This window comes from Arenimonas sp. (genome assembly GCF_036275555.1).
Lineage (GTDB): Bacteria > Pseudomonadota > Gammaproteobacteria > Xanthomonadales > Xanthomonadaceae > Arenimonas.
This window is the reverse complement of the sequence record NZ_DASUDO010000037.1, coordinates 1-111,339: the sequence shown is the minus strand read 5'-3', so window position 1 is coordinate 111,339 and position 111,339 is coordinate 1. Positions and strand designations below refer to the sequence as shown.

General features: G+C 69.6%; 106 protein-coding genes and 1 riboswitch. Of the genes, 45 read left to right on the top strand and 61 right to left on the bottom strand.

From position 1 onward, the window contains the following. Positions 1-19: 19 nt before the first annotated feature. From VFV21_RS09770 to nudE, 5 genes are read right to left on the bottom strand one after another with little or no spacing between them, the layout of a single operon-like run. Positions 20-322, bottom strand: a complete 303-nt coding sequence (locus tag VFV21_RS09770; RefSeq protein ID WP_329669234.1) for a DUF962 domain-containing protein — start codon at positions 320-322, stop codon at positions 20-22. Further along, on the bottom strand, positions 319-765 hold the full coding sequence (locus VFV21_RS09765) for a hypothetical protein (RefSeq protein ID WP_329669233.1): 447 nt from the start codon (positions 763-765) through the stop codon (positions 319-321). The genes VFV21_RS09770 and VFV21_RS09765 overlap by 4 nt, the downstream gene beginning before the upstream one ends. A 5-nt stretch (positions 766-770) precedes the next feature. After that, positions 771-1,586 (bottom strand): nucleoside triphosphate pyrophosphohydrolase, encoded by an 816-nt coding sequence (gene mazG / locus VFV21_RS09760; protein ID WP_329669232.1) that lies wholly within the window; start codon positions 1,584-1,586, stop codon positions 771-773. Continuing rightward, positions 1,579-2,379, bottom strand: coding sequence for a 3'(2'),5'-bisphosphate nucleotidase CysQ (gene cysQ / locus VFV21_RS09755; protein ID WP_329669231.1), 801 nt, complete (start codon positions 2,377-2,379; stop codon positions 1,579-1,581). The genes mazG and cysQ overlap by 8 nt, the downstream gene beginning before the upstream one ends. Continuing rightward, on the bottom strand, positions 2,376-2,960 hold the full coding sequence (gene nudE, locus VFV21_RS09750) for an ADP compounds hydrolase NudE (RefSeq protein WP_329669230.1): 585 nt from the start codon (positions 2,958-2,960) through the stop codon (positions 2,376-2,378). The genes cysQ and nudE overlap by 4 nt, the downstream gene beginning before the upstream one ends. A 76-nt stretch (positions 2,961-3,036) precedes the next feature. Between nudE and bioA the strand changes: the two genes are divergently transcribed. Together bioA and VFV21_RS09740 are read left to right on the top strand one after the other, a co-directional pair. Next, the gene (gene bioA / locus VFV21_RS09745) at positions 3,037-4,416 is read left to right on the top strand and encodes an adenosylmethionine--8-amino-7-oxononanoate transaminase (protein WP_329669229.1); all 1,380 of its coding nucleotides are present in this window, start codon (positions 3,037-3,039) and stop codon (positions 4,414-4,416) included. After that, positions 4,413-5,138, top strand: a complete 726-nt coding sequence (locus VFV21_RS09740) for a 16S rRNA (uracil(1498)-N(3))-methyltransferase (RefSeq protein ID WP_329669228.1) — start codon at positions 4,413-4,415, stop codon at positions 5,136-5,138. Before bioA ends, VFV21_RS09740 begins: the two co-directional genes overlap by 4 nt. Position 5,139: 1 nt before the next feature. Here the strand turns inward: VFV21_RS09740 and VFV21_RS09735 are convergent, their stop codons facing one another. The 6 genes from VFV21_RS09735 to pilG all read right to left on the bottom strand — a co-directional run bounded on the left by VFV21_RS09735 (position 5,140) and on the right by pilG (position 17,050). Beyond that, positions 5,140-5,616, bottom strand: a complete 477-nt coding sequence (locus VFV21_RS09735) for a chemotaxis protein CheW (protein ID WP_034213977.1) — start codon at positions 5,614-5,616, stop codon at positions 5,140-5,142. A gap of 23 nt (positions 5,617-5,639) precedes the next feature. Beyond that, positions 5,640-7,376: a chemotaxis protein CheB gene (locus tag VFV21_RS09730; RefSeq protein ID WP_329669227.1), complete on the bottom strand. Its 1,737-nt coding sequence runs from the start codon at positions 7,374-7,376 to the stop codon at positions 5,640-5,642. Next, positions 7,369-13,914, bottom strand: a complete 6,546-nt coding sequence (locus tag VFV21_RS09725) for an Hpt domain-containing protein (RefSeq protein ID WP_329669226.1) — start codon at positions 13,912-13,914, stop codon at positions 7,369-7,371. Before VFV21_RS09725 ends, VFV21_RS09730 begins: the two co-directional genes overlap by 8 nt. A 79-nt stretch (positions 13,915-13,993) precedes the next feature. Beyond that, a complete protein-coding gene (locus VFV21_RS09720) occupies positions 13,994-16,039 on the bottom strand; it encodes a methyl-accepting chemotaxis protein (protein ID WP_329669225.1) in 2,046 nt (681 codons plus the stop codon). 56 nt (positions 16,040-16,095) lie between these two features. Further along, positions 16,096-16,650 (bottom strand): chemotaxis protein CheW, encoded by a 555-nt coding sequence (locus tag VFV21_RS09715; RefSeq protein ID WP_034213092.1) that lies wholly within the window; start codon positions 16,648-16,650, stop codon positions 16,096-16,098. 10 nt (positions 16,651-16,660) lie between these two features. Beyond that, positions 16,661-17,050, bottom strand: coding sequence for a twitching motility response regulator PilG (pilG, locus tag VFV21_RS09710; protein ID WP_034213085.1), 390 nt, complete (start codon positions 17,048-17,050; stop codon positions 16,661-16,663). A gap of 185 nt (positions 17,051-17,235) precedes the next feature. On the opposite strand from pilG, the gene gshB reads away from it, so the two are divergent. Continuing rightward, positions 17,236-18,192 carry a glutathione synthase gene (gshB, locus tag VFV21_RS09705; RefSeq protein WP_329669224.1) on the top strand — a complete coding sequence of 319 codons (957 nt, stop codon included), beginning with the start codon at positions 17,236-17,238 and terminating at the stop codon, positions 18,190-18,192. Position 18,193: 1 nt separating this feature from the next. Continuing rightward, on the top strand, positions 18,194-19,054 hold the full coding sequence (locus tag VFV21_RS09700; RefSeq protein WP_329669223.1) for an energy transducer TonB: 861 nt from the start codon (positions 18,194-18,196) through the stop codon (positions 19,052-19,054). On the opposite strand, the gene VFV21_RS09695 is transcribed toward VFV21_RS09700, so the two are convergent. The 5 genes from VFV21_RS09695 to VFV21_RS09675 form a co-directional block, all read right to left on the bottom strand. Further along, positions 19,055-20,005, bottom strand: coding sequence for an aspartate carbamoyltransferase catalytic subunit (locus VFV21_RS09695; protein ID WP_329669222.1), 951 nt, complete (start codon positions 20,003-20,005; stop codon positions 19,055-19,057). It abuts the gene before it with no gap. Then, entirely contained in the window at positions 20,002-20,469 is a 468-nt protein-coding gene (gene ruvX / locus VFV21_RS09690; RefSeq protein ID WP_329669221.1) for a Holliday junction resolvase RuvX, read from the bottom strand. Before ruvX ends, VFV21_RS09695 begins: the two co-directional genes overlap by 4 nt. Then, the gene (locus VFV21_RS09685) at positions 20,466-21,029 is read right to left on the bottom strand and encodes a YqgE/AlgH family protein (RefSeq protein WP_329669220.1); all 564 of its coding nucleotides are present in this window, start codon (positions 21,027-21,029) and stop codon (positions 20,466-20,468) included. Before VFV21_RS09685 ends, ruvX begins: the two co-directional genes overlap by 4 nt. Before the next feature lie 90 nt (positions 21,030-21,119). Next, a complete protein-coding gene (locus tag VFV21_RS09680; RefSeq protein WP_034213074.1) occupies positions 21,120-22,250 on the bottom strand; it encodes a PilT/PilU family type 4a pilus ATPase in 1,131 nt (376 codons plus the stop codon). A gap of 84 nt (positions 22,251-22,334) precedes the next feature. After that, the gene (locus VFV21_RS09675; RefSeq protein WP_329669219.1) at positions 22,335-23,372 is read right to left on the bottom strand and encodes a type IV pilus twitching motility protein PilT; all 1,038 of its coding nucleotides are present in this window, start codon (positions 23,370-23,372) and stop codon (positions 22,335-22,337) included. Positions 23,373-23,469: 97 nt separating this feature from the next. Here VFV21_RS09675 and VFV21_RS09670 point away from each other — a divergent pair, with 97 nt between their 5' ends. From VFV21_RS09670 to VFV21_RS09645, 6 genes are all read left to right on the top strand, one after another. Further along, entirely contained in the window at positions 23,470-24,144 is a 675-nt protein-coding gene (locus VFV21_RS09670) for a YggS family pyridoxal phosphate-dependent enzyme (protein ID WP_414638556.1), read from the top strand. Positions 24,145-24,166: 22 nt separating this feature from the next. Continuing rightward, positions 24,167-24,982: a pyrroline-5-carboxylate reductase gene (gene proC, locus VFV21_RS09665; RefSeq protein WP_329669217.1), complete on the top strand. Its 816-nt coding sequence runs from the start codon at positions 24,167-24,169 to the stop codon at positions 24,980-24,982. 125 nt (positions 24,983-25,107) lie between these two features. After that, positions 25,108-25,545, top strand: coding sequence for a DUF4426 domain-containing protein (locus VFV21_RS09660; RefSeq protein ID WP_329669216.1), 438 nt, complete (start codon positions 25,108-25,110; stop codon positions 25,543-25,545). Then, positions 25,542-26,225 carry a histidine phosphatase family protein gene (locus VFV21_RS09655; RefSeq protein ID WP_329669215.1) on the top strand — a complete coding sequence of 228 codons (684 nt, stop codon included), beginning with the start codon at positions 25,542-25,544 and terminating at the stop codon, positions 26,223-26,225. The genes VFV21_RS09660 and VFV21_RS09655 overlap by 4 nt, the downstream gene beginning before the upstream one ends. Before the next feature lie 2 nt (positions 26,226-26,227). Then, a complete protein-coding gene (locus VFV21_RS09650; protein ID WP_329669214.1) occupies positions 26,228-26,725 on the top strand; it encodes a metal-dependent hydrolase in 498 nt (165 codons plus the stop codon). Next, positions 26,725-27,768 carry a phosphotransferase family protein gene (locus tag VFV21_RS09645; protein WP_329669213.1) on the top strand — a complete coding sequence of 348 codons (1,044 nt, stop codon included), beginning with the start codon at positions 26,725-26,727 and terminating at the stop codon, positions 27,766-27,768. Before VFV21_RS09650 ends, VFV21_RS09645 begins: the two co-directional genes overlap by 1 nt. A gap of 107 nt (positions 27,769-27,875) precedes the next feature. Here the strand turns inward: VFV21_RS09645 and VFV21_RS09640 are convergent, their stop codons facing one another. From VFV21_RS09640 to VFV21_RS09625, 4 genes are read right to left on the bottom strand one after another with little or no spacing between them, the layout of a single operon-like run. After that, a complete protein-coding gene (locus tag VFV21_RS09640; RefSeq protein ID WP_329669212.1) occupies positions 27,876-28,676 on the bottom strand; it encodes a cobalamin-binding protein in 801 nt (266 codons plus the stop codon). Next, a complete protein-coding gene (gene pdxH / locus VFV21_RS09635; RefSeq protein WP_329669211.1) occupies positions 28,673-29,266 on the bottom strand; it encodes a pyridoxamine 5'-phosphate oxidase in 594 nt (197 codons plus the stop codon). The genes VFV21_RS09640 and pdxH overlap by 4 nt, the downstream gene beginning before the upstream one ends. A gap of 59 nt (positions 29,267-29,325) precedes the next feature. Further along, positions 29,326-29,532: a dodecin family protein gene (locus tag VFV21_RS09630; protein WP_329669210.1), complete on the bottom strand. Its 207-nt coding sequence runs from the start codon at positions 29,530-29,532 to the stop codon at positions 29,326-29,328. Positions 29,533-29,569: 37 nt separating this feature from the next. Next, positions 29,570-30,397, bottom strand: a complete 828-nt coding sequence (locus tag VFV21_RS09625) for an NAD-dependent epimerase/dehydratase family protein (protein ID WP_329669209.1) — start codon at positions 30,395-30,397, stop codon at positions 29,570-29,572. A gap of 80 nt (positions 30,398-30,477) precedes the next feature. On the opposite strand from VFV21_RS09625, the gene VFV21_RS09620 reads away from it, so the two are divergent. The 4 genes from VFV21_RS09620 (at position 30,478) to hemE (ending at position 33,532) form a co-directional block, all read left to right on the top strand. After that, positions 30,478-31,017, top strand: a complete 540-nt coding sequence (locus VFV21_RS09620; RefSeq protein WP_329669208.1) for a shikimate kinase — start codon at positions 30,478-30,480, stop codon at positions 31,015-31,017. Then, positions 31,017-32,093 (top strand): 3-dehydroquinate synthase, encoded by a 1,077-nt coding sequence (gene aroB / locus VFV21_RS09615; RefSeq protein WP_329669207.1) that lies wholly within the window; start codon positions 31,017-31,019, stop codon positions 32,091-32,093. Before VFV21_RS09620 ends, aroB begins: the two co-directional genes overlap by 1 nt. A gap of 102 nt (positions 32,094-32,195) precedes the next feature. Beyond that, positions 32,196-32,450 (top strand): WGR domain-containing protein, encoded by a 255-nt coding sequence (locus tag VFV21_RS09610; protein ID WP_329669206.1) that lies wholly within the window; start codon positions 32,196-32,198, stop codon positions 32,448-32,450. Positions 32,451-32,461: 11 nt separating this feature from the next. Then, the gene (gene hemE, locus VFV21_RS09605; protein ID WP_414638540.1) at positions 32,462-33,532 is read left to right on the top strand and encodes a uroporphyrinogen decarboxylase; all 1,071 of its coding nucleotides are present in this window, start codon (positions 32,462-32,464) and stop codon (positions 33,530-33,532) included. Here the strand turns inward: hemE and VFV21_RS09600 are convergent. Beyond that, positions 33,516-35,204, bottom strand: a complete 1,689-nt coding sequence (locus tag VFV21_RS09600) for an ATP-binding protein (RefSeq protein WP_329669204.1) — start codon at positions 35,202-35,204, stop codon at positions 33,516-33,518. The genes hemE and VFV21_RS09600 overlap by 17 nt on opposite strands. 68 nt (positions 35,205-35,272) lie before the next feature. Between VFV21_RS09600 and VFV21_RS09595 the strand changes: the two genes are divergently transcribed. From VFV21_RS09595 to VFV21_RS09585, 3 genes are read left to right on the top strand one after another with little or no spacing between them, the layout of a single operon-like run. Continuing rightward, complete coding sequence (locus VFV21_RS09595; protein WP_329669203.1) at positions 35,273-35,926, top strand: YceI family protein; 654 nt, start codon at positions 35,273-35,275, stop codon at positions 35,924-35,926. After that, entirely contained in the window at positions 35,910-36,500 is a 591-nt protein-coding gene (locus tag VFV21_RS09590; protein ID WP_329669202.1) for a cytochrome b, read from the top strand. The genes VFV21_RS09595 and VFV21_RS09590 overlap by 17 nt, the downstream gene beginning before the upstream one ends. A 2-nt stretch (positions 36,501-36,502) precedes the next feature. Then, entirely contained in the window at positions 36,503-37,048 is a 546-nt protein-coding gene (locus VFV21_RS09585; protein WP_329669201.1) for a YceI family protein, read from the top strand. A 76-nt stretch (positions 37,049-37,124) separates the two neighbouring features. Here the strand turns inward: VFV21_RS09585 and VFV21_RS09580 are convergent, their stop codons facing one another. After that, positions 37,125-37,352 carry a glutaredoxin family protein gene (locus tag VFV21_RS09580; protein ID WP_329669200.1) on the bottom strand — a complete coding sequence of 76 codons (228 nt, stop codon included), beginning with the start codon at positions 37,350-37,352 and terminating at the stop codon, positions 37,125-37,127. 86 nt (positions 37,353-37,438) lie between these two features. Here VFV21_RS09580 and VFV21_RS09575 point away from each other — a divergent pair, with 86 nt between their 5' ends. The 4 genes from VFV21_RS09575 (at position 37,439) to VFV21_RS09560 (ending at position 45,472) form a co-directional block, all read left to right on the top strand. Then, the gene (locus VFV21_RS09575; RefSeq protein ID WP_034213035.1) at positions 37,439-38,821 is read left to right on the top strand and encodes an L-serine ammonia-lyase; all 1,383 of its coding nucleotides are present in this window, start codon (positions 37,439-37,441) and stop codon (positions 38,819-38,821) included. Between the two features lie 595 nt (positions 38,822-39,416). After that, positions 39,417-42,452 carry a diguanylate cyclase gene (locus VFV21_RS09570; protein WP_329669199.1) on the top strand — a complete coding sequence of 1,012 codons (3,036 nt, stop codon included), beginning with the start codon at positions 39,417-39,419 and terminating at the stop codon, positions 42,450-42,452. Positions 42,453-42,485: 33 nt separating this feature from the next. Further along, a complete protein-coding gene (locus VFV21_RS09565) occupies positions 42,486-44,693 on the top strand; it encodes a putative bifunctional diguanylate cyclase/phosphodiesterase (RefSeq protein WP_329669198.1) in 2,208 nt (735 codons plus the stop codon). Between the two features lie 5 nt (positions 44,694-44,698). Beyond that, positions 44,699-45,472: a M23 family metallopeptidase gene (locus VFV21_RS09560; protein WP_329669197.1), complete on the top strand. Its 774-nt coding sequence runs from the start codon at positions 44,699-44,701 to the stop codon at positions 45,470-45,472. Between the two features lie 85 nt (positions 45,473-45,557). Here VFV21_RS09560 and VFV21_RS09555 read toward each other — a convergent pair whose 3' ends face one another. Further along, positions 45,558-47,837, bottom strand: a complete 2,280-nt coding sequence (locus tag VFV21_RS09555) for a TonB-dependent receptor (RefSeq protein WP_329669196.1) — start codon at positions 47,835-47,837, stop codon at positions 45,558-45,560. 139 nt (positions 47,838-47,976) lie between these two features. Here VFV21_RS09555 and VFV21_RS09550 point away from each other — a divergent pair, with 139 nt between their 5' ends. Continuing rightward, complete coding sequence (locus tag VFV21_RS09550; protein ID WP_329669195.1) at positions 47,977-49,152, top strand: phytase; 1,176 nt, start codon at positions 47,977-47,979, stop codon at positions 49,150-49,152. Positions 49,153-49,355: 203 nt separating this feature from the next. On the opposite strand, the gene VFV21_RS09545 is transcribed toward VFV21_RS09550, so the two are convergent. Genes VFV21_RS09545 through metX form a run of 3 tightly spaced genes read right to left on the bottom strand, consistent with a single transcriptional unit; the run spans position 49,356 to position 52,695 of the window. Then, entirely contained in the window at positions 49,356-50,408 is a 1,053-nt protein-coding gene (locus tag VFV21_RS09545) for a homoserine dehydrogenase (protein WP_329669400.1), read from the bottom strand. A 2-nt stretch (positions 50,409-50,410) separates the two neighbouring features. Continuing rightward, entirely contained in the window at positions 50,411-51,595 is a 1,185-nt protein-coding gene (gene metB / locus VFV21_RS09540; protein WP_329669194.1) for a cystathionine gamma-synthase, read from the bottom strand. Continuing rightward, positions 51,592-52,695, bottom strand: a complete 1,104-nt coding sequence (gene metX / locus VFV21_RS09535) for a homoserine O-succinyltransferase MetX (protein ID WP_329669193.1) — start codon at positions 52,693-52,695, stop codon at positions 51,592-51,594. Before metX ends, metB begins: the two co-directional genes overlap by 4 nt. 88 nt (positions 52,696-52,783) lie before the next feature. Then, positions 52,784-52,901: riboswitch (SAM riboswitch) on the bottom strand. A gap of 117 nt (positions 52,902-53,018) precedes the next feature. Between metX and VFV21_RS09530 the strand changes: the two genes are divergently transcribed. The 3 genes from VFV21_RS09530 to trhA all read left to right on the top strand — a co-directional run bounded on the left by VFV21_RS09530 (position 53,019) and on the right by trhA (position 56,530). Further along, positions 53,019-54,134 (top strand): phytase, encoded by a 1,116-nt coding sequence (locus VFV21_RS09530; RefSeq protein WP_329669192.1) that lies wholly within the window; start codon positions 53,019-53,021, stop codon positions 54,132-54,134. A gap of 144 nt (positions 54,135-54,278) precedes the next feature. Then, positions 54,279-55,883 (top strand): peptide chain release factor 3, encoded by a 1,605-nt coding sequence (locus VFV21_RS09525; RefSeq protein ID WP_329669191.1) that lies wholly within the window; start codon positions 54,279-54,281, stop codon positions 55,881-55,883. Further along, positions 55,880-56,530, top strand: a complete 651-nt coding sequence (trhA, locus tag VFV21_RS09520) for a PAQR family membrane homeostasis protein TrhA (RefSeq protein ID WP_329669190.1) — start codon at positions 55,880-55,882, stop codon at positions 56,528-56,530. Before VFV21_RS09525 ends, trhA begins: the two co-directional genes overlap by 4 nt. 20 nt (positions 56,531-56,550) lie before the next feature. Here the strand turns inward: trhA and VFV21_RS09515 are convergent, their stop codons facing one another. The 4 genes from VFV21_RS09515 to VFV21_RS09500 all read right to left on the bottom strand — a co-directional run bounded on the left by VFV21_RS09515 (position 56,551) and on the right by VFV21_RS09500 (position 59,407). Continuing rightward, a complete protein-coding gene (locus VFV21_RS09515) occupies positions 56,551-56,982 on the bottom strand; it encodes a CBS domain-containing protein (protein ID WP_329669189.1) in 432 nt (143 codons plus the stop codon). Between the two features lie 98 nt (positions 56,983-57,080). Next, on the bottom strand, positions 57,081-58,055 hold the full coding sequence (locus VFV21_RS09510) for a glycosyltransferase family 2 protein (RefSeq protein ID WP_414638539.1): 975 nt from the start codon (positions 58,053-58,055) through the stop codon (positions 57,081-57,083). A 5-nt stretch (positions 58,056-58,060) separates the two neighbouring features. Beyond that, positions 58,061-58,780, bottom strand: coding sequence for a monofunctional biosynthetic peptidoglycan transglycosylase (mtgA, locus tag VFV21_RS09505; RefSeq protein WP_329669187.1), 720 nt, complete (start codon positions 58,778-58,780; stop codon positions 58,061-58,063). A 9-nt stretch (positions 58,781-58,789) separates the two neighbouring features. Beyond that, positions 58,790-59,407, bottom strand: coding sequence for a hypothetical protein (locus tag VFV21_RS09500; protein WP_329669186.1), 618 nt, complete (start codon positions 59,405-59,407; stop codon positions 58,790-58,792). Positions 59,408-59,485: 78 nt separating this feature from the next. On the opposite strand from VFV21_RS09500, the gene VFV21_RS09495 reads away from it, so the two are divergent. Then, the gene (locus tag VFV21_RS09495; protein WP_329669185.1) at positions 59,486-60,379 is read left to right on the top strand and encodes an Hsp33 family molecular chaperone HslO; all 894 of its coding nucleotides are present in this window, start codon (positions 59,486-59,488) and stop codon (positions 60,377-60,379) included. Between the two features lie 137 nt (positions 60,380-60,516). After that, positions 60,517-61,503 (top strand): hypothetical protein, encoded by a 987-nt coding sequence (locus VFV21_RS09490; protein WP_329669184.1) that lies wholly within the window; start codon positions 60,517-60,519, stop codon positions 61,501-61,503. Positions 61,504-61,538: 35 nt separating this feature from the next. Here VFV21_RS09490 and VFV21_RS09485 read toward each other — a convergent pair whose 3' ends face one another. The 22 genes from VFV21_RS09485 to VFV21_RS09380 form a co-directional block, all read right to left on the bottom strand. Then, a complete protein-coding gene (locus tag VFV21_RS09485; protein ID WP_329669183.1) occupies positions 61,539-61,856 on the bottom strand; it encodes a hypothetical protein in 318 nt (105 codons plus the stop codon). A 35-nt stretch (positions 61,857-61,891) separates the two neighbouring features. Further along, entirely contained in the window at positions 61,892-62,137 is a 246-nt protein-coding gene (locus tag VFV21_RS09480; protein ID WP_329669182.1) for a hypothetical protein, read from the bottom strand. A 101-nt stretch (positions 62,138-62,238) separates the two neighbouring features. Continuing rightward, a complete protein-coding gene (locus VFV21_RS09475) occupies positions 62,239-63,249 on the bottom strand; it encodes an NAD-dependent epimerase (protein ID WP_329669181.1) in 1,011 nt (336 codons plus the stop codon). A 56-nt stretch (positions 63,250-63,305) separates the two neighbouring features. After that, on the bottom strand, positions 63,306-64,502 hold the full coding sequence (locus tag VFV21_RS09470; RefSeq protein ID WP_329669180.1) for a glycosyltransferase family 4 protein: 1,197 nt from the start codon (positions 64,500-64,502) through the stop codon (positions 63,306-63,308). Continuing rightward, the gene (locus VFV21_RS09465) at positions 64,502-65,632 is read right to left on the bottom strand and encodes a UDP-N-acetyl glucosamine 2-epimerase (protein WP_329669179.1); all 1,131 of its coding nucleotides are present in this window, start codon (positions 65,630-65,632) and stop codon (positions 64,502-64,504) included. The genes VFV21_RS09470 and VFV21_RS09465 overlap by 1 nt, the downstream gene beginning before the upstream one ends. Then, complete coding sequence (locus tag VFV21_RS09460; RefSeq protein ID WP_329669178.1) at positions 65,629-66,504, bottom strand: SDR family oxidoreductase; 876 nt, start codon at positions 66,502-66,504, stop codon at positions 65,629-65,631. Before VFV21_RS09460 ends, VFV21_RS09465 begins: the two co-directional genes overlap by 4 nt. Before the next feature lie 2 nt (positions 66,505-66,506). Beyond that, a complete protein-coding gene (locus VFV21_RS09455; protein ID WP_329669399.1) occupies positions 66,507-67,541 on the bottom strand; it encodes a polysaccharide biosynthesis protein in 1,035 nt (344 codons plus the stop codon). A gap of 733 nt (positions 67,542-68,274) precedes the next feature. Then, positions 68,275-69,429, bottom strand: coding sequence for a glycosyltransferase (locus VFV21_RS09450; RefSeq protein WP_329669177.1), 1,155 nt, complete (start codon positions 69,427-69,429; stop codon positions 68,275-68,277). A gap of 37 nt (positions 69,430-69,466) precedes the next feature. After that, entirely contained in the window at positions 69,467-70,675 is a 1,209-nt protein-coding gene (locus VFV21_RS09445; RefSeq protein ID WP_329669176.1) for a hypothetical protein, read from the bottom strand. Positions 70,676-70,707: 32 nt separating this feature from the next. Further along, entirely contained in the window at positions 70,708-71,172 is a 465-nt protein-coding gene (locus VFV21_RS09440) for a hypothetical protein (RefSeq protein WP_329669175.1), read from the bottom strand. After that, on the bottom strand, positions 71,169-72,365 hold the full coding sequence (locus VFV21_RS09435) for a hypothetical protein (protein ID WP_329669174.1): 1,197 nt from the start codon (positions 72,363-72,365) through the stop codon (positions 71,169-71,171). The genes VFV21_RS09440 and VFV21_RS09435 overlap by 4 nt, the downstream gene beginning before the upstream one ends. Positions 72,366-72,542: 177 nt before the next feature. Next, on the bottom strand, positions 72,543-73,820 hold the full coding sequence (gene tviB / locus VFV21_RS09430; protein WP_329669173.1) for a Vi polysaccharide biosynthesis UDP-N-acetylglucosamine C-6 dehydrogenase TviB: 1,278 nt from the start codon (positions 73,818-73,820) through the stop codon (positions 72,543-72,545). A 20-nt stretch (positions 73,821-73,840) separates the two neighbouring features. Further along, positions 73,841-75,178 carry an O-antigen ligase family protein gene (locus VFV21_RS09425; RefSeq protein WP_329669172.1) on the bottom strand — a complete coding sequence of 446 codons (1,338 nt, stop codon included), beginning with the start codon at positions 75,176-75,178 and terminating at the stop codon, positions 73,841-73,843. Positions 75,179-75,343: 165 nt separating this feature from the next. Further along, entirely contained in the window at positions 75,344-75,784 is a 441-nt protein-coding gene (locus VFV21_RS09420; RefSeq protein ID WP_329669171.1) for a hypothetical protein, read from the bottom strand. Between the two features lie 186 nt (positions 75,785-75,970). Further along, positions 75,971-76,420 carry a hypothetical protein gene (locus VFV21_RS09415; protein WP_329669170.1) on the bottom strand — a complete coding sequence of 150 codons (450 nt, stop codon included), beginning with the start codon at positions 76,418-76,420 and terminating at the stop codon, positions 75,971-75,973. Between the two features lie 130 nt (positions 76,421-76,550). Further along, positions 76,551-77,804, bottom strand: a complete 1,254-nt coding sequence (locus tag VFV21_RS09410; protein WP_329669169.1) for a hypothetical protein — start codon at positions 77,802-77,804, stop codon at positions 76,551-76,553. Then, positions 77,797-79,272 (bottom strand): DnaJ domain-containing protein, encoded by a 1,476-nt coding sequence (locus VFV21_RS09405; protein WP_329669168.1) that lies wholly within the window; start codon positions 79,270-79,272, stop codon positions 77,797-77,799. Before VFV21_RS09405 ends, VFV21_RS09410 begins: the two co-directional genes overlap by 8 nt. Then, positions 79,272-81,557 (bottom strand): polysaccharide biosynthesis tyrosine autokinase, encoded by a 2,286-nt coding sequence (locus tag VFV21_RS09400; protein ID WP_329669167.1) that lies wholly within the window; start codon positions 81,555-81,557, stop codon positions 79,272-79,274. Before VFV21_RS09400 ends, VFV21_RS09405 begins: the two co-directional genes overlap by 1 nt. A gap of 25 nt (positions 81,558-81,582) precedes the next feature. Further along, positions 81,583-82,308 (bottom strand): polysaccharide biosynthesis/export family protein, encoded by a 726-nt coding sequence (locus VFV21_RS09395; protein WP_329669166.1) that lies wholly within the window; start codon positions 82,306-82,308, stop codon positions 81,583-81,585. Between the two features lie 29 nt (positions 82,309-82,337). After that, entirely contained in the window at positions 82,338-83,135 is a 798-nt protein-coding gene (locus VFV21_RS09390; protein WP_329669165.1) for a tyrosine-protein phosphatase, read from the bottom strand. A gap of 10 nt (positions 83,136-83,145) precedes the next feature. Then, positions 83,146-84,291 (bottom strand): MraY family glycosyltransferase, encoded by a 1,146-nt coding sequence (locus VFV21_RS09385; RefSeq protein ID WP_329669164.1) that lies wholly within the window; start codon positions 84,289-84,291, stop codon positions 83,146-83,148. Positions 84,292-84,394: 103 nt separating this feature from the next. Beyond that, positions 84,395-85,873, bottom strand: coding sequence for a mannose-1-phosphate guanylyltransferase/mannose-6-phosphate isomerase (locus VFV21_RS09380; protein WP_329669163.1), 1,479 nt, complete (start codon positions 85,871-85,873; stop codon positions 84,395-84,397). A gap of 142 nt (positions 85,874-86,015) precedes the next feature. Between VFV21_RS09380 and VFV21_RS09375 the strand changes: the two genes are divergently transcribed. Together VFV21_RS09375 and murU are read left to right on the top strand one after the other, a co-directional pair. Next, positions 86,016-87,017 (top strand): aminoglycoside phosphotransferase family protein, encoded by a 1,002-nt coding sequence (locus VFV21_RS09375; protein WP_329669162.1) that lies wholly within the window; start codon positions 86,016-86,018, stop codon positions 87,015-87,017. Further along, the gene (gene murU, locus VFV21_RS09370; RefSeq protein WP_329669161.1) at positions 87,014-87,700 is read left to right on the top strand and encodes an N-acetylmuramate alpha-1-phosphate uridylyltransferase MurU; all 687 of its coding nucleotides are present in this window, start codon (positions 87,014-87,016) and stop codon (positions 87,698-87,700) included. The genes VFV21_RS09375 and murU overlap by 4 nt, the downstream gene beginning before the upstream one ends. A gap of 3 nt (positions 87,701-87,703) precedes the next feature. On the opposite strand, the gene hda is transcribed toward murU, so the two are convergent. From hda to VFV21_RS09355, 3 genes are read right to left on the bottom strand one after another with little or no spacing between them, the layout of a single operon-like run. Continuing rightward, complete coding sequence (hda, locus tag VFV21_RS09365) at positions 87,704-88,402, bottom strand: DnaA regulatory inactivator Hda (RefSeq protein ID WP_329669160.1); 699 nt, start codon at positions 88,400-88,402, stop codon at positions 87,704-87,706. Next, positions 88,399-89,517 carry an AI-2E family transporter gene (locus VFV21_RS09360; RefSeq protein WP_329669159.1) on the bottom strand — a complete coding sequence of 373 codons (1,119 nt, stop codon included), beginning with the start codon at positions 89,515-89,517 and terminating at the stop codon, positions 88,399-88,401. Before VFV21_RS09360 ends, hda begins: the two co-directional genes overlap by 4 nt. After that, entirely contained in the window at positions 89,514-90,668 is a 1,155-nt protein-coding gene (locus tag VFV21_RS09355; RefSeq protein WP_329669158.1) for a DUF2066 domain-containing protein, read from the bottom strand. Before VFV21_RS09355 ends, VFV21_RS09360 begins: the two co-directional genes overlap by 4 nt. Before the next feature lie 170 nt (positions 90,669-90,838). Between VFV21_RS09355 and purM the strand changes: the two genes are divergently transcribed. From purM to VFV21_RS09340, 3 genes are all read left to right on the top strand, one after another. Then, complete coding sequence (gene purM / locus VFV21_RS09350) at positions 90,839-91,882, top strand: phosphoribosylformylglycinamidine cyclo-ligase (RefSeq protein WP_414638536.1); 1,044 nt, start codon at positions 90,839-90,841, stop codon at positions 91,880-91,882. A gap of 201 nt (positions 91,883-92,083) precedes the next feature. Further along, a complete protein-coding gene (purN, locus tag VFV21_RS09345; protein WP_329669156.1) occupies positions 92,084-92,749 on the top strand; it encodes a phosphoribosylglycinamide formyltransferase in 666 nt (221 codons plus the stop codon). 3 nt (positions 92,750-92,752) lie between these two features. Continuing rightward, entirely contained in the window at positions 92,753-93,460 is a 708-nt protein-coding gene (locus VFV21_RS09340; protein WP_329669155.1) for a DUF3108 domain-containing protein, read from the top strand. A gap of 150 nt (positions 93,461-93,610) precedes the next feature. Here the strand turns inward: VFV21_RS09340 and murA are convergent, their stop codons facing one another. Further along, positions 93,611-94,870 carry a UDP-N-acetylglucosamine 1-carboxyvinyltransferase gene (gene murA / locus VFV21_RS09335; RefSeq protein ID WP_329669154.1) on the bottom strand — a complete coding sequence of 420 codons (1,260 nt, stop codon included), beginning with the start codon at positions 94,868-94,870 and terminating at the stop codon, positions 93,611-93,613. A gap of 3 nt (positions 94,871-94,873) precedes the next feature. Continuing rightward, positions 94,874-95,104 (bottom strand): BolA family protein, encoded by a 231-nt coding sequence (locus tag VFV21_RS09330; RefSeq protein ID WP_329669153.1) that lies wholly within the window; start codon positions 95,102-95,104, stop codon positions 94,874-94,876. Between the two features lie 71 nt (positions 95,105-95,175). Between VFV21_RS09330 and VFV21_RS09325 the strand changes: the two genes are divergently transcribed. The 13 genes from VFV21_RS09325 to ptsP all read left to right on the top strand — a co-directional run bounded on the left by VFV21_RS09325 (position 95,176) and on the right by ptsP (position 105,318). Beyond that, on the top strand, positions 95,176-96,177 hold the full coding sequence (locus VFV21_RS09325; RefSeq protein ID WP_329669152.1) for a KpsF/GutQ family sugar-phosphate isomerase: 1,002 nt from the start codon (positions 95,176-95,178) through the stop codon (positions 96,175-96,177). 7 nt (positions 96,178-96,184) lie between these two features. Beyond that, positions 96,185-96,724 carry a KdsC family phosphatase gene (locus VFV21_RS09320; protein ID WP_329669151.1) on the top strand — a complete coding sequence of 180 codons (540 nt, stop codon included), beginning with the start codon at positions 96,185-96,187 and terminating at the stop codon, positions 96,722-96,724. Next, positions 96,721-97,284 carry an LPS export ABC transporter periplasmic protein LptC gene (lptC, locus tag VFV21_RS09315; RefSeq protein WP_329669150.1) on the top strand — a complete coding sequence of 188 codons (564 nt, stop codon included), beginning with the start codon at positions 96,721-96,723 and terminating at the stop codon, positions 97,282-97,284. Before VFV21_RS09320 ends, lptC begins: the two co-directional genes overlap by 4 nt. Further along, a complete protein-coding gene (gene lptA, locus VFV21_RS09310) occupies positions 97,265-97,759 on the top strand; it encodes a lipopolysaccharide transport periplasmic protein LptA (RefSeq protein ID WP_329669149.1) in 495 nt (164 codons plus the stop codon). The genes lptC and lptA overlap by 20 nt, the downstream gene beginning before the upstream one ends. Then, positions 97,759-98,478 carry an LPS export ABC transporter ATP-binding protein gene (gene lptB, locus VFV21_RS09305; protein WP_329669148.1) on the top strand — a complete coding sequence of 240 codons (720 nt, stop codon included), beginning with the start codon at positions 97,759-97,761 and terminating at the stop codon, positions 98,476-98,478. Before lptA ends, lptB begins: the two co-directional genes overlap by 1 nt. A 34-nt stretch (positions 98,479-98,512) precedes the next feature. Beyond that, entirely contained in the window at positions 98,513-99,946 is a 1,434-nt protein-coding gene (locus tag VFV21_RS09300; RefSeq protein WP_329669147.1) for an RNA polymerase factor sigma-54, read from the top strand. A 132-nt stretch (positions 99,947-100,078) separates the two neighbouring features. Further along, positions 100,079-100,405 carry a ribosome hibernation-promoting factor, HPF/YfiA family gene (gene hpf, locus VFV21_RS09295; protein WP_329669146.1) on the top strand — a complete coding sequence of 109 codons (327 nt, stop codon included), beginning with the start codon at positions 100,079-100,081 and terminating at the stop codon, positions 100,403-100,405. 7 nt (positions 100,406-100,412) lie between these two features. Beyond that, positions 100,413-100,886, top strand: coding sequence for a PTS sugar transporter subunit IIA (locus VFV21_RS09290; protein WP_329669145.1), 474 nt, complete (start codon positions 100,413-100,415; stop codon positions 100,884-100,886). Position 100,887: 1 nt separating this feature from the next. Beyond that, positions 100,888-101,838: an HPr(Ser) kinase/phosphatase gene (gene hprK / locus VFV21_RS09285; RefSeq protein ID WP_329669144.1), complete on the top strand. Its 951-nt coding sequence runs from the start codon at positions 100,888-100,890 to the stop codon at positions 101,836-101,838. Between the two features lie 23 nt (positions 101,839-101,861). Then, positions 101,862-102,710 (top strand): RNase adapter RapZ, encoded by an 849-nt coding sequence (gene rapZ, locus VFV21_RS09280; protein ID WP_329669398.1) that lies wholly within the window; start codon positions 101,862-101,864, stop codon positions 102,708-102,710. A 244-nt stretch (positions 102,711-102,954) separates the two neighbouring features. Then, positions 102,955-103,344, top strand: a complete 390-nt coding sequence (locus VFV21_RS09275) for a PTS sugar transporter subunit IIA (protein ID WP_329669143.1) — start codon at positions 102,955-102,957, stop codon at positions 103,342-103,344. Further along, entirely contained in the window at positions 103,337-103,606 is a 270-nt protein-coding gene (locus VFV21_RS09270) for an HPr family phosphocarrier protein (RefSeq protein WP_329669142.1), read from the top strand. The genes VFV21_RS09275 and VFV21_RS09270 overlap by 8 nt, the downstream gene beginning before the upstream one ends. Beyond that, positions 103,606-105,318, top strand: coding sequence for a phosphoenolpyruvate--protein phosphotransferase (gene ptsP, locus VFV21_RS09265; RefSeq protein WP_329669141.1), 1,713 nt, complete (start codon positions 103,606-103,608; stop codon positions 105,316-105,318). The genes VFV21_RS09270 and ptsP overlap by 1 nt, the downstream gene beginning before the upstream one ends. Positions 105,319-105,352: 34 nt before the next feature. Here ptsP and VFV21_RS09260 read toward each other — a convergent pair whose 3' ends face one another. From VFV21_RS09260 to VFV21_RS09245, 4 genes are all read right to left on the bottom strand, one after another. Further along, positions 105,353-106,129 carry a dienelactone hydrolase family protein gene (locus VFV21_RS09260; RefSeq protein ID WP_329669140.1) on the bottom strand — a complete coding sequence of 259 codons (777 nt, stop codon included), beginning with the start codon at positions 106,127-106,129 and terminating at the stop codon, positions 105,353-105,355. 72 nt (positions 106,130-106,201) lie between these two features. Next, positions 106,202-107,581, bottom strand: coding sequence for a UDP-N-acetylmuramoyl-L-alanine--D-glutamate ligase (gene murD / locus VFV21_RS09255; RefSeq protein WP_329669397.1), 1,380 nt, complete (start codon positions 107,579-107,581; stop codon positions 106,202-106,204). Further along, on the bottom strand, positions 107,562-108,974 hold the full coding sequence (gene murL / locus VFV21_RS09250) for a UDP-N-acetyl-alpha-D-muramoyl-L-alanyl-L-glutamate epimerase (RefSeq protein ID WP_329669139.1): 1,413 nt from the start codon (positions 108,972-108,974) through the stop codon (positions 107,562-107,564). The genes murD and murL overlap by 20 nt, the downstream gene beginning before the upstream one ends. Further along, a partial coding sequence (locus tag VFV21_RS09245) for a bifunctional aspartate kinase/diaminopimelate decarboxylase (RefSeq protein WP_329669138.1) occupies positions 108,967-111,339 on the bottom strand: 2,373 nt, incomplete at its 5' end. The genes murL and VFV21_RS09245, both read right to left, overlap by 8 nt.

Sequence of the window (111,339 nt, the reverse complement as noted above, 5' to 3'; positions counted from 1 at the left end):
CCCTCCCACAAGGAGCGGATCAGAACCTGATGCGGCCGGTAAGCATGTCCTTGAACATCACCCAGTCGCCGGCGAAGGAATACAGCGGGTGCTTGAACGTCGCCGGGCGGTTGTGTTCGAAGAAGAAGTGGCCGACCCAGGCGAAGGCGTAGCCGCTGACCAGGGCGGCGAGCAGCCACCAGGCGTTCAGCGTGACGATCGCGGCGGCCAGGAAACCCAGCGCGACGCAGCTGCCGGCGAAGTGCAGCCGGCGGCAGATGGGGTTGGCGTGTTCGCCGAGATAGTACGGATAGAACTCGCTGAAGGTCGCAAACCGGTTCATTGAAGGGCTCCCGCTTGGTAGGCCTGCTCGAGGTTCTGGCGCAGCAGCGAGCGCCGGACCATGAAGCATGTTACCGCCGTCGCCATGAAGAGCGGGAACACGAAGAAGCCGAACAGGTTGCCCTCGACGCCGACACAGAACGCCAGCGTGAACGGCAAGGTACCAAACCAGATCAGCTCGGCCCGCCAGTAGGCCTGGTCCAGCAGCTGGCGGCCCCGGGCCGAGCGCACCCGGTGCACGAACCGGAAAAAGGCCAACCGCACGGCGGCCACGGCGGCCAGCAGTGCGAAATAAAGCCAGAGCGGCGCGGGCCGGTAGGTATTGGCCTCGATGCTATCCGCCCACCCGAAGAGCAGGAACAGCATCATGAACCCGAACACGGCGACGGGCTGGCCCAGTACCGAGGCCGTGGCGCCGGCCAACCCGGTTGCGGTCGATCGCATGCGGCTCATGGGACGGGCTTTTCTTCGCGCTTGGCGCGGTTCCAGTAGGCGTCCTGGGCGTCGAGGTCGAGCTGCGCCAGGTCCAGGCCCTCTTGGGCGGCCAGCTGCTCCATGCGCCGGAAGCGGCGCTCGAACTTGGCGTTGGCGCGGCGCAGGGCGGCGCCGAAATCGACCTTGGCGTGGCGGGTGAGGTTGGCGACGACGAACAGCACGTCGCCCAGCTCGTCCTCGAGCCGGTCACGGGCGGCTTCGTCGCCGGCGGCCACGGCGTCGAACTCGACCCGCACCTCTTCGATTTCCTCGTGCAGCTTGGCGATCACCGGCGCCGGGCCCGGCCAGTCGAAGCCGACCGTGGCCGCGCGCTTCTGCAGCTTCACCGCGCGCTGCCACTCGGGCAGGCCGCGGGTGATGCCGGCGAGCACGCTCATGTCCTGCTCGCCGCGTTCGGCGCGCTCGGCGCGCTTGAGCTGTTCCCAGTTCGCCAGCTGCGCCTCGGCGTCGGCCTGCGCGGCCGCGTCGCCGAACACGTGCGGGTGGCGGCGCACCAGCTTGTCGTTGATCGCGGCCACCACGTCGTCGAAGGCGAAGTGCCCCGCTTCCTCGGCCATGCGCGAATGGAACACCACCTGCAGCAGCAGGTCGCCCAGCTCGTCGCGCAGCTCGGGCATGTCGCCGCGCTGGATCGCGTCGGCGACTTCGTACGCCTCTTCGATCGTGTAGGGCGCGACGCTGGCGAAGTCCTGCTTCACGTCCCAGGGGCAGCCGCGCTCCGGGTCGCGCAGGCGGGCCATGATTTCGATCAGCTCGCGGATGTCAGCCATGGGCGGCGGCCTCCAGCCAGTCGCGCCAGGGCAGCGCAGGGTCGCCCAGCGCGATGAAGTCGGGGTTGAGCAACGACTCCTTGCGGTTGTAGTCCAGCGGCTGGCCGTCGAGGCGCAGCACGGCGCCGCCGGCTTCCTCGAGCACGCACTGCGCGGCCGCGGTGTCCCATTCGCTGGTGGGCCCGAAGCGCGGGTACACGTCGATCAGCCCCTCCGCGATACGGCAGAACTTCAGCGAGGAGCCCAGGCCGATGCGCTCGGTCTCGCCCATGCGCTCGAGCGCGGCGGCGGTGCGCGGGTCCAGGTGCGAGCGGCTGGCGGCCACCCGCAGCGGCAGCGCGGCCGGGCGGCGGGTGGTGACCGCGACGTCGCCGGCGTCGGTGCGCAGCCAGGCGCCCTCGCCAGCCTCGGCGTGCAGCAGCTGGCCCGGCACCGGCGCATACACCACGCCCAGCACCGGCCGGCCGTGCTCGACCAGGGCGATGTTGACGGTGAACTCGCCGTTCTTCTTCACGAACTCGCGGGTGCCATCCAGCGGATCCACCAGCCAGTGGCGCGTCCACGTGCGCCGTTCGGACCAGGGGACGCCGGCGTCTTCCTCGCTCAGCACCGGGATGTCCGGCGCCAGCGCGCGCAGGCCGGCGGCGAGGATGCGGTGCGCGGCCAGGTCGGCCTGGGTCAGCGGCGAGGCGTCGTCCTTGTGCTCGACCGCGAAGTCCTGCGCGTACACCGCGAGGATCGCCGCGCCCGCCTCCACCGCCAGCGCGAGGCAGCCCGCCCGCAGTGGGCTCACGCGCGCCCCCGCAGCACTTCGCGGACGATGAACAGGGCGGCCAGGGAGCGGCCCTCCGAGCAGTCGTCGCGCAGCATCAGCTCATGCAGTCGGTCCAGGCGCCAGGGAATGACCTCGAGTTCCTCCGGCTCGTCGCCGGGCAGCCGCTCCGGATAGAGGTCTTCGGCCAGCACCAGGTGGATCTCGTGGTTCATGTAGGTGGGCGCCAGCGTGATCGCGCGCAGCGCGGTGAGCTTGCGGGCGCCAAAGCCCACCTCTTCCTTCAGCTCGCGGTTGGCCGCCTCGAGCACGGTTTCGCCGGCGTCCATGCGGCCCTTGGGCAGGCCCAGCTCGTAGCGGTGCACGCCGGCGGCGTACTCGCGGATCAGCAGCACGTGCTCGGGGTCGGGCACCGCGGCGATGATCACCGAGCCGTGGCCGCTGCTGAGCGCGCGGTGGTAGCGACGGCGCTCGCCGTTGCTGAACTCCAGGTCCAGGTGCTCGCGGCGGGCGCCCTCGGCGCCGTGCTCCTCGCGGGCGTGGATGACGGGCAGCGGGCGCGCGCTGGCGGGCGGCGGGGATCGGTCGGCGGGTTCGGACATGCCCCGATTCTAGCCGCTGGCCGTGATGGTTGCCGTGTCCATGGACAGGCCGGGCCGCGGGCCGGATCATCCGCGCATGGATACCAACACCGACACCGCCCGCCAGGCCGAGGCCGCCGCCTGGCGCGCGCGCGACCTCGCCGCGGTCTGGCACCCCTGCACCCAGATGAAGGAACACCCAGGCACCCTGCCGCTGGTGCCGATCCGCCGCGGCCGCGGCGCCTGGCTCGAGGGCGTGGACGGCATGCGCTACCTCGACGCCGTCAGCAGCTGGTGGACCAACCTGTTCGGCCACGCCGAGCCGCGCATCGCCGGGGCCATCGCGGCCCAGGCGCGCGAGCTCGAGCACGTGATCTACGCCGGCTTCTCGCACGCCCCCGGCCTCGCCCTGGCCGAAGCCCTGCTGGCGAAGGCGCCGGCCGGGCTCTCGCGGGTGTTCTACGGCGACAACGGCTCGGCCGCGGTCGAGATCGCGCTGAAGATGAGCTTCCACAGCCATGCCAACCGCGGCGACCCCGGCCGCACGCGCTTCATCGCGCTGGGCAACGGCTACCACGGCGAAACCCTGGGCGCGCTGTCGATGGGCGACATCCCGCTGTACCGGCGGGTGTACGCGCCGCTGCTGCTCGAGCCGCTGTTCGCGCCCTCGCCGGACGCCTACGAGGCCGAGCCGGGCGAAAGCGCCGAAGCCTGCGCGCTGCGGCGCGCCGACCAGCTGGCGGCGATCTTCGAGGCCCACCCCGGCCAGGTCAGCGCCCTGATCCTGGAGCCGCTGGTGCAGTGCGCCGGCGGCATGCGCATGCACCACCCGGCCTACCTGCGGCGCGCCCGCGAGCTCTGCGACGCCCACGGCGCGCACCTGATCGCCGATGAGATCGCGGTCGGGTTCGGCCGCACCGGCACGCTGTTCGCCTGCGAGCAGGCCGGCATCTCGCCGGATTTCCTGTGCCTGTCGAAAGGCCTCACCGGCGGCTTCCTGCCCATGTCGGCGGTGCTGACCACCGCGGCGGTGTACGAGGCCTTCCTCGACGATTCGCGCGAACGCGCCTTCCTGCATTCGCACAGCTACACCGGCAACCCGCTCGGCTGCGCCGCCGCGCTGGCCTCGCTGGCGATCTTCGACAGCGACGACGTGCTGGCGCGCAACCGCGGCACCGCTGCGCGCATGGCCGCGCTGGCCGCGCCGCTGGCCGCACACCCGAACGTGGCCGACGTGCGCCAGACCGGCATGATCCTGGCGATCGAACTGGCCGCCGACGGTCGCGGCAAGACGCCCTTCCCCGCCGCCGACCGCCGCGGCCTGCGCGCCTACCGCCACGCGATCGAACGCGGCGTGGTGCTGCGTCCGCTGGGCGACATCCTGTACTGGATGCCGCCCTACTGCGTCGGCGAAGAGGAACTCCTGCACCTGGCCGCCGTCACCACCTCGGCCATCGAAGAGGCGACCCGCGCATGAGGACCATCCGCTGCCATGTCGACGCGCCGCTGTCGGTTGGCGCCACCGCGACGCTGTCCGAAACCGCCACCGGCCACCTCGTCCGCGTGCTGCGGCTGGGCGTGGGCAATGCCGTGGTGCTGTTCAACGGCGACGGCCACGACTACGACGCGCGCCTGGTGGCCGTGGGCAAGCGCGGCGCCGAGGCCGAAGTCCTGGGCGCGCGGGCGCTGGCGAACGAATCGCCGCTCGCCATCACCCTCGCCCAGGGCGTGGCGCGCGGCGAGAAGATGGACCTGGTGCTGCAGAAAGGCACCGAACTCGGCGTCGCCGCCTTCGCGCCCATCAACACCGAGCGCACCGAAGTGAAGCTGGACGCCGAACGCGCTGAAAAACGCCTGGCGCACTGGCGCGGCGTGCTGGTGGCGGCCTGCGAGCAGAGCGGGCGCGCGCGGGTGCCGTCGCTGGCGTCGCCGCTGGGATTGGCGCAGTGGGCCGGCGGCACGCATGCGGGCTTGAAGCTGATGCTGGATCCCGACGGCGAACTGACGCTCGCGGCGCTGCCGCCGACCGACGCGGTGACGCTGGTGGTGGGGCCGGAAGGCGGGCTGTCCGAGCGCGACCTGGCGACGCTGCGCGCGGCGGGCTTCAAGGGATTGCGCCTGGGGCCGCGCATCCTGCGCACCGAGACGGCGGGGTTGGCGGCGATCGCGGCGCTTCAATCGCGCCTGGGCGACCTGTAGCTCAGGCGGCGACCTGGGCCTGGTCGAGGGCCTTCTGGATCAGCAGCTCGATGCTCAGCAGGTCGGGCACCACGGCCGGGTCGTCGTTGAGCGTCACGCGCGAGTGCACGCCCAGCGGCAGCTCCTTGAGCTCCTGCGATTCGGCCAGCGCGGCGCGCGACACCGTGACCAGGCGCGGGAAGCCCTGCGACAGCACGGCGAAGAACGGCAGCTTGGGGTTGTTGCCCAGCGCCTTGAGCACGGCCACCTTGGCGCCCATCTGGCCGTCTTCGCCCGACCAGCCGGCCAGGCGCGAGAACGACAGCAGCGGCAGGCGCCAGCCGCGCCAGCGGACGCGGCCCAGCAGCCACTCCGGGGCATCGCCCAGGGGCTCCGGCTCCGAGTAGGTGATGACCTCGGCGACGCTGGCGTTGGGCAGCAGCAGGCGGCCCTGGGTAACGGTGATCAACACGCCTCGGATGTCGCGCTGGGCATTCATGGGTCTACTCCGGATCCTTTGCTTCAGTTCCAGCAATCAATGGTCAGGCGCGCCAGGTCGGCATGGCCGGCCGGGACGGCGCCGGCGGCGATGACCTGCTCGGCGGCCACGGCGTCGAAGCAGGTGCCGGGGTCCTGGGCCAGCACGACCGCGCCAGCGTCCTTGAGCGCCAGCACCGCGGGCACGACCGACGGGTCGGCGCCGCTGAGCACCAGCACCACGCTGTCGGCGGCCGGCAGCGCGGCCACGACGTCGGCCAGGCCGCCGTTGACGGTGAACTCAAAACGGTTGTCTCGATGGGACACGCCCGTGCCGGGCTGCAGCACCGCGACGCGGCCCGGATGGGCGAGCTGGCCCTCGACCGCGAGGTCGAGCGGCAGGCGGCTGGCCTTGGCGAGCTGGCCGACGAGGCGATCGTGCTTGCCGGTATCGAGGTGCTGGTAGAGCAGCACCGGAACCGGCAGCGACGGCGGCAGCGCCGACAGCAGCTGGCGCACCGCATCGGGGCCGCCGAGGCCGGCGAGCACGAGCAGCACGCCGGCGCTCGCGCCACGGTGTTGGCCCACTCCCTCGGCGCTGGCTTCGTCGACCAGGCTCAGGGCGGCACCCGCCGCGCTGGGCTTGAACGACACGACCGGCGCTTCGGCCGGCGGGGGCGGCGGCGACGGGGCCGCCTCGGCGCCATCCATCGGCACCAGCTCGAGCGAAGCGAACATCGAACCCCCGGTGGCCGGCGCGCGCGTGGGCGCCGGCGCCGCGGGCGCCTCCGCGGCCGGCACGTCGTCCAGGTGGCCAAAGTCGGTGGCGAAGTCCGGCTCCTGCGCCTCGGGGCGCTGGTCCTGGGCTTCGAAGGCTTCCAGCTGCGCCGCGAGCGCGGCGACGTCGTCGTCCACGCTGTCCGGATGGGCGGCGTCGTCATCGCTGAACGACGAGAAATTCACCGGGCCGCCGTCGAGTTCGATGTCGGCGAGCAGCGGCGCTTCCTGGCCGGCGTCGTCGGTCAGGGACAGGGAATCGGCTTCGTCCAGCGTCGGCATCGGCGCGTTCTCGTCCGGCAGCGCCGAGAGATCGATGTCGAAGCTGCTGGCGTCGAACTCCAGGTCCTCGAGGGCCGGTTCCGGCGCGCGTGAGGCTTCCACCGGGGCATCGACGCGGCCGAGGGCTTGCTCAAGGTCGCCGAGGTCGAGATCGATGCTGGCCTCGGGCTCGGGCTCGGGCGCCGCCGCGGGTTCGGGCGCGGCCGGCACCGGTTCGGCGGCCAGCGACGGATTGGTCGGCACCCACTCGGACAGGTCGAGCGACTCGGCGGCGTAGTCCTCGAGCTTCTCGTGGTCCATTTCCTGGGCCGGCGTGCGCGGGGCGCCCGGCTCCATGGACAGGTCGACGACCGGCAGGTGGTCGGCATCGCTGGGCGCCGGCGGCAGCAGGTCGGAGCCGACCAGCTTGGCCGCGAGGTGGCGGGCCCAGCGCGCGAGGTCCCAGCCGTCGAGGCCGCGGGTGACCTCGGCGTCGTCGTACATCACCTCGATGCCGGGCGCGGCCAGCAGGTCGTCGAAGCGCTCGAGCGATTCCTCGACCGCGGGCTCCAGGCTGACCAGCACCACGGTCGGCTTCTCGGAGGCGACGGTGCCCGGATCGAGCTCGGCCGGATCGCCCTCGGCGACCAGCTGTGCACCTAGCTCCGCGAGGGCGCGGCGGAGCTGGTCGCGGGCATCACCGGGGCGGGCCAGCAGGGCGACGCGGACCGGCGACTCAAGCATTGGCCGGCTCCATGCCGAGCATCTCGAACACGTTCCGCATCAGCTCGACTTCCTGGTAGGGCTTGCCGAGGTAGCGGTTCACGCCGATGTCGAAGGCGCGCTGGCGGTGTTTGTCGCCGGTACGCGAGGTGATCATGATGATCGGCACGTCCTTCAGGCGCGGGTCCGACTTCATGTTCTGGGCCAGCTCGTAGCCGTCCATGCGCGGCATCTCGATGTCGAGCAGCATCAGGTCGGGCACGCGCTCGGCCATCTTCTCGATGGCGTCCACGCCATCCTTCGCCGTCAGCACTTCCATGTTGTGGCGCTCGAGCACGCGGCCGGTGACCTTGCGCATGGTGATCGAGTCGTCCACCACCATCACGGCCGGGATGCGGCGGGCGGCCGGGGCCGGCGCGGCCGGCACCAGCTCGATGCTGCGGTCGATGCTGGCCTGGCGGCGCACCAGCGGCGCGACGTCGAGGATCACGACGACGCGGCCGTCGCCCATGATGGTGGCGCCGAAGATGCCCGGGATCGAGTTGACCTGCGGGCCCACCGGCTTGACCACGATTTCCTTGCTGCCCAGCACCTGGTCGATGCAGATGGCGGCGCGCAGGTCGCCGGAGCGGGCGAGCAGCAGCGGCATCTGCAGGCTGTCCTGCGCCTTGGCGGGCGCGTGGCCGATCAGTGTGCCCAGGTCGTGGATGGCGTAGGACTCGCCGGCGTAGGTGAAGCTCGGGTGTTCGGTGGCGAGCTGTTTGTCGAGCTCGGCGCGGCTCATGCGGCCCACGCCCTGCACCGAGGCGATCGGCACCGCGAAGCTGGTGTCGCCGATCTTCACGAACACGGCCTGGGTGACCGCGAGGGTGAACGGCAGGCGGATGGTGAAGGTGCTGCCCTTGCCGACTTCGGACTCGATGCTGAGCGAGCCACCGAGCTGGCGGATTTCGCTGTAGACCACGTCCATGCCGACGCCGCGGCCGGCCAGGCGGCTGACCGTCTGTGCGGTGGAGAAGCCGGTCTCGAGGATGAAGCCGTAGAGCGTGGCGTCGGAGACCTCGGCGTCGGGCTTGAGCAGGCCGCGCTCGATCGCCTTCCTGCGGATGGCTTCCTTGTCCAGGCCGCGGCCGTCGTCGCTGATCTTGAGCACGACTTCGGAACCTTCGCGCTGCACCTGCACGCGGACCAGGCCTTCCTCGGGCTTCCTGGCCTTCTTGCGGTCGGCCGGCAGCTCGAGGCCGTGGGCGACGGCGTTGCGGAGCATGTGCTCCAGCGGCGCGGTCATGCGGTCGAGGACGTTGCGGTCCATTTCGCCGCTGGCGCCATCGACCTTGAGGTTGACCTGCTTGCCGGTCTCGCTGCCCGACTGGCGCAGCACGCGGCGCAGGCGCGGCACCAGCGCGTCGAAGGGCACCATGCGCGTGCGCATGAGGCCTTCCTGCAGGTCCGAACTCACGCGCGACTGCTGCAGCAGCAGGGTTTCGTACTGGCGGGTCAGGTCGTCGAGCGAACCCTGCAGGCTGACCAGGTCGGCCGCGGACTCCGCCAGCGAGCGCGACAGCTGCTGCTGGGTGGTGAAGCGGTCGAGCTCGAGCGGATCGAACTGCTCGTCGCTGGCCTCGCCCTCGCGCTGGTAGCGCGCGATGATCTGCGCTTCCGTCTCGATGTCGAGCTTGCGCAGCTGTTCGCGCAGGCGGGTGGTGGTCTGGCCGAGTTCGCCGAGGTTCGAGCGGAACGCGCCGAGCTGCTGCTCGAGGCGGGCGCGGTAGATGGCGACTTCGCCGGCGTAGTTCACCAGGCGGTCGAGCAGGTCGGCGCGGATGCGGACCTGTTCCTGCGGGGCGCGGACGCCACCGATGTCCTCGCCCTCGTCGAGCGCATCGATCGGGGCGGACAGCGGCGCCATCGTGCCCGCCGCGCCCGCGCTGGGCGCGAACACCGGACGGGTGACGGCGGCTTCCTCGGCGGCCGCGGCCTGGCGGTCCAGCGCGGTGGTGGCCGGACGCTCGGCGACGGGGGCGGCCGGGGCAGCGGCGGTGCCTGCCTCCAGCGCGCGGCCCTTGGCGAGCGCGTCGATCTGGCCGATCAGGTTCGCCGGCAGCGCGATCGCCTTGCGCTCGCCGACGCGGGTTACCATGCCGTGCAGGCGGTCGAAGGCGCGCTCGAGCACGACCACGCCGGTCTGGTCGAGTTCGCGCCGGCCCTCGGCGACGACCTCGAGCAGCGACTCCATCGCGTGGCCGAGTTCGCCGATCGGGAAGATGCCCGCCATGCGGGCACCGCCCTTGAGCGTGTGCAGGTCGCGCTGCAGGCCGACCACGAGCTCGCGGTCGGTGGTGCGGTCGCGCAGCTCGGCTAGCAGGCTGTCGGAATGGTCGAGCAGGTCGGCCGATTCCTCCAGGAAGATGTCGAGCAGGTCGACGTCGATGTCGCTGGTGTCGAGCTCGGCGTCCGGATCGTCCGGGTCCTGGGCCATCGGGACCTGGCTGTTGGCCTGGGCTTCGGGCTCATCGGCGGCTTGCGTGGCCGCGGCGAGGGCTGCGGCCGCGGTGGCGGCAGCTGCGGCTTCAGCAGCGGCGGCTTCAGCGGCGGCGGCTTCAGCAGCGGCAGCTTCAGCAGCGGCGGCTTCGGCAGCGGCAGCCTCAGCAGCGGCGGCTTCCGCGGCAGCAGCGGCTTCGGCGGCGGCGGCCGTGTCTTCGGTGACCGACTCGTCGGCGGGCGACGTCAGAGCCTCGAGCTCCTCGATCGTCATGCCGTAGAAATCCTCGGCCGGCAGGGCGGCGGCGGCTTCGGCTGCAGCGGCTTCGGCGGCAGCGGCTTCAGCGGCAGCAGCTTCAGCGGCAGCAGCTTCAGCAGCAGCTTCAGCTTCAGCTTCAGCGGCAGCGGCAGCGGCAGCGGCTTCGGCGGCGGCAGCTTCGGCGGCGGCAGCTTCGGCGGCAGCGGCTTCGGCGGCAGCGGCTTCGGCGGCAGCGGCTTCGGCGGCAGCGACTTCGGCGGCAGCGACTTCGGCGGCAGCGGCTTCGGCGGCAGCGGCTTCGGCGGCAGCGGCTTCGGCGGCAGCGGCTTCGGCGGCAGCGGTTTCAGCGGCAGCGGTTTCAGCGGCAGCGGCTTCGGCAGCAGCGGCTTCAGCGGCAGCGGCTTCAGCGGCAGCGGCTTCAGCAGCGGCAGCGGCTTCAGCAGCGGCAGCGGCTTCCGCGGCCGCAGCGGCCTCGGCGGCTTCCGCCTCGGCAGCGGCGGCGGCCAGCGCGGCTTCGGCGGCGGCGAGTTCTTCGGCGGACGGACCGACGTTGAATTCTTCGTTGATGGTGAAGGCGGGGGCCGCGTCGTCGACGCGGACATCCTGCAGGAAGGCGTCGAGCGAGATGCGCTCCTGCGGTTCCGCGGTGGCTTCCTCGGCGTCGAAGCTGGGCAGGCCGGACAGGTCCGGGACCTCCATCGGCACCGGGGTCGGCATCACGCCGGTCGGCTCGTCCGGATGCAGCGGGATCGGGGCGTTGGCTTCCGGCAGCGCGTCGCGCAGCGCCGCGGCGCGGGCCGCGAGCGCGGCGAAGGACGGCACCACGCCGCCCGGGCGCTCCAGCGCGACGATGGCCTCGCGGATCGCGGCGGCCGCATCGCGGACCACCGACACGCCCTCGGCCGAGGGAATGCGCCGGTCGGCGACCGAGCGCTTCATGAAGCCTTCCAGCGGCGCGGTCACGTCGGTGAGCGCGGTGACCTCGGTCATCGCGAACGCGCCGTTCATCGTGTGCACGGCGCGCAGCAGCGGATCGGTGACGGCCTGCGGGCCCCGGGCCGCGCACGCGGCCAGCCAGGCATCCACGGTCTCGAGATGGCCGGCGACTTCCGGCTTGAGGATCTCGAACAGCACCGGGTCGATCGCGAAACCACCGGCGTCGTCGGCCGGGGCTTCTTCCAGCTGGGCGAAGACCACGGCCGGTTCCGGCAGCGACGGCTCGGGCGCGGCCACGGGCTCCGGCGCCAGCTCGACCACCGGGGCCGCTTCCGCGGCGGCGGCGGCGGCAGACATCGCGGCCTGGGGCGGCTGGTACATCACTTCCTCGCCGGCCGCGACGCGGTCGGCCAGGGCCTGGATGCCCTCCAGGTCGGCATGCACGGTTTCGCCCTGCAGCGCGGCGCGCAGCAGCGGCAGGGTGTTGAAGGCGTTCTCGATCAGCGACACCACCGCCGGGCTGGCGGTGCGGGTGCCGTCGAGCACGCGGTTGAGCGTGCTCTCGACCTTCCAGCTGAACTCGCCCAGGCTCTTGGCACCGACCAGCCGGCCACTGCCCTTGAGCGTGTGGAACACGCGCCGGATCGGCCGCAGCTGCTCCATGTTGTCGGGCTGCTTGCGCCAGGTCGGCAGCAGCTGCTCGAGGTTGCCGATTTCCTCCTGGAATTCCTCCAGGAAGACCTCGCGGATCTCGTCGTCGATCTCGTCGCTGCTGCCGTCGAAACCGGGGATGACCGGCAGCGGCGGCGGCGCGAAGCTGGGCGCCGGCGCGGCAGGCGCGGCAGGCGTGGCCGGCACGGCCGCGACCGGTGCGGGCGGCAGGTCCACCGGCAGGTGGAAGGCCGAGGTCAGTTCGACCGGCGCCTCCGGTTCGAACACAGGCGCGACCGGGGCCTCGGCGACCGGCTCCGACACCGCGGGAGTCTCGAAAATCGCTTCGTCAAAGGCCGGCGGATCGAAGATGGCGCCATCGAAGGCGGACACCGGTTCGACGGGCTCGGGCAGGACCTCCAGCTCGGGCTCCGGCGCGGCCGGCGCCACCGGCGCGACCACGGGTGCAGCGGCGCGCGGCGTCTCGACGTAAACCGGCGCGGGCGCCGTGATGGCGTCCTCGGCCGGCAGCGGCCAGTAGCCGAGCGACTCAAGGTTCTGGCGCGCGACTTCCAGGATCTGGTCGCGCTTCGGGCGACGATCACGCAGCGCTTCGAGGTAGTACTCAAGGCTGGCCAGCGCGTCGGCGAGGCGGTCCATCTGCTGGCCGTTCGGCACGCGGTGGCGGCGCAGCAGTTCGTTCTCGGTGAAGCGGCGGACGGCGGCGAGGTACTGCGGCGCCTCCTCCAGCTCGAGGATGCGCAGCGCACCCGCGACTTCCTCGACCAGGCGCGGCACGTCGGCCAGCTGGGCGTGGTCCCAATGGGTTTCGACGAAGGCGACGAAGCACTGGCGCGCCTGCGCGAAGTTGGCGATGGCTTCCTTGACCAGCACCTCGAGCACCTTGCGGGCCTCGGTGTTGGGCAGCAGCGATTCATCGCTGGGGGCGTCGGCGCCCTCGTCGGCCTCGCCAAGCCGGGCGACCTGGTCGTCCAGCGACGCCTCGACGTAGAGCAGCGCGCCGGCGATGTCGAGCAGGCTCGATTCATCGGCGATGCGCTCGCCGCTGACCAGCCGGTGGATGGCGTTGCGCTGGTCCTGCACGACCCGGCGCGGCACGCCGAGGCCGAGCATGCCGAGCGTGTCGGCGACGCGGTCGAGCGCTTCCACCTGGTCGCTCAGGCCGACGGCCGCGGCCTCCGGCGTGCGCAGGTGCAGGTCGAGGGCGTCCTTGACGCGCAGCAGGTCTTCCTTGATGGCCACGGCGACGGTGGACAGCAGCGCGCGGTTGCGTCCGCTGAGGCTGCCGCGCGCGTGCGCGAGTTCGGATTCGCTGGGCAGGTACTCGCCCAGGCCGAACACCTGGCGGATCTCGCCGATGCGGCCGGCGTCGGTGGGCGCGTGCGCCACGAAATACAGCAGCTGGCGGGTCAGCTCCAGCGGCGGGTCGGAGCGGAAAGCGGCGTCGCCGCCCTCGGCCAGGCGCTTGATCTCGCGCTCGACCTTGGCCAGCGCCTGCTTCAGCGGGTTGCTGGCTTCGAAGGATTTCTTGGCCAGCGCGTCGAGCGTGCCGGCGGCGACCCAGAACAGGCGGCGCGCATGCTCGGAATCGGTGATCGGGACCAGCTGCTCGCAGACGTCGGTGAGGTCGCGGATGGTGGCCTGGCTGTTGTCGTCCTTCAGCCAGCGCAGCAGCGCGCCCTGGAACAGGTGGCGCATGCCTTCGGCGCGGCGCTTGAGCTCTTCCGGCGCCAGCGGCTGGGCCGGGCCGGCCGCGGTGGGCGGCAGCGGGCGCGACAGGTCGGGCGAGAACAGCACGGATTCGGACAGCCCCTTCTCGCCGCGCGGCTCGCGCAGGTCGTTGAGCAGGGGCAGCAGGACGATGGGGATGTCGCGGTGGCCGCTCTGCAGGCGCTCGAGGTAATCGGGCAGCTGCACGATGCCGCGCATCAGCGCGGCGTAGCCGGTTTCACGTTCGGCGACCCGGCCATCGACCAGGGCCTTGGCCAGCTGCTCCATTTCCTCGGCGACCATGGCGGCGCCGTACAGCTCGACCATGCGCAGCGTGCCCTGCACCTGGTGCAGGTAGTTGGCGCAGGCCTTGAGCTGGCCCGGGTCCTCGCCTTCCTCGACGTAGGCCTCCAGCGCCTGGCGAGCCTGGCGCAGGGTCTCGTCGAGCTCGGGCTTGACCCAGGTGAGCGTGGTGAAATCGTTGTTTTCGTGCAGCCTCATGCCGAGGTCCTGTCAAGGTAGGGGCGCCGGGAGGAGCGCCCGTACCGGGGTGAGTCCAGGGGCAAGCCGGGGCCGGGCATCAGCCCGGCAGCTTGAAGTCGGCGACCGAGCGACGGAGGTCGGCAGCGAGCTGCGCGAGGTTTCCGATCGACTCCGCCGTCTGGCTCGCGCCCTGCGACGTCTGGGTGGTGATCTCCTGAATCACGGACATGGTGGCCGTGATGTTGGTCGCCGCGGTGGACTGCTGGCGGGCCGCCTGGGAGATGTTCTGGATGAGGTCCGCGAGGTCGTTCGACACCTTTTCGATTTCGCCCAGCGCGAGGCCGGCGTCCTCGGCCAGTCGGGCACCGGCCACCACTTCCGCGGTGGTCTGTTCCATCGAGCTGACGGCTTCGTTGGTGTCGGACTGAATGGTCTGCACCAGGGCCTCGATTCGCTTCGTCGCGTTCGAGGCGCGTTCCGCGAGTCGCTGCACTTCGTCGGCCACGACCGCGAAGCCGCGGCCCGCTTCACCGGCGGAGGCCGCCTGGATGGCGGCGTTCAGCGCCAGGATGTTCGTCTGTTCCGAGATGTCGTTGATCAGTTCAACGATGGAGCCGATTTCCTGCGAGCTTTCGCCCAGGCGCTTGATTCGCTTCGAGGTCTCCTGGATCTGGTCACGGATGTTGTCCATGCCCTGGATCGTCTGGCGCACCACTTCGGCGCCCTTGGCGGCGATCTGCACGGAGCGCTGCGCCACGTCGGCCGATTCGGCGGAGTTCTTCGACACCTCGTCGATGGACGACGCCATCTCGTTGATCTGCGCCGAGGCGCTGGTGATCTGCTGCGCCTGGTGCTCGGCGGCCTCGGCGAGGTGCATCGCGGTGGCCTGGGTTTCCTGGGCCGCGGCGGCGACCTGCACGGCCGTTTCGTTAATGGTGGATACCAGGGATCGCAGCGCTTCGACCGCGAAGTTGATGGAGTCGGCGATCGCGCCGGTGATGTCCTCGGTGACCGTCGCCTTGACCGTCAGGTCGCCTTCGGCGAGCGAACCCATTTCGTCCAGCAGGCGCAGAATCGCCTCCTGGTTACGCTGGTTGAGCTCCTGGGTGGTGCCGAGGCGGCGGCGCTGGTCGCGGAAGATGGTGAACAGCAGGCCGATGATGCCGAGGCCGGCGCCGATGGCGCCGCCGATGGCGAAGTAGTTGTTCGGGAAGACGCGCTGGTAGTTGATGGCGTCGAAGCTGGCGAACAGCGCCTGGCTGTTCTCGAGCAGGACGTTGGAATCCTCGGAGATCTGGGTCGCGGCGCCCTGCACTTCGGCCAGGTCGGCGGCGGCCTCCAGGATCACGTCGAGGTCGGCCTGCGCTTCGGCGTACAGGTCGGACGCGGCCTGCAGGTTGGCGATGCCGGTGGGGCTGGTGATGCGGTTGTAGCCCGCCTCGGCGTTGCCGTCGCGGAAGCCCTCGAGCACCGAGGCGAACACGCCGGCGTCGCGCGAGAGCGCGTCGGCGGCCGACACGGCGTTCTCGCCGCCGGCGACGATTTCCGTCACGCGGCGCGACATGCGGTCGGCGAGCACGAGCTGGCGGTTGGCGATGGAGATCTGCGAAGCCGGGGCGTTGGCGTCGGACAGCGAGCGCACGACTTCGTCGAGCTGGAAGGCCAGTCGCGGCACGCGGGCGGTGAACTGGGCGGCCGTGTCGGCGAGGTTGAGCACTTCCTCCTCGCTCTGGGTGATGCGGTCGGCGGCCTCGGCCATCGGGGTCCAGGTCTCGGTCACCTTCTCGAGCGCGCTGCTGACGCCGAGCGCGTTCGGGTCGCCCTCGTAGCCGGGCACGTCCTCGGTCTCGCTGCCGGTGCGCAGGGCCGCCACGATCGAGTCGATGCGGGCCTTGGTGGCCTTGAACTCGGTGAAGGCGTCGGCGTTGCCGTCGACGGCTTCCTGCGTGTACTTCGCGAGCTGCTGCGAAAGCACCTGGAGGTCCGCCGTGAGGCCTCGCGCGTTGTTTTCCTGGTCGTTGAGGTAGGACGCGTAGATGAAGTTCGCGCCGAACACCGCCAGCGAAATGATCAGGATGACAGCCCAGAAGCCCAGGCCGAAATTGGTTAGCTTGTCGGTGAACGAGCGCGAGTTAGTGCTCATGACTGGACCTCAACCCCTGTAAAAAAACAAAAATGAGTGGAACCTTGGACGGCTGGTTATGCGGTGGCCTGGCGGAATTCGGGAGTGCGCGTGAGCAGCGACATGTTGAACACGCCCCAGGTCTGGTCGGCCAGCCGGTAGGCCTGGCCGACGAAATGGCCATAACGGCCGTCGTTCTCGCCGGACATCTCGGTGCGGTGGGAATCGTTGAAGGTTCGCTGGCCGAACAGCTCGTCGATGATCACCGCGACGTTGCCGCCGGACTGGCGCACCACGAGGCAGCGCTGGCCTTCGTGCACGACGGTGCGGTCGCCCTCGAGGAACTGCTTGAGGTCGACCACCGGCAGCAGGCTGCCGCGTACGTTGGCGACGCCGAGCATCCAGGCGTGGGCGCCCGGCACCGGCGTCACCGGCGGCAGCGGCAGGATCTCGACCACTTCATCGAACGAGGACACCAGGCGCCGCTGGCCGAGGCGGAAACCGACGCCACGCCAGTGGCCCGGCGCCTCGATCATTTCCGGGCGGCCGGCGACGTGGGCGAGCGAGCGCTCTTCGTAATCGAGGAGGATGTCGAACGGCGTGGCGGCCTGCGGGGACGGGGACTTGGCCATGGCGCGCGCCTCAGCCCGCCGGGACGTACTTGCGGATGGCGGATAGCAGCTCATCGCGCGTGAAGGGCTTCGTGAGGTACTGCTCGGAGCCGACGATGCGGCCGCGGGCCTTGTCGAACAGACCGTCCTTGGACGACAGCATGATGACCGGCGTCTGCTTGAACATCTGGTTGTTCTTGATCAGCGAGCACGTCTGGTAGCCATCCAGCCGCGGCATCATGATGTCGACGAACACGATCTGCGGCTGGTGGTCGGCGATCTTGGCCAGCGCCTCGAATCCGTCCGTGGCCGTCACGACGTCGCAGCCCTCCTTCTTGAGGAGGGTTTCGGCGGTGCGGCGGATCGTCTTCGAGTCGTCGATGACCATGACCCGCAAGCCGGCCAGGTGGTTGTCTTCCATCTCACTCCCCATTGCGATGCTGTCCCTGGCAGTGCGCAGGCCCTTGCCGGGCTTGCACATTATTAGCTTATATCCCAGCCGAACCGGAATGTGTCAAGCACGACACGGTTCCCGTGTGACCGACCTCACCATCCCCGGGAGGCCCTGCTAGTCTAGGGCTCCGCGAGGATGGAGATGCAGCGCCGATGGCACTGGACGTGGCCGTGGTGATGGATCCGATCGGCCGTATCAAGATCGGGAAGGATACTAGCTTTGCGATGATGCTCGAGGCCCGGCGCCGCGGGCACCGCCTGCACTACGTCGCGCCCGGCGGGCTGTCGCTGGACGGCGAACGGGCCATGGCCCGGATGGCCGAGGCCGAGGTCCGGGACGATCCGGCCGACTGGTACTCGCTGGGCCCGGTGCAGCGCCGCCCACTGGCCGAGATGGACGTGGTGCTGGTCCGGACCGACCCCCCGTTCGACGCCAACTACCTCTACGACACCCAGATCCTGGGCCTGGCCCAGGACCAGGGCGTGCTGGTGGTCAACGATCCCCGCGGCCTGCGCGACCTGAACGAGAAGCTGGGCGCCCTGCTCTTCCCCCAGTGCTGCCCGCCGACCCGGGTCTCCCGGGACGCGGCCGAGCTGCGGGATTTCGTGGCCGAGCACGGCGAGGCGGTGCTCAAGCCGCTGGACGGCATGGGCGGCCGCTCGATCTTCCGGGTCCGGACCGGCGACCCGAACCTGAACGTGATCCTGGAAACCCTGACCGACAACGGCCGGAACCTGGCCCTGGCCCAGCGCTATCTCCCGGAAATCAAGGACGGCGACAAGCGCATCCTGCTGGTGGACGGCGAGCCGGTGCCCTACTGCCTGGCCCGGATCCCGCAGGGCAACGAGTTCCGGGGCAACCTGGCCGCCGGCGGCCGGGGCGAGGGCCGCCCGCTGTCCGACCGCGACCGCTGGATCGCGGCCCAGGTCGGCCCCGAGCTCAAGCGCCGGGGCATGCTGTTCGTGGGCCTGGACGTGATCGGCGACTACCTCACCGAGGTCAACGTCACCAGCCCGACCTGCGTGCGCGAGCTGGACGCCCAGTTCGGGCTGAACATCGCCGGCCAGCTGTTCGACGCCATCGAGGCCCGCCGGGCCGGTCGCGGCTGAGATGGCGGCACCCGTCATCGGTCCGTCCGAGCGGCTCAGCGCCACCCTGGCGCTGAGCCTGGTCGCGTTTGGGGTGCTGATCCTGGGCGTGGGCTTTGCCCGCGACTCGGCGGCCCCGATCACGCCGACCCTGGACGTGATCCTGACCGAGACCCGCAGCGACGCCGCCCCCGAGGACGCCGACTTCATCGCCCAGGCCAACAACCAGGGCGGCGGCGACAGCGACGTGGCCGAGCGCCCGCGCGAGGAGCAGCTGGCCCCGGTGCCCAAGCCCGAGCCCGGCCTGGCCCCGGAAACCCTGGTCGCCCAGGCCCCGCCGCCCGAGCCCGAGCCGACCCCGCGCCTGCTCAGCACCACCGCGCCCAGCGAGTTCGCCCTGCCCCCGCCCAAGGACCAGCGCGAAACCGAGCCCAGCCAGCTCGCCCCCGGCCGCGAACTGGTCGAGCAAAGCCTGGAGATGGCCCGCCTGGCCGCCGAGATCGAGCGCCGGCAGGAGCTTCGCGCCAAGCGCCCCAAGCGCAAGTTCGTCTCGGCCAGCACCAAGGAATACGAATACGCCAGCTACCTGCGCGCCTGGGTGGTGAAGGTGGAGCGCGTGGGCAACCTCAACTACCCCGACGAGGCCCGCCGCCGGGGCCTGGGCGGCCGGCTGGTGATGACGGTGGCGGTGCGCCGCGACGGCAGCATCGAGGAGATCCTGCTCAACCGCAGCTCCGGGCTCGGCGTGCTCGACCAGGCCGCGATGCGCATCGTGCGCCTGTCCGAACCCTTCCCGCCGCTGCCGCGCACGGACGAGAACATCGACGTGCTGCACATCACCCGCACCTGGCAGTTCCGCAACGGCAGCGTCGAAAGCGAGTGATCAGCTGAGCAGGGCGTCGATCACGGCCATGCGCACCGGCAGGCCGTTGGCCACCTGGGCCAGCACCCGCGACTGCGGGCCGTCGGCCACGGCGCCGTCGATCTCGATGCCGCGGTTCATCGGGCCGGGATGCATCACGATGGCATCCGGCGCGGCCAGCGCCAGCCGGCGCGGGTCCAGGCCGTAGTCGCGGAAGTAATCCTCGAGCGAGGCCACCAGCCCCTGCTCCATCCGCTCGCGCTGCAGGCGCAGCATGATCGCCACGTCCACGCCGCGGACCGCCTCGTCGAAGTCGGTGATGACGCGGCAGCCGCGCAAGGTGGCGGCGTCGGGCAGCAGGTTGGCCGGGCCGCAGACGCGGATCTCGCCGCAGCCCAGCGCACGCAGCGCATGCAGGTCGGAGCGGGCCACGCGCGAGTGCAGCAGGTCGCCCGCCACCAGCACCTTCAGCGCGGACAGGTCGGCGCCCTTGTGCTGGCGCAGGGTCAGCATGTCCAGCAGGCCTTGCGTGGGATGCGCGGCGCGGCCGTCGCCGGCGTTGATGACGTGGGTGCCGGGGTTGGCGCCGGCCGCCAGCGCCGCGACCGCGCCGTCGTCGGCGTGCCGGATCACGAACACGTCCACGCCCATCGCCTCGATGGTCTTGAGCGTGTCCAGCGCGCTTTCGCCCTTCTTGGTCGACGAGGTGGCGACGTCGAAGTTCAGCACGTCCATGCCCAGCCGCGTGGCCGCCAGCTGGAAGCTGCTGCGGGTGCGGGTGCTGGCCTCGAAGAACAGCGTGCACAGCGTGCGCCCGGCGTGGCGGCCGCGCAGCGCGGTGCCGGCGTGCGCGTGCGGCAGCATCTGCTCGGCGCGCTCGAGCAGGCCGTTGACCTGGCCGGCGTCGAGGCCATCGAGGGTCAGCAGGTGGTCGAGGCGGCCGTCGGCGGCGAACTGCGGGGGATGGCTCATGGGCTCGGGGGTCCGGGATCAAGGGGAAGGCGGAGGTCGGGATTGCCCAGCCAGCGTTCGAGGATCACGACCGCGGCGACGGCGTCGAGCTGGTCGGCCTGCGAGCGCTTGCGGGCGCCGGCGGCGCGGCCGGCGGCGAAGCGCTGGGCGGCTTCGATCGAGCTGCGGCCTTCGTCCACCTGCTGTACCGGCAGCGCGTAGCGCCGCGCCAGCTCGCGGGCGAACCCGCGGGCCCGCTGGCGCGCGGGCTGGTCGCCGCCGTCCGCGGGCACCGGGTCGCCGACCACCAGGGCGTCGGGCCGCCAGTCGCGCATCCAGCGGTCCAGGCGCGGCCAGTCGGGGCCACTGGCGTGCACGTCGAGCACGCCCACCTCGCGGGCGCTGCCGGAGACGGTGTTGCCGACGGCCACGCCGATGCGCTTCGCCCCGACGTCGAAACCCAGCAGGGTGACGAAGTCGCTCATGCGTGGCCCGAGTAATCGGTCAGGGTGGACAGGTCGACGCCGAGCTGCCGCGCGGCGGCGCGCCAGCGTTCGTCCAGCGGGGTGTCGAAGACGATGCCGCGGTCCACGGGCACGGTCAGCCAGCTGTTCTGGGCCAGCTCGTCCTCGAGCTGGCCGGGCTCCCAGCCGGCGTAGCCCAGCGCCACCAGCACGCGCGCGGGGCCATCGCCGCGCGACAGGGCCTCGAGGATGTCGCGCGAGGTGGTGACCGACAGGCCGGGCGCCACGTGCAGGGTGGAAGTCCATTCGCTGTCGTCGCCGTGCAGCACGAACCCACGCTCGGGATGCACGGGACCGCCGGCGACGATGGCGCGGGCGGCCAGGGCGGGGTTCTGGGTGCCGAGCTTGAGGTGGTCGAGCAGTTCGCCGACGGTGTAGTCGGCGAGGCGGTTGATCACGATCCCCATCGCGCCGCCCGCGTCGTGCTGGCACACGAGCGTCACCGACCGCTGGAAATTCGGATCCTCCAGCGCGGGCATCGCCACCAGGAAGTGATCGGCCAGGGACGGGGAAGTCTGCATGCCCCGCATTCTACCGCCAACAGGAAAGGGGTCGGGATCAAAAAAAACGCCGGGCAGGCCCGGCGTTTTCGGCGCAACCCCATGCCAGGGTTACTTGACTTCGGAAAGCTCCACGCCGTCCAGGCCCTGCGACAGCGTGCGCGCGTCGCCGCCCTGCGCCAGCTTGATCTTCAGGCGCACCTCGTTGGCCGAATCGGCGAAGCGCAGCGCGTCCTCGTAGGAGATCTCGCCGGCCTGGTAGAGCTCGAACAGCGCCTGGTCGAAGGTCTTCATGCCCAGGTTGGTGGACTCCTTCATGACGTCCTTGATCTTGTGGATCTCGCCGTCGCGGATGTAGTCCTGCACCAGCGGCGTGCCCAGCAGGATTTCCATCGCCACCCGGCGCGCCTTGCCGTCCGGCGTGGGGATGAGCTGCTGCGCGACCACGCCCTTGAGGTTCATCGAAAGGTCCATCAGCAGCTGGCTGCGGCGGTCTTCCGGGAAGAAGTTGATGATGCGGTCCATCGCCTGGTTGGCGTTGTTGGCGTGCAGCGTGCACAGCACCAGGTGGCCGGTTTCCGCGAACGCGATCGCGTGGTCCATGCCCTCGCGCGTGCGCACCTCGCCGATCATGATCACGTCGGGCGCCTGGCGCAGGGTGTTCTTCAGCGCCGCCTCCCAGCTGTCGGTGTCGATGCCGACCTCGCGCTGGGTGATGATGCAGCCCTCGTGCTTGTGCACGAACTCGATCGGGTCCTCGATGGTGATGATGTGGCCCGAGGAGTTCATGTTGCGGTAGCCGATCATGGCCGCCAGCGAGGTGGACTTGCCCGTGCCGGTGGCGCCGACGAACAGGATGATGCCGCGCTTGGTCATCGCCAGGGTCTTGATGACCGCGGGCAGGTTCAGCTCTTCCACCGTCGGGATGCGGGTCTCGATGCGGCGCAGCACCATGCCGACCTGGTTGCGCTGGTAGAAGCAGGACACGCGGAAGCGGCCGACGCCGGAGACGCCGATCGCGAAGTTGCATTCGTGGGTCTTCTCGAACTCCTCGCGCTGCGAGGGGTTCATGACGTTGAGCACCAGGTCGCGCGACTGCTGCGGGGTCAGCGGGTTCTGGGTGATCGGCGACAGCTTGCCGTTGACCTTCATCGACGGCGGCACGCCGGCCGTGATGAACAGGTCCGAGGCCTTCTTGTGCGCCATCAGCTTCAGGAAGGAGGTGAAGTCGATGCTGCTCATGCGTGCTCCTGTTCTGCCACCGTGGCCTTGGCCCGGTGGCGGTGCTCATGTGGCGTCCTGCCAGCCCCCCGACCGGCAGCGGCGTCAGTCGAAAAGCTTCTTTTCCTTGGCGTATTCCTTGGCCTGCAGCTTGGTCACCAGGCCGCGCTTGACCATGTCCTGCAGGCACTGGTCGAGCGTCTGCATGCCGTACTGCTGGCCGGTCTGGATGGCCGAGTACATCTGCGCCACCTTGTCCTCGCGGATCAGGTTACGGATGGCCGGGGTGGCGATCATGATCTCGTGCGCCGCGACGCGGCCGCCGCCGACCTTCTTGAGCAGCGACTGCGAGATGACCGCGCGCAGCGACTCGGACAGCATCGAGCGCACCATCGGCTTCTCGCCGGCCGGGAACACGTCGATGATGCGGTCGATGGTCTTGGCCGCCGACGAAGTGTGCAGGGTGGCGAACACGAGGTGGCCGGTTTCCGCGGCGGTCAGCGCCAGGCGGATGGTCTCCAGATCGCGCATCTCGCCGACCAGGATGTAGTCGGGGTCTTCGCGCAGGGCCGAGCGCAGGGCTTCGTTGAAGCCGTGGGTGTCGCGGTGCACTTCGCGCTGGTTGACCAGGCACTTCTGCGAGGTGTGCACGAACTCGATCGGATCCTCGACGGTGAGGATGTGGCCGAATTCGTTCTTGTTCACGCTGTCGACCATGGCCGCCAGGGTGGTGGACTTGCCCGAACCGGTGGGGCCGGTGACCAGCACCAGGCCCTGCGGCTGCTGCACCAGCTCGCCGAAGATCTTGGGCGCGGACAGCTCCTCGAGGGTGAGGATCTGGCTGGGAATGGTGCGGAACACGGCGCCGGCGCCGCGGTTCTGGTTGAAGGCATTGACGCGGAAGCGCGCCAGGCCCGGGATTTCGAACGAGAAGTCGACCTCGAGGAATTCCTCGTAGTCGCGGCGCTGCTTGTCCGACATGATGTCGTACACCAGCGCGTGGACCTGCTTGTGGTCGAGCGCGGGGATGTTGATGCGGCGGACGTCGCCGTCGACGCGGATCATGGGCGGCAGGCCGGCCGACAGGTGGAGGTCGGAGGCCTTGTTCTTGACCGAGAATGCCAGCAGTTCAGCGATGTCCATTACTAATGTCCCCTTGGCGCATCAAACGGATAGGCGACCGCGCGTCCCCGGGGCAGTATAGCCCTATCCACGAAGGTGAATACCCCCCATGGAATCGGTGCACCCGACTCTTCACGACGTCCTGCAAACCATTGAAAACGCGGCAGTGCTGGCAGGGCGGCCACGCCAGGTCGGGCTGCTGGCGGTGTCCAAGACCCGGCCGGCGTCGGCGGTGCGCGCGCTGGCCGAGGACGGGCAGCGCGCCTTCGGCGAGAACTACGTCCAGGAGGGCGCCGGCAAGGCCCGCGAGCTGGCCGGCCTGGGGCTGGAGTGGCACCTGATCGGCCACCTGCAGTCGAACAAATGCCGCGAGGCCGCCGAGGCCTTCGACTGGGTGCAGTCGCTGGACCGCGTGAAGCTGGTCGCCGCGCTGGACCAGGCCCGCCCCGCCGACCGCCCGCCGCTGAATGTCCTCATCCAGGTGAACGTGGACGGCGAGGCCGGCAAGTCCGGCTGCCGCCCGGACGAAGTAATGGCCCTCGCCGAAGCGGTGGCCGCCGCGCCGCGACTGCGGCTGCGCGGGCTGATGGCCATCCCCGAACCGCACCCGGACCCCGGCCATCGCCGCGCCAGCTTCCGCCGGCTGCGTGAGCTCCATGACGCCCTCGCCGCCCGCTTCCCCGGCATCGATACCCTTTCGATGGGCATGAGCGATGATTTCCCGCTGGCCATCGCCGAAGGCGCCACCCTCGTGCGCATCGGCACCGCCCTGTTTGGCCCGCGCGGCCAGTAATCCTTTCCGTGGACCCCATGGCATGAACCCTCACGCGATCGCATTCATCGGCGGCGGCAACATGGCCCGCAGCCTCATCGGCGGCCTGCTCAAGACCGGCCGCGCGGCGGATTCGCTGCGCGTGGCCGAACCCGTGTCCGGCCTGCGCGAGTCGCTGGCGGCCGACTTCGGCGTGCGCGTAGACGCGGCCGGGCCGGAAGCCGCGGATGGCGCCGGCACCTGGGTGCTGGCCGTGAAGCCGCAGGTGATGCGCGAGGTCTGCGAAGGCCTGGCCACGCTCGCGCAGGTCCAGCGGCCGCTGGTGGTCTCGATCGCGGCCGGCATCCCCACGGCGCGCATCGACCAGTGGCTCGGCGGCGGCCAGGCCGTGGTGCGGGCGATGCCGAACACGCCGGCGCTGCTCGGCGCCGGCGCCACCGGCCTGTTCGCCAACGCCGCCGTCGGCGCCGCCCAGCGCGCCGAGGCCGAGGCGCTGATGCAGGCCGCGGGCCTCACCGCATGGATCCCCGACGAGGCGCTGATGGACGCCGTCACCGCCGTGTCCGGCAGCGGCCCGGCCTACGTGTTCCTGCTGGCCGAGGCGATGCAGGCCGCCGGCGAAGCCCAGGGCCTGGCCCCGGACACCGCCCGCACCCTCGTGCTGCAGACGCTGCTGGGCGCCGCCCGCATGCTCAGCGAGTCCGGCGAGCCGGCGGCGGTGCTGCGCCAGCGCGTCACCTCGCCCGGCGGCACCACCCAGGCCGCGGTCGAATCCTTCGAGGCCAACGGCTTCCGCGAGGTCGTCGCGCAAGCCATCGCCGCCGCGACCGAGCGCGGCCGCCAACTCGCCGGCGGCTGACCCCCGCCCCCTGTGGGAGGGACTTCAGTGCCGATGCCCTTCGACGGAAAGCATCGGGACTGAAGTCCCTCCCACAGGGCCGGGCGCGGTGCGATGATGGGCGCCCACCCGGAAGGAGACTGGCCATGCGCCCGATGACTGCCGTGATCGCCCTGTTCGCGCTGCTCGCCGCGGCGCCGACGCTGGCCGAGAACTCCCTGCGCTCCGGCGACATCACCGTGCACTTCAACGCCCTGCCCACCACCTCGCTGGCGCCTGAAGTCGCGCGCGCCAACGGCATCACCCGCTCCGCCAACCGCGCGCTGGTGAACATCGCGGTGCGCCAGGGCGAACCCGGCGCCGACCGCGCCGTGACGGCCAAGGTGACGGTGACCGCGAGCAACCTCGCCGGCCAGCGCGTCGAGCTGCGCATGCGTGAAGTGCGCGAGGGCGACGCCATCTATTACCTCGGCGAGGCGCGCACCGCCGGCCACGAGACCCTGAGCTTCGACCTGTCGGTGACCCCGGAGGGCGCCGAACGCCCGATCCGCACCGTGTTCCGCCAGGAGTTCTTCGGCCAGTGAGCCTGCTGCTGGTTCGACACGGGCAGGCCAGCTACGGCGCCGCCGACTACGACAAGCTCTCCGAGCGCGGCCACCTGCAGGCCCGGCGCCTGGGCGAGTGGCTGGCGCGCGGCGGCCATCGCTTCGAGGCGGTGGTGGTGGGCGGCATGCGCCGGCACCGCGAGACCGCCGACGGCGTGATCGAAGCCTTCGCCGCGCAAGGCCTGTCGCTGCCCGAGCCGGTCGCGGACGCGGGCTTCGCCGAGTTCGACCACGAAGCGGTGTTCAGCACCTGGCTGCGCGACAACGCCGACCACCCGGTCGCCATCGCCAGCCGCAGCGGCCTGCCGCGCGACGTCGGCGCGATGCTCCAGGCGGCGCTGCTGGCCTGGGCCAACGACGAGCTGGCCGGGCTACCTGAGAGCTGGGCCGCCTTCGGCGCGCGCGTGCACGCCGCGGGCGAGCGGCTCGAGGCGCTGGGCGGCGGCGGTGAAGTGCTGGTGCTCAGCTCCGGCGGCGTGATCTCGCGGCTGGCGCAGATCGCGCTGGACGTGCCCAACCACCGCGCGGTCGAACTCAACCTGGCGCTGCGCAACAGCGCGCTCAGCGAATTCCACCCGCACGCCGGCCGCCTGCGCCTGGGCAGCTGGAACGCCCTGCCGCACCTGCACGGCGCCCGCGACCTCTGGACGTATTACTGAGCATGCCGTTCACGCCCCTCCACCTCGGGCCGGGCCTGGTGTTCAAGGCGATCGGGGGGCGGCACTTCAGCTTCATGGTGTTCGGCGGCGCGCAGGTGCTGATCGACCTCGAGCCGCTGCTGGGCATGATCTACGGTTGGGACTCGCTGCACGGGGTCACGCACAACCTGCCGGGCGCGCTGCTGATCGGCACCCTGGCCGGCGCCATCGGTTGCCCCGTCAGCGAGCGCGTGCTGCGATGGCTGCGGATCGCGCATGCGCCGTTCACCTGGACGTCCTCGTTCGTGGCGGCCTACGTCGGCACGTTTTCCCACATCGCGCTGGATGCGCTGATGCACGCCGACATGGCGCCGCTGTGGCCGCTGCGCGACGGCAATGCCTGGCTGGGCGCGGTCTCGCTCGAGCACCTGCACCTGGCCTGCCTGGGCGCGGCGCTGCTGGGCGGCGCGGTGCTCGGCGTGCGCGCCCTCCTCGCCCGTTCCAAAAGTGAAGCCTACTGATGACCGACTCCCCACCCCCGGCGACCGCCGACGCGATGGCCCTGCCCGAAGCCGCGCTGGCCGACTACCTGCAGGCGAAGGTGCCCGGCTTCCGCGGGCCGCTCACCGCCACCAAGTTCAAGGGCGGCCAGTCGAACCCGACCTACCGCATCGACGCCGCCAGCGGCACCTACGTGCTGCGCCGCAAGCCGCCCGGCGTGCTTCTGCCCTCGGCCCACGCCGTCGACCGCGAGTTCCGCGTGCTGCAGGCGCTGCACGGCGGCCCGGCGCCGATGGCCCGGCCGCTGCACCTGTGCACCGACGATTCGGTGGTCGGCTCGATGTTCTACCTGATGGACTTCGTCGACGGCCGCATCTTCTGGGATCCGTCGCTGCCGGACACGACGCCGGCCGACCGCGCCGCGATCTACGGCGGCATCATCGATGCGATGGCCGCGCTGCACACGATCGACCCGGCCACCGTGGGCCTGGCCGATTTCGGCAAGCCCGGCAATTACTTCGAACGCCAGCTGCGGCGCTGGACCGAGCAGTACCGCGCCAGCGAAACCCAGCCGATCCCCGCCATGGACGCGCTGATCGCCGCCCTGCCCGCGCGCTGCCCCGCCGACGACGGCAGCGTGGCGCTGGTGCACGGCGATTTCCGCATCGACAACCTGATGTTCGACCGGGCGCAGCCGCGGGTGATCGCGATCGTCGACTGGGAGCTGTCCACGCTCGGCCACCCGCTCGCCGACCTGGGCTATTTCTGCATGGCGCTGCGGCTGCCGCGCAATCCGGCGCTGCCCGGCCTGGCGGGCCTGGATCGCGCGGCGTTGGGCATCCCCGACGAAGCCGCGCTGCTGGCGCGCTATTCCGAACTCACCGGCCGCCCGATCCCCGCCGACTGGCCCTTCGTCCTCGCCTTCAGCTTCTTCCGCCTCGCCGCCATCGCCCAGGGCGTCGCCAAACGCGCCCAGCAAGGCAACGCCTCCAGCGACCAGGCCACCCAGGCCGGCCGCATGACGTCCCTGCTCGCCCGACTCGGGGTCGAGGTGTTGGGCTAGAGCGGTTTTTTGCCACTGATGAACACGGATAAACACAGATAGAGCGATGAGAGGGCTTGATTCAATTCCTTTCTGCTTTATCCGTGTTCATCTGTGTTCATCAGTGGCTAAACGCCCTTTGACGCCCACGCGCGAGTGACAGCCGCAATCGCGCGCACGCCGTCGGTGAGGGCGGCGGGGCCGGGCTGGAGGATGAGGGGGGATTTGATTTCGTGGAGGTCGCCGGTGCGGACCGCAGGCACGTTTTCCCAGCCCGGGCGTGCGGCGACTTTCGCGGGCTGGAACTTCTTGCCGCACCAGGAGCCGAAGACGATGTCGGGCGCGCGGGCGAGGATCTCGTCGTCGTTGGCGAGGATGCGGTGCTTCGCCAGCGACTGCGCGGCGAGTTCCGGGAAGATGTCGTCGCCGCCGGCGATCCGCACCAGCTCGGCCACCCACTGGATGCCGCTGATGCGCGGCTCGTCCCACTCTTCGAAATAGACCTTCGGGCGACGCGGTAGCGTGGCGGCTTCGGCGGCGATGTCGTCGAGACCGCGCTGCAGTTCGTCGGCATAGGCATTGGCCCTGCCCGCGACGCCCACCAGCGCGCCGAGCCGCCGCACGTAGTCGACGATGCCCTCGACGCTGCGGTGGTTGCTGATCCAGACCTCCACGCCGCGCCGCACCAGCTCGGCGGCGATGTCGGCCTGGATGTCGGAGAAGCCGACCACGAAATCGGGCCGCAGCTTCAGTATCTCGTCGATCTTGGCCGACGTGAACGCGCTGACCTTTGGCTTTTCCTTCCGCGCCCGCGCCGGCCGCACCGTGAAGCCGGAAATCCCGACGATGCGGTCCTGCTCGCCCAGGGCGTACAGGACTTCGGTGGGTTCCTCGGTGAGGCAGACGATGCGGCGCGGGCCGTGGCTCACGGGAACAGCATCCGCTTGCGCCACTGGCCGTCCACGCGCTCGTAGTGGTGGCGCTCGTGCAGGCGGTACTTGGCGCCGTACCAGAATTCGATCCGCTCGGGCACCACGCGGAAACCGGACCAGTGCGGAGGCCGCGGCACGTCCACGCCCTCGAACTTCTTTTCGAACGCGTCGATGCGCGCCTCGAACAGCTCGCGCGAGGACAGCGTCTGCGACTGCAGCGAGGCCCAGGCGCCGATCTGGCTCGGCCGCGGCCGCGAGGCGAAGTAGGCGTCGGCCTCGGCCAGGTCCACCGGCTCCACCGTGCCCTCGATCTTCACCTGCACCTGCTCGCGCAGCTGCTTCCAGAGGAACAACAGCGCCGCCTGCGGATTGGCCGCCAGCTGCTGGCCCTTGCGGCTGTCGTAGTTGGTGTAGAACACGAAGCCGCGCGCGTCGAATGCCTTGAGCAGCACCGTGCGCGCCGACGGCCGCCCGTGCGCGTCGCAGGTCGCGACGGTCATCGCGGTCGGTTCGGGGTCGCCCCCGGCGGTGGCCTCCGCCAGCAGGGTGGCGAAGGTGTCCAGGGCTTCGGCGTACAGGTCGGTCATGCGGGGGTCCTCGTTTGCGCCATTGTCGCTCCGAAGGCGCCCCGCATGCACCCCGCGCCTCAGGTGACGATGAAGCTCACCCGCATGTTCACGCGCCACTCGGCGACGCTGCCGTCCTCGTTGCAGACGACCTTGATGTCGTTGACCCAGGCGCCCTGGATGTTCTTGACGCTCTTGCCGACCTTCTTCAGGCCGGCCTGCACGGCATCCTCGATGCCCTTTTTGGACGAGGAGGACACTTCGATCACCTTGGTGACGGTAGCCATGACTTTCTCCCTTCCTACCCGGTAGCGGGTCGGACGACTATACGCCCGGCCCGGAAAGCAGGCTGGCGTAGCCGGCACGGTAGTCCGGGAAGGCCGGCGCCCAGCCGGTGGCGCGCAACCGGGCGTTTGCGACCCGCCGGCCCGTGGCCGGACCGGCGCCCGGGTCCGCGCCGGCCGCGGCCAGCGGCGGCAGGCCCTGGCGATCCCGCAGCCAGGCCAGCACCGCCTGTTCCAGCGCGGGCAGGTCGTCGTTGGCCAGCAGCAAGGCGGGCGGCAGATCCAGGCCCAGCAGGTGCGAGATCGCCGAGGCCACGTCGTCGGCGTGGATGCGGTTGGTCCAGCGCCGCGCGCCGGGCTCATCGCCGCGGGCCTTGCGCAGCAGCGCGCCCCGGCCGGGTCCGTAGATGCCGGAGCAGCGCAAAGCGGTGGCCAGCGTCCGCCCGGACAGGACCTGCTCCGCCGCCAGCAAGGCCCGGCCGTTGAAGGCCGGCGGGCGCGCGGGCGTGGCTTCATCCACCCACTCAGCCGCGTCCTCGGCATAGACCGCGGTGGACGAGACGAACACGACGCGGACCGGGTCGCAGGCGTCGATGGCGCGGCGCAGTCCGTCGACATACAGCGCGCGATACGCGGCCTCGTCGCGGACATCCGGCGCAGCGCAGAACACCAGCGCATCCACCTGGCGCGGCAGCGCCGACAGGCCGTCGCCGCGGGACAGGTCCGCGCGCAGCCAGCGCAGCCCGGCGACCGGCTCGCCTTCGCCGCGCCGCAGGCCGATGACCTCGTCGCCGCGCGCGACACGAAGCCGCGCGAGCCGCAGCCCGACGTCGCCGGCGCCGGCGACCACCACGGTCCCCGCGCTCACCCCGGCCACCGGTCGCGGGTGCGGAAATCCAGTGCGATGCCAGACGATGCTTTCATGCCGGGATGCTAGCATCGCGTCCCATGAATCCCGCCCCCAACCTCGTCCTGATCGGCCCGATGGGCGCCGGCAAGACCTCGATCGGCAAGCGCCTGGCGGCGCGGCTGGGGCTGGCCTTCGTCGACTGCGACCATCGCCTCGAGGAAGTCACCGGCGCCGCGGTGCCGCTGATCTTCGAGTGCGAGGGCGAGGCCGGGTTCCGCGCCCGCGAGACGGCGCTGATCGCCGAGCTGATGCGCGGCCGCGGCCAGCTGATCGCCACCGGCGGCGGCGCGGTGCTGGCCGAGGCCAACCGCAAGCAGCTGTCCGGGCGCGGCTACGTGGTGCACCTGCAGGTCAGCGTGGCGCAGCAGATCGAGCGCCTGGGCCGCGACCGAAGCCGCCCGCTGCTGGCGGTGGGCGACAAGCGCGCCAAGCTCGAATCGCTGGCGGTCGAGCGCGGCCCGATCTACCGCGACCTGGCCGACCTCGCCTTCGACGCCGACGGCCTGACCGTCGCCATCGCCGCCGAGCGCCTCGGCGCCCTGCTCGAACAGCGCTGGCAGCGCACGGAAGCCGCCTGATGCCCCTGCACGAACTCGAGGTCGAACTCGGCGCGCGCCACTACCCCATCCGCATCGGCCGCGGCCTGCTCGACCAGCCAGAGGCGCTGGCCGCGCTGGTGACCGGCCGCCACGCGCTGGTGGTCACCGACGGCAACGTCGCGCCGCGTTACCTCGCGCGGGTGCAGGCTGCCCTGGCCGGCAAGGCCGTGCAGGCCCTGGTGTTGCCGCCCGGCGAACAGGAGAAGACGCTGGCCCGCTTCACCGAAGTGATGACCGCACTGGCGGCGATGGGCGCCAGCCGCGACGCCACCGTGGTGGCCCTGGGCGGCGGCGTGGTCGGCGACCTCGCGGGCTTCGCGGCCGCCTGCTGGATGCGCGGCGTACGCTTCGTGCAGCTGCCCACCACCCTGCTCGCGATGGTGGATTCCTCGGTCGGCGGCAAGACCGCGGTCGACCTGCCGCAAGGCAAGAACCTGGTCGGCGCCTTCCACCAGCCGGCGGCCGTGCTGGCCGACACCGCCACCCTCGACACCCTGCCCGAGCGCGAATTCAGCGCCGGCCTGGCCGAGGTGGTGAAGTACGGTGCCATCGCCGACGCCGCATTCTTCGCCTGGCTCGAGGACAACGCCGAGGCGCTGATGGCGCGCAATCCCGAAGCGCTCGCGCACGCCATCGCCACCAGCTGCCGGCACAAGGCCGGCATCGTCGCCCGCGACGAGACCGAGCAGGGCGAGCGCATGCTGCTCAACTTCGGCCACACCTTCGGCCACGCCATCGAAACCGAACAGGGCTACGGCGGCCTGCTGCACGGCGAGGCGATCGCGGTGGGCATGGTGCTGGCGGCGCGGCTCTCGGCCGACCTCGGCCGCGCGCCCTGGTCCGACACCGCGCGGCTGGCCGCGCTGCTCGAACGCTTCGACCTGCCGGTAGCCCTGCCCGCCGGCCTGTCGGGCGAGGCGCTGCTGGGCCGCATGAAGCTCGACAAGAAGGCCGTCTCCGGCCGCATCCGTCTGATCCTGTGGGCCGGCCTAGGCCAGGCCGAGGTCGTGCCCGACGTCCCCGAGTCCGAGATCCTCCCCCTCCTCGAAGCCTGACCCGCCTCGTGTAGGAGGGCCTTCAGGCCCGAAGCTTTTCGCCGAAAGGCTTCGGGCCTGAAGGCCCTCCTACAGGGGGCCGCGGGTTAGAATGGCGGACCTATGCGCCTACTGATGCAGCAGAAACCCCTTGCCGGCGAAGCGCCGAAGTACGTCCAGCTGATGCTCCAGCAGGACCTGCTCGGCGGCTGGACGCTGCTGCGCGAGACCGGCCAGATCGGCGGCAAGGCCTCGCTCAAGCGCGAACAGTACCTCGAGCGCGGCGCCGCCCTGGCCGCCTTCGAGAAAGCCCGCGATGCCCAGGTCCGCAAGGGCTTCCTGGTGATGTTCGCCCAAGGCGCCGACGCGCCCCGTTGACTGGACCTGCCGTGACCCTGAAGAACGACCGCTTCCTGCGCGCCCTGCGGCGCGAGCCCGTGGACTGCACGCCGGTATGGCTGATGCGCCAGGCCGGCCGCTACCTGCCGGAATACCGCGCCACCCGCGCCCAGGCCGGCAGCTTCATGGGCCTGGCCACGAATCCGGAACTGGCCTGCGAAGTGACGCTGCAGCCGCTGCGCCGCTACGAGCTCGACGCCGCCATCCTCTTCTCCGACATCCTCACCGTGCCCGACGCGATGGGCCTGGGCCTGTATTTCGCCGACGGCGAGGGCCCGAAGTTCGAGCGCCCGGTGCGCACGCCGGCCGACATCGCGAAGCTGGCCGTGCCCGACATGGGCAGCTCGCTGCGCTACGTGATGGACGCGGTGAGCCTGATCCGCCGCGAACTCGACGGGGCCGTGCCGCTGATCGGCTTCTCCGGCAGCCCGTGGACGCTGGCCTGCTACATGGTGGAAGGCGGCGGCAGCAAGGACTTCGCCCGCATCAAGTCGATGGCGCTGAACGAGCCGGCCGCGTTGCACCGCCTGCTCGAGGTGACCACCGATGCCGTCATCGCCTACCTGGCCGCGCAGCGCGCCGCGGGCGCGCAGGCGCTGCAGGTGTTCGACACCTGGGGCGGCGTGCTGGCCCCGCACGTCTATCGCGAATTCTCGCTGCGCTACCTGCAGCGCATCGCCGCCGAACTGCCGCGCGGCGACGGCGCCGGGCGCACGCCGCTGATCCTGTTCGGCAAGGGCAATGCGCCCTACCTCGAGGACCTCGCCGCCAGCGGCAGCGAGGGCGTGGGCGTGGACTGGACGGTGTCGCTGGGCGAGGCCCGCCGCCGCACCGGCGGCCGCGTCGCGCTGCAGGGCAACCTCGACCCGGCGACGCTGTACGCGTCGCCCGAGGGCATCCGCGCCGAAGTGAAGCGCGCGCTCGACGACTACGCGGCGGCCAACGGCGGCTCGCGCAACGGCCACGTCTTCAACCTCGGCCACGGCATGTCGCCCGACATGAACCCCGAGCACGTGCGCGTGCTGGTGGACGCCGTCCACGAGTTCAGCCGCCAAGGCTGAGTTTTTGGCGTCGCGGCGCCGGCGCCTGCTCGAGCCCAACAATCGCAGCGGCGAGGAGTTCGCCCGTGACCGGCTTGCGCAGGAAGCCGTCCATGCCTGCGGCGCGCGCCTCCGGCTCGGCCTGCGGATCGGCGCGGGCAGTGAGCGCCAGCAGCGGCAGGGTTTCGCCGCGGGCGCGCAGCAGCCGCGCCAACTGCAGGCCGTCGATGCCCGGCAGGTCGAGGTCGAGCACGGCCAGGTCGTAATCCGCGGTGGCCAGCTCGGACAACGCCGCGAGCCCGTGCGGCACATGCCGCACCCGGTGCCCCTGCTGCTGCAGCAGCGCCGCCACGACTTCGGCCACCACCGCGTCGTCTTCGACCAGCAGCAGCCGGCGCACCGCGCTGCCTCGCACGCCCGCGCGCGGCCCGGGCTCGGGCGCCGCGACCGCGGGCAGCGGCAGGCTGACCTGGAAGCGCGCGCCCTGCCCCGGCGAACTCTGCACCGAGATGCCGCCGCCCATCGCCACCGCCAGCTCGCGGCAGATCGCCAGGCCCAGCCCGGTGCCGCCGCTGCCGCTGCTGCCGGCCGCGCCCTGCTCGAACCGCCGGAACAGCCGCGCCTGCTGCTCCGGCCCCAGCCCCGGCCCGCTGTCGCGCACCGACAGCAGCAGGCCCTCGGGCTCGCCCGGCGCCACGTGCAGGCTGACTTCGCCGGCATCGCAGAACTTGATGGCGTTGTGGCCAAGGTTGAACAGGATTTGCCGCACGCGCGTCGCGTCACCCGACAGCGCCTGGGGCAACGAAGGCGCGCAGTCCAGATGGAAGCGCAGGCCCTTCGCCTCGGCCAGCGGCCGCAGCAGGTCGGCCACTTCGTCGAGCAGCGGCCGCAGCCGGAACGGCGCCACCACCAGCTCGAGCCGCCCGGCTTCGATCCGCGCGAGGTCGAGCGCATCGTTCACCAGCCGCAGCAAATGCTGGCCCGCGCGCTGGATGGCCTCGACCTGCCCGCGCTGCCGCGCGTCGAGCGCGCTGCCCTGCAGCAGCTCGGCCATGCCCAGCACGCCGGTCATCGGCGTGCGGATCTCGTGGCCCAGCGTGGCCAGGAAGCGGCTCTTGGCTTCGGAATGCTGCTCGGCCAGCTGCTGCCGCGCGCGCGTCATGCGCCAGGCCTCGCGCCGGCGATGGCGGGCGCGCAACTCGCGGCTCAGCAGCGCCGCCAGCACCAGCCCGAGCAGCCCGAACAGCGCCAGCGCGTACTGGCCCCGCCACCACGGCGGCTCGACCCACACGGCCACGCGCGGCAGCTCGCGCCAGCCGCCATCCGCACCGGCCCAGGCGATGCGCAGCTGGTAGCTGCCGGGATCGAGCCGCCGGAACAGGCGCTCGCCCAGTGGCTCGGGCTCCATCCAGCCCGGGTCGTGGCCCTGCAGCTGGAAGCGGATGCGCCGCGGCGCCGACGCGCCCGGTAGCGGACCGACGACGACCCGCAGCGCGTCATCGCCGGGCACGAGCCGCAGCAGGCGCGCATCGGCAGGCAGCGACAGCACTTCGCCGCCGCGGACGCGCTGCAGCGACAGCACCTGCGGCCCGGGCGCGGCGAGCGCGGGCAGCGCCACCAGCGCGAGGCCGAACAGCGCGCGCCGGCACCACCGCCGGCACGCGCCGTACGCAACATTGGGTTCCGGGGCCATGCACCCTCCATTCACCGGGTCGGCCTAGACTACGGCCAGGCCCGCCGTCGGGCTGTAGGAGAACGCCGATGCCGAGGGGGACGATCGCGCTGGCCGGGATGTGCCTGCTGGCCCTGGCCGGCCAGGCCCACGCCGCGGTGCGCGAGTACCAGCTCGACCCGGTGCACACGCGCATCGCCTTCCAGGTCGACCACGCCGGTTTCTCGCGCGCCATCGGCACCTTCTCCGGCGCCACCGGCACGCTGCGGTTCGACCCCGCGGACTGGACCACGGCCACGCTGTCGGTCGCGATCCCGCTCGACAGCCTCGACCTGGGCGACGCCGAATGGCGCGAGCGCGTGCTCGACCGCAGCTTCCTCGACGCCGGCGCGCAGCCGGTGGCGCGCTTCACGTCCACGCGGGTCGAGCCCACGGGCGAAGGTACGGCCCGCGTGTTCGGCGAACTCAGCCTGCGGGGCGCAACGCGCGAAGTCGCGCTGGACGTCACGCTGAACGCCCTCAAGCGGCACCCGCTCACCTTCAGGCGCACCGCGGGCTTCTCCGCCACCGGCACGCTGGTGCGCCAGGACTTCGGCATGACCGCCTGGGAGAAGCTGGTCGGCGCCGAGGTCACGCTGCAGATCGAAGCCGAAGCCATCCGCGGCCGCGCCGATGGCGCGCGCGAGGACGACGAGGCGAACCCCACCCCCGACCGGGAGAACGACGATGCCGCTGAAGAATGACGCCGACCGCTGGGGCTGGATCAGCCTCGGCATCCACTGGCTGACGGTGGCGATGGTGCTCGGCCTGGTGGCCGTCGGCTTCCTCATGCAGGAACTGCCGAGCTCCTCGACCAAGTCCGAGCTGTATTCGCTGCACAAGACCTTCGGCCTCACCGTGCTGGGCCTGACCGTGATGCGGCTGCTGTGGCGGCTGGTCGCCGGTGCGCCCGCGCCGGTGGCGGGGACGCCGCGCTGGCAGTCGGCGATCGCCAGCGCCACCCACGGCGTGCTGTACCTGATCCTGCTGGCGATGCCGCTCAGCGGCTGGCTGTTCCACTCCGCCTCGGGCTTCCCGCCGCGCAACCTGAGCTGGTTCGGCCTGTTCAAGCTGCCCAGCCTGAGCGACCGCGACCCGGCGCTGCGCGACTTCGCGCTGGCCGCGCACGAGTGGCTGTTCATCGCGCTGGCCGCCATCGTCACCGTGCACGCGCTGGCCGCACTCAAGCACCACTACGTCGACCGCGACCGAACGCTGGCGCGCATGCTGCCGCTGGCCAAGCCCGCGCCGAAACCCCAAGACACCCCCGGAGCCTGACCATGCGACTGACCCTGCTGCTCACCCTGCTGCTGGCTGCCGCCGGCGCCCATGCCGCCGACTACCGCGCCCAGTCCGGCTCGAGCCTCGGCTTCGAAGGCCTCTACCAGGGCGAGGCCTTCGAAGGCCGGTTCGCGAAGTTCACGCCGGCGATCCGCTTCGACCCGGCCGACCTGGCGAACGCGCGCTTCGACGTGCGCATCAACCTGGCCAGCGCCAGCACCGGCAACCCGGACTACGACGGCGAGATGCTGGGCGAATCCTTCCTCGACAGCGTCGCGCGGCCGGAGGCGCGTTACGTCGCCACCAAGTTCCGCGCGCTCGGCGGCAACCGCTTCGTCGCCGACGGCGAGCTCACGCTGCGCGGCATCACCCGGCCCGCGCCGCTCACCTTCACCTGGACGGCGGGCGCCGCGCCGGTGCTGGCGGGCGAGGCCGTGCTCAAGCGCCTGCAGTTCGAAGTAGGCACCGGCGACTGGGCCGACACCGAGGTGATCGCGGATGAGGTGAAGGTGGTGACGCGGTTGGTGCTGGCGCCTTCCAAGTAAGCCTTCGCAAAAAGCTTCGGGCCTGAGGGCCCTCCTACGCGCGGTGCCGTAGGAGGGCCTCCAGGCCCGAAGCCCTTCAACCCGCCAGGAACCGCCGCACCGCCTCGCCCGAAAACGGCCAATCCAGCTCCGCCCCATCCGCCTCCCGCCGCAGCACCGGGATGCGCAGGCCATAGCGGGCCTCCAGCACGGCATCCCCATCGATCCACAGCGATTCGAAGTCGACCACGCCGGCCGCGGCCAGCTGTTCCCAGGCCTGGTCGCACAGGTGGCAATCGTCGCGCTGGATCAAGGTCAGGGGCATGGCGGGGCCGGCAGTTCGCCGGCGTACAGTCGCTTCGGCGGGATGGCGCATAGAATACCGGCCTTCCCACGGAACCCGCGCATCCCATGGCCGTCAGCGTCTTCGACCTCTTCAAGATCGGCATCGGTCCCTCGTCCTCGCACACGGTCGGGCCCATGCGCGCCGCCGCGCGCTTCACCAGCCACTGGCTCGAAGACGGCGGCCTGCTGGCGCGCACCGCGCGGGTGCGGGTCGAGGTGTACGGCTCGCTGGCGCTCACCGGCCGCGGCCACGGCACCGACAAGGCCGTGCTGATGGGCCTGGAAGGCCACTGGCCGAACGAGATCGACCCCGACCTGATCCCGGCCGCGCTCGAGCGCATCCGCAAGCAGAAGAAGCTGCTCCTGCTCGGCCGCCACGAGATCGGCTTCGACGAGAAGCACGACTTGGTGATGAACAAGCGTCAGAAGCTGCCCTTCCACACCAACGGCATGCGCTTCACCGCCTTCGACGCCGACGGCGCGCAGCTGGCCACGCGCGACTACTACTCGGTCGGCGGCGGCTTCGTGGTCAACCAGGACGAGGCGGCGGAAGACCGCATCGTCGCCGACACCACCGAACTGCCCTTCCCCTTCCACTCCGGCGACGAGCTGCTGCAGCGCTGCGCCGAGTCCGGCCTGGACATGGCCGGCGTGATGCTGGCCAACGAGAAGGCCTGGCGCAGCGAAGCCGAGATCACCGCCGGCCTGCGCGAGATCTGGCAGGCGATGCAGGACTGCACCGCCCGCGGCATCCGCGAGAAAGGCACCTTGCCCGGCGGCCTGCACGTCGCCCGGCGCGCGCCGTCGCTGCACGCCGAACTCTCGTCCAAGCCCGAGGCCGGCATGCGCGACCCGCTGACGGTGCTCGACTGGGTCAACCTCTACGCCCTGGCCGTCAACGAAGAGAACGCCGCCGGCGGCCGCGTGGTCACCGCGCCCACCAACGGTGCCGCCGGCATCATCCCGGCCGTACTGCACTACTACGATCGCTTCTGCCCGGGCGCCAACGAACAGGGCGTGTTTACCTTCCTGCTCACCGCCGCCGCGGTCGGCATCCTCTACAAGGAAAACGCGTCGATTTCCGGCGCCGAGGTCGGCTGCCAGGGCGAAGTCGGCGTGGCCTGCTCCATGGCCGCCGCCGGACTCACCGCGGCGCTGGGCGGCACGCCCGGCCAGGTCGAGAACGCGGCCGAGATCGGCATGGAGCACAACCTGGGCCTGACCTGCGATCCGATCGGGGGCCTGGTGCAGATCCCGTGCATCGAGCGCAACGCGATGGGGGCGGTCAAGGCCATCAACGCCTCGCGCATGGCGCTGCGCGGCGACGGCAAGCACAAGGTCTCGCTCGACAAGGTCATCAAGACCATGCGCGACACGGGCCGGGACATGCAGGACAAGTACAAGGAAACCTCGCGCGGCGGCCTCGCCGTCAACGTCATCGAATGCTGACCGACGTGCGCCTTGCGCACGAACCGCCTCACACCGGGACGTCTCGGCAGCTCCGCCCAGCAACGATAGCGTTCGCCGCCCGCCCTTCAACACGGCGTCCTGCCCATTGAAGGGCGGCCGTTACGGCTTCCTGCCTCCACTTCGTCGAACCCTATCGTCGCAGGGCGGCGCTCCGACCGCCGGTCGCACACCGGACCGAGGTCAAATGCAACAGCGAAGAGCGAGCCACGCATCGATCACGACCGAGGCAAGTCGGTCACCGCGAGCTGCCGATGCTTTTGCACTTGACTTCCCCGCGTTGTGCGACGGGCTTCCGGGGCGACGTCGCACACAGACATAGGTCTGCGGAAGTGGAGGCAGGAGGCCGGAACGGCCGACATCAGTGGTCAGGATGACGCTCCTGAGTCGGGCCGCAGACCTATGTCTGTGGGCGGCGGCGCTGCCGCAAAGCACCGGTGTGCGGCCCTTCGTGCGCAGGGCGCACGGCGGATGCCGGGGGAAGTGTGATGGGGGGCGCTTGCCGGGCGCCGGCGCAGGCGCGATAGTCGTGGCAAGCCTGCCACGGGACGTCCCAGTGCCGAACATGCGCCGCGCCATGACCGGGATCGTCTTGCTCGCCGCGCTGCTGGCGACCGGCCCCTTGGCGGCGCTGGACCCGGACAAGGCCTTCCATCACTACGTCCGCAATACCTGGAGCATCGAGGAAGGCCTCCCCCAGATCAGCGCCCTGGCCATTGCCCAGGACCGCCAGGGCTACCTCTGGGTCGGGACCCAGGCCGGGCTGGCCCGCTTCGATGGCGTCCGCTTCAGCGTCTATACCCCCGAGAACTCGCCCGGCCTGCCCGGCGTCTGGATCCAGGACCTGCTGGTGGATCCCGAGAACCGGCTGTGGGTGTCCACGTATCGCGGGCTGGCGGTGCACGACCACCAGGGCTTCCGCGAGATCCGGCTGGCCGGCGCCGCGGCCGGCACCGTCACCGATACCCGCGACCTGGTGCGCACCGAGGCCGGCGAGCTGCTGGTCGCCGCGCCGCAGGGCGTGTTCCGGGTGCGGGGCGAGGAGCTGGAGCTGGCCCATCCGATGTCGCGTCCACCCACCGCGCTGCTGGCGACGGGCGACGCCCTGCTGGTCGGGCAGCGCGGCCAGGTGCTGCGGCTGGCCGACGGCGCCACCGAGCTGATGCCGCTGCCCGAGGGCGACGAAGACACCGTGGTCACCGAGCTGATCGAGGCGCAGGGGCGGCTGTGGGCCGGCACCAGCGGCGGCCTGTTCCATCGCGAGGGCGACGGGTGGAAGCGGCACGAGGGCGGCGAGCCGCTGTCGCGGGCGCCGATCGAAACCCTGTTCGAGGACGGCGACGGCAACCTGTGGGTCGGCATGGTCGAGAACCTGGCGCGGCTGCGCAACGGCCGCGTGATCGAAATCGTCACCGACGAACCGGCGGCCACGGCGGTGCGCGCCGTGTTCGAAGACCGCGAGGGCAACGTCTGGTTCGGCGGGCAGTGGGAGGGCCTGACCCGCGTCTGGAACGGCTGGACCCGGCGCTACGGCAAGCGCGAGGGCCTGGTGGACCCGGTGCTGTGGTCGGTGGCGCGCGGCAGCGACGGGCGGCTCTGGGCCGGCAGCAACTCCGGCCTGAGCGTGATGGAGGGCGGCGGCTTCCGGCAGGTGGTCAAGGGCAGCGACCTGCCGCATCCCAATGCCTACACGCTGCTGCCCGAGGACGACACGGTCTGGATCGGCACCCGGCGCGGCCTCGCGGTGCTGCGCGGCGATCGCCTCGAGCGCCCGGCGGAGTTCAACGCGTTCCGGGGCGCGCAGATCAACGGCATCCTGCGCGACCATCGCGGTGCGCTCTGGTTCGCGACCACGCAGGGCCTGTACCGCCACGCCCGCGGCGAACTGCGCGGGTTCGGCCCCGAGGAGGGGCTGCGCGAGACCCGCACGCGCCTGATGCTGGAAACGTTCGACGGGCGCCTGCTGCTGGGCACCCAGGCGGGTCTGTTCGAGGTGATCGGCGACCGCGTCGAGGCGCTGGGCGCGGACAACGGCCTGCCCGACAACGTCGACGTGACCGCCATCCACGAGCTGCCCGGCGGCGAACTGGTGATCGGCACGCTGACCGAAGAAGTCTTCCTGCTGCGCAACGGCCGCTGGACGCGCTTCGGCGCCGCGCAGGGGATGCCGGTGAACTCGGCGTTCTTCATCACCCACGACCGCCAGGGCTACCTGTGGGTGGCCGGCATCCGCGGCATCCAGCGCATCCGCCTGCGCGACATGCAGGCGCTGGCCGACGGCGAGCTCGCGCGCGTGCAGGGCGAGATGCTGCTCAACGAACGCGGCGACCGCCGCGGCGGCCAGAAGGGCGACTGCTGCAACGGCGCCGGCAACGCCAAGGGCTTCCTGTTCGGCAGCGATCTCTACCTGCCCACGCGCAGCGGGCTGGTGGTGATGTCCACCGAGGGCATCGTCAAGAGCGAGATCGCGCCGCGCAGCCTGATCGAACGCGTGCGCGTCGGCGAGCAGTGGCGCGAGGCCGACCCGTCGGCCAACTGGCGGCTGGGGCAGAACGACCGCGACCTGAGCTTCGACTTCACCCTGCTCAGCTTCCAGGACCCCAAGAGCGTCGATCTGCGCTACCGCCTGGTGGGCTACGACAGCGACTGGCGCGAGCTCGAGGACGTCACCCGCCGCAGCGTGAACTACACCAACCTGCCGCCCGGCTCCTACGTGTTCGAGGCCATCGGCGCCAACAGCGCCGGCATCTGGAGCCCGGCACCGGCGCAGCTGGGTTTCCACATCCAGCCGCGCTTCCACGAGACCGGGTTGTTCCAGCTGCTGCTGGCCGGCCTGCTCGGCAGCCTGGTGTTCGCCGGCTACCGCCGCCAGCAGGGCAAGCACCTGCGCCAGCGCGAGGCGCTGGAGGCGCTGGTGAGCCAGCGCACCGAGGCGCTCGAGGTCGCCAACTTCCGGCTCGAGGAGGCCAGCCAGACCGATCCGCTGACCGGCCTGCGCAACCGCCGCTACCTGGCCAACCAGATCCCCGCCGACATCGCCTACTACGACCGCGAGGCCGTGCGCCGCGCCGCGCCGGGCGAGGTGATGGTGTTCGCGCTGGTCGACGTGGACCACTTCAAGGCCGTCAACGACCGCTACGGCCACGCCGCCGGCGACCGCGTGCTGCAGCAGTTCGCGCAGGTGCTGGGCCACCTGGTGCGCACCGGCGACTACATCGCGCGCTGGGGCGGCGAGGAGTTCCTGGTGGTGTTCCGGCCGATGCCGAACCGGCACCTGCCGATCCTGGGCGAGCGCATCCGGGCCGCCATCGCCAACCACCGCTTCGACGTCGGCACCGACGAACCGATCCCGCTGACCTGCTCGATCGGCTTCATCGAATGCCCGCTGTTCCGCGACGCCCGCGGCAGCCTGGGCTGGGAGCAGATGGTCGAACTGGCCGACCGGGCCCTCTACTACGTAAAGGCCCACGGCCGGAACGGCTGGGCCGCCTACCGCCCCTTGCCCCACGCCGACCTGCCCGGCCTGCTGGCCGCCCTGCAGAGCGGCGAGACCGACCTGCTGGCCTCGGGCAAGTTCGAGCTGCTGGGCTCGGACAACGTGGTCGCCCCCTAGTCGGCGGCGGGTCCCCGGGCCTATCCTCGGGGCATGCAGCAGACTCAAAGAAGGATCGGCCTGTTCGTCCTCCTGGTGACGCTGTACGTCGCCGGCGGCGCCTACGCCACCGAGCTGGTGGGCGGGCCCGCGAAGGTCGCGCTGTTCTGGCCGGGCTCGGGCATCGCGCTCGCGGGCGTGATGCGGTTCGGCGCGCGCTGGGCGCTGTTCGTCCCGATCGGCGGGCTGCTGGTGCACCTGCTGTTTGCACCGGTGCCGCTGACCTTCCTGCCGTGGTCACTGGCCAGCAACTTCATCGGCGTGCTGGTGGGCGTGTCCCTGCTCAAGCGCGCGCCGGGCAACGATCCGCTCACGGTCGATTTCGGCCTGCGCGCCCTGGCCGGCGGCATGGCGATGGCCGCCACCAGCGCCGCGATCGGCACGGTGGGCATGGTGCAATCGGGCATCATCGCGCTCGATGCGCTGCCGGCGGCGATCTCGCTGTGGTTCCTGGGCGACCTGCTGGGCGTGGCCAGCATCGCGCCGGCGATGCTGCTGGCCTTGGCCCGCCGCGAGCGCCGCCGGGTCGCCGACGGCACCGGCTATGCCGCCGAGCCCGAGCAGCTGCTCTGGAACGTGGCCATGGCCACGAGCTACCTGCTGATGGCCTGGGGCGCGAGCCTCGGCGGCAACTACGCGCTGGGCCTGGTGGCGCTGCCGCTGGGCATCCTGGTCTGGAGCGCGCTGCGCTTCCCGCCGCTGCACACGGCGCTGGCGATCGCGGTGACGATGCTGCTGATCGCGGGCATGGCCGGCATGGCGCTGGCCGGCTATCCGGCGCCGGCGCACACGCGCGACAGCGCCAGCCTGCTGTGCTTCCTGATCGCGGTGGCGGCGCTGCCGATGATCCTTTCCTTCGCCATGCACCAGCAGCGCGCCAGCGCCGTCAGCCTCACCCAGCGCGCCAACACCGATCCGCTGACCGGCCTGGCCAACCGCAACGCCTTCGAAGAGCAGGTGCGCGCGGCGCTGGCCGAGCCGACCGCGCCGCCGATGGCGCTGGCCTACCTCGACCTGGACCACTTCAAGCTGATCAACGACACCGCCAGCCACGTCGCCGGCGACAGCATGATCCGCGGCATCGCCGGCGTGATCGAGGCGCACCGGCACCGCGACGACCTGCTGGCGCGCACCGGCGGCGACGAGTTCGCGCTGCTGCTGCGCAACTGCACGCCAATGGTGGCCGAGGACCGCGCCCGCGCCCTGCTGCGTGCGATCGAGGGCTACCGCTGCGGCTGGGACGGCCGGATGCTGGCCACCACCGCCAGCGTCGGCCTGGTGGCCTGCCAGCCGGGACTGGGCGACTACGCCCAGCTGCTGTCGCAGGCCGACGCCGCCTGCTTCACGGCCAAGGAACAGGGCGGCAACCGCGTCTGCCTGGCCAGCCTGGACGGCGGCGAGCTGCTTGACCGCACCGCGGCGATGAAGTGGGTGGTGCGCATCCGCGAGTCGCTCGAGCACCACGCGCTCGAGCTGCACTGCCAGAGCATCGTGCCGCTGCGCCCCGAACTGAAGGACGGCCGGCACTTCGAGGTGCTGCTGCGCCTGCGCGACCCGCGCACCGGCGAGCTGATGATGCCCGGCCGCTTCATGCCGGCGGCCGAACGCTTCCACCTCGGCACCCGCATCGACCGCGAGGTGATCGGGCAGACCCTCGACTGGATGGAGGCGAACCCGGCCGCGGCCGCCACGGTGCGCACCTGCTCGATCAACCTGTCGGGGGATGCGCTGATCGACGACGGCTTCATCGGCTTCGTCACCGAGCGCCTGCGCCGCGGCGGCCTGCCGGGCGACAAGCTGTGCTTCGAGGTCACCGAGACCAGCGCCGTGCGCGACCTGGCCCGGGCCCAGCGCTTCATCAACGAGTTGCGCGGGCTGGGTTGCCGGTTCGCCCTCGATGACTTCGGCACCGGCTTTTGTTCCTTCAACTACGTGCAGGCGCTGGACGTGGACTACTTCAAGATCGACGGCAGCTTCGTGCGCGACATGGACAGCTCGCCGCTGTCGATGGCGGTGGTGCGCTCGATCAACGAGATCGCGCACGTGCTGGGCAAGCACAGCATCGCCGAGCACACCGAGACCGAGGCACAGCGCCGCGCCCTGGCCGAGCTGGGCGTGGACTACGCGCAGGGCCACGCCGTGGACCGGCCGCTGCCGATCGCCACCTATTTCGCGGCACCCGCGCGGGGCTTCTGGGAGTGAGGGCGATGCGGTGGCTGGCCCTCGTCTTGCTGTGCGCGGCCGGCGCGGCCGCGGCCAACGACAGCCCGGCCGACCTGGTGATCGAGCGCCGCGGCGCCGACCTGGTGGCCTACGCGGTGAACCGCCTGGCCGGACCGGTGGAGGTCGAGCTCAATGCGCTCGAACTGGTGGACATGGCCAACGACACCGCCCTGCCCCTGCGGCGCGTGCTGCCGGCGCGCGCGCGGGTGGAGCTGGTGCGGCTGCGGGCGCTGTCGCCGGCGGCGAAGCAGTCGCTGCGGCTCGACGCCACGCCGGGGCCACCCGGCAAGATCGCGCGCGACGTCGCCTATTCACTGCCGGTGGACGAGCGCCGGTTCGAGCTGGGCCAGGGCTTCCACGGTGGCTTCAGCCACGATGACCGCGCCAACCGCTACGCGGTGGACCTGATCGTCCCCGAAGGCACGCCGGTGCTGGCGGCGCGCAGCGGCGTGGTGATGCAGGCCGAAGGCGGCTTCCGCGAAGGCGGCCTGGACCCGGCGCTGGCCAACCGCGCCAACCTCATCCGCGTGCTGCACGAGGACGGCAGCATGGCGCTGTACGCGCACCTGCAGGCGGACGGCGTCTACGTGCGCCCCGGCGACGCCGTCTCGCTGGGCCAGGTGATCGGCCGCAGCGGCAACACCGGCTATTCCAGCGGCCCGCACCTGCACTTCGCGGTGCAGGTGAACGCCGGCCTGGCGCTGGCCTCGATCCCCTTCCGCATGGTGGGGCCCGACGGCTATCTCCCCCTGCGCTGACCGCCCCTGTTGTGGGAGGGACTTCAGTCCCGACGCTTTTCGGCGAGAAGCATCGGGACTGAAGTCCCTCCCACGGTGTCTTGCGTCAGAAGGAATATCTGGCGATGAGCTGGTACACGCGCCCAGCGGACTCGGTCTCGACTTCGTACTCGTCGTAGTCGCGGTTGGCCTGGTCGTCGAGCGTGGTGAACTTGTCGAAGACCTCGTCCTTCGAGGCGTCGAGCAGGTTCGATCCCGTCAGGCGCAGCGTCCACTGTTCGCCGAAGCGCTTCTCGACGAATACCTCGAGGTCGGCCCCGTACGAAGTGGCGATCTCCTCGCCCACGATCCGGCCGAAGGCATCGCCCTGCTTGCGGTAGCTGGCGCCGAACGAGGCCGCCACGCTGGGAAGCTGCTGGATGAAGCCGACGTTGAACACGTTGCGCGACTGGTCGTTGAAGCGGCGCACGCCGAAGGCATCCTCGATCTCCGAGTCCAGCCAGGAGTAGTTGAGGAACACGCCGGTGTCGTCCAGGCCGAAGGCCGTGAGCGGCGTGGAGAGGTCGAGCTCGACGCCCCACACCTCGCCGTCGCCGGTGTTGCGCGGCTGCAGCACGAAGGTGCCGGGGCCTTCGTCACCCTCGATGCCGGTGTTGGCGATCTCGATCAGGTCGCTGATGTCGCGGTAGAAGGCATTGATGCCCACCACGCCGCGGCGGCCGAGACGGCGCTCCCAGCCCAGGTCCAGGCCCCAGGCGATCTCGGGCTTCAGCGCGGCATTGCCCAGCAGGTCGTTGTCGCCCAGCTCGGCCAGCCGCAGCGCGGGCGAGATCTGGTCGAAGCCGGGGCGGCGCATGGTGCGCGCCAGCGAGGCCGTCAGGCGGTTGCTGTCGTCGAGGTTCCAGCGCAGGTGCGCCGAGGGCAGGAAGACGCCGTAATCGTTGTCCGCGCGGGCCTCGGCGGGGTCGACGGTGCGGTCGTGGATGCGCACGTCGGTGTGCTGGTAGCGCAGGCCGGCCTCCCACTCCAGCGCGTCGGCGCGGCCGCTGAGCTTCGCGAACGGCTCCAGTCGCGTCTCTTCGATGGTGTTCAGGCCGCCATCCACCGGCAGGAAGGGACCGAACTCCCCCGGAATGGCCGGGCGAGGTGACGGGGCATTGGGGATGGTGATGCGGTTGCGGTCGGCGGTGATCGCGGTGTCGCGGTCCTTGCGCGTGGCCTCCAGGCCGAAGCGAAGCTCGGCGCCGCCCACCTCGCGGGTGTGGCGGATCTCGCCGGACAGCTCGCGGTCGCGGATGTCGAGGTAGGTGCGGTCGCCGGTGAAGCGGTCGTCCTCCGGGAAGGGATTGGCGTCGCGCAGGTACTCGTACTCGTCCTCGAACTCGTACTGGTCGTCGTCGATGCCGGCGTAGCCCAGCCGGACGCGGTTCTCGCCGCCGGCGCCCTGCCAGGCGTACTCGGCACCGAGCTGGTAGTTGTCGGTGCGGATGTCGAGGTCGTTCGCATTGATCGTGAGGATGCTGGCGTCGGCCTGCACGCCGGCGTCGTACTCGATCGAGTCCTCCTCCTGAATCCGGTCGGTCCGCACGTAGAAGGCGTTCAGCGCCAGCCGGCCGGGCCCGACCTCGGCCGAGTAGTCGAGGTTGAACGAGTAGTCGTCGCCGCTGCGGGTGTCGGTTTGCACCTCGGTGTTGTCGAGGGTGCCGCCCGGCGCGTCGAAGCGCTGGCTGAACTTGCGCTTGGGGTTCCGTCGCCCCTGGGTGCTGGCACCGACCAGCAGCTGGCCGCCCAGCGCCTCGCCGCCCCAGACCGCGCCGAGCGTCGGCTCGATCTCGTCGTCCGGGTACTGAGACGCGCCGAAGCGCAGGTAGCCGCCCTCGAGCGAGTAGCCGTCGCGCAGCACGATGTTGAGCGCGCCGGCGATGGCGTCGCCGCTGCGGTCGGCGGACGAGGAGCGCACGATCTCGATGCGGTCGACGAGCTCGGCCGGGATGCGGTCGACGAAGAAGGAGCGGTCGAAGCCGGCGCCCGGCACGCGGCTGCCGTTGATCAGGATCTGGGTATAGCCCGGGTCGAGGCCGCGCAGGCGCACGCCGTCGTATTCCAGCACGTCGGACAGGAAGGCGACGCTGGGCACGCGCTTGAGCATGTCGCCCACGGTGAGCGGCTCGAACGACTGGAAATAGGCCAGGTCGTAGACCAGGGTGGCGGGCTCTTCGGTGCGGTCGCGGTAGACGATCTCGCCCGTCACCTCGATGGTGTCGAGCTCGCGCATCGCACCGTCGGGCGTGGGCACCGCGTCCTGCGCGGCGGCGAGGCCGGCACCGGCCAGCAGGGCACCGGCGATGGCCAGCGAGAGACGGGACGCAATCGGATGCTTCGTCATTGCCACGGGTTCCCCTGAAATGGATGCGGGGATTTCTACGCGGCGCACATGGCCGAAATGTGACCGGTGACGGTGTCACGGGACTGCCTTGCGCCTGCGATACAAGCGTCACCGCCTCCCTTCATTTTTCGGAAAAACCATGCGCCCCACCCTGCTTCCGCTGGCCCTGCTGCCCCTGCTGATCGCCGCCAGCTGCGCGCCTTCCGCGCCCGAGCCCGCCGCCGCGCCCACCGCCGCGCCGACGCCCGTGCGCGACCGCGAGCCCGACGAGAACGTCGAGGTCGATCCGCTGCTGGCCGACGCCGGCATCGCGCACGCGGTGGTGGCCGAGGCCTTCCTCACCGAAATGGTTCCCGAGAACAACACCGACTCCCTGGCCGCGTGGACCGCACCGGACGGCAGCACCTGGCTGCTGGCGACGGCCAAGGAAGGCAGCAAGGGGCTGGTGCTTTACGACGGCGACACCGGCGCGACCCTGCGCGACATCGGCACGGTCGGAAAGGGTCCGGGCGAGTTCAGCCGCCCGAACGGCATCGCGGTCGCCGGCGACCTGGCCTTCGTGGTCGAGCGCGACAACGCGCGCGTGCAGGTGCTGTCCTTGCCGGACCTCGAGTCGCGGCTCACCTTCGGCGAGGACGCGCTGCGCAAGCCCTACGGCCTGTGGATCCGCGAACACGGCGACGGCGACTTCGAGGTGATGGTGAGCGACGCCTACATGGCCGGCGTGGACGCCGCGGGCGAGGACATCCTGCCGGCGATGGACGAGCTCGACCGGCGCATCCACCGCTACCGCGTGCGCGCCGACGGGCCGTCGCTCACGGCCGAGGCCACGGGCACCTTCGGCGATACCGGCGTCGAGGGCGCGATCCGCATTCCCGAATCGCTCTGGGGCGACGTGACCCACGACCGCGTGCTGGTGGCCGAGGAGGACGTGGCCACCGGCACCGGCTACCGCGAGTATTCGGTGGATGGCGCGTTCAAGGGCCGCTCGATCGGCGTCGGGCAGTTCAAGGCGCAGGCCGAGGGTCTCTCGCTCTGGGCCTGCCCGGACGGCAGCGGCTACTGGATCACCACCGACCAGTTCAAGGACCGCAGCCTGTTCCACGTCTTCGACCGCGTGACGCTGGCGCCACGCGGCGCCTTCGCCGGCCAGGCCGTCGCCAACACCGACGGCGTCTGGCTGCACCAGGCGGGCACGAAGCGCTTCCCGGCCGGCGTGTTCTACGCCGTGCACGACGACATGGGCGTGGGCGCCTTCGACTGGCTCGACATCGCCAAGGCCCTGGGCCTTCGGGAAACCTGTAGCGCGCGTTGACGGATTGCATTGCGATGGTGGGGGTCCAGGGTTTTGGACGCGGATCAAAGCGGAAAAGGCGGATAAGAGCGGATACCGCGTAAGTGGGTCCTAGCGTGAGGAGGGGATACGCGAAGACCCACCTTCATTTGCCTATCCGCCGTTATCCGCTTTTTCCGCTTTGATCCGCGTCCAAACCAATCGGCCCCACCTACCACGCGCGTTCACGCAATTACGCGCAGAAGATCGTCAAGCAGCGCGGCGGCGGTGACGTCGGCGCCGGCGCCGGGGCCCTGGATCTGCAGCGGGCGGTCGCGGTAGCGGGTGCTCCAGATCGCGACGCGGTTGTCGCAGCCGCGGCCGACGGCGAGCGGGTCGTCGGGTGCCAGCGTCTCGAGGCCGACGCGCGCGCCGGCGGCGTCGAAGCGGGCGACGAAGCGCAGCACGCGGCCATCGCGCGCGGCGCGGGCGGCGCGTTCGCCGATCGGGCCATCGAGGGACGGCAGCGCGCCCTCCACTGCGTCGGGCCCGGCCGCCTGGAGCCGAGACGTCAGCAGCGACTCCACCCGCACTTCCTCCGACTCCAGCGGATAGCCGGCGGCGCGCGCCAGGATCAGCAGCTTGCGGCGGACGTCTTCGCCCGAGAGGTCCACGCGCGGATCCGGCTCGGCGTAGCCCTGCGCCACCGCGGCGCGCACGCGCTCCGAAAAGGGTTCGCGGCCGTCGTAGCCATCGAACAGCCAGGCCAGCGTGCCCGACAGCACGCCCACGATCGCGCCGATGCGGTCGCCGCCGGCGCGCAGGCCGCGCAGCGTCGCCAGCAGCGGCAGCCCGGCGCCGACGGTGGCGGCATCGCCGTAGCGGCGCTGCGCATTGGCCAGCTGGGCGATCTCGTGCTGGCGCAGCAGCGGGCCGCCGAGGCCGAGCTTGTTCGCACTGACCACGTGCAGGCCCTGGCGCAGCCAGCGCGGATGCCAGGCGGCGAGTTCGGCCGACGCGGTGGCGTCGACCACGATGTCGCCGGGCCCGAAGTCCGCCGGCAGCGCGCCGCCGCCATCGTGTGACTTCCCTTGGGCCAGCGCTGCGGCGCAAGCCAAGGGCGACAGGCCCTGCGGTGCGTGCACGTGCCGCCGCGAGTTCGCGACCCACTGCAGCGACAGGCGCGGGTCGGCGAGGCCGGCCACGCGCTCGAGCAGGGCGCGGCCAACGGTGCCGACGCCCAGCAGCGCCACGCGACGCGGGGCCAGCCGTGCTTCCGGCAGCGCTTCGACGGGCAGGCTCACGGCAGCATCTCCGCGGCGACCACGCGCGCAGCGCGATCAAGCGCGGCGCCGAGGTCCGCCTCCAGGTCCTCCAGCGCCTCGATGCCCACCGACAGCCGCAGCAGGCCTTCGCCGATGCCGGCGACGCGGCGCGCCTCGGCCGACATGGCCGCATGCGTCATCGTCGCCGGGTGCGCGACCAGGCTTTCGACGCCGCCCAGCGATTCCGCCAGCGTGAAGTGCTGCAGCCCGTCGAGGAAGGCGCGCACCGCGGGCACGCCACCCGCGAGTTCGAGCGACAACATCGCGCCGAAACCGTGCTGCTGCCGCGCCGCGAGCGCATGGCCCGGGTGCGAGGCCAGGCCGGGATAGTGCACGGCCGCGCAGGCCGGATGGCGCTGCAGCCGCTCGGCCAGCGCCGCCGCGTTTTCCTGGTGCACGCGCAGGCGGGCGTCGAGGGTGCGCAGCCCGCGCAGCGTGAGGAAACTGTCGAAGGGCGAACCGGTCAGGCCCAGCGCGTTCGCCCACCAGGCCAGGTGCTCGTGGCGCGCGGCATCGCGCGCGACCACCGCGCCGCCGACCACGTCACTGTGGCCGTTGATGTACTTGGTGGTGGAGTGCAGCACGAAGTCGGCGCCGTGTTCGATCGGCCGCTGCAGCGCCGGCGAGAGGAAGGTGTTGTCCACCAGCGCCAGCGCGCCGGCGGCGTGCGCGGCGGCGATCACCGCGGAGAGATCGGTGATGCGCAGCAGCGGGTTCGACGGCGTTTCGATCCAGACCAGGGCCGTGGGCCGGGCCAGCGCGGCCGCCAGCGCGCGCTCGTCGGCCAGGTCCACCAGCGCCAGCTCGAAGCGGCCCTTGCGCGCCAGCGCGTCGAACAGCCGCCAGCTGCCGCCGTAGCAGTCGTGCGTCACCACCAGCCGGTCGCCGGGCTGCAGCAGTGCCTCGAGCACCAGCGTGATCGCGGCCATGCCGGTGGCCGTGACCACCGCGCCGGCGCCGCCCTCGAGCTCGGCCAGCGCGTCGGCCAGCTGGTCGCGGGTGGGGTTGCCGCTGCGGGTGTAGTCATAGCGGCGCTTCTGGTTGAAGCCGGCGAAGCTGAAGTTGCTCGACAGCACCAGCGGCGGCGTCACGGCGCCGAAGGCGGTGTCGGCGTCGATGCCGGCGCGCACGGCGGCGGTGGCGGGACAGCGGGCGCTCACTTCGCACCGCCTTCGGCCGCGGCCAGGGCTTCGCGCAGCAGGCGCGCGATGGCGGCGTCTTCCTTCAGGAAGGCGTCGTGGCCGTAGCGCGAGCGCAGGGGTCGCAGCGTCGCCGGGCCGCCCAGCGTTTCCACCAGCTGCTGCAGGTCGGCCAGCGGCACGAGGCGATCCTCCTCGATGGCGACCACGGTGGTGGGTACGCGCACGGCGGCCGGGTCCACGCGGTGCAGGTCGATGGATTCCGACAGGCGCAGGAAGGCGGTACTGGTCCAGCGCGCGGCGTAGCGCTGGCCGCAGTGGTCGAGGTAGTCCTCGGCGGCACAGCGGGCGACGCCATCGTGCAGCGCGGGCGGCGCGTCGAAGCGCTCGCCGAATTCCTCCGGCGTGCGGTAGCTCAGCATCGCGAACTGCCGCGCCAGCGCGAGGCCGCGCGAGACCGCGCCCTCGCTGCGGCCGAGCGCCACGCACTGCCGCTGCAGCGCGCGCCAGGCGCTGGCATAGGGATGGGCGCGGTGCGCGCCGGAAATGGCGACCAGGCGACCCAGCCGTTCGCCGTGGCGCGCCGCGAACTGCAGGCCGATCATCGCGCCGTAGGACGCGCCGACGAAGCAAAGCGCCCGCGGCACGCCAAGATGATCGAGCACCGCGGCCAGCGCATCGGCCTGGTCCGCGCTGTCGAGCGGCAGGTCCAGCGCCCCGTCCGCGCCCAGCCAGTCGATGGCGAGCACCTGCACGCGGCGCGTGTCGATGGCGCGGCCCGGGCCGACCTGCGCCTCCCACCAGCCCGGCGCGGCGACCTGCGGTCCGCTGGCGACATGGCGCCCGGCCGAGATTCCGCCGGCGACGACGACCAGCGGTGCGCCGGTGGTCCCGAGGCGTTCGCCGCGCACCACGACGCGGCGGATGCCCGCATGGCGGAGCGCCAGCGTGAGCGGAAGCGTGAACGCGCCGCCCCCCTGTGGGAGGGACTTCAGTCCCGATCGCCCTTCGCCAGAAAGCCTCCGGACTGAAGTCCCTCCCACAGTCAGCCCGGCGATCGGGACTGAAGTCCCTCCCACAGCGGCGTGGGTGTCGGCGTCGGTAAGGGTTTGGAAGCTCATCGCAGGACTCCTGGGGTTCAAGGGGCACCCAGGGAGGTTCTTGCGGGAAAGCGGCGTCACGTGCCCCGCCGGTCGCGGGGAAGCACATGACCCATCTCTCGGCGGACGCACGGTCCCCGCAGGAATTGGCACCTTCATGCGCGATTGCTCGTGCATGGGTTGCCCCGGCGTCTTCGGGCCTACCCCTCAGCCGGTCTCGATGGGTGTTGCGGGGTGGACTTTGCGCCCGGCCGCGGCCGATGTCAATCCCTTCATGCGGATGAAGCGATGGAATGACCCCTGGCGTGGCGGGCCAGCCGGGCCCGGCGGCATAATCCCGACCCATGACCCGTCCTTCACGCTGGCGCCTCGCCGCCCTCCCCCTCGCCCTGCTCGTCGCCGGCTGCGCCGGTACCGCAGGCCGCCCCGACAGCTCCTCCGGCCCGCTGCCGGACAAGGCCCCGCCGCCGATGGCGCGCGTGGCCGAGAGCTTCGTCACGGCGCCGATGCCCCGACACGAGATCGACTCGGTGGCCGCCTGGAATACCCCCGACGGCGGTACCTGGCTGATCGCCACCGGCAAGGAAACCCACCAGCTGGTGGTCTACGACGGCAACACCGGCGCGATGCTGCGCGAGATCGGCGGCCAGGGCGACGCGCCCGGCCAGTTCCTGCGCCCGAACGGCATCGCCGTGTTCGGCGACATCCTGTTCGTGGTCGAACGCGACAACCAGCGCGTACAGCTGTTCGAGCTGCCGTCGTTCCGCCCGCTGCTGCAGTTCGGCAAGGGCGAGCTCAAGAGCCCCTACGGCCTGTGGCTGCACGAACTGGCGCCGCGCGAGCTGGAGCTGCTCGTCACCGACAGCTTCATGGCCGACTACCGCACCCAGCTGGCGCCGCCGCTGGACGAGCTCGACCAGCGCGTGAAGCGCTATCGCCTCGACCTGCGCGGCGCCACGCCGAGCGCCACCCTGGTCGAACAGTTCGGCGACACCAGCGAGAAGGGTGCGCTGCGCATGGTCGAGTCCATCGCCGGCGACCCGGTGCACGACCGCCTGCTGATCGCCGAGGAAGACATCCGCATCGGCACCACCCTGCGCGAGTACCGCATGGACGGCACCTACACCGGCCGCAGCCTGCCGCCCGAACGCTTCCAGGCCCAGGCCGAAGGCGTGGCGCTGTGGGCCTGCGACGACGGCAGCGGCTACTGGATCACCGCCGACCAGAACCCGGAGCGCACCGCCTTCCACGTCTTCGACCGCGAGAGCCTGGTGTTCAAGGGCAGCTTCGCCGGCGACCAGGTGGCGGTGACCGACGGCATCTGGCTGCACGCGGTGGGCACGCAGGCCTTCCCGAACGGCGTGCTGTACGTCTCGCACAACGACGAGGGCGCCGGCGCCTTCGACTGGCGCGAGATCGCCAGGGCCCTGGACCTGCGCGTCGATTGCACCACCCCCTGACCCTCGCAGGAGGGCCTTCAGGCCCGAAGCTTCGCGCCGGAAAGCTTCGGGCCTGAAGGCCCTCCTACGGGGGTCGCAGGGGTTGCGGGGTATAATCGCGGCCCTCTTCCGACCTCCCGCCTGCGCCCCGCGCGCGGCCAGCCCATGTCCGAGCACCTGCGCGAAACCCACCGCCGCCGCACCTTCGCCATCGTCAGCCACCCCGACGCCGGCAAGACCACGCTGACCGAAAAGCTGCTGCTGTTCGGCGGCGCGATCCAGATGGCCGGCTCGGTGAAGGGCCGCAAGGCCGCCCGCCACGCCACCTCCGACTGGATGGCGCTGGAGAAGGAGCGCGGCATCTCGGTCACGTCCTCGGTGATGCAGTTCCCGTACGAGGGCCACATCGTCAACCTGCTCGACACCCCGGGCCACGCCGACTTCGGCGAGGACACCTACCGCGTGCTCACCGCCGTGGACAGCGCGCTGATGGTGATCGACGTGGCCAAAGGCGTCGAGGAGCGCACCATCAAGCTGATGGAGGTCTGCCGCCTGCGCGACACGCCGATCATGGGCTTCATCAACAAGCTAGACCGCGAGGGCAAGGAGCCGATCGAGCTGCTGGATGAAATCGAGAGCGTGCTGGGCATCCAGTGCGCGCCGATCACCTGGCCGATCGGCATGGGCCAGCGCCTCAAGGGCGTGGTGCACCTGGTGAGCGGCGAAGTGCACCTGTACGAGCAGGGCCGCAACTTCACCCGCCAGGACTCCACCATCTTCCCGTCCATCGATGCGCCCGGCCTGGCCGAACGCATCGGCGAGCAGATGCTGGCCGAGCTCAAGGACGAACTGGAGCTGGTGCAGGGCGCCTCGCATCCGTTCAACAAGGCCGACTACCTGGCGGGCAAGCAGGCGCCGGTGTTCTTCGGCTCGGCGGTGAACAACTTCGGCGTGCAGCCGCTGCTCGACTTCTTCGTCGAGCACGCGCCGGGCCCGCAGCCGCGCGCCACCACCTCGCGCCAGATCGAGCCCGGGGAGGAAACCTTCTCCGGCTTCGTGTTCAAGATCCAGGCCAACATGGACCCGCAGCACCGCGACCGCGTGGCTTTCCTGCGCGTGTGCTCGGGCAAGTACGAGGCCGGCATGAAGGCCTTCCACGTGCGCCTGGGCAAGGAAGTGAAGCTGGCGAACGCGCTGACCTTCATGGCCAGCGACCGCGAGATCGTCGAGACCGCCTACCCGGGCGACGTGATCGGCCTGCACAACCACGGCACCATCTCGATCGGCGACACCTTCAGCGCCGGCGAATCGCTGGCCTTCACCGGCATCCCGAACTTCGCGCCCGAACTCTTCCGCCGCGCGCGCCTGCGCGACCCGCTCAAGCTCAAGCAGCTGCAGAAGGGCCTGGCGCAGCTGTCCGAGGAAGGCGCGACGCAGTTCTTCCGGCCGCTGATGAGCAACGACCTGATCCTGGGCGCGGTCGGCACGCTGCAGTTCGACGTGGTGGCCTACCGGCTGAAGGACGAGTACTCGGTGGATGCGAGCTTCGAGCCGATCACCATCTCGACCGCGCGTTGGGTGAAGGGCGGCACGCCGAAGAAGCTCGAGGAATTCCGCGAGAAGAACGCGATGAACCTGGGCCTGGACGCCGCCGGCCAGCTGGTCTACCTCGCGCCCTCGCGCGTGAACCTGCAGCTGACCATGGAGCGCTGGCCCGAGCTCGAATTCGCCGCCACCCGCGAGCACGCCCAGACGCTCGCCCTCGAATGACCGAGTACGAACACGACCACGAATCGCCGCGCGAAGAGCGCGCCAACGCCATCACCCACGGCATCGGCGCGCTGATGTCGCTGGTGGGCGGCACGGTGCTGGTTACGTTGGCGTCGACCTTCGGCAACGGCTGGCAGCTGGCCGGCGCGATCGTTTTCAGCGTGGCGCTGGTGCTGCTCTACAGCGCCTCGACGCTCTACCACGCCAGCCACGACCGCATCACCAAGGGCCGGATGAAGGTCTTCGACCACTGCGCGATCTACGTGTTGATCGCGGGCACCTACACGCCGTTCACCCTGGTGGGCCTGCGCGAGGATGGTGGCTGGTGGCTGTTCGCCGCGATCTGGACCTTCGCGGTGGCGGGCGTGGTGTTCAAGCTCTTCTTCACCGGCCGCTTCAAGGGCCTGTCCACGCTGATCTACCTCGGCATGGGCTGGATGGTGGTGCTGGCGATCAAGCCCTTCCTGCGCCAGATCCCGATGGACACCCTGGCCTGGCTGCTCGGCGGCGGCCTCGCCTACACCTTCGGCACGATCTTCTACATGAGCCGCCGAATCCCCTTCGCCCACGCCATCTGGCACGCCTTCGTGCTGATCGGCAGCGCCTGCCACTTCGTCGCCGTCACCCACCAAGTCCTCCGCCCCTGAGCCCCCCTGTGGGAGGGACTTCAGCTGGCGATGTATTGCTGGAGCTGGGCGATTTCGAGCTGCTGGTCTTCGATGACGGCCTTGACCAGGTCGCCGATGGACACCATGCCGACCACGCGGCCGGCGTCGAGCACCGGCAGGTGGCGGATCTTGCGGGCGGTCATGATCTGCATGCAGGTGGCGGCGGTGTCGGTGGGCAGCACCGAGACCACGGGGCTGGACATGATCTGGCCCACCGGCGTGTCGGCCGAGGAGCGGCCCTGCAGGATGACCTTGCGGGCATAGTCGCGTTCGGTGGCGATGCCGACCAGGTCGTGGCCCTGCATCACGAGCACGGAGCCGATGTGGTGTTCGGCCATCAGGCGGATGACCTCGAGCACCGGGGCTTCCCGCGGCACGGCGATGACGCCGCCGGCCCCCTTGTTCTCGAGGATCTGGTTCACGTTGCGCATGGGGCTGCCCTCCGGTGACCGTGGGAAGACTATAGACCCGTGCGCGCTGGCCTGCACCCCTGCAACCGGCTGTAGGAGGGCCTTCAGGCCCGAAGCTTTCAGGCCAAGGGCTTCGGGCCTGAAGGCCCTCCTACGGCGGGTTGCATGTGGCGGATCAGGTAAAGGGGGCGCTGCTTGGCTTCCATGTACAGCCGGCCGAGGTATTCGCCGATGATGCCCAGCGCCACCAGCTGCAGGCCGCCGAGGAAAAGCACGACCGTCATCAGCGAGGGCCAGCCCTGCACCGGGTCGTCCCAGGCCAGGGTGCGCACGATGATCCACACGCCCCAGCCGAAGGCCCCCAGCGCGGTGAACAGGCCGAGGTAGGTGGCCAGCCGCAGCGGCACGGTGGAGAAACTGGTGATGCCCTCGAGCGCCAGGTTCCAGAGTTTCCAGTAGTTGAACGAGGTGCGGCCCGCCATGCGCGACTCGCGCTCGTAGGGGAAGGACACCTGGCGGAACCCGACCCAGGTGAACAGCCCCTTCATGAACCGCTGCCGCTCGCGCAGGCCGCGCAGCGCGTCCAGCACTGGCCGCGACATCAGCCGGAAATCGCCGGTGTCGCGCGGGATGTCGGTGCGCGACAGCCAGGCCATCACCCGGTAGAACGCCGCGGCGCTGAAGCGCTTGAACCAGGACTCGCCGTCGCGCCGCGTGCGCGTGCCGTAGACCACGTCGTAGCCTTCGCGCCACTTCGCCACCAGCGCGGGAATGAGCTCCGGCGGGTCCTGCCCGTCGGCGTCAAGCACCACCACCGCGTCGGCGTCGGCGTGGTCGAGCCCCGCGGTGAGCGCCAGCTCCTTGCCGAAGTTGCGCGCCAGCCCGATCACGCCCACGCGCGGGTCGGCATCGGCGAACGCCTGCAGCAGCGCGAAGGTTCCGTCGCGGCTGCCGTCGTCCACGTACAGCACGCGCGCCGCCAGGTCCAGGCCTTCGAGCACCTTCATCAGGCGCGGATGGAAGACCGGCAGCGCGGCCTCCTCGTTGTAGGCGGCGATGACGACGGTGAGGGTCTGGGGGTTCATGGCCGGCATCATAACTACTCGAGGTAGGCAGGGCCGCCGAGGTTGCGGGCGTTGCGCTGGATCCAGGCCGCGCGGCGCTGCACGTAGGGCCCCGGGTTGCGGGCGCTGTACTTCTTCGGGTTGGGCAGCACCGCGGCCAGGCGGGCGCTCTCGGCGGCGGTGAGCGCGCTGGCCGGCTTGCGCCAGAAGGCCTGCGCCGCGGCCTCGGCGCCGTACACGCCGTCGCCGAACTCGGCGATGTTCACGTACACCTCGAGGATGCGCTGCTTGGGCCAGGTCAGCTCGATCAGCACCGTGTACCAGGCTTCCAGCGCCTTGCGGAAGTACCCGCCGCCGCTCCACAGGTAAAGGTTCTTGGCCACCTGCTGGCTGATGGTGCTGCCGCCGCGCACGCGGCCGCCGCGGGCGTTGGAATCAAAGGCCTTGTCGATGGCCTCGAGGTCGAAGCCGTGGTGCTCGGGGAACTTCTGGTCCTCGGCCGCCACCACCGAAATCGGCAGGTGCGACGAGATCTGGTCGTAGTCCCGCCATTCCTGCCGCAGTTCGAATCCCTTCTCGCCGAAGCCGTCCACCTGCCGCCAAATCATGAAGGCGCTGGTGGGCGGATCGATGAAGCGCAGCGGCGCCACCTGCAGGAAGGTGACGACGACGAACAGCACCGGCAGCCACGGCAGCCGCCGCAGCCAGCGCCGGCGCCTGGGCGCCGCCGTGGAAACACGCACCGCCTGGGCCACGGAGGGAACTCAGCCGCCCGCGGGCAGGCGCTTGTTCGCGAAATCGGCGAAGTGCTCGAAGCCCGGCTCGGCCAGCCACGCCGCCAGCAAGGCCGGCGCCGACTGCTGGCACAGCGCGGCGTCGGTGGCGCCGACCGGCGCCTGCCAGATCGCCACGCCCGCATCCATGTTCACGTCCCAGTCGCCGGTGGTGGTGCGGATGCCCGCGCCGATCACCGACACCGCGTTGCCGGGCAGCACCAGCACGTCCTCGGCGGTCACGGCCTCCTCGAACACGCTCTCGCCGCGCATGTCGCCCTTCACCCGCACGCAGGCCGACACGCTGCCGGTGTTGCGCACCAGGGCCAGCGCCAGGCCGGTCGACTTCTCGTCGAACACCACCAGCGGCACCGCGAACGCCTGGTCCAGGATCAGGCCCCAGCCGAGGTCGAGCTGGCGGCCGGTGAAGTCCATCAGCTGCGCCATGTCGGACCGGGCCATGCCGCGCGCCACCAGCACGTTCTCCAGCGTTTCCTGCGCGGTCAGCGGCACCGGCCGCGCGGGTGCCGCGGGCGCCGCCGCGCTTGCCTGCGCCGCCTGGACGCTTGCCGCCGAAACCAGCGCCAGCAAACCCAGCGCCCAACCCATCATCCGTAGTGCCATCGGTGCCGCCCTGCCTGAAGTAAGGCGCCAACTGTACTGCCCCGGCGGGTTAAAATCGCGCCCATGGACAAACACCCCGACCGCGACACCCTCACCCGCTTCCTGCTCGAGCGCTCCGGCATCCGCGGCGTGGTGGTGCACCTGGACCAGGCCTGGACCGAGATCGCCGGCCGCGCCGAATACCCCGCGGCCATCGCCGCCCGCCTTGGCGAAACCTGCGCCGCCGCCGCCCTGTTCACCGGCCACGCCAAGATCGACGGCCGCCTGAGCGTGCAGCTGCGCGGCACCGGCTGCCTGCGCACCCTGTTCGCCGAGTGCACCGCGGCCGGCACCTTGCGCGGCATCGCCCATTTCGAGGAACCCATCCCCAGCCCGCTGACCCCGCGCGCCTTCGGCCCGGGCTCGCTGCTGGCCATCACCATCGAATCCACCCCGCCCGGCGCCACCGAGATGACCCGCTACCAGGGCCTGGTGGGCCTGGACGCCGACAGCCTGGCCGAGGCCTTCGAAGGCTACTTCCAGCAGAGCGAGCAGCTGCCCACCCGCATGCTGCTGGCCAGCCAGGCCGAGCGCGCCGCCGGCCTGATCCTGCAGAAGCTGCCCGGCGCCGAAGGCGACACCGACGGCTGGGACAGGGTGAACGCCCTGTTCGAAACCCTGGGCCAGGACGAACTGGCCAGCCTGCCGGTGGACACCCTGCTCTGGCGCCTCTTCCACGAGGAGGGCGTGAAGCGGCTCGACCGCCGCCCCCTGCGCTTCGCCTGCAGCTGCTCGCGCGAGCGGGTGGAGGACATGCTGCGCAGCCTGGGTGCCGACGAGGCCCGGGCCAGCCTCGAGGACGGCGTGGCCCAGGTGCACTGCGACTTCTGCGGCCGGGCCTACCGCTTCGAGGCTGAACAGATCGAGGCCCTGTTCAGCCTGGCCGTCCCCGCCCCCGGCTCCGACCGCCTCCAATAACCCGCGCCCCCCCTCTGTGGGAGGGACTTCCAAGCCGGGCGACTCAAGCGTTAAATTCCTGTAAAATCCGCGTGCCACCCCCCCACCCGGGAACTTCCCGGTCCGGCAAGGCTCCAACCGAGCCACGAGGAAAGAACATGAATCCGCTGCTGCGCCACGCCATCGTCCTACTGCTCGCCCTCTCGGGCGCGCCGGCGTTTGCGCAAGCGCCGTCGCCGCTGGTGATGCCCGAGCAGGACGACAACACCACCGCCCTGCCGATCATCCGCAACAACCAGGTCGAAGGTTTCCTGCTGATCGAATCCGGCCTCGGCGCCGCCAACCCGGCGCGCAGCTCGCTCGATCGCCTGCTCGGCCGCAACGCCACGCCCAGCGTCGGCGCGGGCATTACCTTCCCGTTCGATGGCGGCCGCCGCCTCAGCACCAGCCTCGCGCTGGAAACCAACCCGACCATCGGCCTGCTCTGCAACGGCAACGCCGAGTCGCGCAGCTTCGGCGCGCTGGCCCAGCACTGCATGGTGGCCAACCTGGCGCCCAACCCCAGCACGCCGATCGCGCTGGCCCGCCCCGGCGTGCGCGCCGAAGCGCGGCTGGACGGCAACGACGGCGCGCTCAGCGCCAGCCTCGGCCTGTCGCGCTTCGATGCGCAGGCGCCGCTGGCCCTGCCCGGCGCCGTGCCGCTGGCCGGCCGCGTCAGCACCGACCTGATGCTGTCGCTGCGCGGCAATGAATACGAACAGGAAGACATCGGCCTGCTGGGCGAACTCAAGGTCGGCGAAACCGGCTGGGTGAGCATCGGCGGCACCCTGGCCCGCGCGCGCATCGTGTCGGCGGCCCAGCTGCCCGGCGCACTGCCGCCGGAGTGGAACACCGGCACGCTCACCCTCAGTGGGGGGGCGGGCAACTTCGGCGGCGAGATCATCGGCCGCGTGATCGAACTGCCCGGCACCAACACCCGCTACAGCGACGTGGGCCTGGGCGTCACCTGGCGCGCCCCGTGGCGCGGCCGCCTGAGCGTGGGCGCCGCCAACCTCAATGCCCAGGGCCAGAACCCCTTCTCGCTCGCGGACGAGGACCAGGAAGAATCCCGCGTCCCCTACATCCGCTACGAACAAGACCTGTAAGCGCCCCCTGTGGGAGGGACTTCAGTCCCGATCGCTTATTCCGGGTACGCCACCCAGTTGCCCGACTCCCGCACGAAGCGCACCTCCTGCGCCTCGTTGCTCTGCACCGCCTGCCCATCGACGGTGAACCTCACGTCCATCGCCACCGCGCACAGCACGCCCGGCCCTTTGTCAGGCTCACGGCAATCGCTGAGGGTGAAGGCGGCGACCTCGGTCACCTTGATTTGCCGCGCCCCCGGCCGCTCCATCCGCACCACCAGCGCATCGCGCGCCTGGTCGGGCGTGGGCCAGGACGGCGCGCAGGCGGCCAGCAAGGCCAGGGGAACAAGGGCAAGACAAAGCAGCGGGCGCATGGCGGACTCCTGACGGGAGCCCGAGTGTAAAACGCTCAGTCCACCAGCCGCACGCGGAAGCCCTGCGCGGCCAGCTGCCCCACCAGCGCCACCATCTCGGGGCTGTCCACCCGCACCGACCCGCCGGATTGGAGCCGCGCGAAATATTCCTGCGCCCGCGCGGGGAAGAACACCTGCAGCGCCTGCAGCGTGCGCTCGGGCTTGTCGCCCAGCCGGTAATGGTCGAGCAGCTCTACTGCCCTCGCCGGCGAATGCGGCGAGGCAGCGCGGTAATCATCCATGGATCACACCCCTGTGAAGGCCGCCAGTCTAGGCAGCCCCCACCCCCACAGGCATAAGAAACTTTCACACCCCTGTAGGAGGGACTTCAGTCCCGAACGCCCTACACCTTGTAGTAATCCCGATACCAAGCCACGAACCGCCCCACGCCCTCCTCCACATTGACGGACGGCCGGTAGCCCACGTTCGCAATCAGGTCGGACACATCCGCCTCGGTGTCGGGCACGTCGCCCGCTTGCAGCGGCAGCATCGCCAGCGTGGCCTTCCTGCCCAGGCACTGCTCCAGCACCTCGATGTAGCGCAGCAGCTGCACCGGCTGTTCGTTGCCGATGTTGTAGATGCGATACGGCGCCACGCCACTGGTGGCCGGGTCCGGCGCCAGCCCGTTCCAGTCCGGGTCCTTGCCCGGCACGGTGTCGAGCGCGCGCACCACGCCTTCCACGATGTCGTCCACATAGGTGAAGCTGCGCTTGTGGTGGCCGTGGTTGAAGACCTTGATCGGCTGGCCGGCCAGGATGGCCTTGGTGAACAGGAACAGCGCCATGTCCGGCCGGCCCCAGGGCCCGTACACGGTGAAGAAGCGCAGGCCGGTGGTGGGAATGCCGTAGAGGTGCGAATAGCTGTGCGCCATCTGCTCGTTGGCCTTCTTGGTGGCCGCGTACAGCGTGAGCGGATGCTCGGTGGGCGAATGCTCCGAGAACGGCATCTTCAGGTTGGCGCCGTACACCGAGCTGGTGCTGGCATACACCAGGTGCTCCACCCCGTGGTGGCGGCAGCCTTCCAGCACGTGCAGGAAGCCGGTGACGTTGCTGGCCACGTACACGTGCGGGTTCTCGGCCGCGTAGCGCACGCCGGCCTGGGCGGCCAGGTTCACCACGCGCTGCGGCTTGTACTTCGCGAACACCGCCTCGACCGCCGCCCGATCGGCCAGGTCGGCCGTGACGTGGGTGTAGCCCGGCAGCGCCTGCAGGCGGGCCAGGCGAGCCTGCTTGAGCGTCGGGTCGTAGTAGTCGTTGAGGTTGTCGAAGCCGATGACCTCGTCGCCGCGGGCGAGGAGGACCTGGGCGACGTGGGAGCCTATGAAGCCGGCGGTGCCGGTGACGAGGATACGCATGATCGGGGATACCCGTTGGACTGGCCGTAATTCTATCGCCGCAGGTGCCGCCGTAATCAGCGGGGCGAAAGACCTTTGACAACCTGCTCTGCGGCGGCGGCAGGCGAGAAAAGACGCGCTGCGACGATCTTGCCCCGCTCACCCATGGCCGCGCAGGCCTCGGGACGATCGGCAAGCGAAAGCGTGGCCTCGAGCAGGGCGTCGGAGGATCCCCCCATCACCGAGGCCCCCAGCCCCTCGTCCATCACCATCTGGTGCAGGTCGTTGCCTGGATTGACGCGGGCGAGCACGGGCAATCCGGCCTGAAGATAGGTCAACAGCTTGCCGGGAATGTTGTGGGTGCCATGCGCCGGATGCAGGGCGATGATGCCCGCGTAGCAGTGGGCCAGCAGCGTGGACAGCTCACGTTGGGATACCTGGTCCGCGATCCGCAGATTTCCAAGTTCGCGCGTCACGACTTCCTTGCCGAGCCTGGCCTGCTCACTTCCCCTGCCGATCAGCAGGAACGCAATGTCTGGACGGTCCCGAAGCCGGGATGCCAGGTCGAGGAAGGCATCGAGGTCCTGCGCCACGCCCATATTCCCGGCATAAACGAAAACCTTGTGGCGTTCGAAACCATCGAGAACGGGGTGCCTGCCTCCACCAGGGACCGCGGGCGGAGCAGCCAGCCAGTTATGCAGGACCTCAAGCGAGGCACCCGCGGGCGCATCCGCTGCAACGATGGGCACATTGGCAGGCGTCTGGACGCCGATGACATCGGCCTGCCGATACTGGAGCCGTTCCACCGCCTTGAACAACCTGTGCGCTGGCCCGCCACGCCGCAGCACGCCGGCATCCACCGCCCAGTCAGGAAACAGGTCACGCAAGATCAAGTAGCTCCGGCACCGGTGCTTTCGCTTGAACCACGCGACGAGGGGGCCCAGGAAGATGGTGGGGGAATACCACGCGATGCCATCCCACGACTCCTGGTCGAGGGAGGCAGCCCGGAAGCCGCGGCGAAGCACCCACGGCAGGACAATCTCGGCGGCGACGCGACGAAGATAAGAGACATCCTTGGTCCGCGGCGCCCGAACCCGGCAAACCTCGATACCCGCCATTTCCTCGCGAACCCAGGACCGGCGAAGGCTGGAGTCCGGGACGAGCACGAGTGGCCGGTGACCCGCCTGGACCAGGGCCGCGGCAAGGTCGCGCATCTGGAGCGCGCCGGAAATGGTGGCGGGCGGAAAGGTGTCCGCGACCAGCAACAGTCGCATCAGTACTTCTTCCAGACCACCCGGTTCACGTAATCCACATAGCTGTGGATGATACGAACAACCTTATCGGAAACATTGGGCATGCTGTAGTCCGCGACTTGCCGGAGGCTGCGCCGCAGGCCAGTCGGTTGACTCTCCAAAATAGCCAAGCCTTGCATCACCCGCTCGACGCTCATCCCAACCATCATGACGGCAGCCTCTTCCATGGCTTCGGGCCGCTCGTGGGCGTCGCGCAGGTTCAGTGCGCGAAAATTAAGAATAGACGCCTCCTCGCTGATCGTACCGCTATCGGAGAGCGTCGCCTTGGCGTCGGTCTGCAGCCGAACATAGTCCGAGAATCCAAGCGGCTTCAGCAACTGAACCAGCGGGTCCAATGACACACCCATGGCCTCGATACGCTTGCGGGTCCGCGGGTGAGTGGAAACGATCACGGGGAATCCATAACTGGAAGCAACTGTGTTCAATACTTCCACTAGACCACGGAAATTCGAGTCCGAATCAATATTCTCTTCCCGGTGCGCGCTAACCACAAAGAACCTACCCGGCTCCAAGCCCAGTCGCGAAATAACATCGGAGTTAGCGATGCCATCGGCGTAGTGCGCCAGTACCTCGCACATCGGGCTGCCCGTCTTGATCACACGATCCGATGGCAAGCCCTCCGCCAGCAAGTGATTCCGAGCTAGATCGCTGTAGGTTAGATTTATGTCCGCGGTATGGTCGATGATGCGACGATTGATCTCCTCGGGCACGCGCATATCGAAGCAACGATTGCCGGCCTCCATATGGAACGTTGGAATCTTTCGCCGCTTGGCAGGGATAACAGCCAAGCAACTGTTCGTATCACCCAACACCAACATGGCATCCGGACTGATCTCTGCCAACGCAGCATCAGCGGCGATGATCACTCTCCCGATCGTCTCAGCGCCGGTTGAACCGGCGGCCTCGAGAAACACATCGGGCTTCCTGATGCCAAGGTCTTCAAAGAAGATACCATTAAGCTCGAAATCGTAGCTCTGCCCGGTATGCACCAGGGTGTGATCGCAATGCATATCCAAAGCCGAAATGACCCTAGACAGGCGGATGATCTCAGGGCGCGTCCCAACAAACGTGGCAACCTTCAAGCGAGTCATGCCAACCCCTTCTGGCGAGAACGAATCTGATCGACGAGTTCATCAATCATTCGCTCCCAAGACGGCGGCTCGTAGCCGAATTCCGTACGGAACCGAGACGAGTCGAGACTTCTGTCACACTCAAACTTGTCGTCCGGAACGATTGAAACCGGGCGGCCAAGGCGCTCGTTCAACATTGCCAACAGGCTGAACTTGTCAATAGGGTGACTACTAACGTTGTAGATTCCGGAGATGTCTCCCGGCCGGACCAGCAGGCCCTCGATGACCCGGGCGATCTCCAACGTGGTGAAGCCTGAGTAGATGGCCTTAGTGAAGCCCTTGATCTCGCCCTCCTGAGCCAAGAACCACTCGACCAAGCTTGCCTTCCGGGAAAGCTCAAGCCCAATTATCGACGTTCGCAAAGTTATTGAGCCGACCCCTCCAACTTCGCCCAGTGACTTGCTTCGCCCATACATGTCACGAGCGTCATGAACGGCATCGTCCTCGTACATTCCTTGTCGGCCCGAATAAACACAGTCCGTACTGAGATGGACAAACCTCACGGAGCGAGCCTGGCAGAACTCGGACAAACGATGCGGCAGCAATGAATTGACAACGATGCTCTCGACCGCATCCTTGGCCTCCTGGCGCTGCTTGACGATGCCAATTGCATTCACAACCGCGTCAGGAGCAAAGGAACACAACACCTCTTCAATGCTGTCAAAGTTCCTGGAGTCGACAGAGTCGAACACCCTCCGTGGCAACGACCCTGCAAGGTGGGCATAGGCCGTGACACCCTTCCTAACCGTTCCAGCGACCTCATGGCGATCTCTGAAGCTGGCCACCAGCTGATGTCCAAGCATTCCGTCGGCACCTAGCACAAGTATCTTCATACTCAGTCCACAGGCTGAGCGGACCGCCCAGCAACCAATTCACGCACGAAATCAAGCTTCATAAGGAGATCCTTCATGCCTTCCACGTCGAGACGCTCGGTGTTCTCGGAGGTGTAGTCGCGCGCCTCGGTTATTTTCTCCTCCCCGACCTCGAAGAACTTCTCGTAGTTCAGATCCCTTAGGTCCGGCGGGACACAAAAGTAGCCGCCGTGATCCCTTGCGTGCGCCATTTCCTCGCGACTTAAAAGCGTCTCGTGCTTCTTCTCTCCGTGACGCGTGCCGATGATCCGAATTGGGTAATTCGGCTTACCCAGGAGTTCAGTAAGCGCAACCGCGAGGGTATGGAGAGTGGCTGCGGGCGCCTTCTGAACGAAAATGTCTCCGCTCTTGCCATTCTCGAATGCATAGAGAACAAGATCCACGGCGTCATCCAACGTCATCATGAACCGAGTCATTTCCGGATCCGTGATCGTGATTGGCATGCCTGCGTATATCTGATTCACGAACAAAGGGATTACGGAGCCGCGCGAAGCCATGACGTTTCCGTACCGCGTACCGCAAATCGTCGTCTTGCCAGGATCAACGTTCCGAGACTTAGCGACAAATACCTTTTCCATCATGGCCTTGGAAATACCCATGGCATTTATTGGATAGACAGCCTTATCCGTGCTCAAACAGATCATCCGCTTGACACCGCAGTGAATAGCGGCCTCCGTCGCATTCTCGGTGCCCAGCACGTTCGTCTTTACCGCCTCCATCGGATGAAACTCGCAGGACGGAACTTGCTTCAATGCGGCGGCATGGAACACATAGTCGACACCGCGCATTGCACTTACCAAGCTACCCTGCTCACGAACATCGCCAATGTAGAACTTCAACTTATCCGAGCCATACCGCTTCCTCATGTCATCCTGTTTCTTCTCATCGCGGCTCAGAATCCTGATCTGGGCAATATCGGACTTCAAGAAGCTCTTTAGAACAGCATTACCAAAAGATCCGGTGCCGCCAGTGATTAGTAGCGTTGCGCCAGAAAACATACTCACCTCGAAATCGCATAGATTGCGTTGGTTAAAAATCTAACACTCCGCCGGGGAATCACTCAACACGACAAATTAGCGCCGATACAACACTCGCAACGCACGCCAGCGCATCAAGTGCGAACATCTTGCAAGCCTATCCAAACAAATGGGACGTTCCTATAGGATCCGCCCCCACCCGCAGCAGAAAACGTATGGACCTGAAAGAAACCTAGACTGGCCGGCCGCCGCGTAAGAATTCTGCTACCCGCCAATCAGTCCAAGCCTTACTGCCAGTCAGCGCCGAATCAACCAGACGTTGTTCGCCCCGACAGCACTCCGTACCAGTTCGCCGGGCAGACAGCGCGAACAAAGCTGTGTCGGGGCAACCAACCCAACTGGAGAACCCAAATGCTTCTTGGACTTTTAATGTTACTCGTCATCTCAACCGAACCAACTGAATCCGCGCGCCAAGAAACAAAAGTGACTGCCAACCAAACTCAACAAGCAGCACCTGGCCGAATACCTTGGGTGCAGGATTGGTGCGACGCTGAACGGGCGGAGGCAGAACGGAGATGCCTAGAAATATGCGACGCCCAAATCGTCAACACTGCTCAAGCTGGCAACCATTGCGGAACGGCCGAAAGCTGTGAATGTTAGAGCCCCCTCAGCATCATGCGGCCAGACGTTACAGAGACGTTCCTGCAGACACATACATGGCCAGACATTCCGCCGAACGTAGAAACCGACTTCGCTACATGGCTCGAGGGCGGCCATCTATCGAATCAGACAGCACGGAACGAACCTCGCCCGCAATGGACCTCCAATCACTAGGAAACATCTTCATTCGTTCGGATCCTGCGTGAACCAAAGAGCGTCTACGCAGTGCGTCCGACGCAATGGCCAGCATCCCCTCGCTCAGTTGATTGGGGTTCGTCGGATCTACATAAAGCGCCGCATCCCCACAAAGCTCCCGCGCATACGGTAAGTCTGAGGCAAGAATCGGCTTGCCAAATGCCATTGCCTCAATATGCGCTGAGCTAAGAGATTCAAGGAGACTTGGAATAACTACCGCGTCTAACCGGCGGTAAAACTCCCCAAGCTGACTAACCGACTGCCAGCCAACCAGACTTAGAAGGCCTGAATCGATCAAACGGGCTGCGACACCCCGCAATCGAGGCGGAAGATCTGCCAGATCAATAGTAGCGAGCAACTTAACAACCGGTCCGAAATCACGCCGTCGCGAAAGAAGCTCCAGGGCCTCAATCAATCGCTCGTGATTCTTGTGGGGAAAATAGGTCGCTACGTAGCCAAAGACAAACCCGGCGGGAGGCGAGTCGTCCTCGCCTTGCATTGCATCAACCCCGCCGCAGAAGTCCGACACCTCAACAGCCTTTGCAACTACGTGAACTCGCTTCCCGCGCCCAGCCAGCCTGATCGCCTGATCACGCATAATACGTGTCTGCACGACAATAGAATCCGAAGCAAACATAGTCAGCGTAGAGAAAAAGCGCATGACAGCCGCTCTAAGCCAGCCAGCTGGATGCATACGCATGACAGAGAGCGGATAGACCTGGTAAGCGTTGTTGATACTGGTTACCTGGGGCGTCCGGCCCCTGATGTATGACCCAAGGTTCATTGACCAAACAACATCCACGCCAAGCGAGGACGCCAACTTTCGAAGGCCAAAAAAACCATACCAGAGCCTTCCGACCTCTCCGCCAATTGGCAGGGCAATCTCATAGAGATCTACGTTTGGTAAGCCGTCGAGGTCACTGAATTGGGCAGGATTCTTGCTAGCAACAATGAGTTGGTCCGCTGGGAACGCGAGCGCATACGCCCGAAGCAGCCGCCGTATATTGGCTAGCCCGCCACCGCCCCCTGCGTAATAGTTGAATAGAATTTTCAATTGAACCTGCGAATCATTATTCGAATGAAAAATAGCGTTAGCGTCGAATATTCCAGGTAAACCTAGTAGCGAAAATCCACGCCACAAACGCAGCCAATAGACCGCGCGTGACAAAGTTCATAACCGCTGTGGCGAACTCTGCGAATGGAAGATTGCCAACGAACACAACTCCATATGCGTAAACAAGCGCCATCGCTGGCACATATGGACGGCCAGATCGAAGAGAAGAATAGGCGTGCGCCAGAGCGACATAACTCGTGATCAGCAACGTAATCGCAAACACGAACCCGCCAGCCCGGCCGAAGTTCATTACTGACTCTGCAAATATCCCAGGACTGTCACGAGACGCGCCGGCCCAAAGCGTTCCAAAGTAGTAATTTGTGTATTCCTCGCCGCCACCGTCCGGCTTATCCGGCCATACACTCCGAGGCACGAAGTTTGTAGCCGCAGCGACAAACGTTCGCCCGTAAAGAATCGGAGCGTATTCAGTCCGATCAATCATTTCGAGCGGTATGACCCCGTATCGAAGAGACTTGGAGTCTGCGAACGAAAGCTCTGAAATCGAACTGGAGCCGCGAGCCAACTCTCCAGCCCTGTTCCGGACGTCCTCCAAGGAAACCAGAAGCAGCACACCCACAATTACGCCAACTGCCCCCAACTTCAGACTAACTCCACCACGGCTCCTAAGGCTCCAGCAGATTGCCATTACCAGAAACATTACTAGCAACGTGTTTCTCGACCCAGAGACAACGGCAGCAATGGCAGCAAAGGCGGTAAAGACCGCGAAGACGATCCACTGCAGACGGGTGATCTTGTCCCTAGTTAGCAGCAATGCAAAGTACGCCGTTTGGATAGATGGCGCAGACTTCACAAGCACCAACAAGAGCCCCTGACCTTCAAATCTGAGTAGCCGCTGATCCAGTGTCTCGAAGAAGCCGGATAGGCCACCACTGGATGACACTAGGTAGGCCGTTGCAACAAACGCTGGTACAGAACCCACCCAGCACTTTATCGCGACGCTACGCGCGGCGACAGCTGACTGACCACTTAGCTGCTCCTTTCCACGCTCAATATATGCAGACGTGAGGCACAAGGTAGCGAGCGCATTGATTGCGAAGTAGACAACTGGAATGCTCGGCTTCAGGAGTGCGCCGGCATAGGCAACCACTACAAAAAGGAACAAGACTTTGCTCGAACTAAGCGCGTCCTTGTTAAGTCGGACAAGTGCTACGCCGACGAGGAGCAAATAACATATCGTAATTGCCTGAAGAGCACTCATTAGGAATCTCTTTTCACGACCGCGCCAGGCGCGACATCCTTATCTACGTACGTCAGCGCGCCAATCTTCGCGCCATCGCCAACGAAAATCGCACCTACAACGACAGCCGACGGATAAAGAAAAACATCTGACCCTATTTTTGGATAGCCGCCGCGCAAACTCCCTAGAGTTACGCACTGATAGATTGTGGCATTGCTGCCAATCTCGACGCCGTCGCCAATGACGATCCCGACTGGATGGGGCAGCCGAACACCCGCACCAATCCTGGCGTGCGCAGCCACGTCCACCCCGAAAAACAAAACCCCAACCATTCTTGCCAAGGGACGAAGTGCGCGCGGCATTCTCGTCGCGAGCCGAATGACTAGCGCTGCGGTCGCGCTCGGATTTGTGAGCAGAGCAGTCCATTTCGCGTAGCCATACAGCGCCGCCAGGTCCGATTTGACGAGACCTACGAATTCGATCATTTGGTTAATATCCTTATGCGCAGAACGCATAACAGACAATGCGTTAACCCGAAGAAGCACCAAGCTACTGTCGCCGACATTGCCACATCTACTGATCCGTTTGGAAGGAACACGAGCAGAGTCAATGCAAGTACGGAAGAAGTGATTACGGAAACCATGAGAAACCTTGTTTCCGCGAGCAGAATTATCGCTCCGTTTATTAGCCCTTGCGCGACGGCAATTGACGCCCCCACAGATGTTGCAGCGTACAGCGCGTGCTCTGCTACTCGAATTTCGTATAGCACCGCCACAAGATCGGCACCAAAAATGTAGGCTAGCGGCGAAAGCACGAGTGCAGCAACGCACCCGCCTAGAGCACCGTAAGCAATCAGTCTATTGGCGTAGCCATTTCTTTCGCGAAGATCCATGCGCGACGCACCCGCCAAACAAACATTTATCATTGATGTAACGCCAAGAGTCAGCAGCGTGACAATCGGGAAAATCATGGATACCGCAAGAAATTCATCTCTCTCCCCATAAGATCCCGCGGCAACCCTTGGCAAGGAAGTCATTGCCGTTATCAGGAAAACTGACAGCGATACGGTTGCCGCTCTACGAATCACGGCCCATGCCGCCAGCACCGACAATGAAGCGCGAATGGTTCCCCTGGCAAAAATCGCAACCATTGCGACGCTTGCAGCCGAAGCCAAAATAATCGCCCCGCCTGAATCTAGCCCGATGATCGCTAGGAAAAGCATCGATAACAGAAACACTACAGATCGGGATACTTGGACAAGCGCGCCTTTCGATATCTCGCCGCGCTTAAAAAGCACTACCTGCGCATTTTCCGATATCGCTTCCGATAGCTTTATCGAGATGACACATGATGCAGCCAACGCCGACGCCGCATAGAGATCGGGGTGCGCCAGAATCGTCGATGACAGTGCAAGCACTAGAACTAGGCCAATGCCAATGAGCCGCCCGCACAGATAATCTTGATCTGTGAGACCCGAAATTGCGTTTGACAACTGCAGCGACCTTACGCCACCACCAAGAAGGAGGACGAGCGGGGCTAGCAAAGCGAGCCAATAGGCAAATCGCCCAAACTCGTCATCCCCGTAAAACCTTGCCAGTGCGATTCCTGAAACAACGGGGATCGACGCTGACATAGCTGTGGCGGCTAGCGAGAGCGAGTAGTTGCCAATTTTGCTCACGCGAACCATCACTCCGATACTCGCAGCACTTTTAATTGCGCCTCGGACAAGTCGGCGCTCACCAATGCGTGTCACAACTGACTAGTGATCTAGAGAGCCAAGCCAAGATGAAAACAGGTGCGGTCCTATTGCGCGTTAGGAAAAATTCTCGGCTTAAGACTTTTCCCAGAGCCGAATTCAAAGCCTCGCGTCAACATCTGTTCGAGGCAGTACGTGCTTCACGTCGTAAATGACGCAATTCGGTTTACCAAGGGCGCGAATGCCGGTCGCACCCATCCTCAGAAACTCATCATGCGCAACAGCGATTACTATTGCGTCGTAACCGCCAGCCAATGGCTCGTCAACTGGGGTTATCCGATGCTCCTTGAATGCTTCTGTTGCGTCTGCTCGAGGGTCGTAAACATCAACTACTGTGTTGTAGCTCGCAAGAGTCTCGATTATGTCTACCACCCGAGTATTGCGAAGATCGGGGCAGTTCTCCTTAAACGTGAGACCCATCACCAACACCTTGGCGCGAACCGGACTAATCGCCTTGCGCAACATAAGTTTGACGACTTGGTCCGCAACGTATGGCCCCATGCTGTCATTGGTTCGCCTTCCCGCCAGAATAACTTGTGGGTGATGACCAACCTCTTGTGCCTTGTGGGTGAGGTAGTACGGGTCCACCCCGATGCAGTGTCCACCCACCAGCCCAGGCCGGAATGGGAGGAAGTTCCACTTCGTCCCGGCTGCCTCGAGCACTTCCAGTGTGTCGATACCCAGCCGGTTGAACAGGATCGCCAGGTCATTGACCAGCGCGATGTTGAGGTCGCGCTGAGTGTTCTCGATCACCTTGGCGGCCTCCGCCACTTTTAGGCTGCTGGCTTTGTGCGTGCCCGCGGCGATGATGCGCCTGTAGAGCGCGTCTACGAAGTCGGCCACCGCGGGCGTACTGCCGCTCGTCACCTTGAGGATATTGACGAGCCGGTGCGACTTGTCCCCCGGGTTGATTCGCTCTGGGCTGTAACCGCAGTAGAAACCCTGGTTGAAGCGCAGGCCCGACATCCTTTCCAGGATGGGCACGCACACTTCCTCGGTGCAGCCCGGATAGACGGTGCTTTCATACACCACCAAGTCGCCCGGCTTGAGTACGCTGCCCACGGCCTCGCTGGCCTTCACCAAGGGCGTCAGGTCGGGTCGCTTGGCGGCATCAATGGGCGTGGGCACTGTCACGATATACACGTTGCACTCAGCGATGTCGGCCAAATTCTCCGTGTAAAGAAGCTGTTTGCTGCTTCCCAATTCCTCCGCACTGCATTCCAAGGTACTGTCGCGCCCCTCGCGCAGTTCCGCCACGCGGGCGCTGCGTATGTCGTAACCCATCGTTGGGAACTGCTTGCCGAACTCAACTGCCAACGGCAGACCCACATAACCGAGACCAATGATGGCGATTCGACTGTCTTCGACGTTCAGCATGGAAACGATGTGCTCCAATTTCAAATCGGATTGCGCGAGCGGGCCATAAGCGCTACCAGTAGCCCAGTAGTCGCCATCATCGCGGTTGTGCGCAACGGGTAGTCGCCAATTGAGTGCATCGCCAGCATGGCCAGGGCCACGAGGGAGGCACGGGCCAGCAGTTGCTCACGGGCAGATGCTTCGCGTCGGCGCCAAGCTCGCCACGCCGCTACCAGGACCGTAGCCAACAGTACAACGCTCAGCGCCAGCGCCAACCACTGGCCATCCAGCCAAAGCTCGACGTATTCGTTGTGGGCGTGGTTGATGTAGACGCTGAGGGGCGAATCCAAGTCATACGCCTCGAACGCCCGCCGGAACCCACCGAGCCCGGTACCCAGCGGCGCATGGTCCGCAGCCGCCTGTACCGTCAACGCCGCATATTGGAACCGCGCATCCTCCATCGGATCTTTCTGGAACCGCTGCAGGATGCCAAATAGCGCGAACTGCACGCTCAGCAGCAGGCCTACCGCCACCGCCACCGCGATCAGACGCTTGGTGCCGCGCTGTTTGCGGAAGGCCATCACCGCCGGCAGGCTGCAGGCGATGGCCAGCATGCCCAGCAGCAGGCCCGCGCGGGAGCGTGCCAGCGCCAGGCCCAGGATCAGCAGCGCGGCCAGGCCGATGCCGGCCACGATCCACAGCAGGGCGCCGTGGCCTTCGTCGCGGCGCTGGCTCCACCAAGCGGCGGCGCCGATCAGCACGAAGGGCAAGGCCACCGCCAGCTGGCTGGCGAAGTGGTTGCGGTTGGCGAAGAGACCCACGGCTTCCGTGGGGTTGGTCATGGCGTAGAAGCGCAGCGGGCTGTCGGGGCCGCCGGCCAGCTGGGCGATGCCCAGCACGGTGGCCACCGCGGCCACGGCCACCAGGATGGCCGCCAGCTTCAGCCGCTGTGCCGCATCAAACTGCAGCGTGGCCAGGAACAGCGCCACCGCGGGCAGCAGCCACACCAGCGCGGTCTCGGTGCCGTAGGGCGTCAATGTCCAGCGCGTGGCGGGCTCGAGGCCGGCCGCGGCCAGCTGTGCATCGATCTGCTGGCGCGCCGGCGGCAGCATCCAAAGGGATTCGGGAATGGGCAGCAGCTGCAGCAATGGCACCGCCAGCGGCAGCGCGGCCAACCAGGCGAAGCGCGGCAGCCTGGCCATGGGTTCGGTTTCGCTGCGCCAGAGCGTAAGGATGATCAGCAGCGCGGCCAGGGCCTGGCACGCACCATCGCCGATCGTGCCCTGCCCGCCGCCCAGCACCAGGCACATCGCCAACAGCAGCGCAGCCAGCGGCCACTGCAGTCGGGTGCTCAGCGTGGGCTGGCCTGGGTGCGGCATCGTGTGTCTTCCCCTCGTGCGGCGGGCATCCTGCCGGCCGTCGTGTTGGCGTGATGATAGCGGACTATGCTGCAAATCAAGCCGTTTCGCGCGCAGGGAAACTTTCGCCTTGCCGAAAAAAAGGGCCGCCCGGGGGCGGCCTTCGGGAATCGTTTTCGCGGGGCCTTACGGGCTGGCGGGCTTGTCGTCGCCGCCACCACCGCCGAGCAGCAGCGCCGCGCCGACCACGGCCACGGTACCGATCACGTAGGCGTTGGTGCCCTTGCGCACCGGCTTCTCGCCTTCCTCGGCCTCGGCGAAGCTGGGGCCGATGCGCTGCACGCCCGCCACGCCGCCGGCGCAGGGCGACACGGCCGGCACGTCCAGCAGGGAGCCCGCGGCCAGCGGCAGCAGGCAGCCGTCGGCGAAGGTGAGCTCGGCGCGGCTGCCTTCCATCACCAGCACGCGGTCGCCGGCCGCCAGGGCCTGGGCTTCGGTGGCGGTGGTGAAGTCATCGCCCTGGTTCACCAGCACGGTGCCCTCCTGCGCGCTGAGGGTGGCGGCGGCGTCCGCAGCGAAGACGGGGGCGGCCGACAGGGCGCAAAGCACGAGCGTGGTGCGGAGCATGGCGATGATTTCCTCGGGAAACGGGCTGCAGCCGCAGCGGGGGCAAAGGCAGGGCCTTGGCGACGCGAGAGGATAACCGTCGTGGCGCGGACAATCGCGAGAAAGATTCAGCCCACGGTTTCGCGCCGCGCAGTAATGAAAAAGGCCGCCCGGAGGCGGCCTTTCAAGCAGCGATTTCGCAGCGCCTTACGGGCTGGCGGCGGGCTCGCCGTAGGTGAACTTGGTGTCGCCCTCGACGATCATCGCGGCGATGACCACGCCCCAGGCGCCGAACACGTACGGCGCAGCGGCATTGCGGGCCGAAGCGCGGCTGCCCACGGCCTGGGCGTAGCTCGGGCCGAGGTTCTGCACCTTCGCCACCGCGCCGGCGCAGGTGGAAACTTCCGGCACATCGACCAGGGAACCCGAGGCCAGCGGCAGCACGCAGCCGTCGGTGAAGGTGATCTCGGCGCTGCCGCCTTCCATCACCATCACGCGGTCGCCGGCCAGCAGGGCCTGCGCGTCGGTGGCGGTGACGAACTCGTCGCCCTGGTTGACCAGCACGGTGCCCTGCTGGGCGCTGAGGGTGGCGACGGAATCGGCGGCGAACGCCGGGGCGGCAACCAGAGCGGAGAGGATCAGAGCGGTACGGATCATGGCGGTACTCCCTTGGGGGGCGGGCGCGGCTAACGCAAACAAGGCTTGTAGGTTAGACCTCAAGGGAGGGCATGACAACCCTTTTCTGGCCTTGAACCTGAACATCAGGGTATTGGGTAATTGTTACCGATCAATTACTTACGCGATCCCGAGAAATCTTCAGCCCATCGAACCAGGCCCGGCCGCCGATCCGCTGCTCGGCGGGGATGCGGGCCGGCAGGCGCAGCACCAGCCACTGGGCCGGGCAGCCTTCGGCCGGCACCAAGAACCCGCGCTCGAACGCGCGCCACGGGCCATTGCCGCGCAGGGGCTCGGTTTCGCCCAGCGGCGGGCCGCCGGCGGTGCAGCTCACCGTCCAGACCAGGCCGCGCTCGGTGCGCAGGTTGTCCGGGCGCGCCCGGCCCGACAGCGTGTAGCGACCCGGGCCGAGCGCCAGCAGCTGGCGCACATGGGCAAAGGGTACGCGGCGGTCCTCGAACGCGACCCGCAGGGCCAGCCGGTCCACGGCGCCCTCCACCGGCAGCCGGTCGATGCGGGCGCCGGCCACGCGGCCGAAGCGCCAGTCGAACCCGCCCTGCCCCGGCTCCCACTCGAAGCCGCCGTTGAAGACATTGCCCAGCCCGGCCAGGCGCTCGGGCGGCAGCTGGCTCACCCACACCAGGTAGGCCCGGCCCCACTGGCCTTCGCGGCCGAGGCGGTCCAGCCACGGCGTGAGCTCGGCCGGGGTGAGTCCGCCTTCCGCCTTGCGCAGGCGTTCGAACAGCGGCGCCACGGCGGCGGCCTCGGGCGCCTTGTTCGCCACGACCTGCAGCAGGCGCGTCCGCCACGGCGGCGAGGTGGCCAGGCGCTCGGCCAGCGCGTCATGCGCGGCGGGCGCGCCGGCCAGCGAGAGCAGCATCGGCTCCATGCCGGGGAACAGCTTCGGGTTCACGCGCAGCAGCAGGTCCACGTTCTGCATCGCGGCGGGCAGGTCGCCTTCGGCCAGGTGGTAGTCGAGCAGCCAGGCCTGGCTGAGCTGGTCGCGCGGGGTGCGCTGGGCGGCGATGCGGAAGAGTTTCGCGGCTTCATCGCGGTTGCCCGCGGATTCGGCCAGGGTGCCCAGCACGCGGTAGCTGCGGCCGTCGAGCGGGTTGGCGCGCAGGGCGCGGCGGGCGTGGTCGGCGGCGGCTTCGGCCTGGGCCGGGTCGTCGGCCAGGCGCTGGGCCTGGCGGTAGAGCGCCTCGGGATGGTCGCTGCGCCAGCTGAGCGCGCGCTCCGGGTCGGAGATGGCGTAGTGGTCGGCCACGCTGTTGGTCAGCGCGCGGGCGCCGAGCACGATGAGCACGCCGGTGGTGAGCGCCAACAGCAGTCGGCGCACGCGCTGGCGCGGCACGGGGTCAGTCATGGATCACCTGGCTGATCTTGAGGCGGCCGTCTTCGCGGCGCAGGGTGAAACGGATGTCGCCGCGGGTGGTGGTGCCCGGGCGCAGGCGGCCTTCCTTGGTCCAAGCCTCGTACGCGGCCAGCACCACGGCGCCATCGTCGCGCGCGATCCAGCCGTTGGGCATCAGCGCCAGGCGCCGCTCGCGGGTGTCCTCGAACAGCGCCTGGTAGTCGTAGGCAATCGCCTCGCGGCCGCCGCGGTTGTTGATGGCATCGCGGGTGAACAGCCGCATCAGCGCATTGATGTCGCCGGCCGCATACGCGCGGGTGAAATCGTCGAGCACCGCATGCGCCGCGCCCTCCTCGATCTTCGCTTCGACACCTGCCCCCCCTGTAGGAGGAACTTCAGTCCCGAAGCTCTCGACCGTCGTCGCCGCAACGGCCTCGGCAGGCACCAGTGCCGGTGCAGCGGCGATGTCGACGGGGCGCGCGCGGGATGGCGTTTGTGGCGAGGTTGGCTGGGGCGCGGCCATCGGGACTGAAGTCCCCCCCACAGGGGGCGTCGCGGTGACGGGTGGGGGCTGGGGTGCACGCGGCGAAGTGGCCACCACGGGCTGGCCGATGGCCGCGCCTGGCGCGAACTCTGTGGGAGGGACTTCAGTCCCGAGGCTCTGCGGTGTGGGCGTCGACGTCGGCGCGAGTACCTCGGCGTTAGGAAACGCCGCGGTCAATGGCGCGTCCGATGATGCGGGCGGGTCGGCCAGGGGGGCGGATTCGGGGGAAGCGATCGGGACTGAAGTCCCTCCCACAGGGGGCGTGGCGAGCGACGGGGTGCGTGGGGGTTTTTGCTGGGCGTACCACAGCAGCGCAACCAGGCTGACGGCGGCGAGGCCCAGGCCGCCGAGCACGAAGGCCGGGAGCTGGCGGGCGGTGCGGGCGGAAATCATCGGCGCGGCGGGCTGTTCGCGGGACACGTGCGCGAGGCGGGTGGCGGCGAGCACCGAGGGCTTGGCGGCCGGCGCCTCGTCGCGCGGGGTGGCGCGGCGCTCGATCGGCTCGACCTCGCCTTCGCCCTCGCCCGCCAGCGCGCCGCTGCGGCGCAACTGCTGCCAGGCGCGGGTGACGCGGTCGGCGTACACGTTGTCCCAGTCGTCGGCGTTGCGGTCGGGGTGCAGCCAGCGCACCAGCCAGCGGTAGTGCTCGCGGATGCGGGCGGGCGGCGCGTCGGGGTTCACGCCCAGCACGCGGTGCGGGTCGGCGTTCGCGGCGAACATCACCTGCTGCACGAAGAACACCGCGGCTTCGGCCACGCGCTCCGGGGACTCACCGCTCGCCTCGGCCGACTGCGCCGCCTGCGCGCGGTCGCCCGCGGCCAGGCGCAGCAGCACGATCACGTCCTCGGGCAGCGGCCGCTGCGCCGCCATCGCCAGCAGCGCCGGCGCACGGTAGTAGGCCAGCGCCTGCTCCAGTGCGTGGCCGGCGCCGGGCATCAGCGGCGTCCCAGTTTCTTCTGTTCTTCCTGGCCGCCGTACGAGTAGTAGTTGTACCCGCCGTAGCCGTAGCCATCGCCCGCGTGTTTGTGGCTGAACTTGGTGAGCAGGCCGCCCACCACGTGCGCACGCGCCGCCAGCAGGCGCTTGAGCGCATTGCGCGCAACGGCGATCCGGGTCTCGCCCGCCTCCACCACCAGCAGCGTGCCGTTGGCCAGGTTGCCCAGGATAGGCGCGTCGGCCAGGCCCATCACCGGCGGGCCGTCGATGATCAGCTGGTCGAACTTCTCGCGCGCAATGCTGATCAGGCTGAGCATCTTCGGGCCCATCAGCAGCTCGGCCGGGTTGGGCGGCAGTGGGCCGGTACTCATGTACATCAGGCCCGGGGTGTCGGTGGCGTGGATCACCTCGGTGGCTTTCACTGCGCCGGCGAGGTAATTGCTGAGGCCCGCGCTGTTGTCCACGCCCAGCGTGCGGTGCAGCGAGGGGTTGCGCAGGTCGGCGTCGATGATCAGCACACGCTTGCCCAGCTGGGCGAAGTTGCGCGCCAGCGTCAGCGCCGTGGTGGACTTGCCTTCCGAAGGCGTGGAGCTGGTGATCAGCAGGCTTCGGGGCACACCGGTGTCGGTGGCGAACTGCAGCGCGGTGCGCACCGAGCGGTAAGCCTCGGCGAAGGCGGAGCGCGGGTCCTCCAGCGCCTTGGCCGGGGTCATCGGCGCCTTCAGCATCGGGATCACGCCCAGCACCGACAGGCCCAGCTGCTTCTCGACGTCTTCCGGCGCCTTCAGCGTGTCGTCCAGGTACTCGAACACGAAGGCCAGCAGCACGCCGCCGAACAGGCCCAGCATCAGGCCCACGGCCAGGTTCAGGGCCAGGCGCGGCTTGTGCTTGTTGGTCGGGGTCTCGGCCACGTCCACGATGGAGATGTTGTTGGTGCCGACGCCACCGGCGATGCCGATTTCCTTGTAGCGCTGCAGCAGGGCGTCGTACTGCTGGCGGGCGGTGTCGACTTCGCGCTTGAGGATGTTGTACTGGATCGAGCGGCTCTGCAGGTCCAGCACCTCGTCGCGCAGCAGGCCCACCTGCGACTTGAGCAGCTCTTCCTGCGCCAACGCGGCCTGGTAGTCGGCGCGGATAGAAGCCTTGATGTTGCCGACCTCGGCCGCCAGCTGGCGCTCGGTTTCCTCGATCTGCGCCTTGAGCTGCAGCATCTCGGGGAAGGCCGGCTTGAACACGCTCAGCTTGTCCTGGTACTCGGCCGACAGCTTGGCGCGCTGCTCCTGCAGGGTCTGCACGATGGGGCTTTCGAGCACGGTGGCCAGGCCCATGCCGCCGGCGCTTTCGGCCTGGCGCCAGCGGGCCTCGGCGCGGATGCGCTCGTCCTGCGCCTTGGCCACGGCGGTGTTGAGCTCGCCCAGGCTCTGCGTGGACAGGGAGGAACCGTCGTTGGCGTCGACGATCTTCTCGCGCTGGGCGAAGGCCACCAGCTCCTTCTCGGAGTCCTCGAGCTTGAGCTTGAGCTGCTCGAGCCGGTCTTCCAGGAAGTCCTTCGCATAGGTGGAGGCGTCGAAGCGGCGGTCGAGGTTCGAAGCGATGTAGGCCTCGGCCACGGCGTTCACCACGCGGCGGGAGAACTCGGCGTCCTCGCTGTCGAAGTGCACGCGAACCAGGCGCGAATTGCGCACCGGCTCGATGCTCAGGTTGGCCAGGAACCAGTTGGTCATCCGGGTCTGGTCACGCTGCTCCTTCGAGGCCAGCTCGTCGGCGGACAGGGTCTCTTCGTCCTCGTCGCCACCGCCCAGCAGCGCCTTCCAGGGCGAAGGAGCGGTCATGTCCTGGTAGGCCGGATCACTGGCGATGTCGAGCTGCGAGATCACGCGCTGCGCCAGCGAGCGGCTCTTCAGCAGTTCGTACTGGGTCTGGTAGAAGTCGCGGTCGGCCGGCGATTCGGTCGGCGTGAACCCCTCCACCTCGACGACCTTGATGGTGTCGCGCTCGATCTGCACGGTGGTGCTGGCGCGGTACACCGGCGTCATCAGCAGGGTGCCGACCAGGGTGGTGGCCAACACGATGGCCAGCACGCCCAGCACCGTCCAGCGACGCTTGACGATGATGCGCCAGTAGTCGAGCAGGTTGATTTCGTCGCTGTTCTCGGCGTTGTCCTGCGAACGCAGCTCGAGGCTGAGCGCCTGGCTTCGCGCCACCGCCAGCGCCTTGCTGGCGGCGGCGTCGTCGGCGGGGGCCGGCAGGCCGGCGCCCTGCCCTTCGGGCTCGTGTTGGCTCATGGAGTCAGGGTGTCCTTCGTTGCGATCAGAACGTGCGGAATCCGACGATGCCGCGCAGCGCGTCCGTAATGGACTTGATGGCGGTCTTTCCGCCCGACTGGTCGACCACGATGATGTCCTCGCCGTAGATCAGCGGGTCCTCGGCGTCGCCCGCGCGGATCGCGCGCAGGTCGAACAGCGCGGCCATCCGCTGGCCCTCGATGGTGCGGAACACCACCACCGACGACGGGTCCGCCAGCGGGTCGAGGCCTTCGGACATCGCCACCGCCTGCAGCAGCGTGGTGCGGCCGGTGATCGGGAAGATGCCGGGCTTGCGCACCGCGCCCTCCACCGTCACGCGCTGGCTGGTGAATTCCTTCACGAACACGCTGACCTGCGGGTTCTGCAGGTAGGTCTCGGAGAGCTTGCTGGCGATCAGGGCCTCGAGCTCGGAAACGGTCTTGCCGCCCGCCTGCACCGCGCCGATCAGCGGCAGCGACACCATGCCGCTGGTGTTCACCCGCACTTCCCGGTCGAGGTCGTCGAGCTGGAACACGGTGATTTGGAGCATGTCCAGCGCGCCGATGCGGTAATCGGACACGCCCGTGAAGGCACCGCTCTCGGCCGTGGTGTCGGGCGCCGCCAGGCTGTCGGTGGTGGTGACCGCCTTGGTGGTGCCGGCGCGGACGGAGCCGCTGCTGGACGTCCCGCAGGCCACGAGCGCCGCGGACAGGAACAGGACAACGAGCGTCCGGAGGATGGAAGGGATCATGGAATCTCCTGGGGGGCCCGGGCGGAGCATTATGCGGTGCCGAACAGGCGCTGCCAAAAACCGGCGCGGCGTTCAGGAACCGGCGGGCGCGCCGGCAGCGGGGGCAGCTGGCCGGGCGGCAGGTCGTCGAGGATGCCCTGCGGGCGCGTGCGCACCAGGTGCCAGGCCTCCTCGGCGCCGACGCGCGCGGCCGCGGCTTCGCGGCCTTCGGCCAGCAGCGGCGGGCGCTTGTCGATGTGGTGCGAGTCGGTGGCGAGGATGTGCACCAGGCCTTCGTCGAGCATGCGCTCGGCCCAGTACTTCGGGCGGCGGCCGAAACGGCCGGTGAGGCTGCCGGCGGTGAGCTGCATCCACGCGCCCTGCTTCACCAGGTCGGTGAACACGGAATAGTGGGTCTCGATCCAGCTCAGGCGCTCGGGGTGGGTGATCACCGGCACGATGCCGGCGGCCATCAGGGTGAACACGGATTCGTCGAAGCGCGGCGGCGCCACGTGGTGCGGCGGCTCCAACAGCAGGTAGCGGCTGCCGTTGATCGTGGGCACGCGGCCGTCGCGGATGCCGCCGGCCAGGTCGGGCGCGAGGTGGGTGTCGGCGCCGGTGCCCAGCTGCAGCGGGATGCCCGCCTCGGCCAGCGCGGTGCGCAGTGCCTGCACCGCGGCCTCGATGCCGGCGCGGTTGTTCTCGTACAGCCCGGGGTAGATGTGCGGGGTACAGGCGGTAAAGGTGATGCCGTCGTCCACCGCGCAGCGCGCCATCGCCAGCGAGACCTCGAGCGTGGTCGGGCCATCGTCGATGCCGGGCAGCAAATGGCAGTGCAGGTCGATCATGACGGGGCCCTCAGTGCGCTTCCGACTCGGCCGCGTCCCGGCTGGGCACCGCGACCGCGCGGGCGTCGCCGCCGCGCCAGCGTGCCAGCCTGGCGACCGCGCGGTCGTAATCGACGCTGAACGCATACCAGGCGCCAAGCAGCACGAAGAAGGCCAGCACCATCAGCGGGCGGTACACGCCCAGCTTCACCGCCACCGCGGCGGCGAGGCCCAGCAGCAGCGAGCCGCCGGCGATGATGGCCACCACCGCGGTGGCGCGGAAGCCGGCGTCGAGCAGCATGTGGTGCATGTGGTGGCGGTCGGCCGCGAACGGCGAGCGCCCCTGGCGCCATCGGCGCAGCATCAGCGCCACGCAGTCGATCAGCGGCAGCGATAGCGCCCACGGGCCCAGCACCGGCGAGATCGGATGGTCGGGGCTTTGCGACAGGCGCACCGAGGCATAGGCAATGGTGAAACCCAGCAGCATGCTGCCGCCGTTGCCCAGGAACACCCGCGCCCGCGGCTGCCACGGGAAGCGCGCATTCCACACCAGGAAGCCCACGACCGCGGCGGCCACCGCCAGGATGCGTTCGACCACCAGCACGTTGCCCGAATACAGCCCGAAGCAGGCGTACAGCCCCAGCGCCACCACCGACAGGCTGCCGGCCAGGCCGTCCACGCCGTCGGCCATGTTCAGCGCATTGATGACGCCGACCACGATGAACACGGTGAACGGCACCGCCAGCAGGCCGATGTTGGCGCCGGTGAACCCGAACACATCCTGCAGGTTGGTGGCCATCACGCCGCCCACCAGCGCCATCAGCAGCGCGGCCAGCGACTGCGCGCCGATGCGCCAGGTCCAGCGCAGGTCGAAGTAGTCGTCCAGCTGGCCCACCAGCACCAGCAGGCCGGCGCCGCCCAGGAAGACCGCGGTGCGCAGGCTCTGGGTTTCCTCGAACAGCAGGAAGCCGGCCACCACCACGAAGTAAATGACGAGGCCCCCGACCACCGGCATGGCGCAGCCGTGGTCCTTGCGGCCGCCCGGGTGGTCCACCAGGCCGAAGCGGCGCGCCAGCGGCAGCGCCAGCGGCAGCAGCAGGGCGCACAGCGCGAAGCTGAACACGATGCGCTGCCAGGCCTGGCCGTCGAGCTGGTGGATGAGGTTGAGGTAGTCCATGCCGTCTCTAACGTAATCCTTGCGGGTTTCGGCCCAGGGGCCGCCATCGGGGATCCCGTCGTGACGCCAGCGTGCCGGCCGGAGGTTTCAGCCGTGCATCGCCTCAGGCATTGCGGCCATACACGTCCTCGAACCGCACGATGTCATCCTCGCCGAGATAGCTGCCCGACTGCACCTCGATAAGCTCCAGCGGCACCTTGCCCGGGTTCTCCAGCCGGTGCTTGCTGCCCAGCGGGATGTAGGTGCTCTGGTTCTCGGCCAGCAGGAACACCTTGTCATCGCAGGTAACGCGGGCACTGCCGCTCACCACGATCCAGTGCTCGGCCCGGTGGTGGTGCATCTGCAGGCTGAGCGCGGCCCCGGGCTTGACCACGATGCGCTTGACCTGGAACCGGTCGCCGCTGTCGATGCCGTCGTAGCTACCCCAGGGACGATACACCTTGCGGTGCACGCTGGCCTGCGACCGACCCTGCGATTTGAGGGCAGAAACTATCTCCTTGACTTTCTGCACCTGGTCTTTCGCAGCCACCAGGAGCGCATCGTCGGTATCCACCACGATCACGTCCTGCAGGCCCAGCAGGCTGACCAGGCGGCGGCCGCCCCAGGCCAGCGTGTTGCGGCAGTCGATCGCGAGCACGTCGCCGTGGTGGGCATTGCCGTCCGGATCCTGGTCGGCGATCTCCCACAGCGCCGACCACGAGCCTACATCGCTCCAGCCCACGTCGATGGGCAGTACGGCCGCGTGGGAAGTTTTTTCCATCACCGCGTAATCGATGGAGTCGGACGGGCAGGCTTCGAAGGCGGCGCGGTCGAGACGCAGGAAGTCCACGTCGCGCTTGGCGCCGGCCAGCGCGGCCTTCGCGGCGGCGAGGATGGCGGGCGCGAACGCGGCCAGCTCCCCGAGGTAGCGCGAGGCGCGGAACAGGAACATGCCCGAGTTCCAGAAGTAATCGCCGCTGGCGACGTAGGCCTGGGCCGTGGCCAGGTCGGGCTTCTCCACGAACCTCTCCACGGCCCGGGGACCCTGTGGGAGGGACTTCAGTCCCGATGGCGTCTCGCCGGAAAGCGTCGGGACTGAAGTCCCTCCCACAGGGGATGCGGCGGTCTTGATGTAGCCGTAGCCGGTCTCGGGACCCGTGGGCACGATGCCGAAGGTGACCAGCTGGCCGGCCTCGGCCGCGGAAGCGGCGGCCAGCACGGCGGCGCGAAAGCCGGCTTCGTCGCGGATCACGTGGTCGGAGGGCAGCACCAGCAGCAGCGGGTCGGCGCCGCCGGCCTGGGTCTGCAGCGCGGCCGCGGCGATGGCCGGGGCGGTGTTGCGGCCCACGGGCTCGAGCAGCAGCGCCGACGGCGTGACGCCGACCTGCCGCAGCTGTTCGGCCACCATGAACCGGTGCTCCTCGTTCGCCACCACGATCGGCGCGGCCGCGCCTTCGAGCCCGGCCAGGCGCTGCCAGGTCGCCTGCAGCAGCGACTGCTCGCCCACCAGCGGCTGGAACTGCTTGGGGTGGGTCTCGCGAGACAGCGGCCAGAGCCGCGTGCCGGAGCCGCCGGAGAGCAGGACGGGGATGATCTGGGGCATAGGGATTTGCCTTGGAATACAGGTCTCCATGATGCCCTGCCCCGCCGGATTGTAGGAGGGCCTTCAGGGCCGAAGCTGTTCGGCGAAAAGCTTCGGGCCTGAAGGCCCTCCTACAGGGTGCCCGGCGGGTGATAATCGCGGTATGACCTTGCCCACCCGTGATGCCCTTCGCCTGGAATGGACCCGCCAGGCCCTGGCCGACCCGGACGCGACGCTTGAGCGCGCCTCCAACGACGCCTCCTTCCGCAGCTACTGGCGCAGCCACTCCGCCGGCCGCAGCTGGATCGTGATGGACGCGCCACCGGACCGCGAGGACATCCGCCCCTGGCTCGACGTCGCCTCGCGCCTGGCCCGCGCCGGCGTGCACGTGCCCGAGATCCAGGCCGCCGACCCGGACCGCGGCTTCGTGGTGATGGAAGACCTCGGCGACCGCCTGTTCCTGCCCGAACTGAACGAATCCACCGCCGACCGGCTCTACGGCGCCGCGCTCGACGCGCTGCTGGCGATGCAGCTGCGCGCCGACGCCAGCGACCTGCCCGCCTACGACGAGGCGCGGCTGGTCACCGAGATGGAGCTGATGCCCGAGTGGCTGCTCAAGCGCCACCTCGGCTACACGCCCGAGTGCGAGGAGTGGGACGTCATCGAGTCCGCCTTCCGCGCGCTGGTGAACAACGCCCGCCTGCAGCCGCAGGTCTTCGTGCACCGCGACTACCACTCGCGCAACCTGCTGGTCACCCCGCGCGACAACCCGGGCGTGATCGACTTCCAGGACGCCGTGCGCGGCCCGGTCACTTACGACCTCGTCTCGCTGCTGCGCGACTGCTACATCGCCTGGCCCGAGGCGCGGGTGAACGCCTGGGTCGAGGAGTACCGCCAGCGCCTGGTCGCCGAGGGCCTGACCACGGTGGACACCGCCACCTTCCTGCGCGCCTTCGATCTGATGGGCGTGCAGCGTCACCTGAAGGTGCTCGGCATCTTCTGCCGCCTCTGGTACCGCGACGGCAAGGCCGGCTACCTGCTCGACCTGCCGCTGGTGTGGCGCTACACCCGCGACGTCGGTGCCCGCTATCCCGAGACCGCGCCGTTGGTCGCGCTGCTCGAGCGCATCATCGGCAGCACCGACCTGACACAACCGCGCCCATGAAGGCGCTGGTGTTCGCGGCGGGCAAGGGCGAGCGGATGCGTCCGCTGACCGACCACACGCCCAAGCCTTTGCTGCCGGTGCGCGGCAAGCCGCTGATCGCCTGGCACCTCGAGCGGCTCGCCGCGGCGGGCGTCAGCGACGTGGTGGTGAACCTCGCCTGGCTGGCCGACTGCTTCGAGCCCGCGCTGGGCGACGGTTCGCGCTGGGGTTTGCGCCTGCACTATTCGCGCGAAGGCGCCGAGCCGCTGGAAACCGGCGGCGGCATGCTGCACGCGCTGCCGCTGCTGGGTGACGCACCCTTCCTGGCGGTGAACGGCGACATCTTTTGTGATGTCGATTTCGCGGCGCTGCCGCGGGAACCGCGCGGCCTCGCGCACCTGGTGATGGTGGACAACCCGGACCACAACCCGCGCGGCGATTTCGCACTCGACGCCGAGGGCCGGCTGCACGCCGACGGCGCCGCGCGCCTCACCTTCGCCGGCATCGGCGTGTACCGCCCCGCGCTACTGGCGGACTGGCGCGACGTCATCGGCCCCGCCCCGGGCGCCGACGAAACGCCGCCGCGCTTCAAGCTCGCGCCGCTGCTGCGCGCCGCCATGGCCCGCGGCGCGGTGGATGGCCGCCACCACCGCGGCGAATGGACCGACGTGGGCACGCCGGAGCGGCTCGCGGCGCTGGGCTGAAGGCTAGGCCGCGCCGTCCTGCAGCAGCGTGCGCAGGAAGGGAATGGTGATGCGGCGCTGCGCGGCCAGGCTGGCGCGGTCGATGCGCTCGAGCAGCTTGGTCAGGCTGGCCAGGTCGCGGTCGACGCGGCGCAGCAGGTAATCGAGCACCGCGTCGTCGAGTTCCAGGCCGCGGCGGGCGCCGCGCTGGCGCAGCACTTCGCGGCGGCCGGCGTCATCGAGCGGTTCGAGCGCGAAGCGCACGCACTGCCCCAGGCGCGTCACCAGGTCCGGCAGCCGAAGGCCCAGCGCGGCCGGGTTGCCGCGCGCGGCGTAGATCACCACGGCGCCGCTGGCGCGCGCCCGGTTGTGGAAATGGAACAGCGCTTCCTCGTCGTCGCGGCGGCCCGCGATCGCGTCGAGGCCGTCGAGGCACAGCAGCGCACTGCCTTCCTGCGCGGCCAACGCATCGCCCAATCGCCCGGCGAACGCGGCCAGCGGCAGGTACGCAGCGCGCCGGCCGGCGGCGGAGGCTTCGGCGCAGGCGGCGAGCAAAAGGTGCGTCTTGCCGCTGCCCGCCGGGCCCGCGAGGAACAGCCAGTCGCCCGCCTCGCCGCGCGCGCCCGCGCGCACCGCGTCGCGCACGGCCGGCTGGCCGTGGAAGGCGTCGAACTGCTGGTCGGGCGGCGTGCGCAGCGACAGCGGAAGCTGCGGGGTGCTCACGGCTCTTTCTGTGGGAGGGCGGCGTCGTCGGCACCATAAAGCTGGCTCGCCGTGTAGCGCGCATGCGCATAGCGCATCACCACCACCAACACCGCCGCGAACGGCAGCGCCAGCAGCACGCCGAGGAACCCGAACAGCTGGCCGCCCGCCATGATCGCGAAGATCACCGCCACCGGGTGCAGGCCGATCTTGTCGCCCACCAGCCACGGCGTCAGCCAGAAGCTTTCGAGCAGCTGGCCCAGGCCGAACACGCCCAGCACCAGCGCCAGGTGCATCAGGTCGCCGTGCTGCACCAGCGTGGCGATCAGCGCCGCGCCCAGGCCCACGATCGCGCCGAGGTAGGGCACGAAGCTGACGAGGCCGGCGACGATGCCGATCAGGATGCCGAGGTCGACGCCGACCGCCGTCAGGCCGATCGCGTAGATCGCGCCGAGCGCGATCATCACGCTCAGCTGGCCGCGGATGAAGCCGCCCAGCACCTGGTCCGACTCGTGCGTCAGCCGGGTCACCACCGGCTCGACCGGCCTCGGCAGCAGGTCGCGCACCTTGGCCAGCATGCCGGCGCCGTCGCGCATGAAGTAGAACGTGACCACCGGGATCAGCGCCAGGTTGGCGATCCAGCCCAGGATGGCGATGCCCGACTTAGACACGCCGCCGAACACCGTCGCCGCGACGCCGCCGGCTTCCTGCCAGTGCTGCTTGAGCAGTTCGATGATCGCGCTCGGGTCGATGTAGCCCGCCAGCTCGATCTTGAAACGCTGCTCGGCCCACGGCACGGCGGTGCCGGTGACCCAGGCGCCGAAGCGCGGCAGCCAGTCGATGAACGCCGACACCTGGTTCTCGATCAGCGGGATCAGCAGCAGCACCGCCAGCACGATCACCAGCGTCATCAGCGAGAACACCATCAGCACCGCGATCGAGCGCGAGCGGCCGCCGCGCTCGAGGCGGCGCACCAGCGGCTCGCCGAGCCAGGCCAGCAAGGCCGAGACCACGAACGGGGTGAGGATGGGCGCCAGCAGCCACACCATCACGCCGACTGCGGCGGCCAGGGCCAGCCACTGCCAGCGGCGGCGGTCGCTGAACGGGTCGGGCAGCGGCGCGGCGGGCGCGGTCACGGCAGCAGCCGGTACGTGGGCACGCCGTCGCCGCGGGCGGGCTCCGCGGCCAGCACGCTGCCGGCTTCCACGAAGCGGTCGAAGCCCTCCGCGCCCACGGCCAGGTCGAGCTCGAGCGACAGCACGTCGGCCTCGGCGCGCACCACGCGCAGGCCCTTCACCACCGCCAGCGTCTGCAGGTAGCCCATCGCGCGGGTGAAATCGGTGCCGTCGCGCAGGCCGGTGACGGCGATGGCGAGCAGGGTCGGTTCACCGGCCTGCAGCGGCACCGCGTCGCGGCGGGCGATGGCGTCGGCGGCGCCGTCGGCCCCCGAGGCGATCGCGCGCTGCGGGCTGGCGTCGCTGAACGACCAGCGCGAGAGCTCGGCCTCGCCATCGCTCAGCACCCAGTCGGCGGTCCAGCCGGCGCCCGCGCGGTAGACGCGGCCCAGCAGCTGCCACTGGCCGCCGTAGCGCGCGGTGAGCGGCAGCATCGGCGCTGGCGTCTGGCTCCACACGGTCTGCACCGCGGCCTGCTCGACCGCGCTGCCGGCCGGCATGCCGAAGCGCAGGCCGCGCTCGAGGCCGCGCTCGGCCAGCGGCTTCACCACCGCCAGCTGCTGGGCGTTGACCAGGCGCGCACCGCGGCCGTCGTCGATCGCCAGCCACAGGATCGGCCGCGGGCGGCTGCCGCCCCAGTACTTCAGGCCGGCGGCGGCCACCAGTGCATCGACGCCGTTGGGCTCGAAGGCGAAGCTCATCGTGGTCCGGTAGACCGGCACGCCGCCGATGGCGGTGTTGCCCTGCTGGTCGCTTGATTCGCGGGTATCGCTGGTGGTGACCAGGGTCTGCGCGCTGGCCAGGGCGCGGCGCACCACGGGGTGGTTGGCGGCCTGCGGGTCGCCGGTCAGCTTCACCATCACCTGGGCCAGGGCGCGGGCGGTGGCGGCGCGGCGCTCGCCGGCGCCCTGCGAGATCAGCGTCACCTGGCCCTGGTAAAGGTTCAGGTCCCGCTCGGCCGGCAGCCCGCCCGCCGGCGCATCGGCCAGCGGCCCGGCCACCGGCTCCGGCGCGGAAGCCTCTGTGGGAGGGACTTCAGTCCCGATCGCCGCAGCCGGCACGAGCGCCGCGAACAGGACGAGCAGGCAGGGATTCAGGAAGCTGGGGCGCATGGGGGGATTCGCTGAAAACACAGCCTGCATGGTGCCGCAATGCGGGCCGGGGCGTCCAACCTCGGGCGGAGAGCATCGGGACTGAAGTCCCTCCCACAGGGTCCGGGACCCTGTGGGAGGGACTTCAGTCCCGATCGCCTTGATAGAATGCCGCCCTTCCCCGCGCCCGGATGCCGCCCGTGACCACCCCCACCCCCCTCACCTACCGCGATGCGGGCGTCGACATCGATGCCGGCAACGAAGTCGTCGAGCGCATCAAGCCCCTGGTCAAGCGCACGTTCCGGCCCGAGGTGATGGGCGGGCTGGGCGGCTTCGGCGCCCTGTTCAACCTCTCCGGCAAATACCGCGAGCCGGTGCTGGTGAGCGGCACCGACGGCGTCGGCACCAAGCTCAAGCTGGCCCAGCAGCTGAATCGCCACGACACCATCGGCATCGACCTGGTGGGCATGTGCGTGAACGACGTGCTGGTGCAGGGCGCCGAGCCGCTGTTCTTCCTGGATTATTTCGCCACCGGCAAGCTGCACGTGGACACCACGGTGTCGGTGGTCGGCGGCATCGCCAAGGGCTGCGAGCTGGCCGGCTGTGCCCTGATCGGCGGCGAAACCGCCGAGATGCCCGACATGTACCCGCCGGGCGAGTACGACCTGGCCGGCTTCACCGTCGGCGCGGTCGAGAAGTCGAAGCTGCTCGACGGCGCCGCCGTGCGCGAGGGCGACGTGCTGCTGGGCATCGCCTCCTCCGGCCCGCACTCGAACGGCTACTCGCTGGTGCGACGCATCTACGACCGCGCCGGCCGCCCGGCCGAGCTCGACGTCGGCGGCGTGAAGCTGGTGGACGCGCTGATGGCGCCGACCACGATCTACGTCAAGCCGATCCTCGAGCTGCTGGGCAAGCACGACCTGCACGCCATGGCGCACATCACCGGCGGCGGCCTGACCGAGAACATCATCCGCGTCATCCCCGAGGGCCTGGGCCTGGACATCGAGGCCTCGGCGATCGTGCTGCCGCCGGTGTTCGAGTGGCTGCAGCGCGAAGGCGCGGTGCCGAACCCGGAGATGTGGCGCACCTTCAACTGCGGCGTCGGCTTCGTGCTGGTGCTGGCCCCGGGCGACGTGGCGGCGGTCTCGGCCGACCTGCAGCGCCTGGGCCTCGCCCACCGCGCCATCGGCCAGGTGGTGAAGGCCCGCGGCGAAGAGCGCGTCCGCATTGGCTGAGGCGTTGGGTGGGGCTGCGTATTCGAACGCGGATCAGAGCGGAAACATCGGATAAGGGCGGATGAAGCCCTGATTGGTTTCCGCCGGTGACTTTCCTCGCGCCGGGAACCAAACCAAAACGCTCTATCCGCTTTTATCCGATGTTTCCGCTCTGATCCGCGTTCAACCCCTTTACCCCCCCACCGGACGCGAGCCACCCCAATGACTCCGTACACCATCGCGGTACTGGCCTCGGGCCGCGGGACCAACCTGCAGGCGCTGCTGGACGCGATCGCGGCGGGCGCGCTGCCGGCGCGGATCGTGGGGGTTTTCTCGGACAAGCCGGCCAGCGGGGCCATCGCGCTGGCGCGGGAAGCGGGCATTGCCACGGTCGCGCTGCGGCCGCGCGACTTCGCCGATCGGGACGCCCACGATGAAGCGCTGTTCAGCGCCGTGGCAGCCGTTCAGCCCGACCTCATCGTGTGTGCGGGATACCTGCGCATCATCAGCGCCGCTTCGGTGCGACGATTCGAGGGCCGCATGATCAACATCCATCCATCGCTGCTGCCCAAGTACCCCGGCCTCGACACCCACGCCCGCGCGCTGGCCGCCGGCGATGCCGAGCACGGCGCCAGCGTGCACGTGGTGGTGCCCGAGCTCGACGCCGGCCCGCTCCTGTCGCAGGTGCGCATCCCGGTGCTACCCGGCGACGACGCCGCCGGACTCGCTGCCCGCCTGCTGCCGCGCGAACACGCGCTGCTCGCCGCTACCTGCCGCCTGCTGGCGACGCGGCGGCTGGACATCACCGGCGGGCGCGTGCGCTTCGACGGCCACGACCTGGCAGCGCCGCTGCTGCTCGACGCCCACGACCAGCTCCAGGAGGCCTGACCCATGCGCCCGTTCGCAATCGCCCTCGCCCTGCTGCTGCCGGCCGCCGCGGCCACCGCCGCGCCGCCGCCGGCTCCGTTCAGCGCCGACTACGCCGTGTACCAGGACGGCCAGCCCATCGGCACCGGCCGCATCACGCTGCGCCGCCTGCCCGACGGCCGCTGGGAAATGGTGACGCGCAGCGAGGCCACGCAGGGCGTGGCCGCGCTGGCCGGCGTGAAGCGCGAGGAAACCTCGGTGCTGGCCTGGGGCGCGGATGGCCCGCAGTCGCTGTCCTACGACATGCGCCAGAAGGCCGCCTGGAACGAGCGCCGCGAATCCCTGCGGGTGGATCCCGCGCGCCGCACCGCCACTGCGGGCCACAAGAATGAAACCACCGCCCTGCCCTGGCGCGCCGACCTGCTGGATCGCCACGCCGTCACCGCCGCGCTGATGTCGGAGCTGGCGGCCGGCCGGCGCGGCGAATTCAGCTATGCGGTGGCGGGCCGCCGCGCCATCGAGACCCAGCGCTATCGCACCGCCGCCAACGTGCGCCTGCGCACCGCCCTGGGCACCGAGCGCGCCATCCGCGTCGAGCGCCTGCGCGACGACGACAGCGGCCGCATCACCAAGATCTGGTTCGCCCGCAACCGCGGCTGGCTGCCCCTGCGCATCAAGCAATACGAGTCCGACGGCAGCACGTTGGACCTCCGCATCACCGCCGTCCGCTGACGGGGGCCTTGAAGGGCTTTTGACGCGGATTTACGCAGATAAACGCGGATAGAGCAAAGCAATAACGGATTGCCTTTCTGCCAAATGCCGCAGAAGGCGAAGACCCAACCTTAAGCTTTGCTCTATCCGCGTTAATCCGCGTCTAAAAAATCAGCCCGGCAGCCGCCGGATCTTCGCGCCGAGGGTGCCGAGTTTTTCTTCGATGTTCTCGTAGCCGCGATCGATGTGGTAGATGCGGTCCACCACCGTTTCGCCATGCGCCACCAGGCCCGCCAGCACCAGCGAGGCCGAGGCGCGCAGGTCGGTGGCCATGATGGGCGCGCCCGTCATGCGCTCGACGCCGCGGATGATCGCGGTGTTGCCCTCGACCCGGATGTCGGCGCCCAGGCGCTGCAGCTCGTTGAGGTGCATGAAGCGGTTCTCGAAGATCGTCTCCGTGATCACGCCCACGCCCTCGGCCACCGTATTGAGCGCCGCGAACTGCGCCTGCATGTCGGTCGGGAACGCCGGGTACGGCGCCGTGGTCAGGTTCACCGCTTTCGGGCGGCGGCCGCGCATATCCACTTCGATCATGTCGTCGCGGGTGTTGATGTGCGCGCCGGACTCCTCCAGCTTCACCAGGATCGCGTCCATGGTGTCGGCGCGCGCCCTGCGCACCGTGACCTTGCCGCCGGTCATCGCGCCGGCGACCAGGAACGTGCCAGCCTCGATGCGGTCGGGCAGCACGTCGTAGTGGATGCCGGCCAGGCGGTCGACGCCGTGCACGACGATGCGGTTGGTGCCGGCGCCCTCGATGTGCGCGCCCATCGCGATCAGGCAGTTGGCCAGGTCCACGACCTCGGGCTCCATCGCGCAGTTCTCGAGCACCGAGGTGCCCTTGGCCAGCGCGGCCGCCATCAGTACGTTCTCGGTGCCGGTGACGGTGATCATGTCGAACACGTAGCGGCCGCCCTTCAGGCGCTCGGCGCGGGCCTTGATGAAGCCATTCTCGACCGTGACCTCGGCGCCCAACGCCTGCAGGCCGCGGATGTGCTGCTCGACCGGACGCGAACCGATCGCGCAGCCGCCGGGCAGCGAGACCTCGGCGTGGCCGAAGCGCGCGAGCAGCGGGCCCAGCACCAGGATCGAGGCGCGCATGGTCTTCACCAGCTCGTACGGCGCCACCGTGGAGGTGATGAAGCGCGGGTCGGCGGTGATGGTGAGCTTCTCGTCCACCATCAGCTGCACGCCCATCGCGCCCAGCAGTTCCATGGTGGTGGTGACGTCGTGCAGGTGCGGGACGTTGCCGATCGAAATCGGGCCGTCGGCCAGCAGCGTGGCGGCGAGGATGGGCAGCACGGCGTTCTTGGCGCCGGAAATCTGCACCTCGCCGTTGAGCGGCTCGCCGCCCGTGATCACGATCTTGGCCATGTTTTATTTTTCTTCTTCGGGAGTCAGGGTGCGCAGCGCGAGGGCGTGGATCTCGCCGCCCATGCGCTCGCCGAGGGTGGCGTAGACCATCCGGTGGCGGGCCAGCGGCAGCTTGCCGCGGAAGGCCTCGCTGACCACGGTGGCCTCGAAATGCACGCCGTCGTCGCCCATCACGCGGGCGCGGGCGCCGGGCAGGCCGGTTTCGATCAGGTTCTGGATGATGTCGGGGGTCATGGCGGACGGGGGCGCGGCTGGCGCGCAGGCCTTACAATGAGGCCCCGCATCATACCCCCAACGCCCCCGGCATGAACGATCCCACGCAGGCCCCGACCGTCTCCGATGCCGCCCTGGCCGCCAGCGGCCGCGCCGTCATCGCCGTCGAGGCCGAGGCCCTGGCCGCGCTGCAGGCCAGGATCGGCGCCGAGTTCGCCGCCGCCTGCCGGCTGATGCTGGAGTGCCGCGGCCGGGTGGTCTGCACCGGCATGGGCAAGTCCGGCCATATCGCCAAGAAGATCGCCGCCACCCTGGCCTCCACCGGCACCCCGGCCTTCTTCATGCACCCGGGCGAGGCCAGCCACGGCGACCTGGGCATGGTCACCGACGCCGACCTGGTGCTGGCCCTGTCCAATTCCGGCGAATCCGACGAGATTTTGGCCATCGTCCCGGCGCTCAAGCGCCAGGGCAACCTGATGATCGCCATGACCGGCCGCCCCGCCTCCAGCCTGGGCCGCCTGGCCGACGTGCACCTGGACGCCAGCGTGCCGGCCGAGGCCTGCCCGCTGGGCCTGGCCCCCACGTCCAGCACCACCGCGGCGCTGGTGCTGGGCGACGCGCTGGCCGTGGCCCTGCTCGAGGCCCGCGGCTTCACCGCCGAGGACTTCGCCCGCTCGCACCCGGCCGGCAGCCTGGGCCGCAAGCTGCTGCTGCACATCCGCGACATCATGCACACCGGCGACGCGGTGCCCTCGGTGCCGGCCGACGCCAGCACCACCGCGGCCCTTCTGGAAATGACCCGCAAGCGCCTGGGCATGACCGCCGTGGTCGATGCCGCCGGCGTGCTGCAGGGCGTGTTCACCGACGGCGACCTGCGCCGCGCGCTCGACGACGAGCAGACCGACCTGCACGCCACCCCGGTGTCGAAGCTGATGGGCCGTACGCCCAAGACCATCGGCGCCGACGCGCTGGCGGTCGAGGCGGCGCACCTGATGGAGGAGTTCAAGATCAGCTCGCTGGTCGTGGTGGATGCGCAGCGCAAGGTCGTCGGCGCGCTGAACATTCATGACCTGTTGCGCGCGCGCGTGGTCTGATCCGGCCATGATCCTCTCCCCCAGCGACCTGCGCGCCCGCGCCGCCGGCATCCGCCTGGCCTGCTTCGACGTGGACGGCACGCTCACCGACGGCCGCCTGCACTACGACGCCGACGGCAAGGAATCCAAGGCCTTCCACGTGCTCGACGGCCAGGGCCTGCGCCTGCTCGAGGACCACGGCATCGCCGTCGCCCTGGTCACTGCGCGCGAAAGCGCCGCCGTGCTGGCGCGCGCCCGCGACCTGCGCATCGCCCACGTGCACACCGGCGTGAAGGACAAGGCCGCCACCCTGCGCATGCTGTGCGCGCAGCTCGGCATCGGTGCCCTGGAAACCGCGCACATGGGCGACGACCTGCCGGACCTGCCGGCGCTGGCGCTGGCTGGCCTGGCCGTGGCCCCGGCCAATGCCCATCCCTGGGTCGCCGAACGCGTGCACTGGCAGACCCGCGCCCGCGGCGGCGAAGGCGCGGTGCGCGAGCTCTGCGACCTACTGCTGGAGGCGCGCGGCCTGCGCGCCGCCGTGCTCGCCCGCTTCGGCATCGAATGAGCCGCGCCTGGCTCAACGGCGTGCTCGGCCTGCTGGCGCTGGTGCTGGTGAGCCTGGCCGTGTGGCAGTGGAGCCAGCGCCAGCGGCCGCCGGTGGAGGTGCCGCAGCGCTCCGACTACATCCTGCGCGACTACGAACTGACCACGCTCGACAAGGAGGGCCGCGAGTCCTTCACGGTGCGCGGGCCCTACCTGCAGCGCGACGTCGGCGGCCGGAGCCTGAGCCTGGTCGAGCCGCGCTTCTCCTTCCCGGCCTCGCAGGGCGGGCGCTGGCAGGCCAGCTCCGAGGCCGCCTGGGTCAGCCCGGGCGCCGACCAGGTGCACCTGCTGCGCCAGGTCGAGATGGTCGGCCCGCCGTCCGAGGCCGGCCTGCGCGTGCGCTTCGCCACCGATCGCCTGCGGGTGCTGCCGGACGTGGACCGGGCCGACGCCGCCGGACCCGTGACCGTCACCCACGGCGACTCTATACTCGTGGGCACCGGGCTCGACGTGGACATGTCGGCCAAGCGTTTTCAGCTGCTGAACGATGTCAAAGGACACTATGCGCCCCGCCGCAACTAGCCTGCTGATCCTCTGCCTCGCCGCCACCGGCCCGGCCTTCGCCCGGTCGACCGACCGCAGCCAGCCGATGGACATCGATGCCGACCGCACCGATGCCCTGCTCGGCGACGACGCCGTGTCGGTGCTCGAGGGCAACGTGAAGATCCGCCAGGGCAGCCTGGAAGTGGATGCCGACCGCGCCGAGGTGCACCGCCGCGCCGGCGACATCGACCGCATCGTACTTACCGGCGCGCCCGCGCGCCTGCGCCAGGTCTCCGACGCCGGCGAGGCGATGGACGCGCGCGCCAGCCAGGTCGTCTACACCCTGTCCAGCGAAGTGATGCTGCTCACCGGCGGCGTGGTGATCGAGCAGCCGCGCGGCAACCTGCGCGGCGAGACCATCAAGTACAACGTCGACACCGGCCGCCTCGACGGCGGCGGCGACGGCCAGCGCGTCTCCCTCCGCATCCTGCCCAAGACCGCCCCGGCCAACTGATGCTGACCGCGGCGGGGCTGGCCAAGAGCTACAAATCGCGCCAGGTCGTGCACGACTTCGGGCTGTCGCTGCGCCCGGGCGAAGTGGTCGGCCTGCTCGGCCCGAACGGCGCCGGCAAGACCACCTGCTTCTACATGATCGTCGGCCTGGTCGCGACCGACTCCGGCCAGATCCTGCTCGACGGCAACGACATCACCGCGCTGCCGATGCACGAGCGCGCGCGCCGCGGCCTGGGCTACCTGCCGCAGGAAGCCTCGGTGTTCCGCAAGCTCTCGGTGGCCGACAACATCAGCGCCGTGCTCGAACTGCGGCGCGAGCTCACCGCCGCCGCGCGCGAGCGCGAGCTGGCCGCGCTGCTCGAGGAGCTGCAGGTCGGCCATGTCGCCGGCCAGTCCGGCGCCAGCCTGTCGGGCGGCGAGCGCCGCCGCGTCGAGATCGCGCGCGCGCTCGCCGCCGCGCCGCGCTTCATGCTGCTCGACGAACCCTTCGCCGGCGTCGACCCAATCTCGGTCGGCGAGATCCAGCGCATCGTCCGCCACCTCAAGCAGCGCGGCATCGGCGTACTCATCACCGACCACAACGTGCGCGAGACCTTGGGCATTTGCGACCGGGCGTATATCCTCAATGCCGGCCGGGTGCTCGCGCAGGGTTCGCCCGACGAGGTCCTGGCCAACGCCGACGTGCGCCGCGTCTACCTGGGCGATTCCTTCCGCCTCTGAGGCCGGCGCGCGTTCCGTCCCCCCGCGGAGTGCCATGAAGCCCACCCTCCAGACCCGGCTCGGCCAGCAGCTGTCCCTGACGCCCCAGCTGCGCCAGGCGATCCGGCTGCTGCAGCTGTCGGCGATGGAGCTCGAGGCCGAACTCAACCAGGCGCTGGAATCCAACCCCCTGCTCGAGCGCGAGGAAGACGCCGAGCCCGTCTTCACGCCGCCCGACGGCGACCGGCCCGCCGACGCGCCCTCCGGCGAGGACGCGGGCGACAGCCCCGACAGCGGCGACTTCGACCCGGGCGAGCAGCCCGACTGGTTCGAGGCGAGCGCCGGCGGCAGCGAGCGCCGCGGCAACGGCGAGGACGACCACGACGAAACCACCCCCGCCGCCCCGGTGGACCTGCACGACCACCTGCTCTGGCAGCTGCAGCTCAGCCACCTCGGCCCGCGCGACATCGCCATCGGCCAGGCCCTGGTCGAGGCGATCAACGACGATGGCTACCTCGAGGGCCCGCTGGCCGACATCCAGGCCGCGCTTTTGCCGGAGATCACCGCCAGCGAGGCGGAGATCGAGACCGTTCTCCACATCATCCAGCACTTCGACCCGGTCGGCGCGGGCGCCCGCAGCCTGTCCGAATGCCTGTGCGTGCAGCTGCGCCTGCTCAGCGAGGACACCCCGGGCCTGGCCCTGGCCCGCGAGGTCTGCAGCCGGCACCTGGACGGCCTGGCCAGGCTGGGGGCGGGCAAGCTGGCGGCCCAGCTGCAGCAGCCGGCCGAAGCCATGGACCAGGCCGTGGCCCTGCTGCGCTCGCTCGACCCCAAGCCCGGCGCCCAGATCGGCGGCGGTGACGCCGAATACATCGCCCCCGACGTGATCGCGTACCGCCAGGGCGGCGTCTGGAAGGTAGCCCTGGCCCCGGGCAGCCAGCCCCGCCTGGGCATCAACCGCCACTACGAGCGCCTGATCGGCAAGGCCAGCCGCGAGGACGACAGCTACCTGCGCGGCCAGCTGCAGGAGGCCCGCTGGCTGATCAAGAGCCTCGAGACCCGGGCCGACACCCTGACCCGGGTGGCCAAGGCCATCGTCCGCCAGCAGAGCGGTTTCCTGGACCACGGCAACGTGGCCATGCGCCCGCTCACCCTGCGCGAAGTGGCCGAGGAACTCGGCCTGCACGAATCCACCATTTCACGCGCCACCACCCGCAAGTACCTGCGCACCCCCCGCGGCACCTTCGAGTTCAAGTACTTCTTCAGCTCCGGCATCGCCACCGAGCACGGCGGCGCGGCCTCGGCCACGGCCATCCAGGCCATGCTCCGCAAGCTGATCGACGCCGAGAACCCGCGCTCGCCCCTGTCCGACCAGCGCCTAGCCGAGATCCTCAAGGGCGAGGGCATCCCCGTGGCCCGGCGAACCGTGGCAAAATACCGCGAAGCGATGAACATCTCCGCCTCCAACGAACGGCAGCGCCTGGCCTGAGGCCCCCTCCGATGGCGAATGCCCGTTCCCGCCGCTGCGGCGCAAAGTTCCCCACCCCTTTTGACATCGGTCACGGCACGTTGCCCGTGGCCGTGTTTAGCTGTGCGTGACAACAACAGGAGGATCGTGATCATGCGGATCGACATCAGCGGCCACCAGATCGACGTCACCCCGGCCCTGCGCGACTACGTGCAGGACAAGCTCGCGCGCGTCGCGCGGCATTTCGACCACCACCTCGACACGCGGGTCATCCTCTCGGTGGACAAGCTCGACCAGAAGGCCGAGGCCACGCTCTCCACCCCGGGCAAAACCCTGCACGCCGAAGCCGTGGCGCCGGACATGTATGCCGCCATCGACCTGCTGGCCGACAAGCTCGACCGCCTGGTGATCAAGCAGAAAGAGAAGATGACCGACCACCACCGCGGCGAATCCGCCGCCCGCTCGGACAGCTTCGGCTGACATCGCCATGCACCTGCTGGACCTGCTCTCCCCGGCCCGCGTCAAGGCCAACGTCACCACCAGCGGCAAGAAGCGCCTGCTGGAGCAACTGGCGGCGCTGTTGGCCGACGGCGCCGACGGGGAGAGCGAACGCGGCATCTACGACGGCCTTTGCGGCCGTGAGCGACTAGGCAGCACCGGCCTGGGCCACGGCGTCGCGATCCCGCACGGACGCAGCGCCCGCCTGGCCAGCGCCACCGGCACCTTCCTCCGGCTCGCCGAACCCGTGGACTTCAACGCCCCGGACGGCCAGCCGGTGGACCTGGTGTTCGCGCTGGTGGTGCCCGAGCATTTCGCCACGCAGCACCTGATGCTGCTGGCCAACCTCGCCGAGATGTTCGGCGACGGCGATTTCCGCCAGCGCCTGCGCCAGGCGCCCGATTCGGCCGCGCTGTACGCGCTGCTCTCGGAGTGGCAGGCCGCGCACCCGGCGGCCGCCTGACATGACCGACCGCCTGCGCGCCCGCGAGCTGTTCGACGAACTGGGCGAGCGGCTCGGGCTGCGGTGGCTGGCCGGGCAGCGCGGCGCCGCCCGCGTGCTCGAACGCGGCGAGCATCTCTCGCGCCGGCCCTCGCTGGCGGGCTACCTCAACGTCATCCACCCCAACAAGGTCCAGATCATCGGTTCGGCCGAGCTGGCCTGGCTCGACGGCCTCGACGCGCGCAACCGCTGGGAAGTGCTGCAGAAGATCATGGACGCGCGCCCGCTGGCGATGGTCATCACCCAGAACCAGACCTGCCCCACCGACCTGCGCGACGCCGCCGAGGAATCCGACACCCCGCTATGGACCTCGCCGCGCCGGGGCTACGAGTTGCTCAACCTGCTGCAGTACCACCTGGCGCGCGCGCTGGCGCCGCGGGTCACGCTGCACGGCGTGTTCATGGAGATCTATTCGATCGGCGTGCTGGTCACCGGTGATTCGGGGCTGGGCAAGAGCGAGCTGGCGCTCGAGCTGATCAGCCGCGGCCACCGCCTGGTCGCCGACGACGCGCCCGAGTTCACCCAGATCGCGCCCGACGTGCTCGACGGCACCTGCCCCGACCTGCTGCAGGACCTGCTGGAAGTGCGCGGCCTGGGCGTGATGAACATCCGCCAGATGTTCGGCGACACCGCGGTGAAGAAGAACAAGTACCTGCGCCTGATCGTGCACCTGGTGCGCGCGCAGGACCCGTCGGCCGAGGCGATGGCGCGCATCACCGGCGAATCCACCAGCCGCAAGGTGCTCGACCTCGAGGTGCCGGTGGTCGAGCTGCCGGTCGCCGCCGGCCGCAACCTGGCCGTGCTGGCCGAGGCGGCGGTGCGCCTGCACCTGCTGCGCAGCAAGGGCATGGACCCGGCCGTCGCCTTCCTGGCCCGGCACAGCGAGTTCCTGCTGCAGGGCGAAGCGCCGTGAGCGAGTCCGCGCGTCCGCTGCTGATCGTGGTCAGCGGCATGTCCGGCTCGGGCAAGTCGGTGGCGCTGAACACGCTCGAGGACCTCGATTTCTTCTGCACCGACAACCTGCCGGCCGAGCTGCTGCCGCGCTTCGTGCGCTCGGTGGCCAGCGACAACCGCGGCCGGCACCGGCTGGCGGTGGGCATCGACGTGCGCAACCGCACGCCCGACCTCACGCGCGTGCCGGAATGGCTGGCGGAAGTCGGCGAACTGGGCTTCGACCACAAGCTGGTGTACTTCGACACCCGCGACGAGGTGCTGCTCAAGCGCTATTCCGACACGCGCCGCAAGCATCCGCTGAGCCACGACGGCCTGCCGCTGGCCGACGCCATCGAGCTCGAGCGCGTGCGCATGCGGCCGCTGCGGGCGATCGCCGACCTGGTGATGGACACGTCGGAAATGAACGTGCACCAGATGCGCCGGCAGGTGATCACCGAGCTGGGCGTCGGCGCGCACCAGGGCCTGTCGCTGCTGTTCGAGTCCTTCGCCTACAAGCGCGGCCTGCCGGCCGACGCCGATTTCGTGTTCGACGCCCGCGCCCTGCCCAACCCGCACTGGGACGCCCGCCTGCGCCCGCTCTCGGGCCGGGACGCGGCGGTGCGCGAGCACCTGGACCGGGACGCGCTGGTGCAGGAGTTCCGCGGCCAGATCACGGCCTTCCTCGACACCTGGATCCCGCGCTTCGAAGCCGAGACCCGCAGCTACCTGACGGTCGCCTTCGGCTGCACCGGCGGCCGGCACCGCTCGGTCTACCTCGCCGAGACCCTGGCCCGCCACTTCCGCGACCAGGGCCGCGAAGGCGTCGTCACCTTCCACCGCGAACTCGAATAGCCCCCGGCTCCCTGTGGGAGGGACTTCAGTCCCGATGCCTTTCGTTCGAACGCGGATCAAAGCGGATGGACGCGGATAAAAGCGGATAAGAAAAAGACTTGGGATTGGGCCGCCGCGAGACCAGCCCTTCAGGGTTTCTCGGCGCTTTACTGGATTCATCCGCTTCTATCCGCGTCCATCCGCTTTGATCCGCGGCCGAATACGGTTGATTTGTAGGATCCCGGCCGTCTGGTAATGTTCAGGCATGCCCGTCGGAATACTCATGGTCAGCCACGAAGGCGTCGCCAGCCCCTTGCTGGCGGCCGCGCGGCGGCTCGTGGGCGCGCTGCCGCTGGCGGTCGAGGCCTTCGAGGTGCCCTGGGAGGCCGATGCCGATGCGGTGCTGCCGGGCGCCAGCGCGGCGCTGCGCAAGGTCGACGGCGACGGCGTGCTGCTGATGGTCGACTTGTACGGCGCCACGCCGGCGCGCGTGGCGGAAAAGCTTTCCCGGCTCGGGACGCCCTGCCACCGCATCAGCGGCCTGTCGCTGCCGATGCTGCTGCGCGCGCTCAACTACCCCGAGCAGGGCCTGGACGAACTCGCGCGCACGGCCGCCGCCGGCGCGCGCAACGGCGTGGTGATCGACGATGCTTGAACGCGAACTCAAGGTGGTGAACCGGCTGGGCCTGCACGCGCGCGCGGCGGCAAAACTGGTGCAGCTGCTGTCCGGCTTCCAGTGCCAGGCCTCGCTCACCGGGCGCGGCCGCGAGGTCAACGCCAAGTCCATCATGGGCGTGCTGCTGCTGGCCGCCGCGCCCGGTGCCAGCCTGGTGCTGCGCGTGGACGGCGCCGACGAGGCGGCGGCGATGGAAGCGGCCGCGGCGCTGTTCGAGCGCCGGTTCGACGAGGACGGCTGATGCGGCGCGCCCTGCGCGGCCAGCCGGCATCCCGGGGCATCGCGCTCGGGCGCGTCCGCGTCCGGCACCCGCAGGCGCTGGTGGTCAACGAACAGCGCATCCGCGCCGAGGACGTCCCCGACGAAATCCTGCGCCTGCACCGCGCGCTCGACGCCACCCGCGCCGAACTGCACGGCCTGCGCGAGCGCCTGCACGGCGCGCTGGCGCAGGAGGTCGGCGAGTTCCTCGACCTGCACGCGATGATCCTCGACGATCCCGAGCTGCTGCATGGCCTCGACGACCTCGTCAGCACCGGACGCTACTCCGCCGACTACGCCCTGAAGCTGCAGCGTGACCGCCTGGCCGCGGTGTTCGAGGGCATGCACGACGACTACTTCCGCAGCCGGCGCGAGGACCTCGACCACGTGATCGGCCGCGTGCACGCCGCGCTGCAGCGGCGCGGCGACGATGCCACCACCGGCCTGTCCGGCGAGATCCTGGTGTGCGACGCGGTCGCGCCGCAGGAGCTGGCCGAGCTGCAGTCGCAGGGCGTGGTGGCGGTGGTTGCCGCCAGCGGCAGCCCGCTCTCGCACAGCGCCATCCTCGCGCGCAGCCTGCACCTGCCGCTGGTGCTGGGCGCCGGCGAGCTGCTGGCGCTTGCCAACGACGGCGACGCCCTGATGGTGGACGGCGCCACCGGCGAGCTGGTGCTCGAGCCCGGCCCGGCCGACCTCAAGCGCTACCACCGCCGCGTCGCGGAAATCGGCAAGGAGCAGGCGCAGCTCACCCGCCTGCGCCGCCAGCCCACGCGCACGCAGGACGGCGTCGACATCCGCCTCTATGCCAACGCCGAATCGCGCGAGGACGTGGCCGAAGCGCATTCCCTCGGCGCCGACGGCATCGGCCTGTACCGCACCGAGTTCCTGTTCCTGCAGCGGCGCGAGCTGCCCACCGAAGACGAACAGTTCCTCGCCTACCGCGACCTGGTGCTGGGCATGGCCGGCCGCGTGGTCACCATCCGCACGCTCGACCTCGGCGCCGACAAGGCCGACCACAGCGGCCTGGCCCTGCGCAGCGAGCCCAACCCGGCGCTCGGCCTGCGCGGCGTGCGGCTGTCGCTGGCGCACGAGGCGCTGTTCCTGACCCAGCTGCGCGCCATCCTGCGCGCCTCGGCCTACGGGCCGGTGCGGATCCTGGTGCCGATGGTGTGCTGCCGCGAGGAAATGCAGGCGGTGGTCGCCCTGCTCGAGGCGGCACGCGCCTCGCTGCTGGCCGAGAGCGCGCCGACCGGCCCGTTCGTCGAGCTTGGCGCGATGATCGAAGTGCCGGCGGCGGCGCTGGGCCTGCCCGACTTCATCGACCTGGTGGACTTCGTGTCGGTCGGCACCAACGACCTGGTGCAGTACCTGCTGGCGGTGGACCGCAACCACGAGTCGCTGGCCTCGCTGTACACGCCGCGCCACCCGGCGATGCTTCGGCTGCTGTCCGAACTCTTCAGCTACGGCCGCCGCAACGGCATCCCGGTCGCGGTCTGCGGCGAAATGGCCGGCGAAGCCGCCAACGTCCCGCTGCTGCTGGCGCTGGGCCTGCGCGACTTCAGCCTGCACCCGTCCACGCTGCTGGAGGTGCGCCGCGCCATCCGCGACGCCGACCACGCCAGCCTCCGCCGCCGCGCCCAGTCCCTCCTCCGCGCCCACGACCGCGCCGCCATCGAAAAGTGGCTGGCGCGGTGAAGCTGGAAAGTGGTTTTAGCCACGGCGCGGAGTATCAGTCTCCGAACTTCTCGTCGAAGAAGGACTCCATGGCGGCGTAGGCGCGCTTCGCGGCGCGGGGCTCGTAGAGGCAGCCCGGGCTGTTGGCGTCGGCTTCGGCGAAGCAGTGGACGGCGCCGGAGTAGTTGACGAACTGCCAGTCGGCCTTGGCGTCGGTCATTTCCTTCTGGAAGGTGGCGATCTGCTCGGCGGGCACGTAGGTGTCGTCGGCACCGTTGAGCACCAGCAGGCTGGCCTTGACGTCGCCGGCCTGGGCCGGAATCGAGGTGGACAGGTTGCCGTGGAAGCTGACCACGCCGGCCACGTCGGCGCCGCTGCGGGCCAGGTCCAGCACCACCGCGCCGCCGAAGCAGAAGCCGATGCCGCCGAGCTGCGTGGCGTCGAGCGGCGCCTTGCCCGCGGAGGACTTCAACACGCCCAGCGCGGCGTTGATGCGGCCGCGCAGCGCCTCGCGGTCGGCGTACACGGCGCCGGCGGCCTTGCCGGCCTCGTCGGCGTTGGCCGGGCGCACGCCCTTGCCGTACATGTCCACCAGCAGGATCACGTAGTCGTCGCCGGCCAGCTGCCTGGCCTTCTCGACCGCGGCGTCGGTGACGCCCATCCAGTTCGGCACCATCAGCAGGCCGGGGCGGCGGTCGTCCTCGTCCTTGTCGTAGACCAGGTAGCCGTCGAAGGTGGTGCCGCCGTGGGTCCAGCTGACCGGTTCGGCGACGGGCTGGGCGACGGCGGTGGTGCCCAGGCTAAGCAGGGCGAGGGCGAGCAGGGAGCGCATGGCGTGTCCTCCGTGGGAAGTGCCGGGATGATAATCCCGGCGCCTCGCCGCGGGGTAAGCGCCGCGTGAGCGTCAGGCCACGCCGAGGCCGGGGATGGCGCTGATCTGGTCCGGGTCGAAGCCGGCGGCCTTGGCGAAGTGCCGGCCGCGGGCGACGTAGTCGAGGTAGCGCGGGAAGCTGGGCGCGCCGGGCGAGAGCAGCAGCACGCCGTCGGTGCCCAGCGCCTGCAGGCCGAGCTTCACCGCCTCCTCCATCTCGGCCGCCTCGGCCAGCACCATGCGGTCGCCCAGCGCCAGCGTGCGCAGTTTTTCGTAAACGCGCGGGCCGTTCTGGCCCATCGTGATCACCGCGGCCACCGGCTCGGCGGCGATGCGCTCGACGAACACGCCCCAGTCGAGGCCACGGTCGTAGCCGCCGACCAGGATCGCCACGCGCCGCCCCCGGAAGCAGTCGAGCGCGGCGATGGACGCATGCGGCGTGGTGGCGATCGAATCATTCACCGCCTCGACGCCGTTGCGCGTGCCCAGCGTCTGCAGCCGGTGCGGCAGGGGGCGGAACGACAGCGCAGCGGGCGCCAGCTTCACCGCGTCCAGGCCCAGGGCCTCGATCGCCGCCAGCGCCGCGCACAGGTTCAGGCGGTTGTGGCGGCCGGGCAGCGGCAGGCTGCGGGCGTCCAGCACCGCGCGCTCGCCGCGGTACACGCTGCCCTCGCGCACGTGCCAGCCGTCGGCCAGGTTGAACCAGGCCACGCGGGTGGTGGGCGGCACTTCCAGCTCGGCCAGCACCGGGTCGGCGGCGTTGAAGACGGCGACGCGGGGCGCGGCCTTCGTGACCAGCGCCAGCTTGTCGGCGTAGTAGCGGGCCTCGCTGCCGTGCCAGTCCAGGTGTTCAGGGAACAGGTTGAGCACCACGGCCACGTCGAGCGCGCTCGCCTCGCCGGTCTGGTAGCTCGAGAGTTCGATCGCCCAGACGTCTGGCGGCGGCTGCACGTCCAGCAGCTCGAGCAAAGGCAGGCCGATGTTGCCGGCCAGGGCCGTGCGCTGGCCGGCCGCGCGCAACAGGTGGGCGATCAGCGCGGTGGTGGTGGACTTGCCCTTGGTGCCGGTGACGGCCACGCGCTTGCCCGCCGCGGGTTCGGCGAACCACAGCCCGCTGCCGCCGACGAAACGCACGCCGCGCAGGGCGGCGTCGGCCGCGGGCGAGGCGTAGGGGCTGATGCCGGGCGACTTGATCACCACCTCGTGTTCGCAAAGCGCGTCGGCGTCGACGGCGATTTCGATGCGCAGCGCCGGGTCCTGCATCTCGCGCAGCGGCTCGGCCTCGTCGGGCGAGCAGAACACGGTCACCGGCTGGCGCGGCAGCCGCCAGCGCAGGGCGGCCAGCGCGGCCCGGCCTTCGCGGCCGTAGCCCCAGATCGCGACCCGCTTGCCCTCAAGCTCCGAAATGCGCACGCAGCGGTCCCCACAGCTCGCCTGGAATGCCGTGATCATCGGAGGCTTCGAGCAGCGGCGCCAGCCCCCTCTCCTCCGGCGCCAGCTGCGGCCGGATTTCGCGCGCGTAGCGCTTCACCAGCGCGTCCTCGCGCCAGGCCGGGCTGTCGGCCAGCGCGTCCATGGCGGCGCGCGATTCGCGGCCCTCGCCCACGCACTCGAAGGGCTTGTGGTCGCGGAACTCGAGCAGGGCGTCGTAGCCCGGCGCCTGCTCCGGCTCGTCGAGCAGGTTGCGGCCGAAGATGGTCATCAGCCGCGGCTTGGGCATGAACGGCGCCAGCGCCAGGAACACGAAGTGGCACTTGGGACAGATGCCGCACCAGCGCTGCGCCGGGCGCTCGCCGAGGATGTGAAAGTTGCGGTTGCAGCTGGAGAAGTGCTGGTCGTAGCGGTCGAGCCGCGCGAACTGCCGCGCCACGGCCAGCTCGGAGAACGGGCGCAGCAGCGAGTAGTAGCGCAGGTCGGCGGCGACGTGGCGGCGCAGGTAGGCCGCGAAGTCGCGCTCGAAGTCCCAGCCCTTCGACCACTGGTGGTTCACCTCGCCCGTGCCGGGGATCAGGCTGCCGTAGCTGGCCGAGCGCTCGTTCGAGAACACCACCTGGTCGTGGCCCTGCAGCAGCGCCGCCAGCGCGAGGATGGCCGAGTTCACCGCCGTCACCGGGATGTGGCCGTTGAGTGCGCCCTGGCGGTTGAGCTCGAACAGCCGCGGCGACAGCGTGCGGGTGATGTTGAGCAGCGGCAGCCCGGTGCGCTCGGCGCAGGCGCGGATCAGCGGCGAGCTGCCGATCCAGGCCACGGTCTGGTCGATGCCCAGCGCGCGCAGCGCCTCGATCGAGACCAGCGAGTCCTTGCCGCCGCCGATGGCGACCACCGCGTGTCGCTTGAGGCCCACCGCCGGCGCCTCCTGTAGGAGGGCCTTCAGGCCCGAAGGCTCTTCGGAGGAAAGCTTCGGGACTGAAGGCCCTCCTACAGGGGCGGCGACGGGGAAATGGATCTTGCCGCGCAGCTGCAGGCCGTTGCGGTAGGCGAACTCGCCGAGGCCGTTCTCGTAGATGGACGTCAGCAGCGCCGCGGTGTCGGCGTCGATGCCCTCGCCCTCGATCACGATCTGCGGCGGCACCGCGGCCTTGTAGTAGCTCACGCCGGCGACCAGGTGCAGCAGGCGCAGCGCGCGCTGCACGGCCTCCGCACGCGCACCGTCCAGCGCGAACGGCGCGCCGGGGAAGCGCACGACCTCCTCCATCACCGGGCCGTCGTCGAAGGCATAGCCCAGCCGCGCCTCGCCCGTGGCCGGGTCGAACTGGCAGCCGGTGAAGCGGAAGGCGCGGATGGCGCCGCGGTCGAACTCAGTCATCGATCACGTCCTCCTGCGGCAGATCGCGCAGGTTGTAGCGGTTGGCCATCACGGCCCCGTAGGCGCCCGCGTGGCCGACCAGCAGCACATCGCCTTCGGCGGTGGCCTCGGGCAGGCGGCGCTGGCGGCCGATCACGTCGCCGGTCTCGCAGATCGGGCCGACCACGTCGCAGGCGTCGCCCGCGGGCTCGTCGAGCCGCGACAGGTTCACGATCTCGTGCCAGGCGTTGTAGAGCGCCGGGCGCAGCAGCGCGTTCATGCCGCCGTCGGCACCGACCCGGCGCAGTCCCTGCTTGCGCGTCACTTGCGTGACGCCCAGCAGCAGCACGCCGCACTCGGCCACCAGGTAGCGGCCCGGCTCCACCCACAGCGCGTACTGCGGGTAGGCCGCCTTCACTTCCGCCAGCGCAGCCGCGTAGGCGGCGACGTCGAAGGGCTCGGCCTCGGGGTCGTAAGCCACGCCCAGGCCGCCGCCGACGTCGATGAATCCGACCGTGCCGATGCCCTCGGCCAGCGCGGCCAGCTGCGCGTACACGGTGTGCCAGTGGCGCGCGTCGTGGATGCCGCTGCCGATGTGCGCGTGCAGGCCGATGATGCGGGCGCCGGCGGCGCGCGCGGCGTCGAGGAACTCGGGCAGTGCGTCGGCCGCGAGGCCGAACTTCGCGTCCTTGCCGCCGGTGCGCACCTTCTCGTGGTGGCCGTGGCCGAATCCGGGGTCGAGCCGCAGCACGATGTCGCGGCCGCGGAACAGCTCCGGCCACTGCCGCAGCGGCGTCGCCGAATCGATGGTGACGAACACGCCCTTCTCGAGCGCGGCCGCGTACTCGCCGCGCGGCGCGAAGCTCGGGGTGAACAGCACCCGGTCCGGCGCCAGCGCCGGCAGCACGCGGTGGAGGTGCTCGAGCTCGCCGCGCGACACGCATTCGAACCCGAAGCCCTCGGCGTCAAGCGCCTGCAGTACGCGCGGATGCGGATTGGCCTTGAGCGCGAAGAAGCGCCGGTCGATCGCGGGCACGCCGGCGATCTCGCGCGCCCGCTCGCGCACGGTCGGCAGGTGGTAGACGTAGCGCGGCGTGCCGGCCTGGGCCAGGTGCAGCAGGCGGCCCGACTGCCGCTGCCACCACGTGGGCGGGCGCAGCGTGGCCGGCTGGTCGATGCGGCGCCAGCTCGGGCCGAACACCGCCGCCTCGCTCACCGGCATCGCGCCCGACTGCGCCAGCAGCGCGTGCAGGCGCGGCAGCATGCCTTCGGCCAGGCCCTCGTCCACCACGAAGGTGAGGTTGAGGTCGTTGGAGGACTGCGAGATCAGGTGCACGCGCTCGCGGCCGAACTCGGCCCAGACGTCGGACAGCTTGTGCAGCATCGAGCGCATGCCGCGCCCGACCAGGGTGATCGCCGCGCAGGGCGCGATCACCTTGACCCGGCACACCTGGGCCAGGTCGGCGCAGAGCGCGTCGAGCACGTTGGTGCTGACCAGGTTGTCGCTGGGGTCGAGCGAGACGGTGACGTTGGCCTCGGACGAACCGATCAGGTCGATCGACAGCCCGTGCGCCTTGAAGCGCTCGAACACGTCGGACAGGAAGCCGACTTGCTGCCACATGCCGATGGTTTCCATCGACACCAGCACGATGCCGCGGCGCGAGCTGATGGCCTTGACGCCTGGGAGGGTTTTCGCCGAGGAATCGATCACCGTGCCCGGCATGTCCGGCCGCTCGGTGTCGCGGATCCACAGCGGCACCCGCGCCTCGCGGCAGGGATGGATGCAGCGCGGGTGCAGCACCTTGGCGCCGGTGGTGGCGATTTCCTGCGCCTCGGCGTAGTCCAGCCGCGACAGCAGGCGCGCCTGCGGCACCACCCGCGGATTGGCGCTGAACATGCCGGGCACGTCGGTCCAGATCTCCACCCGCTCGGCGCCGAGCAGGGCACCGAAGTACGCCGCCGAGGTATCCGAACCGCCGCGACCGAGGATGCAGTCGCCGCCCGCCTCGTCGCGGGCGATGAAACCCTGGGTGATGAGGCAATCGCCCTGGGCGGCGAAGCGCGCGCGCCAGTCGGCATCGGCGTCGATGCCGCAGTTCACGCTCAGCCGCCGCGCCCAGGCGCTCTGGTGCGGCAGCGTCTTCGCGCGCAACCAGTCACGGGCGTCGCACCAGCGCAGCGGCAGGTCGGCAGCGGCGAGAAAAGCCTGGCCGATGCGCGAGGACAGCAGCTCGCCGAGGCCCAGTACCTCGGCCTGCCAGGCCATGTGGGTGGCTTCGTCGCCGGCGGCGCGGGCATCCACCGCCAGCGCGGCAAGGCGCGCCAGCTGGTCGCCGAGCACGGCCTCGGCATCGATGCCCAGTTCGGCGCAGAAGGCGCGATGGCG

What these genes read in the sequence shown, in the direction of transcription:
- VFV21_RS09275 (WP_329669143.1), top strand. Translation starts at nt 102,955, where the DNA reads ATGCCCGTCGGAATACTCATGGTCAGCCACGAAGGCGTCGCCAGCCCC.
- VFV21_RS09400 (WP_329669167.1), bottom strand. Translation starts at nt 81,557, where the DNA reads ATGAGCCAACACGAGCCCGAAGGGCAGGGCGCCGGCCTGCCGGCCCCC.
- VFV21_RS09395 (WP_329669166.1), bottom strand. Translation starts at nt 82,308, where the DNA reads ATGATCCCTTCCATCCTCCGGACGCTCGTTGTCCTGTTCCTGTCCGCG.
- nudE (WP_329669230.1), bottom strand. Translation starts at nt 2,960, where the DNA reads ATGTCCGAACCCGCCGACCGATCCCCGCCGCCCGCCAGCGCGCGCCCG.
- gshB (WP_329669224.1), top strand. Translation starts at nt 17,236, where the DNA reads ATGGCACTGGACGTGGCCGTGGTGATGGATCCGATCGGCCGTATCAAG.
- VFV21_RS09630 (WP_329669210.1), bottom strand. Translation starts at nt 29,532, where the DNA reads ATGGCTACCGTCACCAAGGTGATCGAAGTGTCCTCCTCGTCCAAAAAG.
- VFV21_RS09730 (WP_329669227.1), bottom strand. Translation starts at nt 7,376, where the DNA reads ATGCTTGAGTCGCCGGTCCGCGTCGCCCTGCTGGCCCGCCCCGGTGAT.
- VFV21_RS09270 (WP_329669142.1), top strand. Translation starts at nt 103,337, where the DNA reads ATGCTTGAACGCGAACTCAAGGTGGTGAACCGGCTGGGCCTGCACGCG.
- VFV21_RS09580 (WP_329669200.1), bottom strand. Translation starts at nt 37,352, where the DNA reads ATGCCCCTGACCTTGATCCAGCGCGACGATTGCCACCTGTGCGACCAG.
- pilG (WP_034213085.1), bottom strand. Translation starts at nt 17,050, where the DNA reads ATGGAAGACAACCACCTGGCCGGCTTGCGGGTCATGGTCATCGACGAC.
- hpf (WP_329669146.1), top strand. Translation starts at nt 100,079, where the DNA reads ATGCGGATCGACATCAGCGGCCACCAGATCGACGTCACCCCGGCCCTG.
- metX (WP_329669193.1), bottom strand. Translation starts at nt 52,695, where the DNA reads ATGAGCTTCCAAACCCTTACCGACGCCGACACCCACGCCGCTGTGGGA.
- VFV21_RS09420 (WP_329669171.1), bottom strand. Translation starts at nt 75,784, where the DNA reads ATGCTCCGCACCACGCTCGTGCTTTGCGCCCTGTCGGCCGCCCCCGTC.
- VFV21_RS09660 (WP_329669216.1), top strand. Translation starts at nt 25,108, where the DNA reads ATGCGCCCGATGACTGCCGTGATCGCCCTGTTCGCGCTGCTCGCCGCG.
- VFV21_RS09735 (WP_034213977.1), bottom strand. Translation starts at nt 5,616, where the DNA reads ATGAATGCCCAGCGCGACATCCGAGGCGTGTTGATCACCGTTACCCAG.
- tviB (WP_329669173.1), bottom strand. Translation starts at nt 73,820, where the DNA reads ATGCTGAACGTCGAAGACAGTCGAATCGCCATCATTGGTCTCGGTTAT.
- VFV21_RS09765 (WP_329669233.1), bottom strand. Translation starts at nt 765, where the DNA reads ATGCGATCGACCGCAACCGGGTTGGCCGGCGCCACGGCCTCGGTACTG.
- VFV21_RS09440 (WP_329669175.1), bottom strand. Translation starts at nt 71,172, where the DNA reads ATGATCGAATTCGTAGGTCTCGTCAAATCGGACCTGGCGGCGCTGTAT.
- VFV21_RS09260 (WP_329669140.1), bottom strand. Translation starts at nt 106,129, where the DNA reads ATGCGCTCCCTGCTCGCCCTCGCCCTGCTTAGCCTGGGCACCACCGCC.
- VFV21_RS09390 (WP_329669165.1), bottom strand. Translation starts at nt 83,135, where the DNA reads ATGATCGACCTGCACTGCCATTTGCTGCCCGGCATCGACGATGGCCCG.
- VFV21_RS09680 (WP_034213074.1), bottom strand. Translation starts at nt 22,250, where the DNA reads ATGAGCAGCATCGACTTCACCTCCTTCCTGAAGCTGATGGCGCACAAG.
- VFV21_RS09510 (WP_414638539.1), bottom strand. Translation starts at nt 58,055, where the DNA reads ATGCCGGCCATGAACCCCCAGACCCTCACCGTCGTCATCGCCGCCTAC.
- VFV21_RS09600 (WP_329669204.1), bottom strand. Translation starts at nt 35,204, where the DNA reads ATGGCCCCGGAACCCAATGTTGCGTACGGCGCGTGCCGGCGGTGGTGC.
- VFV21_RS09425 (WP_329669172.1), bottom strand. Translation starts at nt 75,178, where the DNA reads ATGCCGCACCCAGGCCAGCCCACGCTGAGCACCCGACTGCAGTGGCCG.
- ruvX (WP_329669221.1), bottom strand. Translation starts at nt 20,469, where the DNA reads ATGAGCGACTTCGTCACCCTGCTGGGTTTCGACGTCGGGGCGAAGCGC.
- VFV21_RS09500 (WP_329669186.1), bottom strand. Translation starts at nt 59,407, where the DNA reads ATGGGTTGGGCGCTGGGTTTGCTGGCGCTGGTTTCGGCGGCAAGCGTC.
- VFV21_RS09330 (WP_329669153.1), bottom strand. Translation starts at nt 95,104, where the DNA reads ATGACCCCCGACATCATCCAGAACCTGATCGAAACCGGCCTGCCCGGC.
- VFV21_RS09575 (WP_034213035.1), top strand. Translation starts at nt 37,439, where the DNA reads ATGGCCGTCAGCGTCTTCGACCTCTTCAAGATCGGCATCGGTCCCTCG.
- VFV21_RS09470 (WP_329669180.1), bottom strand. Translation starts at nt 64,502, where the DNA reads ATGCGACTGTTGCTGGTCGCGGACACCTTTCCGCCCGCCACCATTTCC.
- murU (WP_329669161.1), top strand. Translation starts at nt 87,014, where the DNA reads ATGAAGGCGCTGGTGTTCGCGGCGGGCAAGGGCGAGCGGATGCGTCCG.
- VFV21_RS09645 (WP_329669213.1), top strand. Translation starts at nt 26,725, where the DNA reads ATGACCGACTCCCCACCCCCGGCGACCGCCGACGCGATGGCCCTGCCC.
- VFV21_RS09620 (WP_329669208.1), top strand. Translation starts at nt 30,478, where the DNA reads ATGAATCCCGCCCCCAACCTCGTCCTGATCGGCCCGATGGGCGCCGGC.
- VFV21_RS09610 (WP_329669206.1), top strand. Translation starts at nt 32,196, where the DNA reads ATGCGCCTACTGATGCAGCAGAAACCCCTTGCCGGCGAAGCGCCGAAG.
- VFV21_RS09410 (WP_329669169.1), bottom strand. Translation starts at nt 77,804, where the DNA reads ATGACTGACCCCGTGCCGCGCCAGCGCGTGCGCCGACTGCTGTTGGCG.
- VFV21_RS09515 (WP_329669189.1), bottom strand. Translation starts at nt 56,982, where the DNA reads ATGCGCAACGTGAACCAGATCCTCGAGAACAAGGGGGCCGGCGGCGTC.
- VFV21_RS09480 (WP_329669182.1), bottom strand. Translation starts at nt 62,137, where the DNA reads ATGGATGATTACCGCGCTGCCTCGCCGCATTCGCCGGCGAGGGCAGTA.
- VFV21_RS09530 (WP_329669192.1), top strand. Translation starts at nt 53,019, where the DNA reads ATGACCCGTCCTTCACGCTGGCGCCTCGCCGCCCTCCCCCTCGCCCTG.
- VFV21_RS09325 (WP_329669152.1), top strand. Translation starts at nt 95,176, where the DNA reads ATGAACGATCCCACGCAGGCCCCGACCGTCTCCGATGCCGCCCTGGCC.
- VFV21_RS09385 (WP_329669164.1), bottom strand. Translation starts at nt 84,291, where the DNA reads ATGGACTACCTCAACCTCATCCACCAGCTCGACGGCCAGGCCTGGCAG.
- VFV21_RS09290 (WP_329669145.1), top strand. Translation starts at nt 100,413, where the DNA reads ATGCACCTGCTGGACCTGCTCTCCCCGGCCCGCGTCAAGGCCAACGTC.
- hprK (WP_329669144.1), top strand. Translation starts at nt 100,888, where the DNA reads ATGACCGACCGCCTGCGCGCCCGCGAGCTGTTCGACGAACTGGGCGAG.
- lptB (WP_329669148.1), top strand. Translation starts at nt 97,759, where the DNA reads ATGCTGACCGCGGCGGGGCTGGCCAAGAGCTACAAATCGCGCCAGGTC.
- murL (WP_329669139.1), bottom strand. Translation starts at nt 108,974, where the DNA reads ATGACTGAGTTCGACCGCGGCGCCATCCGCGCCTTCCGCTTCACCGGC.
- VFV21_RS09460 (WP_329669178.1), bottom strand. Translation starts at nt 66,504, where the DNA reads ATGAAGATACTTGTGCTAGGTGCCGACGGAATGCTTGGACATCAGCTG.
- VFV21_RS09585 (WP_329669201.1), top strand. Translation starts at nt 36,503, where the DNA reads ATGCGACTGACCCTGCTGCTCACCCTGCTGCTGGCTGCCGCCGGCGCC.
- purM (WP_414638536.1), top strand. Translation starts at nt 90,839, where the DNA reads ATGCCGCCCGTGACCACCCCCACCCCCCTCACCTACCGCGATGCGGGC.
- mazG (WP_329669232.1), bottom strand. Translation starts at nt 1,586, where the DNA reads ATGGCTGACATCCGCGAGCTGATCGAAATCATGGCCCGCCTGCGCGAC.
- VFV21_RS09725 (WP_329669226.1), bottom strand. Translation starts at nt 13,914, where the DNA reads ATGAGGCTGCACGAAAACAACGATTTCACCACGCTCACCTGGGTCAAG.
- VFV21_RS09485 (WP_329669183.1), bottom strand. Translation starts at nt 61,856, where the DNA reads ATGCGCCCGCTGCTTTGTCTTGCCCTTGTTCCCCTGGCCTTGCTGGCC.
- VFV21_RS09380 (WP_329669163.1), bottom strand. Translation starts at nt 85,873, where the DNA reads ATGCCCCAGATCATCCCCGTCCTGCTCTCCGGCGGCTCCGGCACGCGG.
- VFV21_RS09320 (WP_329669151.1), top strand. Translation starts at nt 96,185, where the DNA reads ATGATCCTCTCCCCCAGCGACCTGCGCGCCCGCGCCGCCGGCATCCGC.
- VFV21_RS09740 (WP_329669228.1), top strand. Translation starts at nt 4,413, where the DNA reads ATGAGGACCATCCGCTGCCATGTCGACGCGCCGCTGTCGGTTGGCGCC.
- VFV21_RS09770 (WP_329669234.1), bottom strand. Translation starts at nt 322, where the DNA reads ATGAACCGGTTTGCGACCTTCAGCGAGTTCTATCCGTACTATCTCGGC.
- lptC (WP_329669150.1), top strand. Translation starts at nt 96,721, where the DNA reads ATGAGCCGCGCCTGGCTCAACGGCGTGCTCGGCCTGCTGGCGCTGGTG.
- bioA (WP_329669229.1), top strand. Translation starts at nt 3,037, where the DNA reads ATGGATACCAACACCGACACCGCCCGCCAGGCCGAGGCCGCCGCCTGG.
- ptsP (WP_329669141.1), top strand. Translation starts at nt 103,606, where the DNA reads ATGCGGCGCGCCCTGCGCGGCCAGCCGGCATCCCGGGGCATCGCGCTC.
- murA (WP_329669154.1), bottom strand. Translation starts at nt 94,870, where the DNA reads ATGGCCAAGATCGTGATCACGGGCGGCGAGCCGCTCAACGGCGAGGTG.
- VFV21_RS09490 (WP_329669184.1), top strand. Translation starts at nt 60,517, where the DNA reads ATGAATCCGCTGCTGCGCCACGCCATCGTCCTACTGCTCGCCCTCTCG.
- pdxH (WP_329669211.1), bottom strand. Translation starts at nt 29,266, where the DNA reads ATGACCGACCTGTACGCCGAAGCCCTGGACACCTTCGCCACCCTGCTG.
- proC (WP_329669217.1), top strand. Translation starts at nt 24,167, where the DNA reads ATGAACCCTCACGCGATCGCATTCATCGGCGGCGGCAACATGGCCCGC.
- VFV21_RS09415 (WP_329669170.1), bottom strand. Translation starts at nt 76,420, where the DNA reads ATGATCCGTACCGCTCTGATCCTCTCCGCTCTGGTTGCCGCCCCGGCG.
- VFV21_RS09650 (WP_329669214.1), top strand. Translation starts at nt 26,228, where the DNA reads ATGCCGTTCACGCCCCTCCACCTCGGGCCGGGCCTGGTGTTCAAGGCG.
- VFV21_RS09340 (WP_329669155.1), top strand. Translation starts at nt 92,753, where the DNA reads ATGCGCCCGTTCGCAATCGCCCTCGCCCTGCTGCTGCCGGCCGCCGCG.
- VFV21_RS09590 (WP_329669202.1), top strand. Translation starts at nt 35,910, where the DNA reads ATGCCGCTGAAGAATGACGCCGACCGCTGGGGCTGGATCAGCCTCGGC.
- VFV21_RS09525 (WP_329669191.1), top strand. Translation starts at nt 54,279, where the DNA reads ATGTCCGAGCACCTGCGCGAAACCCACCGCCGCCGCACCTTCGCCATC.
- purN (WP_329669156.1), top strand. Translation starts at nt 92,084, where the DNA reads ATGACTCCGTACACCATCGCGGTACTGGCCTCGGGCCGCGGGACCAAC.
- VFV21_RS09720 (WP_329669225.1), bottom strand. Translation starts at nt 16,039, where the DNA reads ATGAGCACTAACTCGCGCTCGTTCACCGACAAGCTAACCAATTTCGGC.
- VFV21_RS09300 (WP_329669147.1), top strand. Translation starts at nt 98,513, where the DNA reads ATGAAGCCCACCCTCCAGACCCGGCTCGGCCAGCAGCTGTCCCTGACG.
- VFV21_RS09355 (WP_329669158.1), bottom strand. Translation starts at nt 90,668, where the DNA reads ATGCGCCCCAGCTTCCTGAATCCCTGCCTGCTCGTCCTGTTCGCGGCG.
- VFV21_RS09675 (WP_329669219.1), bottom strand. Translation starts at nt 23,372, where the DNA reads ATGGACATCGCTGAACTGCTGGCATTCTCGGTCAAGAACAAGGCCTCC.
- VFV21_RS09555 (WP_329669196.1), bottom strand. Translation starts at nt 47,837, where the DNA reads ATGACGAAGCATCCGATTGCGTCCCGTCTCTCGCTGGCCATCGCCGGT.
- VFV21_RS09465 (WP_329669179.1), bottom strand. Translation starts at nt 65,632, where the DNA reads ATGACTCGCTTGAAGGTTGCCACGTTTGTTGGGACGCGCCCTGAGATC.
- aroB (WP_329669207.1), top strand. Translation starts at nt 31,017, where the DNA reads ATGCCCCTGCACGAACTCGAGGTCGAACTCGGCGCGCGCCACTACCCC.
- VFV21_RS09405 (WP_329669168.1), bottom strand. Translation starts at nt 79,272, where the DNA reads ATGCCCGGCGCCGGCCACGCACTGGAGCAGGCGCTGGCCTACTACCGT.
- VFV21_RS09595 (WP_329669203.1), top strand. Translation starts at nt 35,273, where the DNA reads ATGCCGAGGGGGACGATCGCGCTGGCCGGGATGTGCCTGCTGGCCCTG.
- VFV21_RS09550 (WP_329669195.1), top strand. Translation starts at nt 47,977, where the DNA reads ATGCGCCCCACCCTGCTTCCGCTGGCCCTGCTGCCCCTGCTGATCGCC.
- VFV21_RS09560 (WP_329669197.1), top strand. Translation starts at nt 44,699, where the DNA reads ATGCGGTGGCTGGCCCTCGTCTTGCTGTGCGCGGCCGGCGCGGCCGCG.
- lptA (WP_329669149.1), top strand. Translation starts at nt 97,265, where the DNA reads ATGCGCCCCGCCGCAACTAGCCTGCTGATCCTCTGCCTCGCCGCCACC.
- VFV21_RS09455 (WP_329669399.1), bottom strand. Translation starts at nt 67,541, where the DNA reads ATGTTTTCTGGCGCAACGCTACTAATCACTGGCGGCACCGGATCTTTT.
- VFV21_RS09695 (WP_329669222.1), bottom strand. Translation starts at nt 20,005, where the DNA reads ATGAGCCATCCCCCGCAGTTCGCCGCCGACGGCCGCCTCGACCACCTG.
- VFV21_RS09700 (WP_329669223.1), top strand. Translation starts at nt 18,194, where the DNA reads ATGGCGGCACCCGTCATCGGTCCGTCCGAGCGGCTCAGCGCCACCCTG.
- VFV21_RS09375 (WP_329669162.1), top strand. Translation starts at nt 86,016, where the DNA reads ATGACCTTGCCCACCCGTGATGCCCTTCGCCTGGAATGGACCCGCCAG.
- VFV21_RS09685 (WP_329669220.1), bottom strand. Translation starts at nt 21,029, where the DNA reads ATGCAGACTTCCCCGTCCCTGGCCGATCACTTCCTGGTGGCGATGCCC.
- VFV21_RS09565 (WP_329669198.1), top strand. Translation starts at nt 42,486, where the DNA reads ATGCAGCAGACTCAAAGAAGGATCGGCCTGTTCGTCCTCCTGGTGACG.
- VFV21_RS09715 (WP_034213092.1), bottom strand. Translation starts at nt 16,650, where the DNA reads ATGGCCAAGTCCCCGTCCCCGCAGGCCGCCACGCCGTTCGACATCCTC.
- VFV21_RS09495 (WP_329669185.1), top strand. Translation starts at nt 59,486, where the DNA reads ATGGACAAACACCCCGACCGCGACACCCTCACCCGCTTCCTGCTCGAG.
- trhA (WP_329669190.1), top strand. Translation starts at nt 55,880, where the DNA reads ATGACCGAGTACGAACACGACCACGAATCGCCGCGCGAAGAGCGCGCC.
- VFV21_RS09475 (WP_329669181.1), bottom strand. Translation starts at nt 63,249, where the DNA reads ATGCGTATCCTCGTCACCGGCACCGCCGGCTTCATAGGCTCCCACGTC.
- VFV21_RS09570 (WP_329669199.1), top strand. Translation starts at nt 39,417, where the DNA reads ATGACCGGGATCGTCTTGCTCGCCGCGCTGCTGGCGACCGGCCCCTTG.